Origin of the sequence: Nocardia sp. NPDC056564 (genome assembly GCF_042793755.1) — a bacterium.
In the GTDB taxonomy this organism is placed as follows: Bacteria; Actinomycetota; Actinomycetes; order Mycobacteriales; family Mycobacteriaceae; genus Nocardia.
In genome coordinates, this window is the sequence record NZ_JBHTUR010000018.1 from 51,563 (window position 1) to 166,266 (window position 114,704).

A 114,704-nucleotide genomic window follows, 5' to 3' on the forward strand; every position below is an offset into this window, starting at 1 on the left:
TTTGGCGGGGGCGGGGGGGGCCCCCCGCCGCGCCGCCTTTATGGCGTGCGCCTCGGCGCGGCGGGGTCACCGCCGCGCCGCCTCCGGCGGGGGGTCGCCGCAGCGCACCTGCGTCGACGCCGCCAGCAAGGCCCCCACGCACAGCACGACCGCGACCACCAGGGTCGCGAGCGCGATCGCCGCCTCCACCGTCACCGAACCCCGGTCAGCACCGAGACCCGTTGCCAGGCAACGGTCTATCAACCCCGCTAGACAGCGGTATTGAGGGCCCGATCGATGATTTTCGTCAGCGCGTTCACGATGCTGTCCCCGGTCACCACGCCGTACAGCACCGCCCCGAACGCCGCGGCGGCGATGGTCCCGATCGCATACTCCGCCGTGCTCATCCCATCCTCCGCGACCACGACATGCATGACTCGCAATCGCAGTTCCGTATATACAGCCCTCGATCCGCAGACCGCATGGCTCGTCATTCGCCCGATCCCCACCAGATTCCCCTCTCACCTCATCCCGCACGGCCGATCCGCACAGGTGTGTTCCGCTGGGCCGAGCACGCCGTGCGCGCACGACCCCACCGCCTCGCTGCCTCAGGACTCCCCCGCGCCGAAGGTCGGCACCGTCCGCACCAACGTGTTCGCCCCCTCCTTGCCCGCCACGCGATTCCGTCTCCCCCAACGGGTGCCAAGCCCGCTCGACACCAGCGCACCACCGCTGAGCACCCCGCCGAGCTGTCCATACGCCCACCGGTAGGGCTGGGCCGATTCCCTGGTCCGCGAACCCAGTACGACCTCGCTCGGCCCCGCCAATGCGCAAGGACCGACCGCACACTCGCCGAAGGTCAGTTACAGGCCTCCACCCCCTAGCACCCGACCGGACTGTCCACGCGCCTACTGCTCGGGCTGGGCCGATTCCCTGGTCCGCGAACCCAGTACGACCTCGCTCGGCCCTGTCAATGCGTAAGGACCGACCGCACACTCGCCCAACGCCCGTCACCGGACTCCACCACCGAGCACCCCGCCGACTGTCCACGCGCCCACGGGTCCGGCTGCGCCGATTCCGTGAATCATGAAGCCACTGCGACGTCGTTCAGCCCCCTCCAGGTGCAAGGGCCGACCGCACACCCGCCGAAGGTCAGTTACAGGACTCCACCACCGAGCACCAGACCGGCCCGTCCACGCGCCCACTACTCCGGCTGCGCCGATTCCGTAGTCCACGAACCCAGTGCGACGTCGTTCGGCCCCGTCGGAGTGCAAGGTACGACAACTCATTCGCCGAACGCGCGTCACGGGACTCCAACGCTGAGCACCCCGCCGAGCTGTCCATGCGCCTACGGGTCGGGCTGCACCGATTCCGTAATTCATGAAGCCAGTGCGGCGTCGTTCGGGTCCGTCAATGTGCAGGGGGCGGCGGCTCACTCGCCGAAGGTCGGTTATAGGAGGCCGTCGCCGAGCACCCGGCCTGCTAGGCCGATCACTACAGGGACGATGCCGAGGCAGACGAAGGCGGGGAGGAAGCAGAGGCCGAGGGGGCCGCCGATCAGCACGCCGGCTCGCTCGGCCCGTGCGGCAGCGGCGTCCTCGACCGCGGCTCGGCGCTGTTCGGCCAGTTCCCCGACCGCGACCGCGAGCGAGGCGCCGGATCGGGCCGACCGCCGCGCCATCCGGGCCAGCGACTCGACCTCGTCGGCACCCGGCTGCCCGATCCGGTCTTGTGCCGCCCGCTCCCACGCGGTCGCGGCATCCGCACCGAGCGCGAGCAGATCCGCGGCCCGGCGTAGCGCCGCGCCCAGCACTTCCGGCGCACCGGGGGCCACTGCGCGGGCCGCGCCCGCCATCGGCAGTCCGGCGCGCAGACAGGCAGCGAGCAGGTCGAATACCGAGGCCGCGGCCAGCGGATCGATCTTCCGCTTCGACACCGGCTTTGCCGCCCGTACCGGCTCCGGCTGCCGGAGCGCCCGCCACCGACGGTTCACCGCGACCCGGCCGGGCAGCAGGATCAGCGCGACCGCGATCAGCAGGGTCGGCAGCGCCGGGTAACCCGCGGACAACTCCACGCACAGCCTCCTCACACATGTCATGACATGAATGCGCTTCCGGCACAGAACAAGTCCTGTCTGTTGAACCGATGTCCGTTGCGCGCCGACGATCGACGGAGCTCGCCCTCGCTACCTGGTTCGAAGCGGCTTTGACCACGCGGCGACCCGCCCGACATGGGGCGCTACGCCACGACCCACTGTTGCATCCGCTGCCTTCGTCGCCTGCGGATCTCGCGCCCGACCACGGCGACCGAACGGGGCCGCTGTCCGGGCCGGGCACGCGAGGCGGTGCGGAATCCGGCCGGCCGGATCGACCTTCAGTGGCAGATACGTCGACGAGTCCCCGAACCATTGCGGCAGATACGGCAGCGAAGACCCGAAGAGCACCCGTACCTGTGGTATCCGATTGCCGCACAACTGGTTTGACGCGCACAGGGAAGTGTTCGACCGGCGTATGACCGATCCACCTATGCCAGGCAGAATGGGCGATGCGATCTCGGATGCGGAGCCGGTCTGGCTGATCGGGCGTACCGGCATGCCGGAAGCGAGAAAGTTGTTTCATACGAGAACCTTTCGCGTGATGGCATCGGTCCACAGCAGGCCGGCGCAGGCGAGGGCGGCACCGAGGGGCAACAGGACGGCGCCCGCGGACGAGGCGAACAGCACGTGCAATGGCGCGGCTCCCATGAGTTGGCCGAGACCGATGCCGAGCAGCGGGAGCGCCGCCAAGACTCCGGCGGTCGCCCGGGGGCCGGCGAGCGCTGCGGTTGTGCGACCGTGGAAACGGATCCGGCCCACCAGGTCCGTGCGCGCCGCGGAGAGCAGTTCGGCCAGCGCCAGTCCGTGCTGCTCAGCCACCTGCCAGGCGTCGGCGATCCGCGACAACTCCCCCGCAACAATCGAATCCGGCTGCCGCAACCCCTCCGCCGCGGAACCACCCAACCGGCTGCGCCCGGCACTCACGGCGAAAGCCCTTGCGGATTCACCTCGCCCCTCACGCGCCGCAACCTCCGCGGCCGCACTCGGATGCGCACCGACCCGCAACTCGCCGATCACCGCCTCCAACGCGTCCAGCAGATACCCGCACTCGGCATCCCTGCGCCGATCCAGCCTTACCCGCCGAACCCGAAACCCCACCGTCCCGACCACCATCGCCACCGCAAGAAACGCTCCGGCCCCGAGCACCAGCACAGCCACCACCCCGGCGCCCGTCACAAGGCGAAGCACCATGTCCCGCCGCATTTTTCGCGCCACTGCCGGTTCGGCAAACAATCCCTCGAACCGTCGGCGCGACGCAGCGGCCGGCGCCGCGAGCACGGCGAACGCAAGACATATCAACCCCGCGATCACCGGCCACCCCGCCGAACCATCGTGTTCCGTTGTGCACAAAGGGAATCCATAGACAACTGCGCCCACATCGCGAACACTCCGCTCCACAGCCAAGACCTTGAAGCGGCCGCCGCAGGCTCGAGCCGACGACCGACCGCGCATGCCCCCACCCGACCCCCAAGTGATTGCATAAGTGGAGCTGAGCCCGTCGATCCGACGATCACCAGGTGGCCATTACGTCGCAGAGCGAACTCAGGATCTCCGAGCACTCCACCCCAAAACCCTCGCGCCGACCCAAATTCGAGCCGACAACCGCCTCTGGGTTCAACCAGACCGCAACGTAATTGCGCCCGCTGAGCCACCCCCATCGAGGCACCCACCCCCAGTCGCCCGGTGCCTCGCACAGCCAGCCCACGATCACCGAGCACTCGAACCCATGGGATTCGTGTCGGCACAAGCTCGAGTCGACAACCGGCCCCGGGTTCGACCTGAGTCCCGCGTGATCGCGCACACCGGGCTGCGGTGGTCGCCAGGTGACCTTCGCGTCGCGGAGCCAGGCCGGGTTCAGCGAGCGCTCGCTGATGCGGTGTTCGTGTCGAGGCAGTCGGTACCAGATCGAGCGGAGGACCGGTCTCCCCCGGTTCGGCCGCGCAGCACGGCGATTTCGCAGACCACGCAATCTTCACCGGGCGAGCCTTTCGTCGAGGAGTTGGTTCAGGTCGGCGGCGGCGGGGGTCGGGGCGGCGGCGTGCCAGGCGGGGGTTATCTGGACGTGAGCAGATTCGCCGCGGCGAACGAGGCCGATTTCGCGCAGGCCGCGGGAGCCGTCGGGGCGGCGGTGGACGTGCAGAACTACCTGGACGGCGGCGGCTAGCTGGCTGTGGAGGGCGGCACGGTCCATTCCGCCAAGGGCGGCAAGGGCTTCCAGGCGGGCGGGGACCTCCTGCGGGGAGTTCGCGTGGACCGTGCCTGCACCACCGTCGTGGCCGGTGTTCAGCGCGGTCAGTAGGTCTACGACCTCGGCACCTCTGACCTCGCCGACGACGATGCGGTCCGGCCGCATGCGCAGCGCCTGTCGCACCAGGTCGCGGACGGTCACCGCGCCGACTCCTTCGACATTCGCGGTGCGTGCGACGAGTCGCACCACATGCGGATGCGGTGGGGCGAGCTCGGCGGCGTCCTCCACACAGACGATTCGCTCGCTCGGTCCGACCTTGGCGAGCAGGCCGGACAGCAGAGTCGTCTTGCCCGCGCCGGTTCCGCCGACCACCAGGAACGCCAGGCGTGCGGCAATGATCCGCTCCAGCAGTCGCTTCGCGTCGGCCGGCACCGCGCCCGCCGCCGCCAACGCGTCCAAACCCTGGGTGGCGGGCCGCAGTACGCGCAGGGACAGGCAGGTGCCGCCGTGCGCCACCGGGGCGAGCACGGCATGCAGCCGCACGCCGAACGAATCACCCAGTGCCGCTCCGGTTCCGGACAGCCTGCCGTCCACCCACGGCTGCGCGTCGTCGAGACGCCGACCAGCCGAGAGCGCGAGCCGCTGCGCGAGCCTGCGCACCGCCGCCTCGTCCGGAAAGGTGATCGAGGTCTTCTCCAGACCGTGCCCGCGATCTATCCACACCGCATCCGGACCGGTCACCAGCACATCGGCGACCCGCGGATCGTGCAGCAGCGGCTCGAGTACGCCGGCGCCGGTCATCTCGGTCTGCAACAACCGCAGCGCCCGCAGCAGATCGGTATCCCCGAGCACGCCACCCGCCTCGGCCCGAATGGCGGCCGCGACCTGCGCCGGATCCGGATCCCCGGCGCCACCGGACAGCCGCTCCCGCACCCGATCCAACAACTCGGACGTCACCAACACACTCATCGCGCCCTCCGCTCCATAGCCCGGCGAGCACGGCCTGCGATCCCGTCACTCGGCCACATCCGGCAACCGCACGGCGTCATCCCTGACTGGCCGGTCGCGCGACGCCACAGCGGGGACCCAGCCCGGCATTCGTCGCCACATCGGATCCGCCGTGGCCGGAGCGCGCATGACGAAACCGGAAGACCCGCAGAAGACCACCACCCCCATCGATCAGTGACCGATACGCGCCGAGACATGTCACGAAACCGGCCGACCTGCGGTCGCCCACGCGGCCGGACTCGTCCGCCCGTCGGGCAATGTCCTGTCCCCGAGCGACACTCGACACCCGCACCACAGCTCAGGTCACCGGATAAGCGCGGATACACACCTCCCGCGCTCATCGCCGCTGTCCAGCCGGCGCGCTCAGCACACCGAGGACCGCGTCGGCCGCGTCGCGCAACGGCCCGCGCCGGTGCACGGTCAGCCCGCCTCGCTCCAGGCGGGCGGCCAAGCCCGGTTGGGCGCGGACGGCAGCGAGCAGCGGCAGGTCGAGCACGTCGGCGACCTCGGGACCGCGCAACCCACCCGGCGCCGGACCTCGGACGATCAAGCCCTGGTTGGGATTTCGCCGTCCGATGTGAGCGGAGACGGATTCCGCGGCGGCGATGGCGCGGATTCGGGCGGGCACCACCAGGACGACCAAGTCGGCGGAGTCGAGCATTTGATCGGCGTGCGGGCCCCGTTCGCCGGAAATGTCGCAAACCACCAAATCGCCTGCGGCACGGCCTGCTTCGATCACGGCGCGGACGGCGGCGGGGCCGATCTCGCGTGGCAACCGGCCCGCACCGCAACGGCCGCAGGCCAGCACGGCCAGGCCTGGGGCCGCGCTGGGCAGGGCGGAGTGCAGGGCGGCGGCGGAGACCCTGCCGTCTTCGACGACCAGGTCGGGCCAGCGCAGGCCAGCCGTCGATTCGATGCCGAGCAGCAGGTCGAGACCGCCGCCGAGGGGTGCGCCGTCGACCAGGACGGTGTCGTGCCGGAACCCTTCGGCGGCGGATCGCAGCGCGAGCGCGGCGGCCAGAGTTGACGCTCCGGCACCGCCGGCGGCACCCGCGACGGCGACCACGACACCGTCTCCCGCGCGCTGTTCGCCGTACTCAGCAAACATCTCGATAAGTCCCTCGGCACCGCCGGGTAACGCGATGACCCGCTCGGCGCCGGCGGCCGCGGCGGCCTGCCAGTCGAGCAGTCCCGGTTCGCCCTCGGCGACCAGGACGACCCCGATCCGGCGTAGATATCCGGCCTCGGCCACCGCACGCGCCGTGGATGTGTCCAGGATCACCAGGGGTGCCGCGGTCCACGCGTGCCTGCCGACGGGAAGTGCGCGTTCGTCCAGGCCGCGTTCGGCCGCGGCGGCGACGCGGCGCACTTCGTCGCGCAGCCGGGCGTCGCGCAGGAGCACGAGGGCCGGCGGCGGGCTGCTGTTGTCCGGCGCCACTTCAAGATTCATGCGGCCGAGCGTGGCGGAGATCGGGCGACGGCAGAAGAGGCGATGCGCCGATTGTGGATAACTCGGGGGTGTGCAGAACTTTTTAGTGCTGCGCGAGGGGATCCCGAACCGTCCCCTGAATAGAGGACGGCCCCAGCCGGGGGGGGAGGAGGCTGGGGCCGTCGGGTTCAGCCCCGGGGGGTCGGGCTGAACGCGCCTGGACTATGTCCAGGTGCCAGCAATACTACACCCAAGCCCCGCCCACAACGCAAGTCTGTCGCGGCAGAACTTTACGGCGATTACGGGCCCCGAGGCGGCGGGGCAAACTCCCCGCTCGCGGTCGCGGACGCGGTGCCGGCGGCGGTCATGATCGACGGCGGCGCCCGTCCCCAGTCGTCCCCGGTTCCACCCGTTGGACACCGGCACCCCGCGCACGACCGGACCGCACACGGACCTACGCCTATGCTGGTCGGGTGGACTCACCCACCGCGCACGGACGCGTCGCCGCCTTCTTCGATCTCGACAAGACCGTGATCGCGAAATCGAGCACGTTCGTGTTCAGCAAGCCGTTCTACGCGCAAGGCCTGCTGAACCGCCGCGACGTGCTCGAAAGCAGTTACGCCCACTTCTTGTTCATGCTCTCCGGCGCCGACCACGACCAAATGGAGCGGATGCGCGCGCATCTCACGAACATGTGCGCCGGGTGGGACGTGGAGCAGGTGAAAACCATTGTGGCGGAGACGCTTCACGAGCTGGTGGATCCGCTGATCTACGCAGAGGCCGCCGATCTCATTGCCGACCACAAGATCCGGGGCCACGACGTGGTGATCGTGTCCGCCTCGGGCGAGGAGATCGTCGGCCCGATCGCCGAGGTGCTCGGCGCGTCGCACACCGCGGCCACCCGGATGGTCGTGGCGGACGGCAAGTACACCGGCGAGGTCGAGTTCTACTGCTACGGCGAGGGCAAGGTCGCGGCGATCGAAAAGCTCGCCGCCAGTGAGGGTTACGACCTCGCGCGCTGCTACGCGTACTCCGACTCGGTGACCGATCTGCCGCTGCTGCGCGCGGTCGGGCATCCGACGGCGGTCAATCCGGATCGCAACCTGCGCCGCGAGGCGATCGCCGAACACTGGCCGATCCTGACCTTTTCGAATCCGGTGTCGCTGTGGGCCCGCTTTCAGGCGCCCTCGTCCACCACCCTTGCCGCGACCGCGGTGGTCGGCCTGAGCGCGCTGCTGGCCGGCGCGATCAGTTACCGATTGCTGCGCCGGCGCAACTGAGCCTTAGCCACGGCATCCAGCGCGGCGACCCCGGCTGCTCGAGCGAGAGCGGGATGCTTGCCGAGGGGTTTGCTGACGGAACGCGGAAGAACTCGCGACCAGGCATTGAACCACGAAACGCCGATCGACACGCCGAAAATCGAATGTCTTACCACCCCTTGATGTGAGGGCCGTCACAGGGTAGAAAGGTAACTACGGAAGGTCGGAAGGCCAAGGCAGGACCGGAAGAGAAGGTTCAGTCTCCCAACCACCCTTCCCAGCACGGGCACCAGGCACCCACGCGGAGCGCGCCGCGACAAGGGCAGAAGCGTTGTGGGCCTGCGAAATCCGGGTCTTTGTCGGCGAGGGCCTCGCACAGGTTGCGGGGATGAACCGGCGGAGTTCGGACTGTCGCCGAGGCCGTAAGAACACAACCCACTCAGCACGCTTGGTAACCGGGTAGTCCGTGCTACGCGGGCGGCGAGGTCGGCAACGACAACGCCGCCCGTTTTGATGTCCGGGCCGCCCTATCCCGACGCCGAATCGGCGATCGACGTGGCCTCCCGCGCACCGTCCTCCAGCGCCCCGCAGCACAGCATCACCCAGCTGCCGACCGCGTCCACCGCACCGCTGCCGAAGCCCGCCGCGGCCTCCAGATACGCCTGCCGACGCCGCAGCCAGAAAACCTCCGGCACGCCGAGACTGTGCGGATCCAGCCCGCTCGACACGGCCACCAGCCGCGACGCCGCCCGCGCCACCACGCCGTCGGCGGTCCCGAACGGCCGCAGCGCGAGCAGCTCCCCGTGCACCACCGCCGCGATCACCGGCGCGGGCGCGCTCGATCCGAGCACCGCCTGCACCAGCAGATCCAACCGCTGCGCCACCCCGGCGTCCGCGCGCGGGCGGCCGAGCGACTCCTCGTCGGTCACCAGGTCGGCGGCGGCCAGCAGGTGCAGCCGGGCCAGCGCCTGCAACGGCGCCCGCTGCCAGGTGCCCACCAGATTGCGCAGCGCGTCACCGTCGAGGGCCTGGCCGACCCGCAACGAGCCGGCCAGGATCGGGTCGCCGACCTGACCGTCGGCGGGCAACTCGGTGCTGCCGCCGTCGATCGCGGCCGAGGATCGGGCCGCACGCACCGCGGCCTCCGCGGCGGTGGTCGGCCAGCCGCGCCGATTCGCCTTGTGCCGGTGCACCTCGGCGAGCGCGTCGCGGGCACGGTCGGCGGCGGCGCGGACACCGGGCAGATCGACGAGGGGCTGTAGCGGATCGGTCACGGTTCACGAGGCTACTTGCGCCCGCCCGGACGCCCGACCCAGCCCCGCCGCGCTCTGACGGCCTGGACGAAGCACCGTGCCGCCGCCGTCGCGGCCACAACGCGAAAGAAGCGGCCATCCCGACCCGACTGGGTGGGGATGACCGCTTCGCTCGTCAGCGGGCCGGTATATCGCGGCAGGCCGACTTCCTCAGCTCACCAACAGATCTCGGCCGGGAATGGCATCCAGCAGCCGGCGCGTGTACTCCTCGCGCGGGCTGTCGAAGACCTGCTCGGTCGAGGCGGCCTCGACCACCTTGCCGGTCTGCATGACCAGCACGTCGTCGGCGATCTGCCGGACCACGGCCAGGTCGTGCGTGATGAACACGTACGACAGGCCCAGCTCGGCCTGTAGGTCGTTCAACAGCCGCAGGATCTGCGCCTGCACCAGCACGTCGAGCGCGGACACCGCCTCGTCGCACACCACGACCTCGGGCGAGAGCGCGAGCGCGCGGGCCACGGCGACGCGCTGGCGCTGACCGCCGGACAGCTCGTTCGGATACCGCCGCATCACGGTGGACGGCAGCGACACCTTGTCCAGCAGCTCACGAACCGTGGTCTCGCGCTCCTTCGCCGTGCCGATGTTGTGTGTGCGCAACGGCTCTTCGATGGTGCGGTAGATCGAGTACATCGGGTCCAGCGAGCCGTACGGATCCTGGAAGATCGGCTGCACCCGCCGCCGGAACGCGAAGGCGCTCTTGCGATCCAGCTTGGCCACTTCCTTGCCGTCGAACACGACCTTGCCCGAGGTCGGCTCGAGCAGACCCAGGATCATCTGCGCGACAGTCGATTTGCCCGAGCCCGACTCGCCGACGATCGCGGTCGTGGTGCCGCGCCGCAGCCGGAACGAAACATCCTGCACCGCAACGAAGTCGGTCGATTTCCAGGGCGCACTGCCGCGGATCTTGAACTTCTTGGTGAGATTGTCGACCACCACGACGTCGTCCGGGGCGTTGGACAGCTCGGTGTCGGCGGCCGCGATCTGCTCGGCCACCTGCACCGCCTGCTCGCGAATCTCGATGCGCTGCTTCACCGAGGACAGTCGCTGCGAGGCGAGCGAGGGCGCCGAGTTCACCAGCCGCTTGGTGTACAGATGCTGCGGTTCACGCAGAATCTGCAGTGCCGGACCGGATTCCACTACACGGCCGCGATACATCACCACCAGATGCTCCGCACGCTCGGCGGCGAGACCGAGGTCGTGGGTGATCAGCAGTACCGCGGTGCCGAGCTCGTTGGTCAGCCCCTCGAGGTGGTCGAGGATCTGCCGCTGCACGGTGACGTCCAGCGCCGAGGTCGGCTCGTCCGCGATCAACAGCTTGGGGCGGCAGGCCAAGCCGATGGCGATGAGCGCGCGCTGGCGCATGCCACCGGAGAACTCGTGCGGGTACTGGTTCACCCGCCGCTCGCCGTCGGACATGCCCGCCTCGTGCAGCAGCTCGATGGCGCGTTCCTTGGCCGCCTTGCCCTTGGCGATCCCGTTGGCCTCCAGCGTCTCCCGGATCTGGAAGCCGACCTTCCAGACCGGGTTCAGGTTGGACATCGGGTCCTGCGGCACCAGGCCGATGCCGCTGCCGCGCACCGCGACGACGTCCTTCTTGGACGCCTTCGCCAGATCCTTACCGTCGAACATGATGCTGCCGGAGGTGACCTGGCCGGTGCCGGGCAGCAGATCGATGATCGCGTGCGCCGTGGTGGACTTACCCGAGCCGGATTCGCCCACGATCGCGACGGTCTGGCCCGGATACACCGACAGATTCACATCGCGGACCGCGGGGATCTTCTTGCCCTCGGAGGTGAAACAGACGTTAAGGTCCTTGATTTCGAGCAGTGGCGACTGTGCGCTGCGGAACTCACTCACCGCTTCCTCGCCTTCGGGTCGAGGGCGTCGCGCACCGCGTCACCCAGCATGATGAAGCTCAGCACGGTGAGCGCCAAGGCCGTCGCGGGATAGAACAGGATCGCGGAGGTGCGAATCTCCTTCTGCCCCGAGGCGATATCGGCGCCCCACGAGACGATCGTGCGGGGCAACCCGACGCCGAGGTAGGACAGCGTGGCCTCGGTGACGATGAAGACGCCGAGCCAGATCGTGGTGACCACGATCAGCGGGCCCGCCGCGTTCGGCAGCACGTGGCGGATCAGCGTGCGTATTCGGGATACGCCCAATGCCTTTGCCGCCGTGACGTAATCGCTGTTCTTCGACTGGATCACCGCACTGCGCGCGATCCTGGCGGCCTGCGGCCAGGTGAATCCGGCCAGGATGATGATCACGGTCCAGATGGTCCGCGAGTCGAGCAGCTGCATGATCACGATCGCGGCCAGCATCAGCGGGATCGCGTAGAAGATCTCGGCGACCCTGGACACCAGCGAGTCGAAGAACCCGCCGTAGAAGCCGGCCAGCGCGCCGAGCACGCCGCCGATCAGCACGAAGCAGATCGTGGACCCGATACCGGCCATCACCGACGCCCGTGCGCCGTACACGGTCCGGGCGTAGATGTCGCAGCCCTGTTTGTCGAAGCCGAACGGATGACCGGCCCCGCGCGGATTCATGCTGAAGTCGCCGTTGCAATAGCGCGGGTCCTGGCTGGTGAACAACCCGGGCCAGATGACGACGACGAGCACGAACAGGATCATCAGCGCCGCGATGACGAAGATCGGATTACGCCGCAGCTGCCGCCACGCGTCGTACCAGATGCTGGTCGGCGAGCCCTGGTCGACGACCATGTCGGTGGCGAGCACCTCGACCTCGTCGGGCGGGGCGACGAAGTAGGTCTGCCTACCGCGGGCCGCGCTCTCGGCGAGGTCGATTCCTTGTCCTTTTTCGAGGTCAGGCATAGCGGATCCTCGGGTCGAGGGCGGCGTAGAGGAGGTCGACGATCAGGTTCGAGACCAGGAAGATGATGATCAGCACGGTCACGAACGAGACGACGGTCGGCGGTTCGCCGCGGGTGATCGCCTGGTACAGCGTGCCGCCGACGCCGGGGATGTTGAAGATGCCCTCGGTGACGATGGCGCCACCCATCAGCGCGCCGAGATCGGCGCCGAGGAAGGTGATCACCGGGATCATCGAGTTGCGCAGGATGTGCACGGTCACCACCCGGCGCCGGCTCAGGCCCTTGGCGGTCGCGGTGCGCACGTAGTCGGCGGACATGTTCTCCGCCACGGAGTTCCGGGTCAGCCGCAGCACATAGGCGAACGACAGGGACCCGAGCACGAACGCGGGCACCAGCAACTCGCTGAAACTCGCCTTTCCGGTGACGGTCACCGGCGCGATCCCCCACTTCACCCCGAGCAGGAACTGCGCGAGGAAGCCGACCACGAAGATCGGGACGGCGATCACGACGAGGCTGATGACCAGCATCGTCGAGTCGAACAGCTTGCCCTTGCGCAGCCCGGCGATCAGGCCGAACACGATGCCGAAGACGGCCTCGATGAACACCGCCATGAAGGCGAGCTTGATGGTGATCGGGAAGGCGCGAGCCAATTCCGCGCGCACCGGCCTGCCGGAGAAGGCGGTGCCGAAGTCGAACGTGACGATGCCCTTCAGATACAGCAGGTACTGCATGATGAAGGGCTTGTCGAGGTGGTACCGCGCGCGGAGTTGGGCCTCCACCGCGGGGGTCATCGGTTTGTCACCGGCGAGGGCGTGGATCGGGTCGCCGGGGACGAGGAATACCAAGGCATAGATGAGCAACGTCGCCCCGAGGAAAACGGGGATCATCTGAAGCAGACGCCGCACGATATACCAGGCCATTTACGCCTCCTGGGTTCAGTGATGAGCCGCGCTGCCCGATGGGCGGCGCGGCTCGATCAGCGGCTACTTCTCGATGTTTTCGAAATCGAACAGACCGTTCCAGGCGAGCTCGGCCTTCTTCACCTTGTCCGAACGACCAGCGTCGGCGATGTAGTCGAGCACCGGGATGTCGGCCATTTCCTTGAGCATCAGGGTCTGCGCCTGCGCGACCAGCTTGTAGGACTCCGCCTGCGTCGGCGCGGCGAGCGCGGCGTCGAGCAGCTTGTCGAACTCCTTGTTGTTCCAGTCGACGTTGTTGGTCTCGGAGTAGCTGTAGTACTGCGAGGTCAGGAACTGGAGCATGGTCGGGTAGTCACCCTGCCAGCCGTAGCGGAAGGCCTTGCCGATGCTCTTGGCGTTGACCTCGTCACGGATGTTCTTGAACGTCGGGTACGGGGCGCCGATGGCCTCGATGCCGAGGGTGTTCTTGATGCTGTTGGCCACCGCCTCGATCCAGGCCTGGTGGCCGCCGTCGGAGTTGTAGGCGATCTCGTAGCGACCCGACCACGGGGAGATGGCGTTGGCCTGGGCCCACACCTTCTTGGCCTCTTCGGGGTTGTAGTTCAGCGCCTCGGAGCCGGGCAGGTTCCCGTCGAAGCCGGGCAGCGAGGCCGAGGTGAAGTCGCGGGCGGGCTTGCGCGAACCGTGGAAGATGTTCTCGCAGATCTGCTCACGGTTGATCGCCATGGACAGGGCCTTGCGGCGCAGCACGCCTTCCTCACCGGAGAAGTGCGGAACGTTGGCCTGGATGCCGATGTGCTGGTTCTGCGCGGTCGGCTTGGTGATCGCGCGGTCGCCGAGGTCCTTCTTGTAGGACGCCAGCGCGCTGTCCGGCACGGTGTCGAGCGTGTCGAGGTTGCCGGCCAGCAGATCGGCGTAGGCGGTGTCGAAGGACTGGTACATCACGAACCGCAGGCCCTTGTTCTTCGGCGGGCGGCCACCCTTGTAGTCGGGGTTCGGCACCAGGTCGATCTGCACGTTGTGCTGCCAGGCGCCGTTGCTCGCGAACTTGTACGGGCCGTTGCCGATCGGGTTCTCGCCGAACGCCTTCATGTCCTTGTACGCGGCCTCGGGCAGCGGGTAGAACGGCGCGTAACCGAGCTCGGTCTCGAAGTCGATCGACGGCGACTTGAGCTCGACGGTGAAGGTCTTGTCATCGATCACCTTCAGGCCCGACATCGTCTGCGCCTTCGGCTTTTCCGCCGACACGTCGTCGAACCCGACGATCGGGGTGAACGCGTAGCTCTGCAACTGAGCATTGGTGCCGAGGGCGCCGTAGTTCCAGGCGTCGACGAAGGACTTCGCGGTCACCGCGGAGCCGTCGGAGAACTTCCAGTCCGGCTTGATGGTGATCTTGTAGTTCTTCCGGTCCGTCGTCTCGATCTTCTGCGCCAACTCATCGTGCGCGACACCGTTGCCGTCGTAATACTTCAGGCCGGCGAACAACCGGTCGACAACACGCCCGCCCATGTTCTCGTTGGTGTTGGTGGGCACCAACGGGTTCTGCGGCTCACCACCGTTCGTGGTGACGATGCTCGCGTCGGCACTGTCGTCCGACGAGCATGCGGACAGTCCGAGGCTCGTAGCCAGCAGTGCTGCCGCAGTCAGCGCCATTGCTCTGTTGAATCTCAACGCGTTCTCCCGATTTCGAGAAGGGCGGAATCCTTGGCACGCGCGTGAGGTCACCAGGCGCATGCCGGCACAATCCGCCTTGGGTGCCTCGCAGATTATCCACAAGAGCCGGGCTTGTCATCGGATTGACCAAGGTTCGTTCCACTTGTTACCAATACGGCAACATGCCCGAAACACGAAAAACATCGCGCAAATATGACCTAACGGCCGGAACATTGCCTCTGTAGAGACCGTCCGGTGTCTCCGGGGCGACCCCTCCGTTGCGGATTACGCGACGGCGTGTCGAGACCGAAACCCGGTGAACAGACCGGACGCGGCGTAGGTCACAGTTGATTACTGTCGAACGTGCTGCGTTTGAATCGTGTGCTCAGGCTACGTGGAAAGAAGAAACGAGATGACCGAAACCGCCGACCACAGGGACTCGTACACGCCGAGCGCGGAGTTCGCCGCGGCGGCCAACGCCGGTGCCGCCCTCTACGAGCAGGCGGCGGCCGATCGCGACGCGTTCTGGGCCGAGCAGGCGAGTCGGTTGCACTGGCATCAGCCGTGGACCCAGGTGCTGGACTGGAGCGACGCACCGGTGGCGAAGTGGTTCGTCGGCGGCAAGCTCAATGTCGCCTACAACTGCGTCGACCGGCACGTGCTGGACGGGCACGGCGATCAGGTCGCCATCCACTGGGAGGGCGAGCCGGGCGATTCCCGCGCGATCACCTACCGCGAACTGCTGGCCGAGGTCAGCCGCGCCGCGAACTACCTCACCGAGCTCGGGCTCGAGGCCGGCGACCGGGTCGCCATCTACATGCCGATGGTGCCCGAGGCCATCGTGTCGATGCTCGCCTGCGCCCGGCTCGGGCTCACCCACTCGGTGGTGTTCGCCGGCTTCTCCCCGACCGCGCTGCGGCAGCGGGTCGACGACGCGAGCGCCCGGCTGATCATCACCACCGACGGGCAGTGGCGGCGCGGCAAGTCCGCCCCGCTCAAGGAGGCGGTGGACGAGGCGCTGTTCGCCAACGGTGATGTGCCGCATTCCGTCGAGCACGTGCTCGTGGTGCGCCGCACCGAGATCGAGGTGCCATGGACCGACGGCCGCGACCTGTGGTGGCACGAGACGGTCGCGCAGGCCTCCCCCGAGCACGAGGCGCAGGCGTTCGACGCCGAGCACCCGCTGTTCATCCTCTACACCTCCGGCACCACCGGGAAACCCAAGGGCATCCTGCACACCACCGGCGGCTACCTCACCCAGGCCGCGTACACCCACCACAACGTCTTCGATCACAAAGCGGGACAGGACGTTTACTGGTGCACCGCCGACATCGGCTGGGTCACCGGGCACAGCTACATCGTCTACGGGCCGCTCGCCAACCGGACCACCCAGGTGGTCTACGAGGGCACCCCCAACTCGCCCGACGAGCACCGGCACTTCCAGATCATCGAAAAGTACGGCGTCAGCATCTATTACATCGCGCCGACGCTGGTGCGCACGTTCATGAAGTGGGGCCGCGAGATTCCGGCCGCGCACGACCTGTCCAGCATCCGGCTGCTCGGCAGCGTCGGCGAGCCGATCAACCCCGAGGCCTGGCGCTGGTACCGGGAGGTCATCGGCGGCAACCGCACACCGATCGTGGACACCTGGTGGCAGACCGAGACCGGCGCCATCATGATCTCCCCGCTGCCCGGCGTCACCGCCACCAAGCCCGGCGCGGCGATGACCCCGCTGCCCGGCATCTCGGCGAAGGTGGTCGACGAAGAGGGCAAGCCGCTCGAGCCGGCCGAAACCGAAGCCGCCTCTTCGGACGGCTCCGCGAGTTCCGCGGTCGTCGGCTATCTGGTACTCGACCAGCCCTGGCCGTCGATGCTGCGCGGCATCTGGGGCGACATGGAGCGCTACCGGGCCACCTACTGGGAGCGCTACGCCGAGCAGGGCTGGTACTTCGCCGGCGACGGCGCGAAGCTCGACGCGGACGGGGACCTCTGGGTGCTCGGCCGGGTGGACGACGTGATGAACGTGTCCGGCCACCGGATTTCCACCGCCGAGGTGGAGTCGGCGCTGGTCGGGCACTCCGGTGTCGCGGAAGCCGCGGTCGTCGGCGCCAGTGACGAGACCACCGGCCAGGGCATCGTCGCGTTCGTCATCCTCACCGCCGAGACCAAGGACACCGGCACGGAGCTGGTGGCCGAGCTGAAGGCCGAGGTGTCGCGCGAGATCAGCCCGATCGCGCGGCCGCGGGAGATCCACGTGGTGCCCGAGCTGCCCAAGACCCGCAGCGGCAAGATCATGCGGCGGCTGCTGCGCGACGTGGCCGAGGGCCGGGAACTCGGCGACACCTCGACGCTGGTCGACCCCAACGTCTTCGAGGCGATCCGGGCGACCAAGGCGTAGACCGTACCGATCGGCAGGGCATGGTAGGGCCGGTGGCGTGATTCGTCACCGGCCCTACCCGTTAGGATTGCGTAAGGTGTGCCGGGAAGTCTGGTCGGCATGCGGTCGCGAACCTGACAGCCGAATCGGTGCCGGACGCGGTCGCAGCGTTGACCGACCCTGCCGAAAGGTTCCCCGTGATCACGCAAGTGCGCTCGGAACTGTCCCGCTATCTCCGCACCGAAACCGTCGGCGGCGCAATCCTGCTCATCGCGGCAGCCGCGGCGTTGCTGTGGGTGAACTCGCCCTGGGGCGACAGCTATACGACGATGACCCAGACGACGCTCACCATCGCGCCGCTGCACCTGGATCTCACGCTGGCCGAGTGGACGGCGGACGGCCTGCTCGCCGTCTTCTTCTTCGTCGCCGGGCTGGAACTCAAACGCGAACTCGTGGTCGGCGAGCTGGCCGACCCGAGACGCGCCGCGCTGCCGATCATCGCCGCGGTCGGCGGCGTGGTCACGCCGGCCCTGATCGCCCTGGTCGTCGGCCTCGGCGTGCCCGGGATGGATCGCGGCTGGGCCATTCCGGTGGCCACCGACATCGCGTTCGCGCTGGCCGTGCTGGCCATGACCGGTTCGCGCATCCCGGCGAGCGCGCGGGTGTTCCTGCTCAGCCTCGCCGTGGTGGACGACCTGATGGCCATCGTCCTGATCGCCGTTCTGTTCACCACGACGCTGGCGCTGCTGTGGCTGCTCGCCGCCGCGGCCTGCTTCGCGGCCTGGGCGCTGGCCCAGCACAAACGGATCAGCACGCCGTGGCTCTATCTCCCGCTGGCGCTGGTGGCCTGGTACGCGCTGCACGAGGCGGGCATCCATCCGACGCTGGCCGGGGTGGCGCTCGGCTTGCTCACCAGGGTGCGGCCGGACCCCGGCGAGGACGAGGCGCCCGCCACCCGATTGGAGCACCTGATCCAGCCGATCTCGGCCGGGCTGTGCGTGCCGCTGTTCGCGTTGTTCGCCTCCGGAGTTCCGTTGGACGGCAAGGTGTTCGGCGAGCTGTTCAGCGACAGGCTGGCGCTGGCCGTCATTCTCGGGTTGCTGCTCGGCAAGACCGCCGGAATCTTCGGGATCAGCTGGCTCGCAATCCGGTTCGGCGTGGCCAAGCGCCCGGCCGGACTGGGTTACCGGGACATGTTCGCCCTGTCGGTGCTCGGCGCGATCGGGTTCACCGTTAGCCTTCTGGTGGCAGAACTCGCGCTGGCCGACATCGACGACGGCTCCGCGGTCGAATTGGCGAAGGCGGCTGTGTTGGTCACATCAATGGCGGCGTCGCTCGCCGGTTCGGCGCTACTGTTGCGGCGTGGGCGTGTCCACCAGGCGCGGCGGGACGCTCGTGCGCTACAACGAGAAGAGGACGCGGCGTGAGCGACGGGCCCGGCGGCGGTAGCGCGCGTCACCGCCGAGGGCCCCGGGAATGCCGCAGATCGAACGGAGTGGAAGCAGTGCCTGGACAGGGAGAAGGGTCTACCAAGTGAGTTTCACAAACGGCGGTAACGGGAACGACGCACAGCGCGGTCGTACGGTGACCTCCATTCCCCTGTCCGACGCCAACCCCAGCGGTAGCGCCAGCTTCGGCACGCTGGTGCGCGACGCCACCGAACAGATGTCCACACTGGTCCGCGCGGAGGTCGCGCTGGCCAAGGCGGAGGTCACCGGTGAGATCAAGAAGGGGCTGCAGGGCAGCGTCTATTTCATCCTCGCGCTGACCGTACTGCTGTTCAGCACGTTCTTCTTTTTCTTCTTCCTCGGCGAACTGCTGGACGTGTGGCTGGCCCGCTGGGCCGCGTTCCTGATCGTGTTCCTGCTGATGATCGTCGCGACCGCGTTGCTCGCCTTGCTCGGTTATCTGCGGGTGAAGAAGCTGCGCGCGCCGGAGAAGACGATCGACTCGCTCAAGCAGGCCCGCGCGGTGCTGCCGCACGGACTCGGCGCGGCCGCTCACGACGAGCCCCGCTCGCTGGAAAAACCCGCTTCGTAACCGCACGCTCGCGCGCGGATACCCCGAACTACTAGGCTGCATCGGCGTGTCGTCGCACCATATTCCGGATCCGTCCAGCGTCCGTTTCGACGGCCCATGGGCGCATCGGGACGTTCATGCCAACGGCATCCGATTCCACGTCGTCGATGCCGCGCCCGAGCGCACCGACGCCCCGCTGGTCGTGCTGTTGCACGGCTTCGCCGACTTCTGGTGGTCCTGGCGGCATCAGCTGACCGGGCTCGCCGATCTCGGCTACCGCGCGGTGGCCGTGGACCTGCGCGGCTACGGCGACAGCGACAAACCGCCGCGCGGCTACGACGGCTGGACGCTGGCCGGCGACATCGCCGGGCTCATCCGCGCGCTCGGCTACACCGACGCGACCCTGGTCGGGCACGCCGACGGCGGCCTGGTCTGCTGGGCGACCGCGGTGCTGCATCCGCGGCTGGTCCGGTCCATCGCGGTGGTGAGTTCACCGCATCCGGCGGCGCTCAAGAGCGCGGTGCTGCGTAACCGTGGGCAGCGCGCGACCTGGCTGCCCAACTTCCTGCGCTATCAGCTCCCCCGCTACGGCGAGCGGCTGCTGACCACCGGCGACGGGTTCGAGGTCGAACGAATGCTGCGCCAGCGGGTGAGCGGATCCTGGTCCGGCACCACCGAATTCGTCGACACCGCGCGCCGCATGCGCTCGGCCATCCAGATCCCCGGCGCCGCCCACTGTGCGCTGGAGTATCAACGCTGGGCCTTCCGTAGCCAGTGGCGCCCCGACGGCCGCCGCTTCATGGCGACCATGCGCGACCCGATCCGAATCCCCGTCCTCGCCATGCGCGGCGACCTGGACCCCTACATCCTCACCAGCACGTTCCGTCGCGGACAACACCTTTCACCGGACCGCCGCCTTACCACCATCCCCGCCGCCGGGCATTACGCCCACCAGGAGAACCCGCACATAGTCACCGCCGAGCTGGCCAAACTCCTGACCTAGCCCGAAGGCGCCCTTCGACCCGTCGGCCGGGCGAAGGGCGCCTTCGGTCGGGAGTCAGCTGAGGACGCAGGCTCCGGTGCCGACCGGGACCGTGGACGCTGATGCGGCGTCGAGCTGGGCGCGGACTTCGGCGAGGGTGAGCACGTAGCCGGTGTCGTCGTCGGTGACCGCGGCACCGAAGACCACGCCGAGCACCTCGCCCTCGGTGTCCACCAGTGGCCCACCGGAATTGCCCGCGCGCACCGCACCGCGGACGGTGTAGACCTCGCGCTCCACGGTGCCGTCGCGATAGATGTTCGGACCGGTCAGGTCCAGCGTTTCCCGGACGCGGGCCGCGCTGGCGGTATACCGCCCGCCGCCGGGGTAGCCGAGCACGATCGCGCTGTCACCCGAACGCGCCGCGGTGGGCGCCTGCGGGATCGGTGCGGCGGTCAACCCCGGCACCGCCAGCACCGCGACGTCGATCGAGGGATTGAACAGCACCACGCTCGCGTCCAGCGGACCGCTGGAGGTGTCCACCTGGATGCTGGTGGTGCCGGCCACCACGTGCGCGTTGGTCATGATCCGCTCGGGCGCGATGACGAAACCCGAACCCTCCAGCGCGCGCTGGCAACTCGGCGCGACGCCGCGGATGCGCAGCACGCTGCTCTGCAACGAGGCCGCGACCGGGCTGGACAGCACGCTCGGATCGGGCGGCTCGACGGCCGCGATCGGGGCGCGGCCGAACGGTCCGATGACGTCCGGCAGGCCGGAGGTGTTGAGCAGCTTGGAGAACTCGTTGGGCAGGCGGCGCAACCAGTTCGGCGCGACGTCGTTGACGTCGGTGAGCACCCGGGAACCGTTGATCGCGGTGGCGATCGACGGCTGCGACGAGGTGGCCAGCGGCAGCGCGAGCAGCCACGCGGTGACCAGCACGGCCACCGCCTGCAGCACCGCGCCGACCACGCTGTCCACGCTGCGGGTGAACGGATGCCGCATGCCGCCGCGCGCGGCCCGGCCGAGCACCATGCCCGCGACCTCGCCGATGATCACCAGCAGCACGATCAGCAGCACGCCGGTGAGCACCCGGGCGCGGCCCTCGTCGACATGGATCAGGATGTGCGGCGCGATCAGGATGCCGGCGACGGCGCCGAGCACCACGCCGAGGAACGCCAGGGCGGACGCGACCGCGCCCTGCCGCCACCCCGAGGAGGCGGCCAGCAGCGCGAGCAGCACCACCGCGATATCGAGCCAGGCCGACGTGCTCATAACGTCATACCGACGTCGGCGAGGGCAGCCTCTAGGTCACGCACGTCCCTGTGGTCCCAATCCTGTTCCCAGTCCGCGGCTTTGAAGATTCCGGCGAGAATGCCGCCGGTGAGGCCCCAGACCAGCATGCCGTCCACCTGGAAGGCGGGGCTCTGGTAGCCGAGACCGCTGCGAACCAGGAAGCGGTTCGCCGGATCGAGCAGGTCGGCCAGCGGCACCCGCACCACCCGTTCGGTCTCGCTCTGGTCGACCACGCGGACCGCGCTGGGCGTGCGCCAGTAGGCGACCACCGGGGTCACGTCGAACCGCGACGGCGGCACGAACAATTTCGGCAGTAGCGCAAGGGGTTCCACGCCGGAACGATCCAGCCCGGTCTCCTCGTACGCCTCGCGCAGCGCGGTGTCGATCAGCCCGCTGTCACCGGGGTCCACCTCGCCGCCGGGGAACGCGACCTGGCCGCGATGCTGCCGCAGCGTGGCGGCGCGCTGGGTCAGCAGCACCTCCGCGTCCGCGGGCAGACCGCCCGGCGCGTCCGGATCGGGTTCGGGCGAACCGCCGAACAGCACCAGCACCGCCGCCTGCCGCGGTGTCGACGTTATCGACATGGCGCGACGCAGGGTGCGGGCCAGGGTGAGCGTGTCCGAGGCGTCCGATGCGGGCTCGGTGGCCTTGCTCAGCCATTTCGGAATGTCTCGCGGCGCCGGGATGCTCATGCGGCCACCCCGAGCTCCTGGTTGACCGCGTTCGCGATGTCGTCCACCCCGGTGAACGCGCGCACCTCGACCCGCGCGACCGAACCGTCCGCGCGCAGCAGCACCGAGATCGGCAGCACGGCGGGGGCGCCGACGGCCGAGCGCACGCGCGCGTCGGCGTCGAGCACGCCGGGCAGTTTCACGTTCAGTCCACTCAGCCGTGAAATCGCCTTGGCCGCATCGGGGTCGCTGTGCACGGTCAGCACGGTAATCGCGTTTCCGGCGCGCTGGGCGAACTGCTGCAAATACGGCAATTCTTGCGCACACGGCCCGCACCAGTAGGCCCAGAGGTTCAGCAGCGCCGGCTTGCCCGCGAGCGCGGCGGCCAGGTCGACGGACCGGCCGTCGGCCAGGCATTCGAGCGTCACGCCGGCCAGCGGACCCGACCCGGCGGTGCCCGCGGCGGGCCGGGGGCAGGCCGCGAGGTCCGCGGCGGCGCGTTGCTGCTCGGATACCCCGGCGCTCGCGCGCGCCTCCTGCCGGTTGTCCGCGGCGGTGTCGCGGCCGCGCGGCCACAGGGCGGCCGCCAGCGCGACCACAGCGATCAATCCCGCCAGCGCCCATCGCCAGGCGACCGGGAGTTGTCTCACCGGCCCACCAGCTCGAGCAGATGCGCCCGCTCCGGACCCTTCACCAGCTCGGCGGCGGCGTCCGGGTCGGTGGGACCGGCGCCGAACGACGGGCAGTCCTTGGCCAGCACGCAGACCCCGCAGGCCGGCTTGCGGGCGTGACACACCCGCCGGCCGTGGAAGATCACCCGGTGCGAGAGCATCGTCCAGTCTTTGCGCTCGATCAGCTCGCCGACGATGTGCTCGACCTTCACCGGGTCTTCCTCGGTGGTCCAGTTCCAGCGCCGGACCAGCCTGCCGAAATGCGTGTCCACGGTGATGCCGGGCACGCCGAACGCGTTGCCGAGAATGACGTTGGCGGTCTTGCGGCCGATCCCGGGCAATCGCACGAGTTCGTCCATGGTGTGAGGCAATTCACCGTCATGGTGTTCGAGCAGCGCCTGCCCGAGGCCGATCAGCGCGCTGGCCTTGTTCCGGAAGAAGCCGGTCGAGCGGATGTATTCCTCCAGCTCGGCGCGGTTCGCCTCGGCGTAGGCGCGGGCGTCGGGGTACTTGGCGAACAGGGCGGGCGTGGTGAGATTCACCCGCACATCCGTGGACTGCGCGGAAAGTATTGTCGCGACCGCCAATTCGAGCGGCGTGGTGAAGTCCAGCTCACAATGCGCGTCCGGGAAAGCCTCGGCCAAAACGCGATTCATCCGGCGGGCTCGGCGCACAAGTCCTAGTTGAGTTTCCGCCTGTCGCGCGCGGGATTTCCGTTTCGGAGCGGCGACCGGAGCTGGTTGCGCATCGGTCGCCTCGGGGGCGGACGCACGCCCGTTCCCGGCGGCTGTGGAGGGGGTGACACGCACCCGTCCACCATACGGAACCATCGGCGAACGTTGCCCGTCCAGTTCGGTTGCCGTGTTCCATCTGAGACCTAGACCGTGTTTACTCCTCCGTATGCAAGGACTCGCTGTGGTGCTCTTCCCAGTGCTGTTGATGCTGTTCGCACTGGGTATGGAGCGGGTCGAGAACCGGCTCCGCAAACTTCTCGAACCCGACGAAGAGGTTCAGCAGTACCTGGACAAAGCAAGCAACGCAGAAGTGAAAGAGCTGACGAGGCTCGGCCTGCCAGCGGCCGTTGCCCGGATGCGTAAACGCCGCGCCCGCGGCGAAGAGCTGGATGTGGCACGGGCAAGCTGACGCGTGACCGACAGACCTGGCGGCTAGAGCTGGGGTAACCACACCGGTGCCCGCGAATGCCGAGATCGGAAACTGGTACGGTTCTTCGCTGCGCCACGCAATCCACACGTTACGTGGTGTCTGTCACTACGCTGTCATCATGCCGCGTAGACTGCGCTGTTGGCCGAGTCGCTTTCGGTCCAGTACAGAGCCATTTCCCATAAGGAGCACATAAGTGGACGAGGCCCTCGCCAGAGCAGGCATCTTCCAGGGCGTCGAGCCCACTGCGGTGGCCGCCCTCGCCAAGCAATTGCAGCCGGTGGATTTCCCGCGCGGCCATGTCATCTTCAACGAGGGTGAGCCGGGAGATCGGCTCTACATCATCACCTCGGGCAAGGTGAAGATCGGGCGCAGATCACCGGACGGCCGGGAGAACCTGTTGACCATCATGGGCCCGTCGGACATGTTCGGCGAGCTGTCGATCTTCGATCCCGGACCGCGGACCTCCACCGCGACCACCGTGACCGAGGTTCGCGCCGTCACCATGGACCGGGACGCCCTGAAGTCGTGGATCGACCAGCGGCCCGAGATCGCCGAGCAGTTGCTCCGCGTGCTCGCGCGTCGTCTGCGTCGCACCAACAACAACCTGGCCGACCTCATCTTCACCGACGTCCCCGGCCGGGTCGCCAAGGCGCTGCTGCAGCTCGCACAGCGGTTCGGCACCCAGGAGGCCGGTGCGCTGCGGGTCACCCACGACCTGACCCAGGAGGAGATCGCCCAGCTGGTCGGCGCCTCCCGCGAGACCGTGAACAAGGCGCTGGCCGACTTCGCGCACCGCGGTTGGCTGCGGCTGGAGGGCAAGAGCGTGCTCATCTCCGACTCCGAGCGCCTGGCCCGTCGCGCGCGCTGAGCGTCAACCGAACAGACCGAACAACACGCTGGGTTCCTAGCTCCTAGAGCCCAGCGTGTTGTCGTGTCCGGAGCAGATCCGGATCAGCCTTCGGCGCGCAGGTATTCCAGCTGCGCCTGCACCGAGCTGCGCGCGGCCAGCCACAGCCGCTTGTCCACATCGGCGTAGACCCGCCGGACCACCGCCATCGCGCCCGCGTTCGGGCCGAGCACCCGCAGCGCCTCGCGCACCTGATCGAGACGTTCCTGCCGATGCGTGATGTAGTACCGCGCCACCGGTTCCAGGTCGGGATGATCCGGGCCGTGCGCGGGCAACAGCGCCTTGCCCGCCCCGATCGCGACCAGCCGGTCCAGCGAGGCGAGGTAGTCGGCGAGGGTGCCGTCGCTCGAATCGAGCACGGTGGTGCCGCTGCCGAGGATCGTGTCGCCGGTCAGCACCGCGTCGTCGAGCAGGAAGCTCGTCGAGTCACCGGTGTGGCCCGGCGTGGCGACCACGGTGATGCGCAGGCCGGCCACCTCGATCACCTCGCCGTCGACCAGCGGCTCGGTCGAACCGCGCAGGAACTCGGGGTCCTTGGCGCGCACCGCGGTTCCGGTCAGCTTCACCAGGTGGTCGATGCCGCCGGTGTGATCGTGGTGCCGGTGGGTGATCAGCGTGAGCGCGATCTCGCCCCCGGTGGCCTCGGCGATCTTGGCGCCGTGCGCCTTGTCCTTCGGACCGGGATCGACCACCACACAATCCGAGCGGCCCGGCGCGCGCAGGATCCAGGTGTTGGTTCCCTGCAGCGTCATCTGGCCCGGGTTGTCCGCCAGCAGCACCGCCGCCGTCGGGGTGACCTGCCGTAGTTGTCCGTACGCGGGATGAGTCAGCGTCATCGATGTACCCCAGTCGATCGAATCCCAGTCCGGGACTTAACTTTGTTTAGCGCACCTCGACGATGATCTCTACTTCGACGGGGGTGTTCTTCGGCAATTCCGACACACCCACCGCGGAACGCGCGTGCACGCCCGCGTCGCCGAAGACCTCGCCGAGGAACTCCGACGCGCCGTTGATCACGATCGGCTGGTCGTTGTATCCCGGCGCGGAGGCGACGAATCCGACCACCTTCACCACGCGCACCACCGCGTCGAGCCCGACCAGATCGTGCACCGCGGCCAGCGCGTTGAGCGCGCACAACTGCGCGGCTTCCTTCGCCTGCTCGGTGCTCACCTCGGCGCCCACCTTGCCTGCCACGGTCAGCTGACCGTCGGCCATCGGCAGCTGGCCGGAGGTATAGACCAGCGAACCGGTGCGGATCGCCGGGATGTAGGCGGCGACGGGCGCCACGACCGGAGGCAGGGTCACCCCGAGCTTCGCGAGATTGCTCTCCCACTCAGTCACTGCGGTCATTCCCCTTCTCCTTTACTTCGGGCGCTTGAGGTAGGCGACGTGCTGCTCGCCGGTCGGCCCGGGCAGCACCGAGACCAACTCCCAGCCGTCGGCGCCCCACTGATCGAGAATCTGCTTGGTCGCGTGCGTCAACAGCGGCACGGTCGCGTACTCCCATACGGTCGCTTCACTCATGGGGTGAGCGTAGCTCTGTCTAATTTGCAGCGCCTGCGGCGCTGCGTGTTCGCGGCCCCGGGGTGTCTCGCGTCCGAGCGGCCGGGACTGGCGCCTGCGGCGCATGCGCTTCGGCCACTCGGACGCGAGACGGGCCGCGAACAACAATGCTCGGTCTCGCTTCGCTCGAAACCGACGGTCTGCTGAGGGGTCCGGTCGCGAATTCGGTGGCGGCACAGGTGACTACATTGCGTTGCCCAGGGCGCAACGGGGGTGCTGTCTGGTACAGACACACGCGCTGGACCAGGCACTAGACGGATCCCTCGGGCGCGATCTCAGAACGGGTTATAGGCTCGCGAGCGTGGGAGTACCAACAGCAGTGCCTCTTTCGGCCGAGCCGGGACTGGAAACAGGGTGGCCGAAGCGCGCGGAGCAGGCCCGCCTGCACTATGTCTCGGGCAAGGGCGGCACCGGCAAATCCACGGTGGCCGCGGCGCTCGCGCTGGCGTTGGCCGCGGGTGGGCGCCGGGTGCTGTTGGTGGAGGTGGAGAGCAGGCAGTCGATCGCGCAGCTGTTCGATCTGCCGCCGCTGCCGCCCACCGAGACCAGGATCGCCACCGCCGACGGTGGCGGCGAGGTGGTCGCGCTGGCGCTCGACATCGAGCACGCGTTCCTCGAATACCTGGACATGTTCTACAACCTCGGCTTCGCCGGCCGCGCGATGCGCCGGATGGGCGCCATCGAGTTCGTCACCACGATCGCGCCGGGTCTGCGGGACGTCATCCTGACCGGCAAGATCAAGGAGTGCGCGGTCCGGGTGGACAAGGCCGGTAAGCGGGTCTACGACGAGATCGTGGTGGACGCCCCGCCGACCGGGCGGATCGCCGGCTTCCTCGACGTCACCAAGGCCATGCTGGAGGTGGCCAAGGGCGGGCCGATCGCCTCGCAGGCCGAGGGCGTGTCCAAGCTGCTGCACTCGGATCAGACGATGATCCACCTGGTCACGCTGCTCGAGGCGCTGCCGGTGCAGGAAACCGCCGACGCCGTCGCGGAATTGACGGCGGCGGATCTGCGGATCGGCACGGTGATCGTGAATCGCGCCACCGAGGGTCAGCTGCCGTCGGAGTTGCGGGCCGCGGCGGCGCGGGGCGAGGTCGACACCGACGCCGTCCGCGCGGGCTTGGCCACGGCGGGGATCACTGTGGCGGACAAGGACTTCCAGGGGCTGATCACCGAAACCATCGAGCACGCGGCGACTTTGCAGGCACAGGACGACAGCGCGGCCGAGCTCGGCAAGGTCGACGTGTCGCGCATGTACCTGCCCGCCCTGCCGGACGGCATGGACCTCGGTGGCCTGTACGAATTGGCCGAACATCTCAGTAAACAAGGGGTCCGATAGTGAGCGAGCGCGCCGAGCGAACCAGCAACACCGCTGCGTCGCTTGATGTTTCGGACATCATCAAGGACCGGACCGCGCGGGTGGTGGTGTGCTGCGGTTCCGGCGGGGTGGGGAAGACGACCACCGCGGCCGCGATCGCACTGCGCGCGGCGGAGCAGGGCCGCAAGGTGGTCGTGCTCACCATCGATCCGGCGCGCCGACTGGCTCAGTCACTCGGCGTGGCCGACCTCGGCAACACCCCGCAGCGGGTGCCGCTCGGTCCGGAAGCCAAGGGCGAGTTGCACGCGATGATGCTGAACATGCGGCGCACCTTCGACGACATGGTGCTCGAGCACACCAGCCCGGACAAGGCCGAGCAGATCTTCGCCAATCCCTTCTATCAGACCGTGGCCTCGTCGTTCGGCGGGACGCAGGAGTACATGGCGATGGAGAAGCTCGGCCAGCTGGCCGGGCGCAAGGAGTGGGACCTGATCGTGGTCGACACTCCTCCGTCGCGCAACGCGCTGGACTTCCTCGACGCGCCGAAGCGGCTGGGTAACTTCCTGAACGGCAGGATGATCCGGGTCATCATGGCGCCGGGCCGCGGCGTCACCCGGTTGGTCACCGGCGCGATGAGCCTGGCGGTGCGCGGGGTGTCCACCATCGTCGGCGGGCAGATGCTCAAGGACGCGTCGAACTTCCTGCAGTCGCTGGACTCGCTGTTCGGCGGCTTCCAGGATCGGGCGGATCGCACCTACGCGATGCTGTCCAAGCCGGGCACCCACTTCCTGGTGGTGGCCGCGGCCGAGCCGGACGCGTTGCGCGAGGCGTCGTTCTTCGTCGATCGCCTGTCCACCGAGCGCATGCCGCTGGCCGGCCTGATCCTCAATCGCACGCATCCGGCGCTGAGTTCGCTGTCCCGCGATCACGCGCTCACCGCCGCCGAGCAACTGGCCGAGAGCGACCCGCTCACCTCGGCCGTGTTGCGCATTCACGCCAGACGGGTCGCCACGGACAAGCGCGAACAGCATCTGCTGCACCGGTTTACCGGCGCGCATCCGCGGGTACCGATCGTGGCGGTGACCGCGTTGCCGTTCGAGGTGTCGGATCTGGACGCCCTACGCGCCGTCGGTGACCAGCTCACCGGACAGCGCGACTCGGCTTGATACATAGACGCATCCGCTATTGATCCAAACGGAAGTAATTGCCCCCAAACGGGACTGAGCCCGCTTTCGCAGGCTCAGTTCCGAATGTTCGCGGTGGCTACATTGCCACCTGATGCTGGCGCTGGGCCTGGAAGAAATCGGCCCAGGAGGTCACCTCGGGATGCTGCTTGAGCAGCGCCCGACGCTGCCGCTCGGTCATACCGCCCCACACACCGAACTCCACTCGATTGTCGAGCGCGTCGGCACCACACTGCATGAGCACCGGGCAGTGCCTGCAGATCGTCGCGGCTTTGCGCTGTGCAGCCCCGCGAACGAACAACTGATCGGGATCCACTTCCTTGCATCGGGCCTGGGCTACCCAGGCAATCCTTGCTTCGGCCTGCTCCACGTCCAATCGAGCGATGGGGGTTGTCATGTGCATTTGGTGTGCCCCTTTGCAGTCCGAACACCGGGTCAACGGCGCTCCAGAATCGCGTGTCAGCGTCGCAGCAACCCAAACCCCGCTGCGCTCTGCACCACATTCCACTTTGAGTGTTAGCTCTATCACACTGGGTTCTCAATCTAGGTAAAGGTTGGGCTCCAGCGCAAGACCGCCCCCGGAATTTTTGGTACGTCCGTCCCTGCAAAATGCCGCGAGCGGCGGCAGGTCCGGCATATTCGCGGCGCGCCGTCCCGCGACACGCCAGACTCGCCCTCGCGACACGCCCAATCGCCCATGCGAATCGCCTTCCGGTAAACGCACGGAAGAGGGTTCGAACCCCACCCCGTAGGCTGGGGATCGTGCCGATCACACAAACGCTCGCGAGGCTGGCCGGCAGCTGCGCGCTGGCCGCCGTGCTCGTCGCCGGGTTGATGTTCCCGCTCGCAGGTGGCTTCGGATTCGTCTCGAACCGAGCCGCCGACGCCGTCGACAACGTGTCCTCGGAACTGGTGGAGGGCACCGCGCCCGCCGTCTCGACCATGGTCGACGCGAGTGGGACACCGATCGCCTGGCTCTACGAGCAACGGCGCTTCGAGGTTCCCAGCGACAAGATCTCCAACGACATGAAGCTGGCCATCGTCTCCATCGAGGACCGGCGCTTCGCCGAGCACGAGGGCGTCGACTGGCAGGGCACGCTGCGCGCGTTCCTGACCAATACCAGCAGCGGCGAGGTCCAGCAGGGCGCGTCGACGCTCGACCAGCAGTACGTGAAGAACTTCCAGCTGCTCGTCGTGGCCAAGACCGACGCCGAACGCCGCGCCGCCATCGAGACCACCCCCGCCCGCAAGATCCGTGAGATCCGGATGGCGCTCACCCTGGACCGGGAGCTGACCAAGGACGAGATCCTCACCAGGTACCTGAACCTGGTCCCGTTCGGTAACTCCTCCTACGGCATCCAGGACGCGGCGCAGACCTACTTCGGCGTGGACGCCTCCGAGCTGAACGTGTCGCAGGCCGCGATGCTGGCCGGCATGGTGCAGAGCTCGTCGAAGCTGAACCCGTACAGCAACTCCGAGGGCGTGCTGGCCCGGCGCAACACCGTGCTGGACACGATGATCCAGAACATTCCCAGCCGGGCCGACGAGTTCCGCGAGGCCAAGACCAAGCCGCTGGGCGTGCTGCCGGAGCCGAAGGGCCTGCCGCGCGGCTGCATCGCCGCCAACGACCGCGGCTTCTTCTGCGACTACGCCATCCAGTACCTGGCCAACGCAGGCATCAGCCGCGAGCAGATCGACAAGGGCGGCTACCTGATCAAGACCACGCTCGATCCGGCCGTCCAAGACTCGGTGAAGCGGTCGGTGACCGACGCGGCCAACCCGAACCTGGACAACATCGCGCAGGTCATGTCCGTCGTCGCGCCGGGCCAGGATTCGCATCCGCTGCTCGCCATGGCCAGCAGCCGCACCTACGGCCTGAACCGCGACGCGAACGAAACCGTGCAGCCACAGCCCTATTCGATGGTGGGCGACGGCGCGGGCTCGATCTTCAAGATCTTCACCACCGCCGCGGCCATGGAGAAGGGCCTCGGCATCAACGCCCAGCTCGACGTGCCGACCCGGTTCGAGGCCAAGGGCATGGGTAACGGTGGTGCGCGCGGCTGCCCGGCCGCCACCTACTGCGTGGAGAACGCGGGCAAGTACAAGTCGCCGATGTCGGTGACCGAGGCGCTCGCCACCTCGCCGAACACCGCGTTCGTCAAGCTCATCCAGGCCGTCGGCGTCACGCCGACCGTCGACATGGCGGTCCGGCTCGGCATGCGCTCCTACACCGAGCCCGGCAGCTCGGGCCACGGCAACCAGAGCCTCGCCGACATGATGAAGGAACAGAACCTCGGTTCGTTCACCCTCGGCCCGGTCGCGATCAACCCGCTCGAGCTGTCCAATGTCGCCGCGACCCTCGGCTCCGGCGGCAAGTGGTGCCCGCCGAACCCGATCAAGGAGGTCGTCGACCGATCGGGCAAGCAGGTGCCGCTCACCCAGCAGGCCTGCGAGCAGGTCATCGAGCCCGGCCTGGCCAACACCCTGGCCAACGCGATGAGCAAGGACGACGTCAGCGGTACCGCGGCGGGCGCCGCCCAGTCCGCGGGCTGGAACGCACCGCTGTCCGGCAAGACCGGCACCACCGAGAGCCACCGCTCCTCGGCCTTCGTCGGCTTCACCAACTCGCTGGCCGCCGCCACCTACGTCTACGGCGACAGCCCGACGCCCGGCGAGATCTGCTCGTTCCCGCTGCGCAACTGCGGCGACGGAAACCTGTTCGGCGGTAACGAGCCCGCGCGCACGTGGTTCAACTCGATCAAGCCGGTGCTCAACCGGTTCCCGCCGCCGGCCCTGCCGCCGCTGGACGACAAGTACGTCCGCGGGTCGAACAACGCACAGGTACCGGACGTGACCGGGCAGACCCAGGGGCAGGCGACCGCCGCGCTGGTCGCCGCCGGCTTCCAGGTGACGCCGGTGACCGGCCCCGGCGCGCAGGCCAAGGGCACCGTGATGGGCACCTCGCCGAACGGATCGGCGATCCCCGGCTCGGTGATCACGCTCTACATCAGTGACGGCACCCAGCGCGCCGCGCCGCCGCCGGGCCCGCCGCCGGGACCACCGGGAATTCCGGGGCTGCCACCGCCGCCACCGCTGTTGCCGCCCATCCCGATTCCCATCCCGATCCCACGCTGACGAAAAGGCCCGCGAACCAATCCGGTTCGCGGGCCTTTCGCGTTGGGGGGTGGACGCGGCTACCCCGGCGGGTGCGTCAGAGCCGGGCCTTCACCGCGGCGGACAGGCGCGAGCCGTCGGCCTTGCCCTCGGCCAGCGCGGTCGCGACCTTCATGACCTGACCCATCTGCCGCATGCCCGGCCGCTCGCCGAGTTCCTCGGCGACCTGCGCGATCGCGGTGTCCGCGACATCGGCGACCTCCGCCTCGCTGAGCTGGGTCGGCAGGTATTCGTCGATGATCCGCGCCTCGGCGTGCTCGTTGGCGGCCAGTTCTCCGCGCCCGTTCTGGGTGTAGATCTCGGCCGACTCGCTGCGCTTCTTCGCCTCTTTCTGCAGCACGGCGATCACGTCGGCATCGGTGAGTTCGCGCGCCTCGGAACCTGCGGTCTCGGCCGTCTGAATGGCGGCGAGCAGCATCCGCAGCGTGGCGAGACGCAACGTGTCCTTGGCTTTCATCGCGGCGGTCATGTCCGTCCGCAGTTGCGCTTTGAGTTCCGACATGAGGCTCACGGTAGCCGGTCCCCGGCGACCCGCCCACCACATTTGCGCTGCTGCGGCTGATCCCTGCCCGGTTTTCCGGGGCGGTCCTCGACGAGAATGCAAGCGGTTGTGCGTAAACACACTCGGCGTTCCGCAACGGGGTCACCTATGCTGGGCAAATGCCCGTAATCTCGACCTCTGCTGTCCGCACGACCGCGTTGGGAGCCGCCGGGGCGGCCGTGGCCGGAATCGGCTACGCCTCGCTGGTCGAACGCAACGCCTTCGTTCTGCGGGAGGCCACGATGCCGGTCCTCGCGCCGGGCTCGTCGTCACTGCGGGTGCTACACATCAGCGATCTGCACATGACCCCGGGCCAGCAACGCAAGCAGCAGTGGCTGCGGGAGCTGGACCGGCTGGAGCCGGACCTGGTGATCAACACCGGCGACAACCTCTCGCACCAGAAGTCGGTACCCGCGGTAGTCCAGGCCCTCGGCGGATTGCTTTCCCGCCCGGGGCTTTTCGTTTTCGGGAGCAACGACTACTTCGCGCCGGTGCCGAAGAACCCGATGAAGTACTTCAAGAAGGATCACCGCCGGGTCTACGGCGCGCCGCTGCCGTGGAAGGACCTGCGCGCGGCCTTCACCGAGCGCGGCTGGCTCGACCTGACCCACATCCGCCGGGACCTGGAGGTCTCCGGCATCCGGATCGCCACCGCCGGCGTCGACGACCCGCACCTGCACCGCGATCGCTACGACACCGTGGCCGGCACGCCGAACCCGTTGGCCGACTTACGGATCGGCCTGACCCACTCGCCCGAGCCGCGGGTGCTCGACCGCTTCGCCGAGGACGGCTACGACCTGGTCATGGCCGGGCACACGCACGGCGGTCAGCTGTGCCTGCCCGGATACGGCGCGCTGGTCACCAACTGCGGCATCGACCGGTCCAGGGTCAAGGGCGCGTCCAAGTGGGGCGAGCACACCCAGCTGCACGTCTCCGCGGGTGTCGGCACCTCGCCGTGGGCGCCGTACCGCTTCTGCTGCCGGCCGGAGGCGACCCTGTTGACGCTGGTCGCCGCGCCGCCGAAGCGCCCGGCCGCGAACAGCGGCCAGGGCGTGTCCACCTCGGAGGCCGTCGCCCGCTAAGGTCGCGTGCCGAGACGTGTGTCAGGCAGGGGACAACTGTGAGTGGATTCGACGACCGGCGCAACGACCCGACCGTTCTGGGCCAGCCCGGCGCGGCGCACCCATATCAGCAACCGTCATACGGCGCAGACCAGTTCGACCCGGCCGGGTCGGAGGCCGAGACCGCTGAGCAGCCGGCCCCTGCCCGGCCGTGGAAGCGCGATTCGGGGTTCCACGAGCAGGTGCAATGGCCGCCGCAGCCTGATCCGGCCGCGCAGTGGCAGCCGGGTGGGTCGGCCGCACCCGCGCCGCCGAACTACCAGTGGCAGCCGAGTCCCGGTGCCCCCGCGGCCAACTCGCAGTGGCAGCCGGGCGGTGCCACGCCGCAGCAGCGACCGCCCGGCGGTCAGCAGCGGCAGGCGCCCGGGCAAGCCGACTCCACCCTGATGGCGCAACCGCAAGCCGCGCAGTGGCAGGCACCCGGACAAGCGGACCCAACTCTGCTGGCGCAGCCCCAGGCGCCGCAGTGGCAGGCGCCCGGACAAGCCGATCCGACCCTCCTGGCCCAGCCCGTTTCCGGTGGGCAGTCGCAGCAGTGGCAAGCTCCGGCGGCGGGCCGCGCCGACCCGACCCTGCTGGCGCAGCCGGTATCCGGCGGCCACGCGCAGCAGTGGCAGCCGCCCGCGGGGCAGGCCGACCCGACTCTGCTGGCCCAGCCGCAGGCCCGCAGCGAGCCCGCCGGCCTCTGGCAGCCGAGCCTCGGCACACCGGAGCCGGGTCCGAGCACGCCCGCCGAAGCGGCGCCGACCATGCTCGGCTATCCCAACGCCACCCGACTAGGCCAGCCCGACCCCGCGCCCCAGTGGCAGTCGGCGCCCGCCTATTCCGCGCCGCCGGTGTACGGACAGCCCGTAGGCGGTGCGTACGCGCCCCAGAGCGGGTTCGGCGGGTCGCCGCCGCACCAGATGCCACCCGGGCACAGCGCGGGCGGCCCACCGCCCAGTGGGCGCGGAAAAGCGGCGCTGCTGATCGGGCTCGTGGTGCTGCTGGTCGCGGGCGGCGCCATCACCGCGGTGACGCTGGCCAAGCGCGGCTCCAACAACGCCGACTCGCAACGCAACTCGCCCTCCATGGTGAGCGCGCTCACCACCAGCGCGGGCGCGCCGACTCCATCGAAGACCAGCACGGCCTCCCCGACACCGAGCAGTTCGGGCCGCCACGAGACGCCGGTCGTGCCCGGCTATCAGGTCGTCGTCGCGCCCGACCGCGGCGCGGCCTACGACGTTCCCCCCGGCTGGACCATCGCGCCGGAAACCGCCATCGGCGGGTACGGCGAGCCGCCGAACGCGGTCGCGGGCAAGGGTTATGCCAGCGACGGCAAGGGCTACTGCCCCGGCTCGACCCGCACCGCGTCCTTCCTGACCGGCTCGAAGGACGCCGATTCCGGTACCGCCGCAACCGATCTCGGCACCAGAACGGCCAAGCTCGCCTACACCGCCTCCACCGACGCCCGCCCGGCCCCGCCGGTCCCGCTCGAATCGCTGGACGGCACGCAGCGCGGCATGTTCGTGGAGACCAAAGGCACCGTCACCCAGGCCAAGCCCGGCTGCGCCACCGCGTACTCCGTCTACACCGCCGCCTTCCCCACCGACAACGGCAGCTTCGTCATGGTGATCACCGCCGACACCGGCGTCCCCAACGCCGTCGACGCGGACACCGCCAAGCGCATCTTCACCAGCATCCGTCCTCACGACGGCTGACCACCAGCGCCCGAAATACCCCTCCTGAGCAGTGGGTTTAACGTCTGGACCGTCCTTGTTGTAAGGTAGTCCAGGTTCGATTCACGGGGTGTGGCGCAGCTTGGTAGCGCGCTTCGTTCGGGACGAAGAGGTCGCAGGTTCAAATCCTGTCACCCCGACTCGTGGTTGAGACGAACGGTCTGCCCCCTGCCTTCACCGGCAGGGGGCAGACCCGTTTCCGGAGCCTTTCACTATCCATCAGACCAGGGCGAAGACTCGTCGAGCAGAGTTAGTATCTGTCATATAGTATCTCTCACATACTTATTCTCGTCTCGATAACTGAAAGTCGGGCACCATGACCGATCAGCTGGTTGCGCCGCGCGGGCGGATCTACGACGTAGACGCGTTGCGCGGGTTCGCGCTGCTGGGGATCTTCATCGTCAACATCACCTTCATGTCCTCCGGGTATCCCGGCAATCTGGTCACCGATCCCGCGTTCGACTCGCCGCTCGACGACCTGGTGCGCGCGCTGTCCTCGGTGTTCGTCGACATGAAGTTCTATCTGCTGTTCTCGTTCCTGTTCGGCTACAGCTTCACCTTGCAGATGACCTCGGCGGTGCGCGCGGGCGCGGCGTTCGAACCGCGGATGCTGCGGCGGATCGCGGGGTTGTTCGGGCTCGGGGTGCTGCACATCGTGTTTCTCTACGGCGGCGACGTGCTCACCACCTACGCGGTCGCCTGCCTGGTGCTGTTCTGGATGCGCGGCGTCGCGGATCGCACGGCGCTGAAGGCGGCCGCCTGGCTGTACGGGTTCGTCCTGGCGGGCTTGCTGCTGAGCGGCCTGCTCATGAACACCTCGGCGATCTTGCCGTCGACCGCCGAGGCGCAGGAGAACGGCCGTCAGGCGACGGCCGCGATGCTCGGCGGGTGGAGCGACATCATCGGCGAACACCTCGCCGGACTGCCGCTGCTCGTCCTGCAAGCGGTCACCATGCAAGGGCCGACCGCGCTGGCCATCTTCCTGCTCGGCATGGTCGCGGGGCGCCGGAAGCTGCTCGCGCGGGTGCGCGGCGACGAACCGATCCTGCGGCGCGTCCAATGGATCGGCTTCCCGATCGGCCTGGCCGGCAGCGTGCTCTACACGCTCGGCGGCGGCACCGGCACGGCCCTGCCGGTCGCGGTCAGCGTCGTCACCGCGCCGGCGCTCGCCGCCGCGTACGTTGCAACCCTGTTGCGATTGATGCACAGTCCCCGCACGAACTGGATACGCACCGCCCTCGCACCCGCAGGCCGGATCGCGCTCACCAACTACCTCGGCCAGTCCGCGATCGGGCTGCTCCTGTTCACCGGCATCGGATTCGGCGCGGCGGGCACCCTGTCGCCCCTGGCCACCTTCGCGGTCGCCCTGCTCGTCTTCGCGGCCCAATTGGCGGTCAGCGCGGTGTGGTTGCGCCGGTATCGATACGGACCCGCGGAGTGGCTGCTGCGCTGGATCACCAATGCCCGCCGCCCCGCCTGGCGCGCGCTGGAAAGCCGGACGGTGTAGCGCGGCAGTCGATTTTGGGCGGACCGGGACGGCATACTGGGGCCGCCGCCGGGTATCCAGCGGCGAACACGGAAAGGCATGGCCATGAACACGACCGGCCCGCTTGCCGGCAAGACCGCCCTGATCACCGGCGCGGACACCGGAATCGGCAAGTCCATCGCCAAAACCCTTGCCGGACAGGGCGCGCAGGTGGTGATCCAGCACCCGCACAGCCCCGAATCGGCCGCCGACGTGGTCAAGGAGATCACCAACGCGGGCGGTTCGGCGCTCGCGCTGGCCGCCGACATCGGCGACCGGGACGAATACGCGGAGCTGGTCCAGGCGCTGCTGGAGGAATGCGGGCACTGGGATGTGCTGGTGCACACCGGTCCGGCCGCGATCACCACGCCGCTGCGCGAGATCTCCGCCGAAGAGTTCGATCTCGGCTTCGCGGCGCCGGCCAAGGCGGTGTTCAACGGGATCCAGCTGGCCGCGGTCCACCTCGCCGAGGGCGGTCGCATCATCACCGTCGGCGGTTCCACGGCACCCGGCAACGCCGTCGAAAACGCCGCGACGGAGGCGATCGCGGAGTTCACCCGCTCGCTCGCCCCGGAGTTCACCGAACGGCGCATCGCGATCAACGCGGTCAGCGCCGGGACGGCGGGCGCCGGCAACGGCGGCCCGGCCAAGGACGAGCACGAACCGAGTTACGTCATGGGGACTGGCACATCCGAACGCCTCGGCGCGGCAACCGAGCTCACCGACGCGGTGGCCTACCTGGTGAGCGACGAGGCCGAAGCGGTGACCGCGCAGCACTTTCGCGTCAAGGCCGCGACCACCTGAAACATCCCATGACTGAGGCAAACCGCCGGTGAAATCCGGGCAACGCGGGGCGCTCGGCCGAACCCGATCGGCCGGTCAGCGAATGGTTATGTGCGACCGCGAGACTCCGGGTGAACGATCTCGATCCGGATCGTGCACACCGGGTTCGCCGCGACCGAGCGAGCAAACGCTTACGCTGTGAAATATGACTCGTGTTACCGCGCAAGCGAGCACAGTGGACAGCGCGACGACGTCATCGACGCCCGTGTATCGGAATGCCGAACTCTCCGATCTCGCCGATGTCGCGGCGATCGAGGCCGAACGCTTCGGCGATCAGGCCTACCCGTACTTCGTGCTGCGCCAACTCTTCGACTTGCACGGCGCCAATTGGCTGATCGTCGAGGTCGGCGGCCTCGTCGCCGGCCATGTCCTGGTCGCGCTCACCCCCGACCGCCGCGGCTGGCTGCTCAGCCTCGCCGTCCGCGCGCACAGTTGCGGTCGCGGCTACGGATCCACCCTGCTCGCCGAGGCGATCAACCTATGCCGCCGCCAGGCGATGCGCAGCGTCCTCATCACCGTCCGCCCGACCAACCAGTCGGCATACAACCTCTACCGCCGCATCGGCTTCGCCTGGACCGGCTACGAGGAACGCTACTTCGGCGCAGGCGAACCCCGAGACATCCTGGAATACAAACTAGCCAACATCTGACCAACCAATAACCCTGCACCCCAAGCTATTCCGAGTACTAACACAGTTCGACCCCGAACGCCCACGGGACATATCACCCCTCCGCGTAACCCGCGGTCGATACCGCACCAGCCCGTTCGATGGGCCCCTCGCCCGCCTAGCGAAGACGTCAGCGAGAGAGTGCCGACAGACGCCAGCTCCGGCAAAGCCCACCGCCTGTACCGCGCACTCGCGCACAGCTAATCACCCGCATTCAATGCCATGACCCACGACAGCGGCCATACCCCAAATGGGCACACCCGAAGACAGTGGCAACTTGATGGCAAATTCCAGCTCCAGCCAGCGTGCGTTCCGGTCGGGTGCGGACGAGCGGTGAGGAGACTCTTACGCCTTGCTAACCTGTCGTCACATCGATGAAACGCGAGCTCCATAGCGTATACAGGCATGTCGACACGGTTGGCCACACTGGAGGATGCGGCGGGGAAGCCGTTGCGGGACGTGGTTTATGCGGCGTTGCGTAGCGAGCTGATGAATGGGGACATCAAGTTCGGGGAGCGGCTGACGGAGCCGAAACTGTCGGCGCGGTTCGGGATTTCGCGGACGCCGATTCGGGAAGCGCTGACCGTGCTGTGTTCGGACGGCTTGTTGCAGCGCGAGGAGTACGGGTTCAGCCCGGTACGGCCGAGCATTCCGCTGATCCGGGATCTGTACGAACTGCGAATCACGGTGGAGCTGGGCGGGATTCAGCGGGCGATGACCAATCCCGCGGTGACCCACGATCGAGCGCTGCTCGAGGTCGAGCGCGACGCGTGGCTGGCGCTGCGGGCCGATCCGCCGGTGCAGGAGCCCGGATTCGTGGTGCGGGACGAGGAATTCCACGTCACCTTGCTCACCGCGGCGGGAAACGCCGAGATGGTGCGCGCGCTGAAGGCGGTGAATTCCCGCATCCGGCATGTCCGGATGTACGACTTCATGGTCAACAACCGCATCGAGACCACGATTGCCGAGCACCTCGGCATCCTGGATGCCGTTCTCGCCGAGGATCTTCCGCTCGCTTACCGGCTGCTGCACACACATATCGGTGAATCACTCGACGTGGTGCTCGAACGAGTCACCCGGGCCATCGCGGCGATGGCCGCCGAATAACCCTCAACTGAATAGGGAGAAGCACGTGAGACTGGAATTCGATACGGTGCTGGTCGCCAATCGTGGCGAGATCGCCTGCCGGATCATGCGATCGGCGAAAGCGCTGGGCTTGAAGACGGTCGCCGTCTACTCCGATGCGGACACCGGCGCCGCCCATGTCGAAATCGCCGATGTCGCAGTGCGTCTCGGCCCCGGCCCGGCCGCCGAGTCCTACCTGCGCGCGGACCTGGTGATCGAGGCCGCGCTGGCGACCGGCGCGGGCGCCATCCATCCCGGTTACGGATTCCTCTCGGAGAACGCCGATTTCGCCACGCGAGTAGCGGAGGCCGGACTGCGATTCGTCGGTCCGACCCCGGAGCAGCTGCGCGTGTTCGGCGACAAACACACCGCGCGCGAAGCCGCGCGGGCGGTCGGCGTTCCGCTCATCCCCGGCAGCGGCCTGCTCGACTCGGCCGAGCACGCGGTCGAGGAGGCCGCGCGGATCGGCTACCCGGTGATGCTCAAGGCCGTCGGCGGCGGTGGCGGCATCGGCATGCAGGCCTGTTTCGACGCGGACCAGCTGCGCACCGCCTACCAGCGCGTTCAGCGCCTGGCCGCGACGAACTTCGCCTCGACCGGTGTGTTCCTGGAACGTTTCGTCGCGCGGGCCAGGCACATCGAGGTGCAGCTGTTCGGCGACGGCAACGGCCGCGTGGTGAGCCTCGGCACCAGGGACTGCTCGCTGCAACGACGCAACCAGAAGGTCCTGGAGGAAGCACCGGCCCCCGGCCTCGGCGCCGAGTTGACCGACCAATTGCTCTCGGCATCAAGAGAACTCGCCCGATCGGTCGGCTACCGCTCGGCCGGAACGGTGGAGTTCGTGTACGACACCGACCACGGCACCGCCTCGTTCCTGGAGATGAATACCCGGCTGCAAGTGGAACATCCGGTAACCGAGGCCGTGACCGGCGTCGACCTGGTGGCCTGGATGCTGCGCCTGGCCGGCGGCGACACCTCGATGGTGGACGAACAGCCGGAGAGCGGCCCGCCGATCACCGGCTGGGCCGTGGAGGCCAGGGTGTACGCGGAGGACCCTGGCCACGACTACCGGCCCAGCGCCGGATTGGTCACCGCCGCGGCCTTCCCGGTCGAGACCCACACCGGCGCCGGCATCTCTGGCGGCGAGCCGCAAGGGCTGCGCGTCGACACCTGGGTGGGCACCGGCACCGAGGTCAGCCCGTACTACGACCCGTTGCTGGCGAAGGTGATCGCCACTGGTGCGAGCCGCGACCAGGCCTTCGCCCGCCTCGCCTGCGCCCTCGCGGACTCCCATATCTACGGCGTGCAGACCAACCTCCCGCAATTGCGCCAGGCGAGCGGCGATTCGCGCGTGCTGCGCGCGGAACACATCACCACCACGCTGGCCGAGATCCGCCCGGTCGGCCGCCGCATCGATGTGCTGCGCGGCGGCACCATGACGACGGTGCAGGATCATCCGGGCCGAATCGGTCTCTGGCAGGTGGGAATTCCACCGTCCGGCCCGATGGACGACCTGTCGTTCACCCTCGCCAATACCGCCGTCGGCAATCCGGCCGGCGTGCCCGCGCTGGAGTGCACGCTGCACGGGCCGCAGCTGCGTTTCTCCGACACCGCGGTGGTCTGTGTGACCGGCGCACCCACCCCGATCACGATCGACGGACAACCCGCGCCCATGTGGCAGCCGATCACCGTGCCTGCCGGTTCGGTGCTCGACATCGGCGCACCGGCCGACGCCGGCCTGCGCACCTACCTGGCGGTGCGCGGCGGCATCGACGCCCCGCTCTACCACGGCAGCGCCGCCACCTTCACCCTCGGCGGTTTCGGCGGTGTGACCGGCAAAGCCGTTGTGGCAGGCGATGTACTGGGCATCGCGCCGACCGACGAGCACACCCTGAGCACCCCCGCCGAGGTGCCGGAGCACCAGCGACCCGACTTCACCCACGACTGGCAGCTCGCCGTCGGCGAGGGACCACAGACCTCCCCCGCCTACTTCACCGACGACGACATGACCCAGTTCTATACCCACGCTTGGCAAGTCGGCAGCCACGCCAACCGCACCGGCATCCGGCTCGAAGGACCCAAGCCGACCTGGTCACGCACCGACGGCGGCGACGCCGGCCTGCATCCGTCCAACCTGCACGACAACCCGTACAGCGTCGGCACATTGAACGTTTCCGGCGATACCCCGATTCTGCTCGGTCCCGACGGCCCCAGCCTCGGCGGCTTCGCCTGCCCGTTGACCGTGGTCTCGGGCCACCGCTGGAAACTCGGCCAGCTGCGACCCGGCGACACCCTCCGCTTCGTGCCGGTCACCGATGACGAGGCCGTGCTGCTGCGCGAGTCGAACAGCGCCCGCGCGCACGACATCGTCCCGAATCCGCGTGCCGCACTGCGTGATCACGGCATTCTCGGGTCCATCACCGGCGACAGCGATCGCCCCCGGGTCGCCTATCTGCGCGGCGGCGACGACAACATCCTGGTCGAATACGGCGAGATGGTGCTGGATCTGGGCCTGCGCATGCGCGTGCACGCGCTGGCCGAGGCGCTGACCGGCACCGGCCTGCCCGGCATCCTCGACGTCACCCCCGGCGTCCGCTCGCTGCACATCCATTTCGATCCCGAAGTGCTGCCGCAGTATCGGCTGCTCGGCGCGCTGCACGAGATCGAACTCGCCCTGCCCGCGACCACCGACCTGGTGGTGCCGAGCCGTACCATCCGGCTGCCGCTCTCGTTCGACGATCCGTCCATCGCCGAGGCGATCGACCGGTACCGCAGCGGTGTTCGGGACACCGCCCCGTGGCTGCCGTCGAACACCGAATTCATCCGCCGCATCAACGGACTCGACAGCGTCGAGGACGTGCGCGCCACCGTGTTCGACGCGGAATACCTCGTGCTCGGCCTCGGCGACGTGTATCTCGGTGCGCCGCTGGCGGTTCCGCTCGATCCGCGGCATCGCCTGGTCACCACCAAGTACAACCCGGCCCGCACCTGGACCCCGTCCGACGCGGTCGGCATCGGCGGCAAGTACCTGTGCGTGTACGGGATGGCCTCGCCCGGCGGCTATCAGCTGATCGGCCGGACCGTGCCGATCTGGTCCAGCTATCGGCAGTCCGCGCCGTTCGAGCCGGGCACGCCCTGGCTGTTCCGGTTCTTCGACCGCATCGTCTGGGAACCGGTGAGCGCCGAACAACTGCTGGACCACCGCGAGGCGGCCCGGGCGGGCCGGTTCGACGCCGAGGTCAGCGACGGCACCTTCGCGCTGGCCGATCACCTGGCGCTGCTGCGCGCGGAGGCCGATTCGATCGCCGCGTTCACGGCCAAGCAGACCGCGGCGTTCGAGGCGGAGAAGGCGGCCTGGCGCGCGGCGGGCGAGTTCGACCGGCCCGCCGCGACCGCGCCCGCCGCCGAACTCGCCGACGATCCGCTGGCCGGCCTGCCGCCCGGCGCGACGGTGGTGACGGCGCCCATGATCGGCAATGTCTGGCGAGTCGAAGTCGAAGCGGGACAACGTCTTACCGCCGGATCGCCGATCGCCGTGCTGGAAGCGATGAAACTGGAACTGCCGGTGCACAGCCCGGGCGCCGGCACCGTGCTGAAGGTCCTGGCCACGCCAGGTGCCAAGGTAGAACCGGGAACCCCACTAGCAGTAATCGGAGTCGACTGAATGGCCACCGGCGAGCCCTCCCTATCCACCTCACCAGCTGCCCTCCCCGTGGGCAACACGACACCACCCACCGAACGCGTGGCCGCCGCGTATCGGCGGATCGCCGAGGTGGATCGGCCCGAGGTGTGGATCACGCTGCGCCCGGAGCGCGAGGTCGCCGCCGACGCGGCGGCCGTCGAACAGCGGCTCGCCGACGGCGCCGCGCTGCCGCTGGCCGGTGTGCTGGTGGCGGTCAAGGACAACATCGACGTCGCCGGGCTGCCGACGACCGCGGGCTGCCCCGAATTCGCCTATACCGCCGAGGTGACCGCGTCCGCGATCGAGCGGCTGGTCGCGGCGGGCGCGATCGTGCTCGGCAAGACGAACCTCGACCAGTTCGCCACGGGGCTGGTCGGGACGCGCAGCCCCTACGGTGCGGTGCGCAACGCGTTCGATCCCGAGCTGATCTCCGGCGGTTCCAGTTCGGGCTCGGCGGCGGCGGTGGCGCTCGGCATCGCCGATATCGGAATCGGCACCGACACCGCCGGTTCCGGCCGGGTACCCGCGGCCCTGCATGGCATCGTCGGCATCAAGGCCACGTTGGGCATCATTCCGGCGCACGGTGTCGTGCCCGCCTGCGTGGACTACGACGCGGTCACCGTCTTCGCCGCCGGGCTCGCCGACGCGGTGGCGGCCGCCGCGGTGATGTCCGGGCCGGAGCCGCGCGATCCGCGCAGCCGCAGCTGGCCGGCCGACGTGCGGCTGGCGGCGCCCCTGGCCGCGCGGATCGCGATTCCGCGCGCCGCCGACCTCGTCGCGCTGAGCGAGCCGTACCGGGAGGCCTTCGCCCGGACCGTCGCCGCGGTCGCGGATGCCGGGGCGAAGGTCGAGGAGGTCGACATCTCCGGCCTGCTCGACGCCGCGCTGCTGCTGTACGACGGCGCGATCGTCGCCGAACGCTATGCCTCGGTCGGCGCCTTCCTGGAAACCCAGCCCGCCGGCGCCGATCCCACGGTCGCCGCCATCATCGAATCGGCCGGTGCGACAACCGGTCCCGCGTTCGTCGCGGATCTCGACACCCTGGCCCGCGCCCGGGCGTCGGCCGCCGAGCTGCTCGACGGTTTCGCGGCCCTGCTGCTGCCGACCACCACCGAGCATCCGAGTATCGCCGCGGTGCGGGCGGACCCGATCGGCATCAACCGGCGCCTGGGCACCTACACCAACTTCTGCAACCTGCTCGACATGGCATCGATCGCGATTCCCGGCGCACCCACCACGGCGGGCGCACCGTTCGGCGTCATGCTGGTGACACCCGCGTTCACCGACCAGGTCGCCATCGATCTGGCCGCCCGCATGGTCGGCGCCGATCCCGCACCCTTGCTGGTCGAGCACGGTGTTGACCTGGCCGTCTTCGGCGCTCACCTGCGCGGCCAGCCACTGCACTGGCAGCTGGAACAGATCGGCGCCCGCTTCGCCGGAGACATCCGCACCACCGACGCCTACCGCCTGACCGCCCTGGACACCACACCCCCGAAGCCAGGACTCGTGCGCCACGGCGACGGGCTCGGCGCCCCCATCCTCGGCGAGCTCTACCGCGTCTCCGCAGCCGGACTCGGCAGCTTCCTCGCCGCCCTCCCCGCTCCCATGGCGCTGACCAGCATCGAACTGTCCGACGGCCGTTCGGTAATCGGCTTCGCCTGCACCTACGACGCCGCCGTCGCCGCCACCGACATCACCGCGTTCGGCGGGTGGAAGTCCTACCTGTCCAGATAGCCTCATCCGCCAACCACCGAAGGCGCCCTTCAGCCCGTCCAGCTGAAGGGCGCCTTCGGTCGTTGGCCTGTTTCGAGGAGATGGGGGCTGCGGTTCATTGCGCCCGAAACCGATTTAGACGTTTGTTCTAGACATACGTTCAAACATGATGTAGACATATGTCTAAGACATTCGAGCAAAGCAAGGGACCAGATCATGAGCACCAACCCCACCCAGCCCCGCATCCTCATCGCCGGCGGCGGCATCGGCGGCAACGCGGTCGCGCTGCAACTGCTTCGCGCAGGCATCCGGGCCACCGTGGTGGAGCGGGCCGAGGCGCCGCGGCCGGGCGGCCAGGCCGTGGACCTGCGCGGGCCCAGCGTCGAGGTCGCCGAGCGGATGAACCTGATGCCGGGCATCCGCAAGTACCAGCTGGACGAGCGCGGCATGAAGTTCGTCGACGCCGCGGGCCGCGACATCGTGCGCATGCCGACCGAGCTGTTCGAGGGCAAGGGCGCCGTCGCCGACATCGAGCTGACCCGAGGCGATTTCAACCGGGTGCTGCTCGACGCGCTGACTGAGGCGGGCGGCGTGGACTACCGCTACGGCGAGTGGATCACCGCGCTCGCGCAGGACGAGAGCGGAGTGGACGTCACCTTCGCCTCCGGCGCGCGGCAGCGCTTCGACCTCGTGATCGGCGCGGACGGACTGCATTCCGGCACCCGCAGGCTGGTGTTCGGTCCGGAGGAGCAGTTCTCCACCTACCTCGGCGGCTACATGTCCTTCTTCACCCTGCCGTCCCCGGACGACGTGGAGAACAACTGGTTCACCATGCACTCGATGGTCGGCGCGACCAATATCGGGCTGCGCCCCGACGCCGACCCGGCCACCGCGAAGGCCCTGATCACCATCCGCACCGACGCGGATCCCGCACTGCGCCGGGATGTTCGGGCGCAGCAGGCCCTGATCCGGCAGCGTCTGGGCGGCGGCGGCTGGGCGGCCGCCACCATCACCGACGCGCTGGGCGCGGCGAACGACTTCTACTTCGACGAGCTGGCCCGCATCGACATGCCGACCTGGTCGAAGGGCCGGGTGGTGCTGCTCGGCGACGCCGCCTACTGCGGTTCACCGCTCACCGGCAACGGCACCGCGATGGCGCTGATCGGCGCATACGTGCTCGCCGGCGAGATCGCCACGCACACCGGCGATCTCGCGCAGGCGCCGGTCCGCTACGAGGAGGTGCTCCGCCCGTTCATCGCGAAGGCGCAGGAGCTCCCGCCGGGCGGCCTGAAGGCCATGACGCCCAAGTCCAGCTTCGGCATTCGCGCGGGGCACACCGTCAGCAAGCTGATGACCTCGAAGGCGATGAAGCCGCTGATGATGAAGATGCTCACCAAGACCGAGTCCTATGACCTGCCGGACTACTCCGCGCAGCCGGCCGGCCGGTAGCCCGATCCGCAGCGACCGGAGCCGTCGGTACGGCTCCGGTCGTTGTCGCATAGGCCTATTCGACGACCGTTCGCCGGTCGAGCAGAAACGGGAGCGCGAAATTGCGCAACAGCGCCCGCTCGTCGTCTTCGCCCGCACCCGGCAGGGTCAACAGCGACACCATCACCCGGACCAACCACTGTCCGAGTCTGCGCGCGGCGGGAGCGGGCAGATCCGGCCGGAACCCGCTGACGAATCCGGCCGCGAGCGGATGCACCACCTCCGACGAATCCGACAGCTGCGCAACGATTCCCGCATTGGCCGGCTCGAACCACACGGCCAGGTGCGGAGTTTTGCGCACCTCCGCGATCAGCGCGGTGAAACCGTCGAGCAGTCGCTCGCCAGGATCGGCGGCCGCGGTGACCACGGGATCGCGCCACACCCGCTCGACCACCTGCCGAGCCTCGCGACCGGCGAAGGCGACGTACAGCGCCTGCCGATTGTCGAAATACCGGTAGAGCGTCGCCCTGGAACATCCTGCGGCCTCGGCGACTTCGGCCATCCCGACACCGGCGACCCCCTTGTCGATGAACAAGGCGCGCACCGCGTCGAGGATCCGCTCGCTCGCCAGTTCCGCGCGCCCGTCCGCCAACCAGTCCCCGGTCACGCCACGCACCGGAACGGGACGGTGGTCGGCCGCCGGACATAAGGCCCCGGCGCGTACTCGACCGCGTCGATATCCACGACGTAGTCCGGGAAGCGATCGAGCAGCTCCTCCAGTGCCACCCTGGCCTGCATCCGCGCCGCGGCCGCACCGAGGCAGTGGTGCGCCCCGTGCCCGAAGGTGAGGATGCGCTGCGGATTCCGGTCGATATTCAGCTCCGCGGCGTCGTCGCCGAACGCGCGTTCGTCGCGGTTGGCGGAACCGAACACCAGCAATACCTTGCGCCCCACGGGAATTGTCCTGCCGTGCAGCTCGACCGCGCGCGTCACCGTCCGCGCCAGGCCCTGCACCGGCGCGGTCAACCGGGCGAATTCTTCTACCGCCGTGCGGATTCGGTCCTTGTCCGCCGCCAACGCGGCGCGCTGGTCCGGATGTTGTTGCAGCAGTTGCACCGCACCACCGAGCAATCCGGTCGTGGTGTCGTTGCCGCCCGCGACCATCGTCCAGGTGTAGGCCAGAATCTGCACCAGCCCGCGCACATCCGCGTCGTCGGCGGCCATGCCCGCCTGCACGAGCAGCGATACGGTGTCCTCCCCCGGGTCGGTCCGCCGCCGCTTGATCAGCTCGGCGAAGTAGCCCATCATCTCCATCGACGCGGGCAGCGCCTGGGTTTGCGCGCGATCGATGCTGCCCGCGACCACCGCGTCGGTCCAGCCGTCGAACCGCGCCCGATCCTCCTCGGGCACACCGAGGTAGTAGGCCACCACCATGCTCGGCAGCGGCTTGAACACCTGCTTGACGATATCGCCGCCGCCGTCCGCGGCGATCCGGTCGAGGCGGTCACGGACGAATCGGCGCACCACCGGCTCCACCTCGCTCACCTGCCGGGGCGTGAACCCGCGGGCGACGAGCTTGCGAAAGTCGGTGTGCTCCGGCGGATCCTGCATGACCAGCGGGGGATTGTCGGTCAGCCCGATCTGTTCCAGCTCGCCGTACTCCACGGTCAGGCCGTCCCGGGAGGAGTAGGTCTCGCTGTCGCGGGCCGCCGCGTAGACGTCGGCGTGCCGGGTGAGCACCCAGTAATCATGGTCGGGACGGGTCGGCGGCACCACGTGATGCACCGGATCCTGTTCGCGCAGTGCGGCATACATCTCCCACGGCGACGTCCAGGTGGCGCCGGAGCGGAGCTCGAAGACGGGAGCGGGCCGATACGCATCGATCAACATGTAGTGACGGTAAGACAAATACGCAAAAGTGTCTAGAACAAGTTCTACCCGTGGCGCCGGGCCGATTACCCTCCGAAACCGGTCCGGCCGCCCCTCGCCTCGGGATCATCGCCCGCGCACCCGCGGTTACCTTCAGCAGTGGCAACTTCGGTGTCCGTTGCCGGTCAGCTCCCGGAAGAGCCTGCGGAAACGTGTCCGCTGTCCCGAGTGGCCTGCCAGGCCGGTCACCCCTCGTGGACCGGCCCGGCAAGCACTCTTCCCCGGAGCCCGACCTGCCAACCCCTCGAAGACAGGTCGCGCTCCGTTCCCCACCCCCGGTGGTGGACTGACCCACCGAACGCTCCGGTTCCCCCAAACCGGAGCGTTCGGTGTTGAGACAAACAATGCCCGCGCGGGCTTAGCACGGACTTAAGAACACCTTGCAGGCGTAAAACCGCAGGTAATGGCGTCATCTAGGCAACGGATGCGCCGAGTTTGTATCAACCGATCCCCGATGGCGGATGATGGAGACAGGTGCGTGAAGGAGATTGGGAGCGACGATGGAAACCGTGGTGGTCTGGGTGCTGGCCTGCGTGCTGTATTGGTGGGGCCTGCTGTAACCGTGAACTGGAGCCTGGTCCGAACGGACCAGGTCTACTACACTCGGTCGTAGAGCGGCGCGCACCGTTGCCGCCGCGTCTCATCCGATGGGGTCACGATGACGCACCCGACAGTCGCCAGGCAGAATCTCGCCGCCGGTCCGGCATTCTCCGAATTGCGCTGGGCTACCGCGTTGTTCGCGGTGGCGCTGCTCACCCACGGCGCCGATCACCTGCGCCGCGGGATGGACACCGTTTCCAGCGCCGTAATGGTGCTCGGCGCAGTGCAATTCGTACTCGGGATCGCGACCATCGTGCTGGTATTCACCGGGCATCGGTGGTCGGCGCTCGCGGCCGTCGCGATCGGCTTCGCCAGTGCGGCGGGGTTCATCCTGGTGCACCTGTGCCCGGACTGGTTCGGCCCGCTCAGCGACAGCTTCATCAACCCGCCCGCCGCCGCCAGGGTCAACGGATTCTCTTGGTTCGCGGCGATTTTCGAGATCATCGCCGACCTGCTCATCGGCTTCGCCGGCCTGCGCGCCCGGCGCGCGGCGGCCTGACCCCCACCGGGATCCGGCCGTCAACGCACAGCTTTGACGGCCACCCTGGCGGCCTCCGCGACGACGTCGTTGCTCGATTCGGCGTCCTTGACCGCCTTGCAGGTCTGGATCGCGATGACCAATGGCGCCGCCGAGCCATCCGGCCAGGTGATCGCCGCGTCGTGCGCGCAGCCGTAGTCGCCGGTTCCGGTCTTGTCGCCGGTACTCCAGCCGGCCGGCACACCCGCGCGAATTCGCTTGTCGCCGGTGGTGTTCGCTTTCAACCAGCCAGTCAGCCGCGCTCGTTCCGGCGCGCCGAGCGCGTCGCCGACCACCAGCGCGCGGTAGTCGGCGGCGAGCGCGGCCGGGGTGGTGGTGTCGCGTTCGTCGCCGGGGATGGCGGTGTTGAGCTCCGGCTCCCAGCGGTCGAGGTGGCTCACCGGATCGCCGATGCCCCGCAGGAAGTCCGTGAGCCCTTGCGGGCCACCGAGTTCGCGGAGCAGCAGGTTGCCCGCGGTGTTGTCGCTCTGGGTGACCGCGGCCTCGGCGAGCTGGGCGATGGTCATGCCCTCGGCGACCTTGGTGCTGGTGACCGGCGAATAACTCTGCAGGTCGGCGGCGGTGTAGTGGATGACCCGGTCGAAGTAGCCGGTGTCGAGCGGATGCGCCTTCAGCAAGGCCCCGGCGGCCAGTCCCTTGAAGGTGGACAGGAACGGGAAGCGTTCGTCGCCGCGCGCGGTCAGCGTCTTGCCGCTGCCGGTGTCGACCGCGAAGACGCCGATCCGCGCCTCGTATTTCTGCTCCAGCGCGGCCAGCTCCGCGGCCGAGGAGTCGTCGGCCTTGGCGCTCGAGGCCGGCGAGTCGGTATGTGCCGCAGTGGAATCGGTGCCGCAGGCGGCGAGCAACGGTAGGACGAGAGCGGCGGCGATCGAGGCCACCCTGGAGTCACGCGTCAGCCGAAACATCCCATCACTTTCGCAGGCTGGCCAACGCCCGGCAAACCGGTACCCCGGTCCGCATCACCTGCGGCTATGACCGGGGCGGGTGCGCACCCGAGGTGCACACCCGCCCCGAGCTCACCCTCAGCCCTGCGCGGGCGGCGGCGTCGAACCGGTATCGAGGCCGGCCCGGACGCCCTCCTCGACCCGCTTGCCGAGATCGGGATCCACATTGGTCCAGTACTCGAAGACCCGGCTCAGCACCGGCTCCCGCACACCGCCGAGCACGTGCCCGACGATGTTGTTCACCAGACGGTCGCGCTGGTCATCGTTCAGTACCTCGCGAACCAAGGTCCCCGCCTGGGTGAAGTCGCCGTCCTCGGCATGCTGGACGTACCCCGCCCGCACCATCGTCGGATCGAACTCCCACAGGCCGCCGTCGGGCGCCTGCGCCGGATCGGCGTGCGGGCCGCCGTAGGAGTTCGGCGCGTACACGGGCACGCTCGCGTCGTTGTAGGCGAACCGCATCGCGCCCTCCTTGGAGTAGGAGTTCACCTCCGCGGCGCGCGGCAGGTTCGGCGGCAGCTGCGCGTAGTTGGTGCCGATCCGGTAGCGGTGCGCGTCCGCGTAGGCGAACACCCGGCCGAGCAGCATCTTGTCCGGCGAGAAGCCGATGCCGGGAACGACATTCGACGGCTCGAAGGCGGCCTGCTCGATGTCGACGAAGTAGTTGCCCGGGTTGCGGTTCAGCGTCCACTTGCCGACCTCGATCAGCGGGTAGTCCTTGTGCGACCACACCTTGGTCAGGTCGAACGGGTTGAACCGGTAGCCCTCGGCGTCGGCGACCGGCATCACCTGCACGTGCAGCGTCCAGCTCGGGAACTCGCCGCGCTCGATCGCGTCCCACAGGTCCTTGCGGTGGAAGTCGGCGTTCTCGCCGGCGATCCGGTCCGCGTCGGCCTGGGTCAGGTAGTCCACGCCCTGGTCGGTCTTGAAGTGGTACTTCACCCAGAAGCGCTCACCGGCCGCGTTCACCCACTGATAGGTGTGCGAGCCGTAGCCGTTCATGTGCCGGTAGGTCTTCGGGATGCCGCGGTCGCCCATCAGCCAGGTCACCTGGTGCGCGGTCTCCGGGCGCAGGGTCCAGAAGTCCCACTGCATGTTGTGATCGCGAAGTCCGTTGCCGGGCAGTCGCTTCTGCGACCGGATGAAGTCGGGGAACTTGATCGGGTCCTTGATGAAGAAGACCGGGGTGTTGTTGCCGACGAGGTCGTAGTTGCCGTCCTCGGTATAGAACTTCACCGCGAAACCCCGGGGGTCGCGCCAGGTGTCGGGGCTGCCCTGTTCGCCGGCGACGGTGGAGAACCGGACCAGCGACTCGGTCCGCGCACCCGGCTGGAACAGCTTGGCCTTGGTGTAGCGGCTGACGTCATTGGTCACCACCAGCTCGCCGTAGGCGCCCGCGCCCTTGGCGTGCACGATCCGTTCCGGCACCCGCTCGCGGTTGAACTGGGCCAGCTTCTCGATCAGGTAGTGGTCGTGCAGCAGGATCGGGCCCTGGGTTCCGGCGGTGAGCGATTCGTCGTCGCTCTCCACCGGGGTTCCGGTGTTGGTGGTTGTCGGCTTGGTCATTCTCGAAGCCTCCTCGTCGGCGCGGATGCCCGGGGGCGGGCTGTACCCCCGGGGCTCAATCAGGATTGCTGCCGCTGTTCGTGCGGCAGGCCGGGCACAGACCCCAGAAGACGACCTCCGCCTCGTCGACCGCGAAACCGTGGTCGTCGGCGGGGGCCAGGCAGGGCGCTGCGCCCACGGCACAGTCGATGTCGACGACCGTGCCGCAGCTACGGCACACCAGGTGGTGATGGTTGTCCCCGGCGCGGGTCTCGTACAGCGCGGGCGAGCCGGCCGGCTCGATGCGCCGCAGCAGTCCGGCGTGCACGCAAGCCTTCAGCACGTCGTAGACGGCCTGCGTGGACACCGAGCCCAGGGCTTCCCGGACGGTGGCCGCCACCCGATCCGCATCGGAATGCGGTGCGGCGGCGACCGCGTCCAGCACCGCGACCCGCGGGGCGGTGACCCGCAGGCCGGCCGCGCGCAACTGCGTTCGCGGGTCGGTGTGGTTGGTGTGCATGCCTTCGATACTCCACCTTTTCTGGAATTAGTCAAGAAAAGGACAGTGTCACGCGTCACAGCTACCGACCTGGAATACATCCGGGTGGGTGGTCGTTGATCACCACTGTCGGCGTCCGGACAGCCCCGGGCCTCACCCCTTTGTCGCTACGAGCGACCACCCGCCGAGAGGCGCTTGTGGGACGTCGACTTCGAGTCGTGACGCTGGCGTGGCGTCCGGCGACTCAGCGCCGCCAGGGTTTTTGACCTGGCGGCGTTTGTGTTTTCCGCCCGGCTCGCCGCCCTGGTGTCCCGGTCCTGGCAAATCCGCGCGATAGCCTCGTGCGCATGGGGCGATTCGGTGGGTTCCTGGTTGGGTTCGCTGCGTTCTCGCTGGTCGCGGGCAATGTCTTCGCCGGCGGCGCGCAGGCGGAACCGAGCCGCCCGGCCGCGGAGGTTCGGTGCACGCCGCAGTCCGGGCGGGAGTTCGCGCGGGCGCAGCCGGAGCAGGTCGGCCTGGATTCGGCGCGGCTCGCGGACGCACTCACCTTCGCCGCGACCCGAAATCGGTTGAACGTGCAGGTGTTCCGGCACAACTGCCTGATCGGCGAGGGACCGACGAACGCGCAGACCGGCAATGTCGCGTGGAACATCTGGAGCTCCACCAAGAGCGTGGTCTCCATGCTCGCCGGGATCGCCTGGGATCAGGGCAAACTCGACCTCGCCGCGCCGATCGATCGCTACCTGCCGCCGGAACTCGGGGACGCCGAGCATCGCTCGATCACCGTGGCGAACCTGCTCACCGAGACCTCGGGATTGAAGGTCGGCGCGCTCACCGAGGGCATCAGCGGCGTGGTGCCGATCGACCCGAACAGCGCGGTGCAGGCGTTGGGCATGCCACTGGTGCATCCGCCCGGCACCAAATTCACCTATAGCCAGCGCAATGTCGACCTACTCACCTACGTGCTGGAATTGGCGGTCGGCGAGCCGTTGCAGCAATTCGCGCAGCGGGAACTGTTCGATCCGCTCGGCATCGAACGCGGCGACTACTACTGGGCGCGCGACCGCGCCGGGCACACCTACGGATATGCCCACCTGATGATTCCGCCGAACGATTTCGCCAAGCTCGGCCTGCTGGTAAGCAACGACGGACGTTGGGGCACAAAACAACTCGTCTCGGCCGAATATCTGCGCAAGGCACTGCAGCCGTCCGCGGCCAACGAATGCTACGGCTATCTGTTCTGGCTCGGTCCCGAGTGCGCGGCACCGCTGTACAACGTGCCGCCGGACGTGTTCATGATGGACGGACTCGGGATGCAGAACGTTTTCGGCATTCCGAGCCTCGACCTCACGGTGGTCTGGACCGGGTTCTTCGGTAACCGCAGCGGCAAAGGCGTCACCGGCAGCCTGCAAAATCAGGCGGAGTTACCGTACGAATTCTTCCGCAAACTGTTCGCGGCGTTCCACGATCGGCCGCTGCCCGATCCAGGCCCGTTCGTCGAGCCGCCGGTGGTGCTCGACCCGAGAACCTATGTCGATCCGGATATCCTGCTCGCGGTATTCGGCATCGGGCCGGACGCCTATCCGGGCTGCAATGTCTTCTCCTGCCTGGACTATCCGCTGACCCCGCCGTTCTGGGACACCGCACCGGGTTGCGCGATCCTGGTGTGCCTCGGCCCGGACGCGCCGGGGATTCGGTGAATCTCCGGCACCCTCTCCATTCGCCGGTCGCGGCCTCGTTCGCGCGATAGCCTCGTGCCCATGGGGCGATTCGGTGGGTTCCTCGTTGGGTTCGCTGTGCTATCGCTGGTCGCGGGGAACCTATTCACCGGCAGCGGGCAGGCTTCCGCCGAACCGGTGCGTTGCGCAGTGCAATCCGGCCGGGAACCGGCGCGGGCGACGCCGGAACAGGCCGGCCTCGACAGCGCCGGGCTCGCCCAGGCATTGACCTTTGCCGCCGGTCGAAACCGCGTCAATATCAAGGTATTCCGGCACAATTGCCTGATCGGCGAGGGACCGAACAACGCGCCGACCGACAATGTGGCGTGGAATATCTGGAGCGCGACCAAGAGCGTCGTCTCGCTGCTCGCCGGGATCGCTTGGGATCAGGGCAAACTCGACCTCGCCGCGCCGATCGATCGATATCTGCCCGCCGGAACTCGGGGACGCCGAGCATCGCTCGATCACCGTGGCGAACCTGCTCACCGAGACCTCGGGGATGAAGGTCGGCGTGCTGGCCGAGGGCGCCACCGGCGTCGTGCCGATCGATCCGAACAGCGCGGTGCAGGCGCTCGGCGTGCCGCTGGACAATCCGCCGGGCGCGGTGTTCAGCTACAGCCAGCGCAATGTCGATCTGCTGTCCTATGTGCTGGAATTTGCGGTCGGCGAACCACTTCAGCAATTCGCGCAGCGGGAACTGTTCGATCCGCTCGGCATCGAACGCGGCGACTACTACTGGGCGCGCGACCGCGCCGGGCACACCTACGGATATGCCCACCTGATGATTCCGCCGAACGATTTCGCCAAACTCGGATTGCTCACCAGCAATGACGGGCGTTGGGGCGCACGGCAAATCGTCTCCACCGAATACCTGCGACAGGCGCGCGAACCGTCGAAGGCCAACCGGTGCTACGGCTATCTGTTCTGGCTCGGACCGGGGTGCGCGGAGTCGGACAGCATGCTGCCCGCGGATGTGTACATGATGGCCGGGCTCGGCCTGAACAACATCTTCATCATCCCCAGCCTGGACCTGGTGGTGATGTGGACCGGGTTCTTCGGCAATGTCAGCCAGTACGGCATCACCGGCACCATCCAGAACATCGCGGAACTGCCGCACGAATTCTTCCGCCGGTTGTTCGCGGCGTTCCAGGAACCGCCCATGCCCGACCCCGGGCCGTATGTCGAGCCGCCGGTGCGATTGAACCCGAGCCAATTCGTCGATCTGAACTTCGTGCTCGCGGTGTTCGGCGCCGGACCGTTCGCCTATCCTGGCTGTAATATCCTGTCCTGCTTGAACTTCCCACTGGCCCCGCCGTTCGCGGACAATGCGCCCGGCTGCGCGATCATGGCCTGCCTCGGTCCGGACGCACCTGGCATCCGCTGAATCACACGCCGAGAAAGGGCAACTCGCCCTCCTTCGCGCCGTGCGCGCGGAAGTGCTCCGGGGTGACGACGATGAACAGCGCGTCGGACTCGGCGATCAGTTCGCCGTCGAGTTCGAGCCGGGCGTAGATGTGCAGCTTGCGGTCGCCTTCCCGGCGATCGATGTGCGCGGAGACGGTCATCTGGCGGTGCAGCGGCGCGGGTTTGACGTAGTTCACCGCGAGCTTGGCGGTCACCGCGGGGATCCCGCTGTGCGTCGGCACGGTGCCCGAGGCCTCGTCCAGCACCGCGGCCACCACGCCGCCGTGCGCCAGGCCGGGCGCGCCCTGATGTTTTTCGTCGAACGTGCAGGTGCCGGTGAGCCGTCCGTCCACCAGGGCCGACACCATCGCGACGCCGGCGCGATTGGCCGGTCCGCAGCCGAAGCAGTTGTCGCCATGCGCGGACGACGCGCCGTCCCTGGCCTGGCCACTCGCGGCGCTCCGCGGGCCATGATCGGCGGCTTCGGCGAGTCCGGTCATGCGCACCCCTCAATCAGGAATCAACTGTGTCCTGAATGAAGTTACGCCACGCTTACGCAGCACCGCTTCCCACGGCAGACCCCGCGGCCGACGATCCGATACGGTTCAACCGATTCACCGCATTGCCGTTAGGAGCCGAGCAGTGACCGACCGCGTAGTGCCCTCTGCGGAGAACGAATTCTTCAGCGCCCATCGGATGGGCGCGTTCGCCGACGCGGTGCTGGCGATCGCGATCACGCTGCTGGTCATCGAGATCAAACGGCCGGAGGGCGCGGAGCTGGCGAGCCCGCACGCCCTCGGCGAGTTCCTCTGGCACGAGAAGGCGTCGTTCATCGCGTTCGTGCTGGCGTTCTTCCTGCTGTGGTCGGTGTGGCGCAGGCACCACGTCTTCATCGACGAGGTCGAGCGGCTGGACCGGGCGACCACCGCGGCGCACGCACCGCTGCTGCTGTTCGCCGCCTTCCTGCCGTTCCCGACCGCGATATTCGGGCACGCATCGGACAACAAGCTGGCCGCGTGCCTGTTCGCCGCGACCGCCGCGGCGCTGTTCGGCTCCGAGGCGATCATGAAGGAGTTCGCCTGGCGACGCGCGATACTGCGGCCCGGCGTCGATGCGGCGAAGCTCCGGATCAGCGCCAACGCGTCGGCCGCGGTCACCTCGGTCTTCGCGTTGACGGCCGGGTTGGTGTGGGTCATGCCGTACATCTGGTACGTCTGGTTCTTCGTTCCGCTCGCCGCCACGTTCGGCGGGAAGCTGCTCGATCGCCTCCGGCCGGAGTCCGCGCGGGTCCGCCGGGCCGAGTACCCGCCGGTCTAGCCCAGGGTGGTCAGTTCAGCGGGGTGATCCAGCCGTGCAGGTCGTCGGTGCGCAGCGCGGCGGCGTGCCGCTTGCGCAGGGCCTGGGAGATCGGGCCCGCGTGCCCGTCGGCGACCGTGCGGCCGTCCACCTCGAAGACCGGTGCGGCGCCCGCGGAGGTCCCGGTGACGAAGACCTCGTCGGCGATGTAGAGCTCGGTCAGGTCGACGGCGCGTTCGACGACCGGGATGCCGTCCTCGGCCGCCAGGGTCAAGATGGTCCGGCGGTTGATGCCGTCGAGGATGTCGCAGGACACGTCCGGGGTGATCAGCGTGCCGTTGCGGACCAGGAAGATGTTGGCGGCGCTGAGCTCACACACGTGGCCGCTGCCGTCGAGGAAGATGCAGTCGTCGTAGCCGCTGTCGATCGCGTCCTGCTTGGCCAGCACCGAATTCACATACGCGCCGTTGACTTTCGCGCGTGAGGGGATCGCATTGTCCGGAATGCGCCGCCACGGACTGGATTTCAGCCGCATGCCGTCCTGCGGGACGATCGGCACCGCGTCGTAGACGAAGATGCTGACCTGGATCGCACAACCACGCACCCGGGTGCCCGGGATCGACTCGACGACATGCACTGTGGCCCGGACGAATACGTCCTCGATCGGCGCGTTCCGCCCGACCACCTCGACCACCGCGGCATAGAACCGCTGGTAGTCCCACTCCTGCCCGAACCGATCGATCCCGATGATCTTGCACGACTCCTCGAGCCGCCGGAAGTGATCGTCCAACCGGAACGCAGTCCGTGCCGCCCCCGCCACATGAACCGGAAACACGGTATAGACGCTGAGCCCATACAACACCGCCGACGAAGCGACCCCCACCGTAGCCGCCTCAGCCGCAACGATCCGGTCACCTAGATACACATGGGGATAGGGGTTTGCCATCGGCGGAGGCTAACAGCCCCACGGTCGAGCGGTCGACCGGATTTCATCGACACTGCTCCAGATCACCGGCTGGCTGACAGCAAGCAGCTCCGACACGTGAGGCAGCTCGCTACTTGCCTTACCCGATCTCATTGTACATAATTTGCTCATGTTCATTGCGAATGAACGTAGCAGCAAAGTGAACATGCTGATGCGGGAGGCGCAGGCGGCGCTCGCGAAGCACGGAATCAGCCTGACGGTGATCGGACCCGATACGAGCGCTGACCGCCGACATGATCTGGCCGCACGGCTAGAGGCGGGTGCACGCGGTGACCGAACCTATTCGGTCGAGTTCAAAACCCAGCTCACGAGCGTCAGCGCACGCGCGCTACCACCAACCGAGTTACCGACGCTTCTCCTCACGCCGTACGTCTCCAGAGAAAGTGCCGAGGTGCTGCGGCGGAACGGGGTGGACTTCGTCGACCGTGCGGGGAACATCTCGATCAGCTGGCCCGCGATGCTGATCTACATCGTCGGCAACCGACGCCCCGCGCCCGAGTACACGTCGGCTCGGCGCGCGCCTCGCGCGTTCAGTCCTGCCGGGTCAAAAGTACTCTTCGCCGTTTTGAGCTGGCCGGACACGCTCGATCTCCCCCTGCGTTTGATCGCCGAGCGGGCCGGCGTCTCGCTGGGCACCACCCAGATCGTCATGAACGAGCTGGAAGCCAGCGGCTACCTCTACACCGCCGACGGAACAAGGGCACTCGCCAACGGTAAAGAGCTACTGGATCGTTGGACCGAAGCATTCACCACATCGGTCAGCTACAAGTTGACGATCGGCGAATTCCACGACCGTGCCGAACGCTGGTGGCGTGATTCGCGAGAGCTATTGCTGGAGAACAGGGTTCAACTCGGCGGAGAAGCCGGGGGCACCGTGCTCGACCCCGATCTGACACCGACGACGGCCACTCTCTATTGCGATTCCATTCCAGCGGCCGTCGTTGCCGACCGGCGCTGGAGCCGCTCCGGGCTCGAGCCGAATATCGCTGTTCGGAAACGATTCTGGACGCCACCCGAACCGTTCGACGCACTGGTTCCGAGCACGCTCATCTACGCCGATATGTGGGCATCGGGTGATCCCCGCCAACGAGCACACGCGGAAAGGGTACGGGCGCATGACCATCGACTTGTCGAACTCGACGGATCCTGAAATCACGCTGGCGGCAACCGTACTCAGCCGGATCAATCAGCTACTGGTATCCCACGGGATCGAATTCCTGGTGGTCGGAGCGACCGCACGCAACATCGTGTCCCTCGGGGTATTCGGCTCCGTCCCGGCACGCGCAACCCGTGATGTGGACATCGCCATTGCCGTGGCGAGCTGGGATGAAGTTCATCGATTGCGGTCAGGGATGTCCGCTATCGATCAGTCATGCCATCGGTTCGAGGTATGCGGCGTTCCGGTCGATGTCATCCCGTGCGGGCCGATCGAGAATAACGATCGCACCGTCGACTGGCCGGACGACTTCAGAATGAACACCCTCGGTTTCCGCGAAGCCTTCGCCGCGGCCGAAATCGCCGTTCTACCCGGCCGGTTGAGTGTACGAGTTCCCTCGATAGCGGCACAGGCGCTCTTAAAACTCGTCGCCTGGCACGATCGACACTGGCGGAGCACGAAAGACGCGATCGACCTGGCAACAATGCTCGACTGGTATGACAGCGGCCATCAATTGGATGAGCTGTACACAGGACATATCGAGCTGCTCGCCGCGTATGACTACGACGCGGCGCTGGCGAGCGCGCACCGACTCGGCCAAGATATCGCGCGGCTGCTGGAAACGGCGGACTCGAACCGGGTTCAACCGCTGCTGGACGACCCGATCTCATTGCGGCGGCTGGCGAACGACATGGTCGGTCCTTTCGATCAAGTGTATCTGCGAGTTTCGGCGATGTATGCCGGCATTCGTGCGGAGCGAACAGTCCGGCACGAGTGACAGGGTGATCGCGTTCGCGCCGGTTGTGCATTGATGGCGGTATTGCTGGTTACGCTCGGGCGGTGAGTCAGGGACAGCGGGGTGGGCGGGCGGTGCAGGGGGCTGAGCGGCGGGCGGCTATTTTGGCGGCGGCTCGGGAGGTTATCGCGGAGCGGGGGTATCGGGGGGTTTCGCTGGGGGCGGTGGCGGAGCGGGTGGGGATTACACAACCGGGGGTGCTGCATTACTTTCCGAGCAAGGAGCACCTGCTGGTGGCGGTGCTGGAGGCTCGGGACCGGTGGGATACGGCGGCGTTCTTGGCCGGCGGGTCGGACGGGTGGCGGCTGTCGCATCTGGAGCAGTTGGTCGAGTACAACGCGACGCGGCCGGGGGTGGTGCAGACGTTCGCGGCGTTGGCCGGGGAGAGCGTGACCGGCGGGCATCCGGCGCGGGAGTATTTCGTCGAGCGGTACGCGCAGGCCAGGGGGCGGCTGGCGGAGCTGTTGCGGGCGGAGTTCGGCGAGCGGTTGGCGGGCGGACGGACGCCAGAGCAGGTGGCGCCGCTGTTGATCGCGGTGCTGGACGGGTTGCAGACGCAGTGGTTGCTCGATCCGGAGGCCGTCGATATGACGGCTTCGTTCCGGGATTTCGTGGCATTGCTCGGGCCGACCGACGGTAGTGCCGACTAGCTGCGGTTGGCCACCTTTATAACGTAAAGGTAACGACGCCTACTATTGATTAGGTGAGTTTCAGCGGTAATCGCGGACGCCCGCTGTCTGCGCTCACCGGTTGTCGCCGACACCCGGCCGAACCTGTCCGTATGACCTTGATAGACAAAGGAGTTCATCATGAGTCCAGCCGACGAGGCCCGCGAGGCGGCGGTGACGGCGGCCATCGGGAAGCTCGACCTGCCGGCCAAGGCCCGATTGCTGCTGGGCCAGGACATGTGGTCGCTGCCCGCGCTGCCGGAGATCGGGTTGCGGTCGCTGGTGATGTCCGACGGGCCGATCGGGGTGCGCGGGGTGCGCTGGACCGCGGACGATCCGTCCATCGCATTGCCGTCGCCGACCGCACTGGCGGCCACCTGGGATCCGGACCTGGCCCGGCGGGCCGGACGGTTGCTCGCGCAGGAGGCCCGGCGCAAGGGCGTGCACGTCCTGCTCGCGCCGACGGTCAACCTGCATCGATCGCCCCTGGGCGGCAGGCATTTCGAGAGTTACTCCGAGGACCCGTACCTGACCGGGCGGATCGGAACCGGCTACGTGAGCGGGGTGCAGGACGGCGGCATCGGCACCACCGTCAAGCATTTCGTCGCCAATGACGCCGAGACCGAACGCTTCACGGTGAACAATGTCGTGTCCGAGCGGGCGCTGCGCGAGCTGTACCTGGCACCGTTCGAGGCGATCGTCCGCGCGGCCGGGCCGTGGGGCGTGATGGCGGCCTACAACCAGGTCAACGGCACGACGATGACCGAGCACGGCGAGCTGCTCAACGGAATACTGCGCGGGGAATGGGGTTTCGACGGCATCGTCGTCTCGGACTGGATGGCGGCCAGGTCGACGGTCGCCGCGATCACCGCCGGGCTGGATGTCGCGATGCCCGGCCCGCGCGGCGTCTACGGGGACGCGCTGGTCGCGGCGGTGCGTAACGGTGCGGTCGACGAGTCCGTGGTGGACGCGGCGGTACGCAATGTGCTGCGGCTCGCGGCGCGCGTCGGACTGCTCGACGGCACGGCGGCCGCGGTGACCACGCCGCCCGCGCACATCGACGGCGTCGCCCTGGCCCGGGAAATCGCTTCGCGCGCTTTTGTTCTGGTGCGCAACGAGCACTCCACCCTCCCCCTCGACGCGAGCCGGACGAAGGTCGCGCTGATCGGTCTGGCCGCCCGTGAGGCCCGTATCCTCGGCGGCGGCTCGGCCACCGTCTTCCCCGAGTCCGTGGTGTCACCGCTGGACGGGCTGACCGCGGCGCTGCCGGACGGCGCGCTGACCTACGCGATCGGCGCCGCCCCGAGCGATGTCCTTGGTGCCGCGGATCGCGGATTCGACTTGCACGCCCGGGTTTTCGACGCGGACGGCGCCCTGCTCGGCGACAGCTCGCTGCCCAACGGCATGGTCAACTGGCTGGGCGAACTGCCGGACGGGATCGACTACGACGCACTGCACTCCGTCGAGGTGTACGGCACCTTCACCCCCGAGGAAACCGGCGCGCATGTGTTCGGCACCAAGGGCGTCGGCGATTTCCGCCTCGTCGTCGATGGCACCGTGCTGTTCGAGGGGGACGAAAGCCTTACCGGCGCAGACCCGTTCGAGGCGTTCTTCGGCACGCCGACCGCACGCGGCACGATCGACCTCACGGCCGGGACGACGGTCGAGGTGACCATGACCCACACGCCGATGAAGTTCGCGGACATGCCGATCCAGGCCGTCCTGTTCACCCTCGCGCACAGCGATCCCCGGCGCGACCCGGACGAACTGATCGCCGAGGCGGTCGAGGCGGCCCGCGCCGCCGACGTAGCGGTGGTCGTCGTCGCCACCACCGAACAGGTCGAGTCCGAGGGCTTCGATCGCACCAGCCTGAAACTTCCCGGCCGCCAGGACGAATTGGCCAGCCGGGTCGCCGCGGCCAATCCGCACACGGTGGTGGTGGTCAACGCCGGCTCACCGGTCGAAATGCCGTGGCGCGATGAGGTTCCCGCAATCCTGCTGAGCTGGTTCCCCGGCCAGCAAGGCGGCGCGGCGCTCGCCGAGGTACTCCTCGGCGACACGGAGCCGGGCGGCCGCCTCCCCACCACCTGGCCCGCCACCCTGGCCGACTGCCCGGTTTCGGCGGTCACCCCTACCGACGGCGAACTCGGCTACCGCGAAGGCCTGTTCATCGGCTACCGCGCATGGGACCGCGCGGGCACCACCCCGGCCTATCCGTTCGGTCACGGATCCGGTTACACCACATGGGATTACGAATCTATCGCCATCGATGACGCGACGGTGACCGTCCGGCTGCGCAACACCGGCGCCCGCCGCGGCGGCGAGGTCGTGCAGGTCTACCTTGCGCCCGTGGCCGATTCGGCACAGCGTCCCGCCCGCTGGCTGGCCGGCTTCACCCGCGTCGAAGCCGATCCCGGCGAGGCGGTCGAGGCCGAGATCCACATCCCGGACCGGGCTTTCGAGATCTGGGACGACGGCGCGTGGCGAAAGGTGCCCGGCGCGTACCGGATCCAGGTGGGCCGTTCGATCGCCGACCAGCGGCTGACGGCCGACTACGAACTGGAGTGAACGACCGCGGCCGTGGATCCGACGGGGATCCACGGCCGCGGGCGAGCTCGACAAAGCCCTCAGCGATTGCTGAGCAGCACCTCGGCGATCTGAATGGTGTTGAGAGCGGCACCCTTTCGCAGGTTGTCGCCGGAGATGAACAGCGCGAGACCACGGCCGTCGGGCACGCCCGGATCCTGCCGGATGCGGCCGACGAGGGAGTCGTCGGCGCCCGCCGCCTGCAGCGGGGTGGGCACGTCGACCAGCTTGACGCCGGGCGCCTTGGCCAGGATCTCCCTGGCCTGCTCGACCGAAAGCGGCTGGTCGAATTCGGCATTCACCGACAGCGAGTGCCCGGTGAACACCGGTACGCGCACGCAGGTGCCGCTGACCAGCAGGTCGGGCAGGCCGAGAATCTTGCGGCTCTCGTTGCGCAGCTTCTGGTCCTCGTCGGTCTCGCCGGAGCCGTCGTCGACCAGCGAACCGGCCAGCGGCAGCACGTTGAACGCGATCGGCGCGACGTACTTGTTCGGTGCGGGGAAGTCGACGGCGCTGCCGTCGTGGGTCAACTTCTCGGCATCGTCGATCACCGCGCGGGCCTGCGTCGCCAGCTCTTCCACGCCGGCCAGGCCGCTACCGGACACCGCCTGGTAGCTGGACACGATGAGGCGGCGCAGGCCTGCGATGTCGTGCAGCGGCTTGAGCACCGGCATCGCGGCCATGGTGGTGCAGTTCGGGTTCGCGATGATGCCCTTGACCAGGTTGCGGGTCTGCTCGGGATTGACCTCGCTCACCACCAGCGGAACGTCGGGGTCCTTGCGGAAAGCGGACGAGTTGTCGATCACCGTGACGCCGGCCGCGGCGAAGCGCGGGGCCTGGATCCGGGACATGGTGGCGCCGGCGGAGAACAGCGCGATGTCCAGACCGGACGGATCGGCCAGTTCGGTGTCCTCCACGACGATCTCGCCGCCGCGCCACGGCAGCGTCTTGCCCGCCGAGCGCGAGGACGCGAAGAACCGCACCTCGTCGGCCGGGAAGTCGCGCTCCTCCAGCAGTTTTCGCATGACGGCGCCGACCTGACCGGTCGCGCCGACCACTCCTACTCGAACACCCATGGCAGTGCCCCTTTCGACCTGATCGGTAGCGCCGCGTGGTTACGCTGCGCTACCGCTTCCGCGCTTGACCCGATCACGTCAGCGTCCTGTTCCGGCGTGCACCACGGCGACCTCGTCGCCGCCGAGATTGAAGGCCCGGTGCAGCACCTGGACGGCCTCGTCCAGCTCGCTGTCGCGGACCAGGACCGAGATCCGGATCTCGGAGGTGGAGATCAGGTCGATGTTCACGCCCGCGTCGGCCAGCGCCTCGCAGAACGTGGCGGTGACGCCGGGGTGGCTCTTCATGCCCGCGCCGACCAGCGAGACCTTGCCGATGTGGTCGTCGTAGAGCACCTGCGAGAAGCCGATCTCGTCCTGCTGCTTGGTCAGCATCTCGACCGCGCGCGCGCCGTCGGTCTTGGGCAGGGTGAAGGTGATGTCGGTCTTGCCGGTATCGATCTTGGAGACGTTCTGCAGCACCATGTCGATATTGATCTCGGCGTCGGCGACCGCGCGGAACACCTTGGCGGCGTAGCCGGGGACGTCGGGCAGCCCGACCACGGTGACCTTGGCCTCGCTGCGATCGTGCGCGACGCCCGTGAGGATTGCTTGCTCCAAGGGGATGTCCTCCATCGATCCGTAAACGTAGGTGCCCGGCTTGTCGGTATAGGACGAGCGGACATGCACGGGCACGTTGTACCGGCGCGCGTATTCGACGCAGCGCAGCATCAGCACCTTCGCGCCGCAGGCCGCGAGCTCCAGCATCTCCTCGTAGGAGACCTGCTCGAGCCGCTGCGCGTCCGGCACGATCCGCGGGTCGGCGGTGAAGACGCCGTCCACGTCGGTGTAGATCTCGCAGACGTCGGCTTCCAGCGCCGCGGCCAGCGCGACCGCGGTGGTGTCGGAGCCGCCCCGGCCGAGCGTGGTGACGTCCTTGCTGTCCTGGCTCACGCCCTGGAAGCCGGCGACCAGCACGATCTGCCCGTCGTCCAGCGCCTGGCGCAGGCGGCCGGGGGTGACGTCGATGATCTTCGCGTTGCCGTGCGCGCCGGTGGTGATCACGCCGGCCTGCGAGCCGGTGAACGAGCGGGCCTCCGCGCCGAGCGAGTGAATGGCCATCGCCACCAGCGCGTTGGAGATGCGCTCACCCGAGGTGAGCAGCATGTCCATTTCCCTGGCCGGCGGCGCGGGCGCCACCTGCTGGGCGAGGTCGAGCAGTTCGTCGGTGGTATCGCCCATGGCCGAGCAGACGACCACCACGTCGTGGCCTGCCTTCTTGGTCTCGACGATCCGTTCAGCGACGCGCCGGATGCGCTCGGCGGTAGCCACCGAGGATCCTCCGTACTTCTGAACAACGAGAGCCACGACAGGGTCCTCCAAGATCGACTACCAGCTGCTAACAGGCACCCAGCGTACCGGCCGTGGTCCAGCGAATTCCGGCTGGCTCCTCAGCCGAGCGCCGCGGCGGAGCTGTCGCGCTGGTCGGACTTGGTCGCGAACTTCGCGAGCAGCCAGTGGTATTTGGTGTTGTGGAAGGCCGCGATCCGCCATTCCCCGTTGCTGCGCACCACGATCGTCGACTGCACCTTCGTGTTGCGGAGGGTGCGCCGTCGCCGGCCCTTGAGCACCGCGCCCCGGCCGTGCACCAGCGCGACGTCCGGGGTGAGGAAGCGGAAGCCGGTGATCTCGCCGTCCAGACGGGTGTTCTTCAGGTACTTCTCGAAGACCGGGACGTGTGACGCGCGGATCGCCGCGCGACCCCTGCTGTGCGTGCCGAACCAGGTGACGTAGTCGGCGTCCTCGGCGAATACCGCGGCGAACGCGGTGGCGTCGCCGTCGCTCCAGGCCTTGGTCTGCCGCTCGAGCAGTGCGTGAATGGCGGCCTCGTCGGCGTGCTGATCGCTGGTCATGGTCCAACCCCTCGTAAAACCTGAGCAGTTCAGTAACTGCATCAGTAAATAGTTGATTTAGTAAGATATTGTCCGAGTGAGACTAAGGTGTCAAGACATGCCGGAGAATGAGTCGAGGCGAGCCGATCTCGGGGCCGAGCTGACCCTTGCCGCCCAGGTCAGCGCGACGGACGCGGTGATGATGCACCAGGCCGTCGCCGACCGCGTCGGCCTGCACGTGACCGACCTGCGCTGCCTGAACATGCTGCGGATCGGCGGCCCGGCCACCGCGGGCGAGCTGGCCGCGACGGCGGGACTGACCACGGGAGCGATCACCAGGATGATCGACCGGCTGCTGAAGGCCGGCTACGTGCGGCGCGAACACGACGAGCGGGACCGCCGCCGGGTGATCATCACCGCCGTCCCGGCGCGGATCGACGAGCTGGCCCCGCACTACGAACTGCTGGCGCAGGAGTTCGGGGCGGTGGCCGCCGAATACACCGTCGAGCAGCTGGAGCTGATCCTCGGGCTGTTCCGCCGGCTGCACGAGACCTCGGCGCGGGTGACCAAGGCCTTGCGCGCGGCCGATGCCGGGTGAATGACGCAGGATGGAGTGATGAAGAGCACGGTATTCGCGGTGACCACGGGACGGACCGAGGTCGTGCAGGACATCACCGGCCAGTGCGCGTCGTTCGTGCGCGAAGCCTCCGGCGGCGGCGACGGGCTGCTCAATGTGTTCGTGCCACACGCGACGGCCGGGGTCGCGGTGCTGGAGCTCGGTGCGCGCAGCGACGACGATCTGCTCGCGGCGCTGCGCGATCTGCTGCCCGCCGATGATCGCTGGCGGCATGCGCACGGGTCGCGCGGGCACGGGCGCTCGCATTTGATGCCCGCGCTGATCGCGCCGTACGCGACGATTCCGGTGATCGGCGGGGCGATGGCGCTGGGCACCTGGCAGTCGGTCGCGCTGGTGGATCTCAATATCGACAATCCGGATCGGCAGGTGCGGTTGTCGTTCCTCGGCTGAGTCAGCCGTCCGCGGGCACGTGCAGGCGGGCGAGTTCGGTGCGGTTGGCGACGCCGAGCTTGGCGTAGACGTGGGCCAGGTGGGTTTTCACGGTGCCGCGACTGATGAACAGGCGCGCGGCGATTTCCGGATTGGACAGGCCGTCGACGGCGAGGTCGACGACGGAGCGCTCCATCGGAGTGAGGCTCGCCCAGCCGGAGTCCGGACGGTTGCGCTTGCCGCGCGCCTTGGTGGCGTAGTCGAGGGCCACGGCGATGCCCATGGATCGGCCGCGGTCGAGGTGGTCGGCCAGATCCTGTTCCGCGACAAGGGAAACCAGCAGGGTGCGGGCTAGCCCCAGCGGTCTGCCTGGCGCCGACCCGGTGTCGGAGCGGGCGCGCTCGGCGGCTCCGAGCAGGACGGCCGCCGAGTCGAGCGTGCCGCGCCGGGCCAGCACCAGGGCGAGCGCCTCGAGACCGGCTACGCACCCGAGCACGAGTTCACGCTCCGCGCGGATGCGCAATGCCTCGTGGTGCAAGCGCAGCGCCTGCTCGATGTCGCTGTCGTGCAACAGGAATGCTTGTTGATCGAGCACGTCGGCAGCTACCGCGGGCAGCGCCTGGATCATCGGCTCACCCACGAGTGTGTCGAGAAGCGCTGCCGCCGAGCCGGATTCGCCGAGCTCGCGGAGCGCCGCGGCAAGCACGACCTGCGTCCACGGCGTGCGCGGTCCGTCGGCGGCGGCGCCGGGTGTGCGACCCTCCCTGCGGCACCAGGCGATGGCCTCCGCCGGGTGTCCCGCCGCCAGCGCGAGCATGCCGTGCACGCGCTCCCAGCCGGGGACGAACGGCGAGGCTTCGCCGTCGAGCAGGCGGTCGATCGGGTCGAGCGCCGCCGTCGCGTCGTCGAAACGCCCCTGGAGCACGCGTATTTCGGCGAGAGCCGCGCGGGCCGAGCCCATGTGGTGGAAGTCGTGCAGCGGTTGCGCGGTGGCGACGGCCTGTTCGGCGAGCTCGGCGGCGCGCGGCAGATCGCCGGACCGAGCGGTCGCGGTGGCGAGCCAGGTCAGGGCGAAGGAGGCGAAGCCGCGGTCGTTGCGCTTGCGCATTCCGGCCAGGGCAAGATCGAGTTGTTCGACGGCGCTGCGGTATTCGTCCCGGAACAGGTGGACCAGGCCGAGCAGCGCCTGGGTCGAGTCGGCGACGAAGCCGTCGTCGGCATGCAGCGCTTCGCGGTGCAACGCCTCTGCGTCGGCGTATGCCCGGTCCAGATCGATGCCGAGTTGTTCGACCGCGCACAGCGACCGGGCCAGCCTGCCGACCGCGTCCGCGCCGAGCTCGGCGGCCAATGCCGCTGCCGCCCTGGCGGATTCGTAGCCGGCGAAGCCGTACACCGCCGTGTCGCACACCAGCGCCAGCCCGGCCAGCACGCGCGCCTGAAGTTCGTCGCGGTTTCCCTGCCCCCGCTCCACGGCCCGCCGCAGCACCCGCACGCCCTCGACACCGCGCGGTTCGAGATACCAGAACCAGGCCATCGCGGCGGCGAGCCTGCGCCCGTCGGACGGATCGTCCCGGCCGAGCCCCCACTCGAGCGCGGCGCGAATGTTGGCCAACTCCACCGTGATACGCGCTCGCCAGGCGTCCTGGTCGGTGTTGCGCAACGGTTCGGCCTGTTCGACCACGGCGAGATACGCCGCGAGGTGCCGATCGCGCAGCGAGTCGGTCTCCTCGGCCTCGGCGAGTCGCAGCAGCGCGTAATCCCGCACCACGCCCAGCATTCGATAGCGCGCCACCGTGCCGGTGGTATCGGCCGTCACCAACGACTTGTCGATCAGCCCGCGCAACGTGCGCACGGCGCGACCGGGCGTCGGGTCCAGGCCGGCCAGCACGTCGGCGGAGCAGCCCGGCTCGAACACCCCGAGCCGCCGGAACAGCACCCGTTCGTCGTCATCGAGCAGCTCATGACTCCAGCGCATCGACTCCGCGAGCGTCCGCTGCCGGAACGGGGCGGTCCGCGCACCGCCGTCGAGCACGGCGAAGGGCTCGTGCAGCGAGTCCGCGAGCTGGGTCAGCGACAACGTACCCGCCCAGCCCGCGGCGAGTTCGAGGGCGAGCGGCAGGCGATCGAGCCGGTCGCAGACCCGGCGGGCGGCGGTGCGCGCCTGCGGCGTCGGCTCCCCCGCATGCGCGCGCTCGAGAAACAGCGTCAACGCGTCCGCCAGCCCGAGCGGGGGCACCCGGCGCACCCGCTCCCCGCCGACCCCGAGCGGCGCGCGACTGGTCGCGAGCACGCCGAGGCGCGGACAGCGTCCGAGCAGTCCGGTGACCAGCGCCGCGACACCGTCGCCGAGCTGCTCGCAATTGTCGAGCACCAGCAGGGTTTCGCGGTCGGCGAGCCCGCGCGCCACGGTCGCGACGGGATCGGCGCCGCCGGGTATCAGCACATCGAGGGCCGCGGCGACGCGCTGCACGACCGCCGTGTCGTCGTGCTCGTCCGCCAGCTCGACCCACCGGACACCGTCCGGCCAGTCCGCGGACACGGTGCGCGCGACCCGGAGCGCGAGCCGCGTCTTGCCACAGCCGCCGGGCCCGACCAGCGTGACGATCCGGCCCGGTCCGACGGCAGCACCGATCGCCTCCAGTTCCTCGGTGCGGCCGATGAACGAGGACAGCTCGGCGGGTAGGGCGTCGGTGGAGTCGGACATCGCGTCAGCAGTCTGACACGCCGGGCCGACCCGAGCGCGGCATATCCGGTCCGGCACCTCGGCCACCTCGGGCACCGGATATCGGCCAGGTGGCAGATGTTCCGCGGCCGCCGCGGCGGAAACATCTCTCTCGACGACGCAGACAGCGTCACCGACCAGAAGGAAACACCATGACGAACACAGGAAACCGCCGGGTCATCGCCAACATCGCGCTCTCGCTGGACGGCCGCACCAACGGTTCGGGCGGCGACTACGACATGAGCTGGATCGTGCCGCACGCGGTGAGCGACACCGCCCGCGACCGGATGGTGCGGATGACCGAGACGGCCACCACCGCACTGCTCGGCCGGAAGAACTATCAGGGTTTCGGCGGCTACTGGCCGACCGTCGCGGCCGACGAGAACGCCGATCCGCGCGATCGCGCCTTCGGCCGGTGGCTCGACGACGTGGAGAAGGTGGTCTTCTCCAGCACGCTGACCGACGCGCCGTGGCAGCACTCCCGGATCGCGGACGCCGGCCCGGTGGCGACGGTCGAGCACCTGCGCGAGCAGGACGGCGGCGACATCGTCGTGCTGGCCAGCGGCAGCGTGATCAAGGCGCTGCTCGCGGCCGACCGGGTCGACCGGATTCTCCTCACCCAGTGCCCCGAGATCGCCGGCGGCGGCGCCCGCCTCTTCGAGGACGGCCTCGCGGCGTCGAGCTGGTCGCTGACCGACCTGTCCAGCACCGAGTCCGGCGCGCTGTACCTGATCTACGACCGGGTCCGCGGCGCATGATCACCCCCAGATTGCGGCGGCCACAGTGAGACTGCGGCCGCCGCCCTGGCCGGAGTCAGGCTCGGGTCAACCAGGTGACCTGGTTGCCGTTGCCGAAGTCCTTGCGTGCGGTCGGGGTGAACAGCGTCGGCTTGAACTCGCCGGCGAAGGCCGGGACGCCCGCGCCGGCGACGACCGGGTAGCTCTTGATCACCAGTTCATCGATCTCGTCGAGCAGGGCGGCCGCCAGCTTTCCGCCGCCGGCCAGCCAGATGTCCAGGCCCGCTTCCTGTTTGAGCTGTCGCACCAGCGCGACCGGGTCCTGCTCGACCAGCTCGACCGCCGGGTCATCGATCCGGCCGAGCGTGCTCGACACCACGTACTCGCGCAGGTGGGCGTACGGGCTGGTCATTCCGATGGCCAGCCCCGGCTCGTAGGTTCCCCGGCCCATCACCAGCGTGTCGAACTTCTGGTTCGGGGCATCCGCCGCGACCCCGAAATGCGGCCGGACGTGGGTGGGCAGCGTCTCCGGGTATTCCCGGCCGAGCCACTCGATGAAGTCCGCGGGCAGCGGATAGAAGGAGATATCGCCGTCCGGGGCGGCGATGTAGCCGTCGAGCGACATACCGACGAAGTAGACGAGTTTTCGCATAGCAGAACCTCTTTCGAAATGGATGATGATCAGGCGCGGGTGAACCAGGTGACCTGCGCGCCGTTGCCGAATTCGCGGCGCTCGGCCGGGGTGAACAGGGTCGGGCGGAACTCGCCGGCGAACGCGGAGATGCCGCCGCCGGCGACCACGGGATAGCTCTTGATGATCATCTCGTCGATCTCGCCGAGCAGCTGAGCGGCGAGGTTGCCGCCGCCGCAGAGCCAGATATCCCCGCCCGCTTCCTTTTTGAGCCGCTGCACCAGGCCGACCGGATCGGCGTCGATCAGCTCGACGGCCGGGTCCTCGATCCGGCCGAGCGTGCTCGACACCACGTACTGCTTCAGGTGCGCGTACGGGCTGGGAAACCCGGCGAACAGGCCCGGCTCATAAGCGCCACGCCCCATGATCACCGTGTCGAAGCGCTTGTTCGGCGCGTCCTGCGCCATCCCGATGTGCGGCCGGAACTCCGTCGGCACGAACTCTGGATACTCCGCGTTGAGCGTGGCGCCCATCGCCTCGTCCACCGGGTAGAAGTCGTATTCGCCGCCCGGACCTGCGATGTATCCGTCGAGGGACACGGCCACGTAGTAGACAAGCTTTCGCATTCCGGTACCACCTAAGCTGTTGTACTCTGTTCGTAGTGATCTGAAGGTAGTACTACAGATGGAGTGGTGTCAAGTGCGAACTAATCCCGAACGCCGGCAAGCGCTGCTCGACGCGGCGATCGAGGTCCTGGCCCGCGAGGGAGCCCGCGGGCTCACCTTCCGCGCGGTAGACAAGGAGGCATCGGTGCCGGCCGGCACCGCGTCGAACTACTTCGCCAACCGCGACGACCTGATGACTCAAGTGGGCAGTCGCTTCTACGAACGACTCGCGCCGAGCGCGGCAACGATGTCCCAGCTGACCGACGGCCCGAAGACCCGCGCGCACATCAGGACGCTGATGCGGGAGGTCGTCGAGCGCATCGAGGCGTTCCGCACCGGCTACCTCGCGCTGCTCGAGCTGCGACTGGAGGCGACCCGGCGACCGGAACTGCGCGCCGTGCTGACCGAACGGGTGCGCGCGGACATGGAGTTCAACGTGCGCAACCACCTCGACGCCGGGCTCCCCGGCGACGAAAAGTCCGTGCAGTTGCTCTATTTGGCATTGAACTGGTTGATCGTGGACCGGCTCACGCTGCCCGGCGTGTTCACCGAGGAACAGGGCCAGGAACTGATCGACGCCGCGGTCGATCGCCTCGTCGGCCCCTGAAAACCACGCGGTCTTCATCGCCGAATCCTTGTGACCCACATCACCGATATTCGATAATGAGTCGATGATGGCGAAAGTCGGAGATCGACTGCTCGTACACGGACACGTTGTGGGGCAGGGCGATCGGCAAGGCGAGATCATCGAAGTTCGCGGGCCCGAAGGCACACCGCCCTACCTCGTGCGATATGCCGACGGGCGGGAGTCGCTGGTGTTTCCCGGCCCGGACGCGATAGTCGAACCCGCCACCTGACCCGCGGACTCGGCGCATATCTTTCCGCGTGGAACTTGTTCACCTACTTCCGATGTCCACTTCTGGACACATAAGGCCATGTCGGCAGCGCCCATGGACTATCGACCTCGACGACGAGGTTGACGGAACAGATAACCGATAGAGAGAATCGGGCGCAGTTGTCCATCGGGGGTCGGAAGGTTTTGCATGCGCACGAGAACCGATATTCGATTCGTCGTCGACGCCGATTCCGCGCAAGTGATGGATGCGCTGGCCGCTGTCGAAATGCTCCCGGAATGGTCACCGGGATATACCGATGCCCGAGTCGCATCACGTGACGAAGCGGGAAGGCCGGTCCGGGTTTTCGTCAAGACCGAACTGCTGGGCAGCTCGGATATGCAGGTGCTGGAATACGATTGGACCGACGGACGGTCGTCGTGGCAGGTCACCGACAGTGCCCGGGGTGCGAAGGGCGGCGGCTGGTTCGAGGTCAGCGAGGCCGCGGCGGGCACCGACGTGTGGTTTCACGCGGAGATCTACCTACCCATCCCGGTGCCGGGGCTACTACTCAAGCGCACCGTGCGCAAGCAGCAGGAGATCGCGGTGCAGAATTTCATCGAGTTCGCCGAGTCGTTTCCCGAAGCGGAAACAATGAAGCCGTATAGCTATAACGAATAACCGTCGGTCGAACGCACGCCCTGAGCGAAATCGGGCGACGCGCACTCCGGCAGGCACGCGCCGACCCGATCGGGGTGCGACGATGTGCGTCATGATCGGTTCCAAACGGGTTCGGCTCACGGCGGTGGCCGAGGGCGAGTCGGTGACGCAGCTAGAGCTGTTCTTCGACCTGGTGCTCGTCTTCGCGTTCACCATGGTCACCGACCTGGCGGCGGAAGAGACCAGCGCGAAGAACATGCTGCGCGCGTTTCTGGTGCTCGCGGTGATGTGGTGGCTGTGGATCGCCTACTCCTGGCTCGGCAATGTGATCCGCGCCGACGAGGGCTTCGCCAGGGTCGCGATGTTCGTCGCGATGGGCGGCGCGTTCCTGGCCGCGCTCACCATCCCGGAGGCCTTCCACGACCTGCCCGGCGGCTGGTTCGGCCCGCTGGTCTTCGCCATCGCGTATCTGGTCGTGCGGCTGGTGCACGTCGTGATGTTCTGGCTGGCCAGCGTCGAGGACGCGCAGTTGCGCGGCCAGGTGCTGCGCTGGTCGATCGGCTCGCTGGCCATCGGCACCACGCTGCTGGTGATCGCCGCGACGACCTCCGGCACGGTGCAGATCGTGCTGTGGATCGGCGCGATCGCCGGGGACTACCTGTGGACCCTGCTGGCCGGTACCGACTGGCGCTTGAATTCGGTGACCCATTTCGCCGAACGCTACGGATTGATCATCATTGTGGCGCTCGGCGAATCGATCGTTTCGATCGGTATCGGCGTGGCCGGGCTGCCTATCTCCTGGCCGATCGCGGTGGGCGCGCTGCTCGGACTCGCGGTATCCGGACTGCTGTGGTGGTCCTATTTCGACGTGGCGGCGCTGTCCATCGAACACGAGCTGAACCACGCGGACGGCGCCAGGCAGATCAAGATCGCGCGCGGCGCCTACACCTTTTGGCATTTCCCGATGATCGTCGGAATCATCGCGCTCTCACTGGGATTGAAGAAGGTTCTCTACTATGTCGGCGACGAGTCACATCACACGTTGAAAGACGCGTTGTACGGAATTCCGTTGTTCGCGTTGTACGGCGGAGTTGTGCTGTATCTGATCGCGCTGGTCGGCGCGAAACACTATGCGACAGGGCAGATCAGCGTGCCGCGGGTGATCGTCATCGTCGCGCTGCTCGCGCTGATCCCGCTGGCCGCCGCACTGCCCGCCTTGGCCTCGCTGGCCATCCTGTGCGCGGTACTGGGCATCCTGATCGTCTGGGAAACAATCCGATTCGCGCAGCCGCGCGAGGAGATCAGGCACGGGGTATCCGACTGAGGTGATGCCGGACGCTGTGCTCGGCCGGCGTCGGCCCGTACGCGGACGGCGGCACCCGGACATCGTGGCGCACCGCGTGCCGGATCTGATCGATGTTCTCCCGCAACACATCCGAGACCAGCTCGTCGGTGCGCGGATCCTCCAGCACCTGGAACAGGATGCGGAAGGTGGTGTCGGCGATCAGCCGGATGATGTCGTCGTGGAACGGGATGTAGCGCACCCGGCCCGCCTGCGGGTCCTTCTTGATCAGCTCCAGGATCATCTCGTCCATCTCGGCGCGGTTCTCCTGGAGCGCCGCGGCGATATTGCGGGTGTAGTGGCCGGTGCGCATCACCGAGGCGACCTCGTCCATCACCGCGATGGTCATCGGCCGCTTGATCGTGTCCACGATGGTCAGGACGAACCGGTTGACCAGCGCGGCGGTGATCCGGTCGCCGAACACGCGGTCGGCGACGCGACCGAGGCGAACCACGATCACCACGATCCGCAGCAGCCGGAAGCCGCGGAAGAACGGGCTGGTCACCGGGATCATGCCGAGGACCTCGTACCAGTAGACGAACGGGAACGTCCACGGCCAGCCCGCGCGGCGCCAGCGCCACAGGAACTCGACCGCGAACACTCCGCATATCGTCCAGTCGACGATCACGATCGCGCGATGGGTGTGCGCGGACACGTCGAAGAACGTGATCCAGACGACCAGCACCACCGACACGATGGCCAGGGCCAGCATGACGAAGTCGGTCCACAGTGCGGGCGGCTTACGCGGGTAATCGCCCTCCGGGAGTTCCTCGCTGACCGGAGTGATGCGCGCAGCTGTCACCTGGATGTCCCTTCAACGCCGAACGGTCGTGCCGACACTAGTCGGCACGACCGCGCTTCGGCTGGACCGCTACTTTCCGGAGCGGATGATGGCCTCGATATTGCGCTCGGCGAGCGCGGCGATGGTCAGCGACGGATTCACCGTGCCCGTGCTGCCCGGGATGGCGGCGCCGTCCATCACGTACAGACCCGGATGCCCGTGCACCCGGCCGTAGCCGTCGGTGGCCCTGCCGAGCACCGCGCCACCCAGCGGGTGCGCGGTGAACAGCGCGTTCGCGTCGTAGCCGAGGGCGCCGTATTCGAGGACGGCGTCGGCTCGTTCGGCGATCCGGTGATCGACCGCGCGGGCCGCGGCGACCATGTCGTCGCGATTGCGTGACGGCCAGGACAGCCCGACCCGGTTGGTGGCCGCGTCGTAGCCGAATCGAGTGCGGGCCGGGTCCAGGACCATGCCGAGCGAGGCGAGCGCGCCCGTCTCGAACGGAATGCCCGGGATGTACCAGCTCTCCAGGCTCAACGGCAGGCCGGAGTCGTCGAAGATCCGGCTCGCGCTCGGCACGCCCTGGCCGAAACCGGCCAGCGCGCTCGCGCCCCGGCCGAGCACCACGTCGCCGTTGGTCCCCCAGCCGTCGCCGATGTGCTCGTTGAGGTTGGGCAGCGCGCCGGTCGCCTGCGCGCGCACCAGCAGCTCCGAGGTGCCGACCGAGCCCGCGCCGAGGAACAGCCGGTCGCAGGTGAGCGTGCGGGTGCCGAGCACCTCGCCGGTCGGCGCCAGCTTCGACACCCGCACCGAGTACCGGCCGCCCGGCTCCTGCGCGATGGACTCCACCTGATGGCCGGGGAAGATCGCGGACTTGCCGGTGCCCTCCGCGTACTTCAGGTAGTTCTGGTTGAGGTCGAACTTGGCGCCGTTGGAGTTGCCGAGGTTGCTGCGCGCGGCGGTGGCCGAGGCCCTGGAGCCGCCGGCCAGCTCGGCACGCAGGATGTCCCAGTTGAAGATCGAATCGTTGGGGGTCGGCTGGTAGCCGGCCTTGCGCACCTGGTCGTCCCAGGCCCTGGAGTGCGCGAACGGCTTGGCCGCGTAGATGTCGCCCGGCATCGAATCGAGGCGCAGCATCTCCCGCACCCGCGGGTAGTAGACGCGGTCCAGCTCGCCGTAGTCGACCGTGCCGCCGAAGAGGTGGTCGAAGAACCGGCGTTCCGGCGCGACCATGGCGCCGGTGAAGATCACCGATCCGCCGCCGACCGCAGCCGCGCGCCACACATCGATGCCCGGGTATTCGGTGCAGTCGAGGACGCCGCCGAAGCTGGCGAAGGTCATCGGCACCTTGCTGACGCCGGTGAAGTTCGTCCGATGCCAGAAGCCGCGGCCGTCCGGCAGGTCGTCGCCGGTGAAGATCTCCCGCCACGGATCGTTGGGCCAGCGCGACCCGCGCTCGAGCACCGTGTTCGCGACCCCGGCCTCGGCCAGGCGCAGCGCGGTGACCGCGGCGCCGAAGCCGGAACCGATCACGATCGCGGGCGAATGCTCGGGCGGGTCGGGCAGCGGCGCGAAGATCTCCGGTACCCACGACTGGAACAGCAGGTTCCACACCGGGTCCGCGGACGCCGGTGCGGCGCCCGGCAGCGTGCCCGCGACAGCACCGAGTAGTGCGGCCGTACCCGCCGCTTTGAAGAAGGCGCGTCTACGCACCCAGCCACCTCCCTCATCACGCATGGCCGAGCGCAGATTACCGGTATTCCGGCTGGCTGAACAGTCGTTGCCGGACCGTCATCCGTTGTCCCCCTTCCATTGTCCCGCCGGATGACAGCGGGCCCGCGCTCGGCGGCGGCAACGGCGGCGTGACGAACAGGCCACGCCATCGCCTTCGGCAGATGGCCGGAAGGGGTCGGCGGCTCACTCCGCGAACGGCGCCCGATCGGCCTTGCAGGTCGCGCCGGGCGCGGGAAGCTGCTGGTCGATGAGGTAGCGCTCCTGCAACCGCCGGGTGCAGTCGACGGTGGTGTCGTGGCCGTAGCCGCCGTCGATCACCACCAGGCGCGCGTTGACCAGCGCCTGCTGCGCCTTGCGGGCCGCGGTCAGCGGCGTGACCGGATCGAAGCGATTGTTGAACAGCAGCGCGGGCACGTCCGAACGCAGGATCCACGGACCGGCGTAGCGCTGCGGGTAGCCGCCCTGCGGCGACGGCCACGAGGCGCACGACTGCCGCAGGTACAGCCAGAAGCCACTGAGCACCGAACCCTCGGCGCCCAATTCCTTCGCCATCGCCGGCCATTGCTCCGGATCGCGCGGAAAGGTGTTGTCCGCGCAAGAGATTGCGATGAACGAGTCGAGGAAGCCGGGCGGCACCGCGTTCGCGTCGAGGACCGCGCGCACGACATCGGGGTTGCCCGCGGCGCCGCGCTCGAGCTCGGCGAGCAGCTGCGCCAGCGCGGGCCAGCCGCGCTCGGGGTCGTACAGCATCAGGGTGTGCGGCGAGACGACGTCGTCGAAGGCGACCGTCCGGGCGCGCTCGCCCTCGCCCACCGTGATCGGCCCCTGCCGCAGCCGGTCCAGCAGAGCGAGGTCGCGGGCGCGCAAATCGTCACCGCCGCTTGGCTTCTGGTCGCTGCGAATCTGGCCGATCGGATCGACGGCGGGCTTGCTCGCGCCCGCGAAGGCACAGCGCGGCTGACCCGCCTGGGCGCACAGCCGGTAGAACTCGGCGAGCACCTCGTCGGTGCCCGCCGCGGCGGCCGCGACCTCGGTGCGGGTGTCGGAGGTGTAGGCGTCCGGATCGATCATCGAGCTCAGGCTCAGCGCGCGCACCCGGTCGCCGAAGATCGCGCCGTACACCTCGCCGAGATAGCTTGCGTACGAACCGCCTTCGTAGGTCAGCCGCTTGTCCCCGACCGCCCGGCGCAGCAGATCCAGGTCGCGCGCGGCGTCGACCGTGGTCAGATGCGGCAGCAGGGCCGCGCTGTTGGCCGCGCAGCCCGCCGACAGATCCCGGCTGAACCGCGCCTGCGCGGCCTCCTGCTCGGCATTGACCGGCGGAATCCAGGTCCCGGCCCAGAACCGTTGCTCCGCTTCGGGATCGGCGAAGCACCGGACCGGGGAGCTGCGCCCGACGCCACGCTGATCGAAGGTGACCACGTCGAAGCGGCGGGCGAGCTCGCCGGGAAACATCTCACCGCCGCTCGCCCAGTGGATGCCGGAGGCGCCCGGGCCACCGGCCGCGCTGAACAGGGTGCCGATGCGGTGCGACTGATCGGTCGCGGGCTGCCGGACCAGCGCGAGCCCGAGCGTCGGGCCGTCCGGGTGCGCGTAGTCGACCGGTACCGCGGCCGTCGCGCATTGCAGCTTGCTCAGGGTCTTCTCCTGGCACGGCGCCCAGTCCAGCCGGGGCGTCGGCGCGGCATCGGCCTGGGCGACCAGGTCGGCCACCGCCTGCTCGTGCTTCTTCGGCGTACCGCAACCACTCGCTACCAACGTCGCCGCCAGCGCACCGACGACGACGATCCTCCACCCACGCATATCGAACATCTTGTGCCGCAACGGCACGGCCGTCGTCCACCACAGGGATGAATTGCACCCTGAGATCTCCGCCACCTCCTAGGACATCAACAGCCGGACCACCGCGATGAGGCCGACCACGACGATGACCGCGCGCAACGCGGTCGGCGGCAGCCGCCTGCCCATCTTCGCACCGAACTGGCCGCCGATGATGGAGCCGAGCGCGATCAACAGCACCGCCCGCCAGTCCACGTCGGCGATCACGATGAAGATCACCGCGGCCACCCCGTTCACGATGGTCGCGAGCACGTTCTTGATGCCGTTGAGCACCTGCATGTCGTCGTGCACGAACACGCCGAGCAGCCCCATCAGCAGCACGCCCTGCGCGGCGCCGAAGTAGCCGCCGTAGATGCCGGTCGCGAAGATCGCCACCAGCAGGATCGGGCCGCCGTGCTTCGGCGCCGGGCCGTCGCCGTTGTCCCGCCTGCCCTTGACCCAGCGCGACAGCCGCGGCTGCACGACGACCAGCACCAGCGCCGCGATGATCAGCACCGGCACGATCGCCTTGAACGCGGTCGCGGGCAGCACCAGCAGCAGGATCGCGCCGGTGATGCCGCCGAGCAGCGACGCGGTGCCGAAGCGCAGCAGCCGTTCGCGTTGCCCGGCCAGTTCCCGGCGATAGCCGTGCACGCCGCTGAGCGAGCCGGGTACCAGGCCGATCGTGTTGGACACGTTCGCGGTCACCGGCGGCAGCCCGAAGGCGAGCAGCACCGGGAAGGTGATCAGGGTGCCCGAACCGACGACGGCGTTGATGCCGCCCGCCCCGATGCCCGCGCCGAAGACCGCGAGCTGTTCCAGCCAAGTCATACGTCGAATCCGTTCCACGTCCCGTCGGACCGCGTCGTCCGTACAAGCGTTTGCTCCGCTCGAACGCTAGCGGCACGGTCCGTCGAACGGTCTACGGGACCGGGGTTCCAAGGTGTATTGCCACACGGTAAACTCGCCGACATCATGCAGCGGGCACTTCTTCTCAGCCGCCGCGACGGGGTCTGATCGGACCGGCTCCCGTCGCGGGGTTTCGCCGCGCCGGTCGACCCACCCTTTGGGAAACACCACACCCTCGGAGTAATCGCCATGTCCCCCGCTGACGCTTTCGTATCCGGCTCGCGCACCATCACGCCGCCGTCCAAGCCCGCCCCGGCCGATCAGGCCCGGTGGAACGCGCAGAAGAACTCCTCGATGCCGACCTTCCGGTACCGCCCGTTCGCCGAGGAGGTCGAGCCGGTCAGCGTGCCCGACCGCACCTGGCCGGACAAGATCATCGATGTCGCGCCCGGCTGGTGCGCGGTCGACCTGCGCGACGGCAACCAGGCGCTGATCGACCCGATGAGCCCGGCCCGCAAGCGCCGCATGTTCGACCTGCTGGTGCGGATGGGTTACAAGGAGATCGAGGTCGGCTTCCCGTCGGCCAGCCAGACCGATTTCGACTTCGTCCGCGAGATCATCGAGGACGGCGCGATCCCCGACGACGTGACCATCCAGGTGCTGACCCAGTGTCGCGCCGAGCTGATCGAGCGCACCTTCGAGGCCTGCGCCGGCGCGCAGAACGTGATCGTGCACTTCTACAACTCCACCTCGATCCTGCAGCGCAAGGTGGTCTTCCGCGCCGATCGCGCGGCGGTCAAGAAGATCGCCACCGACGCAGCGGCGCTGTGCCTGGAGATCGAGAAGCGCTACCCCGACACCAACTGGCGCTATCAATACAGCCCGGAGTCCTACACCGGTACGGAGCTGGAGTACGCCAAGGAGGTCTGCGACGCGGTCTCCGCGATCATCGCGCCGACCCAGGACCGGCCGCTGATCATCAACCTGCCCGCCACCGTCGAGATGGCGACGCCGAACGTCTATGCCGACTCGATCGAGTGGATGAGCCGCAACCTGGCCCGCCGCGACTCGATCGTGCTGTCGCTGCACCCGCACAACGACCGCGGCACCGCGGTGGCCGCCGCCGAGCTGGGCTACCAGGCCGGCGCGGACCGGATCGAGGGCTGCCTGTTCGGCAACGGCGAGCGCACCGGCAACGTCTGCCTGGTCACGCTGGGCATGAACCTGTTCTCCCGCGGCGTCGACCCGCAGATCAACTTCTCCGACATCGACGAGATCCGCCGCACGGTCGAGTACTGCAACCAGCTGGCGGTCGCCGAGCGCCACCCGTACGGCGGCGACCTGGTCTACACCGCGTTCTCCGGCAGCCACCAGGACGCGATCAACAAGGGCCTGGACGCGATGAAGGTCGCGGCCGACGACGCGGACTCCGATGTCGACGACATGATCTGGGCGGTGCCGTATCTGCCGATCGACCCGAAGGACGTCGGGCGCACGTACGAGGCGGTCATCCGGGTGAACTCGCAGTCCGGCAAGGGCGGCGTCGCGTACATCATGAAGACCGATCACGGCCTGGCGCTGCCGCGCCGGTTGCAGATCGAGTTCTCCCAGGCGGTCCAGCGGATCACCGACGGCGAGGGCGGTGAGGTCACGCCGAAGGAGATGTGGGACGTCTTCGCCGCCGAGTACCTGAGCCCGATCCGGCCGCTGGAACGGATCCGGCAGAAGGTCACCGCGTCCGAGACCGACGGCGGCACCGACACCATCTCCGTGGTGGTGAAGGTGGACGGGGTCGAACAGGAGATCACCGGCACCGGCAACGGCCCGCTGGCCGCGTTCATCGACGCGATCGCCACGGTCGGCTTCGACGTACGCGTGCTGGACTACTCCGAGCACGCCATGTCCGCCGGTGACGACGCGCAGGCCGCCGCCTACGTGGAGTGCGCGATCGGCGACAAGGTGGTGTGGGGCGTCGGCATCGCCACCTCCATCACCACCGCGTCATTGCGCGCGGTCGTCTCCGCGGTGAACCGAGCACACTGAGCGCAACCCCGGCGGGGCGCGCGCTGGTCTCCTCGGCCAACCGAGCACGCCGATAGCGCAGGTCGAGTACGGTAGAGCCGGGTGTGGTGGTCGTCGATCGACCGCACACCCGGCTCTCGATCTTGCTGTCGGAGACCAGATATCGGCGGCGTGTCATCCGGGCGCGTCCGCTCCTCATACCGCGACGCGAGCCCGCGAACCCCGTGCTAGCGTTGGTTTCGCACTCAAGCGCCGAGCTCTCTGCTCGTAGTCCCGAGCAGATGGGGGAACTGTGACAACTAACGACCACAACCCGACCTCACCGCCCTGGCTGCAGAGCCAGTCGGTGGACACGGCCGATGGCGCCGAGTCGGAGCAAGCCGCCGACCCGTCGGCCGAGCAGCCCGGCGACGTGGAAGTGGCGGAGTCCGAGACCGTCGAAGCGCCGGACAAGCCGGAGCCGGAACCGGCCGAGCCCGACTTCAGCGGCTCGACGGATCAGACGGTGTCCTACCCGCAGTCCTCGATGCCGCCGCAGTCCTACGGCCCGCCCGAGGGTTTCGCGCCGCCCGCCCCCGCCGAGCAGTACGGCGGCTACGCGCCGCCGAGCGCCGGAGCGTTCGCGCCCACTGGCGCATATGAGCCGTATCAGACCGGCCAGTACCCGCCGATCGCCGCGCACAGCGGCAGCCATCAGATCGCGCCCGAGCCGCAGCACCCCGGCTACGGCGGCGAATACCGGCAGGAGATCGGCCCCGACGGCCTGGTCCGCCGGGTGCCGCAGGAACCCGCCGAAGCCGCTGCGCCGCAACCCGATCAGCCCGCCGCGCCGATCTACAGCTGGGCGCCGCCGCCCCCGCCGGTGACCCACCAACCGCCGCCCGCGTATCAGCCGCCGCCCGCGCCGATGGGCCAGCAGCCGCCCGGACCGCCGATGGGCCAGGTGCCGCCGCCGAGCTGGCAGGGTGGGCCGAACCCGCATCAGCCGTCGCAGCCGTTCCAGCCGCAGCATGTGCCCGCGCCGGGCCAGCCGGGCCACTCGGTCAACGACCTGAACCTGCTCAAGCGCGCCCGGCGCGCACCACGCAGCGGTTGGCGGCGGGCGGTGCACAAGGCCACCGGCGGCGTGCTCAACCCCGGCGAGTCCGCGGCCGATGTCGTCTATCGCGACCTGGTCGACCGGGTGAACCAGCCGGTGCGCGGCGACTACCGGATCGCGATCCTGTCACTCAAGGGCGGCGTCGGCAAGACCACCACCACGGTCGGCCTCGGCTCGACGTTCGCGTCGCTGCGCGGCGACCGGGTGATCGCGATCGACGCCAACCCGGACCTCGGCACGCTCGCCCACCGGGTGCCGCGTCAGACCCGCTCCACCGTGCGCAACCTGCTCGAAGACCAGCACATCAGCCGGTACTCCGACGTGCGGGCGCACACCTCACAGGCGCCGAGCCGACTGGAAGTGCTTGCCAGCGAACAGGATCCGGCCGTTTCGGAGGCGTTCAGCGAGGCCGACTACCGCAAGGCGATCGGCATCCTGCAGTCGTTCTACAACATCATCCTGACCGACTGCGGCACCGGCCTGATGCACTCGGCCATGGCCGGCGTGCTGGACATGGCCAGCTCGCTCGTGCTGGTCACCTCGCCCGCGATCGACGGCGCGCGCAGCGCCTCGGCCACGCTGGACTGGCTCGACCACCACGGCTACGGCAAGCTCGTCGAGCGCACCGTCGTCGTGGTCAACGCCTCCCGCCGCGGCGCGTCCACGGTAGACCTCGACCAGCTGCGCAAGCTCTTCCTCGACCGCACCCGCGCGGTTCAGGTGGTGCCGTTCGACGATCACCTCGCCGAGGGCGCGGAGATCGACCTGGAGCTGGTCAGCAAGCCGACCCGGCGGGCCCTGCTGGAACTGGCCGCGATGGTCGCCGACGACTTCGGTTATGTCGGCGCGCAGCAGTACCACCACCCCGGCCCGATGGGACACTAGAACAATCGAAAAGTATTGCGGCCCGGCGTATCTCGCGCCGGGCCGCAGTGTTTTTACGGACTAGTACTTACCGAACAGGACTGCCGCGTTGTGGCCGCCGAAGCCGTACGAATTGTTCATTACGTACTGGACATCGGTGTATCGCGCGGTGCCGCTGACGATGTCGAGGGCGATGTCGGCGTCCTGGTTGTCGAGGTTCAGCGTCGGCGGGATCACGCCGTCGCGCAGGCTCAGCACCGAGATCGCCGCCTCCAGCGCACCGACCGCGCCGACCGAGTGCCCGAGCGCGGATTTGGGCGCGTAGACCGCGGGGTGCTTACCGATCGCGGCCTCGATTCCCTTGGCCTCGGCCAGATCTCCGAAGGGGGTTCCGGTGGCGTGCGCGTTGACGTGGTCGACGTCCGCGCCGTCGACGCCGGCGGTCGCCAACGCGCGCCGCATGGCCCTGGCGTTGCCGCGCCCCTCCGGATCCGGGGCGACCAGGTGGTAGCCGTCGGCCGTCAGCCCCGCGCCGAGCAACCGGGCCAGCGGCCGGGCGCCGCGCGCCAACGCGTGCTCCTCGGCCTCCAGCACGAGCAATGCCGCGGACTCACCGAAGACGAAACCGTCCCGATCGCGATCGAACGGCCGCGACGCGCGTTCGGGCTCCGCGACCCGCGCACTGAGCGCGCGCATATTCGTAAAGCCTGCCAGCGCAAGGGCATTGATCCGCCCCTCGACGCCGCCCGCGACGATGATGTCGGCCTCGCCGAGGATGATCGACCGCCACGCGTGCACCAGCGACTCACAGCCCGAGGAGCACGCCGACACCGGCGTGACCACGCTCGCCCGCGCGCCGAGCTCGAGTCCGAGCACCGCGGCAGGCCCGTTCGGCATGGCCATCGGGATCGCGAACGGCGAGACCTTGCGGTACCCCTGATCGCGCATGATGTCGTTCGAGTCGACGATCACCTCCGCGCCGCCGACCCCGGTCCCGATCGAGATGCCGAGCCGGTCCTGATCCACCTCCGGCGCGCCGAGCGTCTGCCAAATCCGCTTGCCCATCACATAGGCCACCTGCTGGACGTAGGACATGCGCCGCTTCTTGATCCGGTCGAGCTCGGCGGTCGGATCGCTCTTGAACGTCGCCCCGATATTGATCGGCAGCCCAGTGCTCTCGACCTCCGGATCGTCGAGCACCCGCACCCCGCTTTCCCCCGCCAGCAACCCCTTCCAGGTGGACTCCGCGTCCGCGCCGAGGGCAGAGGAAACCTCCACCGCGGTCACCACCACGCTGCGGAATCCTCCGTTGCGCGTTGAGAACTGGGTGATATCACGCATTGCCGTCGCGTGTCCTTTCGTCGAGCCGCACCACGCGGAAAGCCTGTCCAGCAATCTATTTGGCCGAACCGGACGGCGACATGTGCGGAACTCTCACAGGACCCGCCCAGGAATTGTGAGAATGTGCCAACGACGCAACAACAGTCGGCCGCTTAGGCTCCGCCCCCGACTCCCGTACCAGTGCCTTCGCGTCACACCATGTCGACCACCCCGGGGCCCGCTGTGGAAAGCCGACAACTCGACGCGACGCCGAAATCACTGCTCCCGCTGCGCCGTAGACCGCGGCCCGGACTCCGCGACCACGCTCGCCGCGGCATCGTGGAAGGCGGCCAGCACCGCGGCGATCGCCGGGCTGCGTTCGGCCCTGGGGCGGGTGGCCAGCTCGAACATGCGGGCCGCGCGGACTCCGGTGAGACGCAGCAGCGACAGGTCCGGGTGCGACACCGAGTAGCGCGGCATCAACGAGACGCCGTACCCGCTGATGACCAACGCCTCGATGACCCGGAAGTCGTTCAGCCGCTGGGCTATTCGCGGCTGCACGCCGGTCTGGGTGGCGATCGAGCGGAGCACGTCGTCGATCGGGTAGCCGCCGCGCACGCTCAGCCAGGTCTCGTCGGCCAGTTCCCCGGGGATCACCGAGTCGTGGCCGGCCAGCCGATGGAACGGCGCCACCACGACATCGATGGGTTCGCGCATGAGCAGGCGGACCGCGATCCGCGGGTCGGCGATCGGCGCCGCGCGCTCGTCGCGATGGGTGAGCACCACGTCGAAATCGGCCAGCAGCCGGGTGACTTCGGACGGCGGCAGGTCCACGTCGCTCGCGACGAGGTCGACCCCGCTGCCCGCGAGCGCGGACAGCACCAGCGGCAGCAGCAGCGAGCCTGCCGAGGGGAACAGCGCGACCCTGACCCGGCCGCGCGGGGAGCCGCGATAGTTGGCCATCTCCGCGACCGCGCGATCCATCGCCGCGAGCACCTCGTCCGCGCGCACCACCAGCGCCCGGCCCGCATCGGTCAGGCGGACGCGGCGGCCGTCGGGTTCGAGCAGCGCGACCCCCGCCTCCTTGGCCAGCACCTTGAGCTGCTGCGAGACCGCGGAGGGGGTCATCGAGAGCGCGGCGGCGACGGCGGCGATGGTGCCGCGATCGGCGAATTCGCGCAGCACCCGGAGCCGCTCGACCGACATCGGCGGCCCGGTAGGCCGGTCAACCACGGTTTTGCCCTGGTGACAGACCCGCAGGACGGTCCGTGTCGATCATGAAGCAAAACTACATCAATAGTCCAGATTAATTCGATTGTTCTGATGGTTAGGCCCGCGCACGATTGGTCCCATGACCGCTCGTGATCGCCTGCTCGGACTGACTGTCGTGCTGCTCTGGGGACTGAACTTCCTCGCGCTGCGCGCGGGACTCGACCACTTCCCGCCGTTCTTCTTCGCCGCGCTGCGCTTCGCGGTCATCGCGGTCCCGGTGCTGCTGTTCGTCCCCCGCCCGAAGGTCCGGCTGCGCTGGCTCCTGTTGTACGGCACCGGTTTCGGCATCCTGCAGTTCGCGTTCCTGTTCACCGCGATGCGCGCGGGCATGCCGACCGGGCTGGCCTCGCTGGTGTTGCAGTCGTCCGCGCCGTTCACCGTGCTGCTCGGCGCGTTGTTCCTGCGCGAGCGGATCCGTCCGGTGCAGGTGGCCGGCATTGCGGTGGCGATGACCGGCATGGCGGTGATCGGCTGGGATCGGCTCGAACACGCCGCGCTGCTGCCGGTGCTGCTGACCCTGGCCGCCGGGCTGGGCTGGGCGTTCGGCAATATCGGCGCGCGGCAGGCCACCGTCGAAGCACCCGGCCTCAACACCATGCACCTGACGCTGTGGATCGCCGTCGTGCCGCCGCTGCCGATGTTCGCGCTGTCCGCCGCGACCGAGGGCCCGACCACCGGCCTGCACGCGATCGCCGATTCCTTCTCCGCGGCGGGCTGGCCCGCGCTGGCCGCGGTGGCTTACACCGCCCTGCTCGCCACGGTGGTCGGCAGCGGCATGTGGACCTACCTGATGAGCCGCTACCCGGCGGGCGTCGTCGCACCGTTCACGCTGCTGGTTCCGGTGGTCGGCATCGCCGCGGCATGGGCGTTCCTGCACGAGACGCCGACACCGCTGTCACTGCTCGGCGGCGTGATCGTCATCGGGGGCGCGTTCGCCGCGACCGCGGGCAAGCGCTCGAAGGTCGACCGGGCGCAGGCCGCGGAACTCGACGCGGCCGCGGGCACCCCGGAACTCGTCAAGGCCTGATCCCGCAGGCCGCGCGGATAGTTATGTGTACCAACGGGTTCGGGAAACCTTCGGCACAGGTTTGCCGATCCGATTCCGGATATCGCTATGCTCACATCCGCCGACCGAATCAGCCTTCACCTCGGACCAGGCACAGGGCGGGTACGCCGGTGCGGACCTGCCGCTTTACAGTAGTGACAACATGTAACTAAGGTCCCGAGGCTAGGCACAGTGCGGCGCATGGCAGAACATCGGTGGACCGTATCGCGAAGAAGCTTGCTTCGCGGAACGGCTGTGGCGGGGGTAGCGGCAGCGGGGGCACTGACGACCGGGGCGCTGCGCTCCGGGCCTGCCGCGGGTAGTCCGGGCGGCAGGCGGGTCGCGGTGCTCGGCGGTGGCGTCGCGGGCCTGACCGCGGCGCACGAACTGATCGAACGCGGCTTCCAGGTAACGATTTTCGAGCGCCGCGCGTGGGGCGGCAAGGCGCGCAGCATGCCGGTGCCCGGCACCGGATCCGCGGGCCGGGCGGACCTACCCGGCGAGCACGGCTTCCGCTTCTTTCCCGGTTTCTATCAGCACGTGCCGGACACCATGCGCCGAATTCCGTTCGCGGGCAACCCGAACGGCGTGTGGAACAACCTGGTCGCGGTGCCGGAGGCGCGCTTCGCCCGGCGCGACGGCGACGACTTCCGGCTGCCGCTCGGCCCGCGCGCCCGCACCGGGTTCACCCCGGACAGCTTCCGCGAGACCCTCGGCGCCACGATCTCCACCACGCTGCACATGCCGGTCAACGAGGGCCTCTACTTCGCCAACCGCCTGCTCGTGTTCAACAGCAGCTGCGACGCCCGCAGGCTCGGCCAGTGGGAGCACACGTCCTGGCGCGACTACGTCGGCGGTAACGCCCGCTCGCACGAATTCCGCGCGCTGCTGTCGCGCACGCTGACGAGCATCATGGTCGCCGCGAAGGAGGACGTGGCCAGCGTCCGCACCATCGGCAACATGGGCGAGCAGTTCCTCGGCAACCCGGCCGAGATCGGCAACGACGGCGGCCTCGACCGGGTGCTGAACGGGCCGACCAACGCCGTCTGGATCGAGCCGTGGCTGCAGCGGATGCGCGAACTGGGCGTGCGCTTCGAGCTCGGCGCCGAGGTGCGCGGGCTCGACGTGCGCGACGGCCGGATCACCGCGGCGAGGATCGTGGACAGGTCCGGCACGCAACGCAGCATCGATGCCGACTACTTCGTGGTCGCCGTGCCCGCCGAACAGGCGCGCGCCCTGTGGTCGAAGGACGTGCTGGCGGTGCGCCCCGAGCTGGCCGCGATGGACCGGCTCTTCTCCGACTGGATGAACGGCCTCCAGTTCTATCTGCGCAGGCCCGCGGACATCTCGCGCGGCCACACCGCCTACATCGATGCCCCGTGGGCGCTCACCTCGATCAATCAAAACCAGGTGTGGGCGCGCAAATTCACCGACTTCGGCGACGGCTCCGTGCAGGACTGCCTGTCGGTCGACATCTCCGACTGGAACACCCCGGGCATGCTGTACGGCAAGCCGGCCAAGGAGTGCACCCACGACGAGATCGCCCGCGAGGTGTGGGCGCAGATCGCGGCCCACCTCAACGACCGCGGCGACGTGCTGCGCGACGCCGACCTGCACTCCTGGCACCTCGACCCCGGCATCACCTGGCAGGAGGGGCCGCACCGCAACGCCAACGCCGACCCGCTGCTGATCAACACCGCCGGCTCCTGGGAGTTCCGGCCGGAGCCGCACGGCGCACTCGAAAACCTGTTCCTGGCGGGCGATTACGTCCGCACCAATGTCGACCTGGCGACCATGGAGGGCGCGAACGAGTCGGCGCGGGCGGCGGTGAACGCGCTGCTCGACGTGTCCGGCTCGGACGCCGAACGCTGCCGGATGTACACGCTCTACCGCGCGACCGAACTCGAGCCGCTGCGCCAGATGGACGCGGACCGCTACGCCGCCGGTCAGCCCAACCTGTTCGACGTGCAGATCTGATGTGATCGATCTCCCGGCGGCGCACCGCGCTCCGGATGCTTGAATCGGGTATGCGCGAGTCCACCGAACAGCTCACCGACCCCGTCGAACTGCGAAACCTGCTGGGCGAGGTGGGTTCCCGGGCCGCGAACAAGGAGCGGGTCACGCTGCATCCCCGGGATCGCGACTGGATCGCCGCCACCCCGTTCCTGGTCATGAGCACCAGCGACGCGCAGGGCAACTGCGACGCGTCGCCGAAGGGCGATCCGGCGGGCTTCGTCCGGGTCCTCGACGACCGGACCCTCGCGATTCCCGAACGCCCCGGCAACCGGCGCGCGGACGGCTACTTCAACATCCTGGCCAATCCGCACATCGGCCTGCTGTTCGTCATCCCGGGCCGCAGCCAGACCCTGCGGATCAACGGGCGCGCCCGCCTCGTGCGCGACGCCCCCTACTTCGACGAGATGGTGGTGCGCGGGCACCGCCCGATCCTCGCCGTCGAGGTCGACATCGAGCAGATCTATTTCCACTGCGCGAAGGCGTTCCTGCGCAGCCATCTGTGGGAGCCGGAGCAGTGGCCCGACGACGGCCTGCCGTCCTGGCCGCGCCTGGTCAAAGAGGTCCAGACCGACACCACCGAAACGCTCGAGGAACTCGAACGCCACTACGCCCCGGCCAACTACAACAGCACGCTGTACCAGGGCTAGCCGCGCCGGGGTGGGCTACGCCACCGGCCCGGGCCGCGCCGATCACCCGGGTCGAACATAGACTCGCGGCGTGGCAGACATTTCGGTGCGTGGGCGAATCGCCCTGCGGGCCGCGGCGGCAGCGTCGTGGGCCTCGCAGAAGGCGGGACGCGGCAAGGGATCGATGATCGGCGGGCTCATCGCGCTGCAGATCGACAAGACGATCATGGACCAGCTCGGCCGCGGCCGGCGCACGGTGCTGATCACCGGCACCAACGGCAAGTCGACCACGACCAGGATGACCACCGCGGCGCTCAGCACGCTCGGCGCGGTCGCCACCCAGGCCGACGGCGCCAACATGGACGCGGGCATCGTGGCCGCGCTCAGCGCCCACCGCGGCGTCGAACTGGCCGCGATCGAGGTGGACGAGCTGCACCTGCCGCACGTCACCGACGCGCTGAACCCCGCCGCGGTCGTGCTGCTCAATCTGAGCCGCGACCAGCTGGACCGGGTCGGCGAGATCAACATGATCGAACGCAAGCTGCGGGCCGGCCTGGCCCGGCACCCCGACACCGTGGTGATCGCCAACTGCGACGACGTGCTGGTCACCTCGATCGCCTACGACCACCCGAACGTGGTGTGGGTGGCCGCGGGCAGCGGCTGGTCGATGGACGCGACCAGCTGTCCGCGCAGCGGCGAGCCTATCTTGTGGGAGGGTGAACACTGGCGCAGTACCGGTGCGGATTTCGAACGGCCCGAACCCGATTGGTGGCTCGACGGCGACGATCTGGTCGGTCCGGACAAGCAGCGATTCCCGCTGAAACTGGCGCTGCCCGGCCGGGCCAATCGCGGCAACGCCGCGCAGGCGGTCGCCGCGGCGATCGCGCTCGGCGCCGATCCGGCGGCCGCGGTCACCGCGACCGGTACCGTGCGCGAGATCGCCGGCCGCTACCGGACCGTGCAGGTCGGCGAGCACGCCGCCCGGCTGCTGCTGGCGAAGAACCCGGCGGGCTGGCAGGAAGCGCTGTCCATGATCGAGCCGAGTTCGGCCGGGCTGGTGATCGCGGTGAACGGGCAGGTGCCCGACGGCGAGGACCTGTCCTGGCTGTGGGATGTGCGGTTCGAGCACTTCGAAGGCGTCCAGGTGGTCGCCTCCGGCGAGCGGGCCACCGACCTCGCCGTGCGCCTCACCTACGCGGGCGTCGAGCACACCACGGTGCCGAATCCGTTGCGGGCCATCGCCTCCTGCCCGGCGGGGCACGTCGAGGTGCTGGCAAACTACACCGCGTTCCGGGATCTCAACCGCGACCTCGAGGCGAAATCATGAGCGAATCGACCGTGCGTATCGGTCTGGTGCTGCCCGATGTGATGGGCACCTACGGCGACGGCGGCAACGCGCTGGTGCTGCGGCAGCGGCTGCGGCTGCGCGGCTACGCCGCCGAGGTCGTCGAGGTCACCCTGGCCGACCCGGTTCCCGACTCCCTGGACATCTATACCCTTGGCGGCGCGGAGGATTCGGCGCAGCGCCTGGCCACCCGGCACCTGCAGCGCTACCCCGGCCTGCAGCAGGCGGCCGCGAACGGCACTCCGGTGCTGGCCATCTGCGCCGCCATCCAGGTGCTCGGCCAGTGGTACGAGACGTCCTCGGGCGAACGCGTGGACGGCGTCGGCATGATCGACGTGACCACCTCGCCGCAGCCCAAGCGCGCGATCGGCGAGGTGACCACCGCGCCCCTGCTGCCCGGGCTCAGCGCGGCGCTGACCGGCTTCGAAAACCACCGGGGCGGCACGAAACTCGGCGGCGACGCGACCGGGCTGGCCAAGGTCACCCGCGGCGTCGGCAACGGGGTCGGCGACGGCCTCGAGGGCGTGGTGCAGGGCTCGGTGATCGGCACCTACATGCACGGTCCCGCGCTGGCCCGCAATCCGGAATTGGCCGACCTGCTGCTGATGCGGGCGCTCGGGGTCACCGAATTGGCGCCGCTGCCGATGCCGGAGGTCGAGCAACTTCGCCGTGAACGCCTGCGCGCCTAGGAACTCCGGCACCGGATAACACAATGCGAGGTCGGGGCCTCGACAATCCACAAACGCGACTCGGCCGATAAGCTCCGGGGCGCTGAGCTATAGACGCGCTACGCTCCCCGCTATGACGACGATCACGCCGGGGTTGCCTGCCGAATCAATGGCGCAGCCGGTAATGCCACGCCGTCCCCCGATATGGACTCGCTGGCGCGGCATCCTGCGGCCGCGTCCGTTGTATCTGTCGCTGATCGTTTCCTCGGTGGTCGCGCTCAAGGCGTTCGAGATGTCTTTTGCCGCACTGCACCATCTAGCCGTGCGCAATCTGGTGGAGGCCGATCTCGCGTCCAATGTGCCGATCGCCATCGACGGACTGGTCGTCGGTTCCATCGTCGCCACCGCGTCATTCCCGAAACGCAGCGCGGGCTGGTGGTATGCCACCGGGCTTTTCGTTCTTTCCACGCTGGTATCGGTGGCCGGGAATATCGAATACGCGCGCGAGATCGGCGGCGGCCCGGTGTCCTTGATCATCTATGCCGGAATGCCGCTCACACTGCTGTTCGCGGTGCATCTCACGTTGATTCTGCTCGGCCGCAGCACCGCGGCGCGCCAGCTCCCGGAGCCGGTCGCGCCGGAGGTCGATCACTACGAGACCGCGGGGGAACTGCCGGAACAGGTGACATCGCCGCAGCTCAACGGGCAATCGCCGCAGCTCAACGGGCATCCGCAGGTCAATGGCCAGAACCAGGTGAACGGGCACGAGACCGCGAAGCCCGCGGCGGGACCCTTCGCCGCAGGCCCGAATACCCCCGTGCGCTTCAACACCTTCGACGCCGAGGGCCGAAAGCTGGTCAACCACCGATAATCCCGCGGCAACGTCCAGGTAGTTAGTAACTCACCCACGCTCGACTACTTCGATGGAGAAAACGCATGTCGCTCACCGTCTGGCAGGACCAGGACGTCGATCAGTTCCGTGAAGTAGCGAGCAGGCTCGCCTCGGTGATCCAAAGCAGCGTGGACCGATCGGGCGCGCTGAGCCAGCTCACCGAGTCGGTGGAAAGCGGGGACGCGTTCACCGACCTGTTGATCGAATTCGCCGGCCGCTGGTTCCACGAAACCGGCGGCCAATCGGTATTGATCGGGCCGGAATTGTTCTGGCTGCTGTCCGAACCGAACCTGCGTAAAGGCATCAGCAGCGCGCTGCGTGGTCCGGAAACCGCGCCCGATCTCGAGTACTCGGTCAGCAGGCGCAGCCGGAAGCTGTTGCTGATCTGCGTTTTCGAGACATTGGCGCAGAACCAGTGGTTGGCGGGCAACATCGGCGAGCCCGTGGGGATGAACGGCGTCAACGGGATGAACGGCAGCGTCAACGGAATAGCGTGATCGGCCCGCCCGCCGATTAAGTTCACGACGTTTCTAACTCTCCCCTCGACCGCCTCGGCGCGGATAGCGTCGAGGTTTGCCGAGTTTTGAGGAGAGTGCCGTGTCCGACGTGGGCCAGCATCGGCGTGGATTGCCACCGAGCGCCGCATGACCGCCGTCACCACGCCGGACGCGCCGGCGGTGGGTGCGGACGCGCCCGCCGCCGTGCCGCGACGCCGGCGCAACTACCGCCGCCTGCTCGGTCCGGCGGTGACCCGGATCGGCGCGCTGGCGCTCGTGCTCGGGGTGTGGACCGTGGTCACCGCCGCCGGTCTGGTCGATCCGCTGTATCTGCCGTCGCCGCACGCGGTGTGGGATGCGTTCGTGCGCGCCAACTCTCGCCATCAGATCGCGGCGGGGGTGGATCGCACGGTGATCGGTGAGCAGAACTATTACCTGTGGGAGCATCTGCTGGCCAGCCTGCAGCGGATCGCCGCCGGGGTCGGCCTGGCGATCGTGGCCGGCCCGCTGATCGGGTTCGGGATGGGCATGCTCACCCCGGTGCGGCTGGTCACCGAGCCGATCCTGAACTTCCTGCGGTCGCTGCCGCCGCTCGGCTATATCGGCCTGCTGATCGTGTGGTTCGGCATCGGCGACATGTCGAAGATCTGGCTGCTGTTCCTGGCCGCGTTCCCGCCGATCGCCGTCGCGACGCTGAGCGGCGTCACCGGCGTCAAACAGGACTATCTCAATGCCGCCCGCTCGCTGGGCGCCGGTCGCGCCCAGGTGATTTCGCGGGTGGTGCTGCCCGCGACGCTGCCCGAGGTGATCGGCGGCATCCGGATCGCCACCGCGTTCGCCTGGACCACCGTGGTCGCCGCCGAGCTGAACAACGGCATCCCCGGCATCGGCGGCCTCGCGTACATCTCCGGCACGCAGCTGAATACGCCGCTGACCATCGCCTGCATCATCGTGATCGGCGGCGCCGCACTCGTGCTCGACTCGGTCATCAAATTTCTTGGTGGCAAAGCAGTTCCGTGGAAAGGCAAGGTATGAAATCCGCAATCCGCCGGGCGGTCACCGCCGGTCTGGCCGTCGCCGCCGTGGTCGCGACGACCGCAGGATGCGTCGAGTCCGGGCGCGGGGACACCGCGGCCGCGGGGGCGCAGACGGCGTGCCCGTTCGCGGCGGATCCGAGCGTGACCGCGACGGCCCGGATCGGCTTCCAGGCCATCCCGAATGCCGACCTGCTGGTGAAGGATCGCGGACTGCTCGCCGCCTGCCTGCCGAACGCGAAGGTCACCTGGAGCCAGTTCTCCTCGGGCGCCGACGTGGTCCAGGCGTTCGGCGCGGGCAGCCTCGACATCGGCACCATGGGCTCGAGCCCGGCGACCAAGGCGCTGTCCGCGCCGCTGAATCTGCCGGTGCGGGTGCTGTGGATCCACGACGTGATCGGCAAGTCGGAATCGCTGATCGCCAAGGACAATTCGATCACCTCGCTGGCCGGGTTGCGCGGCAAGCGCGTCGCGACACCGTTCGGCAGCACCGCGCATTACAGCCTGCTCGCCGCGCTCGGCAAGGCCGGCCTGGCCGCCGACGTGCAGTTGATCAACATGGCCCCCGACGCGATTCCCGGCGCCTGGAACGGCGGTCAGATCGACGCGGCCTGGGTGTGGGATCCGACCCTGTCGAAGCTCGCCGAATCCGGCGGCCACGTGGTCACCTCCAGCGCCGACACCGCCGCCGCCGGCGCGCCGACCTTCGACCTGGCCGTCGCGAGCAAGAAGTTCCTCGACGAGAACCCGCGATTCGCGGTGGTGTGGGCGAAGGTGCAGGACTACGCGGTGACGCAGCTGCGCACCAAGCCGGAGGAGGCGGCCGTCTCGATCGGCGCGCAACTCGGCATCGAGCCGAAGCTGGTCGGGCCGCAGCTGGCCGGATACACCTACCTCGGCGCGGCCGAGCAGGCCGATCCGAAGTACCTGGGCGGCGGTTTCGGCGCCGATCTGCACAAGACGGCCGAATTCCTGTTGAGCCAGGGCGGAATCGGCGCGGTCGGCGACGAGTCCGCGTACCGCACCGGCATTTACGGCGATGCGGCCAAGGGCGCGAACTCGTGACCGAGCTCGTCCGGCTCACCGGGGTGAGCAAGAGCTACCCCGGTGACGACGGCCCGACGCAGGTGCTCGCGCCGACCGATCTGTCCATCGACGGCGGCGAGTTCGTCTGTGTCGTAGGTCCTTCCGGCTGCGGCAAGTCCACCTTGCTGAACCTGCTCGCCGGTTTCCTGGAACCGACCGAGGGCACGGTCCAGGTCGGCGGCCGCCCGATCACCGGACCCGACCCCGATCGGGGCGTCGTGTTCCAGCAGCCGAACCTCTACCCCTGGCTGTCCGTCCGCCAGAACGTCGAGTTCGGCCCCAAAGTCCGTGGCGTGCCGCGCGATCAGCGCGTCGCCGAGGCCGACCGCATGCTCACCCTGGTCGGGCTCGACCACCTCGGCAGCCGCCGTCCCTACGAACTCTCCGGCGGCCAGCAGCAGCGCGCCCAGATAGCCCGCGTGCTGGTCAACGATCCCCAGATCATCCTGATGGACGAACCGTTCGGCGCCCTGGACGCCCTCACCCGGGAAAACCTCCAGGGCGAACTGCGGACCCTCTGGCGTGACCGGAAGAAGACGGTCCTGTTCGTCACCCACAGCATCGACGAGGCCCTGCTGCTGGGCACCCGGGTCCTGGTCATGGGCACCCGCCCCGGCCGCGTCATCTACGACCGGCCGACCGCGTTCAAGTCCGGGCTCGCGGACCCCTCCTTCACCACCCTGCGTCCCCACCCCGATTTCATCCACATGCGCGACGAGGTTTCCGCCCACATCTACGCCGCGCACGCCTGACCCGGATTCACACGGGCAGAACGGCGACGTCGTACCGCTGGCACCACGGGTCGCGGGTGACCAGTGTGAGGTCCTCGTATTGCGCCTGCGCCACCAGCATTCGATCGAACGGGTCCCGGTGGATCGGCGGCAGCCGGCCGGCCGCGGCCGCGTGGTCGAGGCCGATCGGCAGCGGAATGAAGCCGCCGTTGCCGATGTAGTCCGCCAATCCGACCGGGCCGTGTAGCTTGCCGAGGGCCTGCTTGATGGCGACCTCCCAGATCGTGGCCGCACTGATCAGGACGTCCGGGTCGTGGGTGATTCGTTCCTTCAGCGCATCGGAGAGCGTCGGATCGTCGGTCAGCCACCACAGCACCACGTGGGTGTCGAGCAGCAGCCTCACGGCACCGTCCCGAAGTCGCCGGCGATCTGGGCGTTGGTCTCCTCGGAGTCCCAGTCGGGAGCGAGGACCAGCCGCCCGCTCAGCGAGCCGCGACCGCCCCGGTTCGCGCTGCGGCTCAGCGGAACCACTTTGGCGACCGGCTGACCGGCCCGGCTGATGATGATCTCCTCGCCGCGTTCGACCCGCTCGATGATGCGCGACAGATTCGTCTTCGCCTCGTGGATGTTGAACTGCCCGGCCGCTTCGCCCATCGTGCCCCACCTCCTTAGCTAAGAGGTTAGTCCACACCCGTCGGTCGCGCCACCGTGCTCGGCTGCCTCAGGTCAGCGTGGAGTGGCGCAGAGGTCGTGGACCAGGCGCATCTTGTCGAGGACGCGGTCGGGCAGGACGAACGGATAGAGGTCGGGATGGCCCATCGAACGGTTGACCATGTTGAGCGACCAGGCCAGGGGAAGCCAGAGATCGATGATCTTGTCGAAGCCGGCGCGGCCGATCTGCGGGCGGTCGAGGGAGGCGCCCGCGGGGGCGAAACCGAAAGCGGCGGCGGTGTCCAGGGTGTCGCGGATGTGCAGGTAGTGGGCGAAGGTTTCGGCCCAGTCCTCGGCGGGGTGCATGGTGGCGTAGGAGGAGACGTAGTCCGATTCCCAGCCCGCGGGGGCGCCGTCGGAGTAGTGGCGGTTCAGCGCCGCCTGATAGTCGGCGTCCGGGTCGCCGAAGAGGGCGCGAAAGCGTTGCGCGGCTTCGTCGGAGGCGACCAGGATCATGTAGTAGTAGTGGCCGATCTCGTGGCGGAAGTGGCCGAGCAGGGTGCGGTAGGGCTCGTCCATTTCGATGCGCAGCTGTTCGCGGTGCGGGTCGTTGGCCTCGGCCAGGTCGAGGGTGATCACGCCGTTCCGGTGACCGGTGACGACGTTTCCGCTGGCGCTGGTGAGCAGGTCGAAGGCGAGGCCGCGATCCGGGTCCCGGTCGCGGCCGACGATCGGCAGGCCGAGCTCGGTCAGCTCGACGATCAGCCTGCGCTTGGCCGCCTCGGCTTCGGCGAAGGCGGCCAGGCCCGCGGGGTCGAGATCGTTGGGGCGGGTCCGGGTGAGCCGGCAGGATTCGCACAGCACCGGTTCGGGCGTCGAGTTCCCGTTGCCGTCCGGGCGCGCGTCCGCCGCGGGCTCGGGCACGGCGACGAGCCAATTGCATTGCGCCACATGCAGGTTGTCGCAGAGCCGGAAGCGGCTGGCGTCCACCACACCGGTCATCGGCTCGTCCGCCGAGCCGGGCGGCGCGCCGATCACCACCAGGGCGATGTCGGCGAGGCTGAAACCCAGTGGGCTGGAACAGGACAGGCACACCGAGTTCTCGAAGGCCAACTGCTGACCGCAGTTGGGGCAGGCGAAATCGCGCACGCGGGTTACACCTCCACCGGAGAGACATCGACCGAGACGGTAATTGTGCTCTCCTTGGCGTCGGTATAGATGATGCCGCGCAGCGGCGGCACGTCGGCGTAGTCCCGCCCCCAGGCCACCGTGACGTAGCGCTCGTCGCCGAATTGGTCGTTGGTCGGGTCGAAGTCGATCCAGTGACCGGTGCGGTCGTGCTCGTCGGCGCCCGGCACCCACACCGCCGACCAGGCGTGCGTGGCGTCGGCCCCGACCATGCGTTCCTTGCCCGGCGGCGGGTCGGTGGCCAGGTAGCCGGACACGTAGCGAGCGGCCAGGCCGTGGGATCGCAAGCAGGCCACGCCGATTCGCGCGAAGTCCTGGCAGACCCCGGCCCGGGCGGCGAACACGTCGGCGACCCTGGTGGAGACGGTGGTCGAGCCGGACCGGTAGGTGAAGTCGGTGTGGATGCGCGTGTTCAGTTCGGCCACCGCGTCGATGAGCGGCCGGCCGGGGGTCAGCGACTCGGCCGCGTACGCCCGGACCTCGGGGGTGATCTCGGGTGGTTGCAGATCGAGGGTGAACTCCACGGCCAGCGGGCCGGTCGCGCCGCTCGGACGGGCGTGCTCCCACGCCTGCACCGCCGGTCCGTTCGCGGCGCGGCCGGGACGGTCGACCTCGACCAGGGATTCGCCGGTGACCACCAGGGTCCGATGCTCGGCGGTGACGTGGAAGTAGGAGGTGGTGTTGCCGTACACATCCGGGCCGACCGACTGATCCGAGGGCACCGGATCGATCGAGATGTCGTGCGAAAGCAGGCGCTGCCCGGGGAATTCGCGCGGCGTGAGGTACGCGCGCCCATACGAGCTCGTGACCTCGTCGGAATAGCAGTACGTGGTGCGGTGGGCCACCCGATAGCGCCGGGCGGCCCCGTTGCGGCCGCTCATCCGACCACCCTGGTGCTGCCCCACAGCGGCTGGAAGCCCGCGGGCAGCGACAGCCTCGAGGTCTCGAACGATTCGGACAGCTTGCGCAGCCGCAGGTGCACACCCTCCAGCAGTTCGAGTAGTTCGGTGCGCATGCCGTCGTCGTCGGTGACGTCGAGATCGTCCGGGTCGACCCGGCGCAGCATCCGTTGCGCGTCGGCCAGCAGGCGTTGCGGCCGCGACGATCCCGACGCGCCGGGCAGCGCCTGCAGGTCGGCGTCCAGCCGATCGAGCTGGTAGGCCAGCGATCGCGGATTGGCGGTATCGAAGAGCAGCAGGCCGGCGACGGCGGAGATGCGCACCGAATCTCCGTGCCGCCGACGGTAACTCACCTGGGACTCGGTGGCGCGCAGCACCGACTCGGTGACCACCCGCTCGGCTTCACCCGGATAGGTCTGGGTCAACGCCGCCGACATCAGCGCGGTCAGCGCCAGTCCGCGCTCGATGCGCTTGCCGATATCCATGACGTACCAACCGGAGTCGCGCACCAGCGATTCGGCGCCGATGCCGGACAGCGACAGCAGCGCCGCCAAGGTCAGCGAATGCACCGCCGAGAGCGCCGATTCCCGGTCCCCGTGCGTGCCGCGGTACTCCGCGAGCGCGCGGTCCACCGCGCTGAGGATCATCCAGGTATCGGCGGAGAGCTGATCGCGCACGGCGCGGGCGGCGTTCTCGTAGCGGTCGATCGCGAAGGCCAGGGAGCCGGGCAGGTCGCGGTCGATGGTCAACGCCGCCAAGTATTCGTAGCCCTCCCTGGACGCGCCGGCCACCGGCGTCCACACCGGTCCGGGCGGCGGGACGCCCTGCTCCTGCGCCGCGCTCGCCGCGGCGACCATCGCCCGGTGCAGCACGCCTGGTCGGATGGTCACGTTCATCTCCTCGGCAATACCCGAGTCGGCGTCCTCGACACCCGCGATATCGGTCTCGGCCGCGGCCGGTGGTTCGCCCGTCGACTGCGATTGCTGCTGGCTCTGGCCCGCCTGCGGGGAATCCTGCACTGGCGCAACGCCATCGGCATCGGCATCGCCGTACAGCACGGCGGCCGGAGCGACGGTCGCGGTGGCCCGGCCCAGCGCCGCCATCAAGACCGGAACCGCCTCGGCGCCCTCCAGCCACGGCCGATAGCGGTAGTCCTGATAACGCGCATGGGTGGCGATGAGCAACCGCGCCGCGGATTCCGCCCGCTCGCTGTAGCGCCCCATCCAGAACAGGTCGTTGAGCACACGCGGCGAACTGATCGCCGCGACGACCGGGGCCGCCCGCCGTTCGCGCTCCTCGTGCGGCGCCTCGGTGCCGACCGCGGGCACCGTCGCCGGCGCCGCCCGGACCCAGATGTCCTTGGCCGCGACCTTGATCACCGCTCGATCGGGCACCGTGCGCTGATGCAGCTGCCCGAGCCCGCCCGCCATCGCGGTATACCCGCTGCGCCGCGCCATCGAGAACAGCCGCATGCCGACCGGCGCCGGGGTCAGCCCGCCGTATCCTTCGACCGCGGGCGCCACCGAGAACTGCGCGGGTTCCTGCCCGACCCACTGCCAGCCGCTCTCCTCGATCCGGGCGCGCAGATCGGCGCGCTGCCGGATGGATAGTTCCGGGCCGAAGAGCGTGGCGCCGTCGACCGCGGACCGAATGATCAACCGGTGCAGGTTCTTCGTCAGGTGCGCGCGTTCCTTCTCGTCCCCGCCCCAATAGGTCGGCGCGCTTTCCAGCAGCAGATCCTCCCCGAGCAGCGCGCGGGACAGCCGCGGCAGGAATCCGGTCAACGCCGGGTTCTCCAGCAGCCCGCTGCCCAGCGTGTTCACCACGGTGACCGCGCCCCGGCGCAACACCTCCACCAGCCCGACCACGCCGAGCCGCGAATCCGGCCGCAGGTCGAGCGGATCGGAGAACTCGGCATCCACCCGGCGCAGCACCACGTCGACCCGGCGCAGCGTGCCGAGCGAGCGCATCCACAGCGCGGCGTCGCGCACCACCAGATCCGCGCTCTCCACCAGCGGGAAGCCGAGCATGGACGCGAGATTGGCCTGATCGAACGCGGTCTCGGAGTGCACGCCGGGACTCAGCACCACCACGAACGGATCGTCGGACTCGCCCTCCTGCGCCGACTCGATCAGCATCAGCCGCATCGCCCGGGCGAACGGGGTGAGCGGGCGCGGATTGGAATGCTCGAACGCCTCCGGGATCGCCGTGGACACCACCCGCCGGTCGGCCAGCGCGTATCCCGCGCCGGACGGTGCCTGCGCCCAGTCCGCGGTCACCCGGAACTGGCCGTCGCTCCACCGGCTGATATCGCACCCGTGCAGGAACAGCTGGTGCCGGCCCGGCACCGTAATGCCGTGCGCGGCACGGACATAGCCGCGGTAACCGAAGATCACCTCGGGCGGCAGCAGCCCGCTGGTGAGCGTGCGCCGCGGCCCGTAGACATCGGTGAGCACCTCGTCGAGCACCCGTGAGCGCTGCACCAGGCCTGCCTCCAGCCGGGTCCAGTCGTCCGCAGAGATCAGCAGCGGGATCGGATCGAGCCGCCACGGCGTGGTCACCGCCTGCTCGCCCGCCCCGGTGACCTCGGTGTAGGTGATGCCGTCGTCTTCGATCAGCCTGCGCACCCGGCTGTCGAGCCGGCCGAGTCCGGCCGTGCCGAGTTCGACGAAATCGGCGGACAGCTCCGACCACATCCGGCGCACCTTGCCGTCCGCGTCGACCAGCTCGTCGTAGTAGCCCTCGGTCGGCCCGCCGCATTCGTCGTAGGGCGCCGTGTCCACGCCGCCGGTCCGGTAGCGCGCGAACTGCTCGGCCACCTGCTCGCGCACGCCGGGCACCGCCGTCGTCTCCCGCAGTGCGTCCTCGCGCATCGTCACCGCGCCGACCTCACTTCCGCTGCCAGAGGGTGCCTAACGGTCGCCGATCGATCCCCAGACGGTCCGCGCCCGGCGCAGATCGAGGATGCCCCGCACACCGCTGTCCATGGACTGTGCCGCCATTTTCGCACGTAACTCCCCCGGATCGATCCGTGCCGTGGTGTGGCCGGCCGCCTCGAAGCGCCGGTTGCGCCGCGATTGCGCCGCAGCGGCGTTGACCGGAGGTTCGGCGTAGGCCATGCCACCCGGGTGCGCCACGTGGTAGGTGCAGCCGCCGCGGGACAGACCGGTGTCGGTGTCGACCAGGTCGAACACCAGCGGCACATCGACGGTGATCGACGGATGCAGCGAGTTCGGTGGCTGCCACGCCCGGTACCGCACGCCCGCGACCTGTACGTCGGCCTGGTCGGTGGCCAGCAGCGGGACCGGCATGCCGTTGCAGGTCAGCACGGTGCGGCCGCGATCAGCGCCGGTCACCCGCACCTGGAGGCGCTCCACCGAGGAGTCGACGTAGCGGGCGGTGCCCGCCGTGGTGGTCTGCTCGCCGAGGGTGTGCCACGGTTCGATGGCGCCGCGCAGCTCGAGCTCGATATCGCCGAGCATGACGGTGCCGATGCGCGGAAAGCGGAACTCGGCGAACGGGTCGAGCCAGGCCGCGTCGAAGTCGATGCCGTGCGCGCACAGGTCGGCGGCGACCTCGGCGATATCGGCGATCACGAAGTGCGGCAGCAGATATCGTCCGTGCAGATTCGCACCGTGCCGAATCAGCGGCGCCCGCAGGGGTTTCGACCAGAAGCGCGCGACCAGGCCGCGCACCAGCAGCGACTGCACCATCGCCAGCTGGAAGTGCGGCGGCATCTCGAAGCCGCGCAGCTCCACCAATCCGAGCCTGCCCCTGGCGGTTTCGGGGCTGTAGAGCTTGTCGATGCAGAACTCGGCGCGGTGGGTATTGCCGGTGAGATCGGTGAGCAGATGACGCAGCGCGCGATCGATGTGCCACGGCGCCGAACCCACCGAGCGGGCGGCCGAATCCGCCACCCGCGCAAGCCGGCTCGGCTTGGCCAGGCGCGCGATCTCGGCGAACGCGATCTCCAGTTCGTACAGCGTTTCCTCGCGCCCCTCGTCCACCCGCGGCGCCTGCGAGGTCGGTCCGACGAACCGGCCGGCGAACAGGTAGGACAGCGACGGATGCCGCTGCCAATAGGTCAGCATCGAGACCAGCAGATCGGGCCGGCGCAGCAGCGGCGACCGCGCGGGCGTGGCGCCGCCGAGCGTGATGTGGTTGCCGCCGCCGGTGCCGCTGTGCGTGCCGTCGACATCGAACGATTCGGTGCTCAACCGGGCCAGGCGAGCCTGCTCGTACAGGGTGGACAGCAGCTCGGACTGCTCGGCGAAGGAGATCGTCGGCTGCACGTTGACCTCGATCACGCCCGGATCCGGGGTGACCGAGAAGGTGCGCAGGCGAGCGTCGACCGGCGGGGCGTAGCCCTCCAGCACCACGGGGCAATCGATGGCCACCGCCGCGTCCTCGATTCGGCGCACCAGATCGAGGAAGTCGTCGAGTTCCGTGACGGGCGGCAGGAATACGTGCAGTCGGCCGTTGCGGACCTCGCCGACCAGGGCGGTCGTCGGCTCCCAGTCGGCGGGCTCGACGACCGCGGGCTCCTCGGCGCGCTCGACCGCCAGCGGCGCGGCAAACAGTGGATCGTGGTCGGGGCGTTGCGGTGGCGTGTGCCAGGAGACGGAGTCCAGGGGCAGGCGCAGCCCGGCCGGAGAATCGCCCTCCGTCAACACGATTCGCCCGGCGGGCTGGGCGGCGCAGACGCCGCGGCGCAGACGCCAGTCCGCGCTGGCCCAGCCGGAGCCGTCGGCACGGCGATACAGCGACAGCACGTAGGCCGTCGGCTCGGTGACCTCGGCGTCGAGGCGGGCCAGGAGTTCCTTGCGGGCCTGAGCCGAGTCCACATCGGGGTCGAGGTCGTCGATCGGATCGACCGGATCTCCCTCCGGAGCACGGACTTTCCCGGCCAGCCGGAGCAGCGGGTCCTCGTAGGCCGGACGGACCTGGCGCTGCGGCAGCCCCAGGCCCGCCGCCACGTGCGCGATCAACTCCCGTGCGGCGTCGGAATCCGTCGCCCGCCCCGCCGACGGACCCCACGGGTCGGCGAGCAGGTCCTGCCGCGTCCACGCCGGCTCGCCGTCGTCGCGCCAGGCGACCGCGATCTCCCAGCGCGGCAACGGTTCTCCCGGATACCACTTCCCCTGCCGATACTGCGCCAGCCCGGTCGGCGCGTAGATCCGGCGCAACCGATCGGCCAGATCGACCGCGCGTTCCCGCTTGTGCGCGCCGTCGGCCTCGGTGGTCCATTCCGCCCCGGTCTGATCGTCGATGGAGACGAACGTCGGTTCACCGCCGACGGTCAAACCCACGTCCTCGGCGGCCATCCGCGCGTCCACCGCGGCGCCGGACGCGGTGATCCGCTCCCACTGAGAGTCGGTGTAAGGCAAGGTAACCCGAGGATCCTCGTGGAACCGCCGGACCGTGTTGGAGAACTCCATGGTGGCGCCGGTCGGCCCGGTCGCCCCGGTGATCGGCGCGGCGGACACCGGATGCGGCGTCGCCGCCAGCGGAATGTGCCCCTCCCCGGCGAACAGCCCCGAGGTGGGATCCAGCCCGACCCAGCCTGCGCCGGGCAGATACACCTCGGTCCAGGCGTGCAGGTCGGTGAAGTCGGCCCGCGGCCCCGACGGCCCGTCCAGCGACGGCACATCCTGTGCCAGCTGCACCAGATACCCGGACACGAACCGCGCCGCGAGCCCGAGTTCGCGCAGGATCGACACCAGCAACCAGGCCGAGTCCCGGCACGAACCGAGCGCCCCGCGCAGCGTGTGGTCGGGGGTCTGCACCCCGGCCTCCATCCGGATCGTGTAGCCGACGTCGTGGCGCAGCGCCTGATTGAGATCGACCAGGAAGTCGATGGTGCGCGGCCGATCCGTGACGTCGTGCGCGCGTACCCAGTCCTTGACCAGCTCGCCCGGCCCGGAGCCCGGCTCCGCCTCGTCCACCGGCCGCAGATACGGCTCCAGGTCCCTGCGCAGTTCCGCGCCGTAGCCGAACGGGTAGTGCTCGGCGGCGTCCTCGATGAAGAAGTCGAACGGGTTGACCACCTCGAGATCGGCGATCAGGCCGACGGTGATCGACAGTTCTCGCGCGGGCTCCGGAAACACCAGTCGCGCAAGGAAATTGCCGAACGCGTCCTGCTGCCAGTTGCAGAAGTGCGCGGCCGGGGTCACCCGCATGGAATAGGCATCGATCGTGGTGCGCGAATGCGGCGCCGGGCGCAGGCGCACCACGTGCGGGTGTATCTCGACCGGCCGGTCGAAGGTGTAAATGGTCCGGTGTTCGAGCGACACCTTGATGCCCATGCAGCAAGTTCACCACATGCCGGACGCGGCGTGAGACACAATCGCGCAGCGGTCGCCGGGTGCGCCGAACTGCGCAAACGCGGGCGGCGGTACGACACACGCCGCCTGCCTCCCGCGGCGGGCCGCGCGGAGGTGGTAAACACGAAGATAACGAACCGATCACGTCTGGAGGACGCATGCGCGCGCCGGATTGTTCGTCCTGCGAGTCCGCCGTCGACCACTGCCACGGCACCCTGATCGTGCACTCGACCCGGCTCACCGAATGCACCGAGAACGACTGCGTAGACCTCGACTACGTGCGGCACACCTTCGTCGTCGACTGTGCCGACCTGGCCGGCGGCTGCGCCTGTGCCGAGCCGCACCCGGCCCGTCGCCTGGCCTGACCGGCCGCGTACGTACCCTGTCCGGGTGAGCTATGACCACGTCTTGCTGCCGTCCGGTGTCGCGTCATCGATCGCCGAGGTCGACGCGTACCTCGCCACGCAGCAGGGACTCCCCGAGGCGGGCCTGGTCGCGCAGATCGCGGCCGAGCTGAACAAGGCCGACGCGGAGGTCCCGGAGGACGACAGCTTCCTCAGCGTGCACCCGGTGGGCGGCGCGCCTACCGGCGCGGCGTTGCACGTGCCCTGCCCGTACGACGCGATCGGGTTCGTCCGGCAGCTGCTGTTCGCGATCGCCACGCCGCTGGACTACGCGGTCTACGACCCGCAGCTGGCCTGGCTGATCGACCCGGCCGGGCACGTGCCGGCGACGGTCACCCACGGCGGCGCGGGCGAATTCCCGTACCTGACCAAAACCCTTGCCGATCAATGGGTTTCCGAGCTGGCCCCGCCGAACCCGTACCTGGTGGTGGAACGCGACGAGCAGATCTACATGCAGACCTACCGGGAGAAGACCGGCGCGTTCACCCTCGAGTACCGAGATGGCGCCCCGGACAAGCACTTCGGCACCACGGTGCTGGACGCACCGACGGTGTCCGCGGTGATCTGGGACTGGGCCACCGACGACCGCACCCGGATGCAGACCCTGCCCTGGTCGCGCGTCGAACTCTGACTCACTGGTTCTGCACGGCCAGCCGCCCGGCCAGCGCGATGAAGGAGACGCCGAATACCCGGCGCATCCAGGTCACCACGACCGGCTTGGAGATGACGTGGTTGCGCAGCGCCGCCGCGCACACGCCGTAGATCGCGAAGACCACGAACGTGGTGAGCATGAAGACCAGGCTCAGTTCGAGCATGCGCGCCAACGCGTTCGGTGAGCCGTTCGGCACGAACTGCGGCAGGAACGCGAAGGCGAAGATGGTCAGCTTCGGATTGAGCAGATTCAGCAGCACCGCCGAGGTGACCACCTTGCGCACCGACTGCGCGCCCTGATCCGGCTGCTCCGGCACAGTGAGCGCGCCCTTGTCCCGGAACGTGCTCCACGCCATGTAGATCAGGTACGCGACACCGAGGTACTTCAACGTCTGGAACGCGACCGCACTCGCGTTGAGCAGCGCGGCCAGGCCGGTCATCGCCGCGACCAGATGCGGCACGGTCCCGATGGTGCAGCCGAACGCCGCGATCACGCTGGCCCTCGTGCCCCTGGAGAGCCCCGCCGCCAGGGTGAACAGCGCGCCGGTACCGGGCGTCACGCAGATGACGAGCGTGGTCAGCAGGAATTCGATGCTCATCCCCGACACAGTAACCCGTGCCCGGCGCACCGCAACCCCCGTAGATTCGGGGCAGGGGCTGCGCCTAGAGCGCGCGCCGGCCGGACAGCGCGCGGCCGAGCGTCAGCTCGTCGGCGAACTCCAGATCGCCGCCCATCGGCAACCCCGACGCCAGCCTGGTCACGCTCAGACCAGGGAAGTCGCGCAGCATCCGCACCAGGTAGGTGGCCGTCGCCTCGCCCTCGGTGTTCGGGTCGGTCGCGATGATCACCTCGGTGACATCGATGCCGTCCTCCTGATTTCCGATGCGCGCCAACAGCTCCCGGATCCGCAGCTGGTCCGGCCCGATGCCGCTCAACGGGTCGAGCGCACCGCCGAGCACGTGGTAGCGACCGCGGAACTCACGGGTGCGTTCGATCGCCTGCACGTCCTTGGGCTCCTCGACCACGCAGATCATCGTGCGATCGCGGCGCGCGTCGGCGCAGATACGGCACTTCTCGCCGTCGGAGACGGTGCCGCAGACCACGCAGAACTGCACGCCGTCGCGCACCTTCTGCAGGGCGGCCTGCAACCGATCGATCTCCGGCGGCTCCACCTGCAGCAGGTGAAACGCGATGCGCTGGGCGCTCTTCGGACCGACGCCGGGCAGCTTGCCCAGCTCGTCGATCAGATCCTGAACCGGACCCTCGTACAACGGCTATGTCCCCGTGGCTCTCAGAAGCCCGGCAGCCCGGGCAGCGAACCGCCGCCGAGCCCACCCGAGAGCGGGCCGAGCCGCTCGGCCGCCAGCTGCTGCGCGTTGGCCATCGCGTCGTTGACCGCGCCGATCACCAAGTCCTGCAACGTGTCCACGTCTTCCGGATCGACCGCCTTCGGATCGATGGTGAGCGCGACGACCTCGCCGGATGCCTTGATCGTGACCTTGACCAGCCCGCCACCGGCCTGCCCTTCGACCTCCGCGGCGGAGATCTCGGCCTGTGCTTCCATCACCGCCTGTTGCATCTGCTGCGCTTGGGCGAGTAACTGCTGCATGTCGAACTGACCACCGGGCTGCACGGCATATTCCTCTCTGGGGAAAGTGTCACTGATCAGCGTAGTCCCTGCGGACCGCAGGACACCGCCGCGCCTCCGGCCGCCGACCGCCCGGCCGCGCGAAATTCGCTCGGCGATATTCGTCCCGACCGGTCGTTATGTCTTCGATGCATGGCCGGTAACAGGTTGGGTAAGTCGGGGTTCAGCACAACAAGATCGACCTACCATCGAACGTAGGTCGGGAGTTCTGGAGTACCGATATGAGCACGATGAGGGCGCGTTTCCTGAGCACTGCGGTGCTTTCCCTGGGGGTTCCCGGCATCTTCCTCGGCATTGCCGCACCGGCGGCGACCGCGGATTCCGGAGTCACGGCGGCGGCCGCCGACTATGGCGGCGGATGCGTCCTCTACCCGGACAACCGGGCGGCCACGATCGACTCGCTGCGCTTCCGCTGTTCGCCCGAGCAGCAGGACGCCGTCTTCCGGGACGCGGACCGCGGCGATGTGCCGATGGGCGTGACGAACGGCTGGGTGACCCGGCCGCCGACGATTCAGGGCATCGCCCCGGCGTTCTGGATCGGCAAGGTCTTCTACACCGGCCCCGACGGCGGCATGCTGACCAATCGCATCACCGGCGCGGGCTACGAGGCCTGGCCCGCATACGTTTACACCGCCCCCGCGATGCTCGACGGCAGGCCGGCCTGGGCGCTCAACTACGACCCGTCCCCCACACCACAGGTCTACGACGAGATCCGGGAGGTCACCCCCGGCGTCTGGTTCGGCTATTCGTGGTGGCGCGGCGCCTTCCAGAACACCCTGCTGCTCACCTTCGTCCTGGACTGACCGCGGGCGGTTGACTCTCCCCCCGCTGGAGGGTGTTCGCTGAAGGGCATGACAGCGACCGTCTCCATCGGGGAGTTCGCCAGGCTGACGTACCTGACCGTGAAAACGCTCCGGTACTACCACGACATCGAGCTGCTCGAGCCGATCGAGATCGATACGGGGTCCGGCTACCGGCGCTACTCGACCGACCAGGTGGCCCAGGCCCATCTGATCCGGCGCCTGCGCCGGCTCGACATGCCGTTGCCCGAGATCAAGGCCGTGCTGGCCGCGCCGGACGACGGCATCCGCAATGCCGCGCTGCGCGCGCACCTGGAGCGGATGGAGGCCGAGCTGGCCAGGACCCGCTCGGTGGTGGCGTCGCTGCGATCGCTGCTCTCCCCGGCCGCGCCGCTCGCGGTCGAATACCGCTCGATCCCGGCCTTTCCCGCGCTGGCGCTCACCGAGGTGGTCAGCCGCGACGACATCGGCCCGTGGTGCGCGGCCGCCTACCCGCTGCTGCACCAGACGCTGGGCGCGGCGGGCATCGAGTCCGACGGCATCGACGGCGCCACCTATTCGATGGACTTCTTCGCCGACGACCTCGGCGAGGTGGTCGCCTACGTCCCGATCCCGGCCGCCGCCCGGCTCGCGCCGGAGGGCCGGGTCTCGGTCATCGAATTGCCGGCCCGCCGCTTCGCCATCGCCCTGCACGAGGGGGACTTCGAGGACTTCGACCGCACCTACGGCGCGCTGGGCAGCCATGTGGCCGAACACGACACCGCCCTGGCCGAGCCGGTGCGCGAGCGCTACCTGCTCAGCCCCGACGACACCGACGACCCGAACGCCTACCGCACCGAAGTCTGCTGGCCGATCGGCCCGCTCTGAAAGAGGGAGAACCCCATGACCCTGTCACTCGCGCACGTCACCATCGACAGCAACGACGCGGCCGCACTCGCCGGCTTCTGGGCCGAGTTGCTCGATCAGCCGGTCGATCCGGACGCCTCGGCGCACTTCGCCACCGTCGGCCGGACCGCCGGTGCGGCACCGATATTGATGTTCATCCAGGTGCCCGACAAGACGCCGGGCAAGAACGTGATCCACCTCGACTTCCACGCCGAGGACTGGCATCAGCAGATCGAGCGCGCGGTCAGCCTGGGCGCCAAGCGCATCGGCGACTTCGACGAGTACGGCGCGCGGTGGACCACGCTGGCCGACCCGGAGGGCAACCTGTTCGACATCGGCGCGGCGTAGCCGCCGAACCCGAGCACGCAGCCCGGCACGCGGGGTCGGGCTGCGTGCTTCGTCAGGTCCCGCGGATCAGGCGAGTTCGCGCGCGAGGTTGCCCAGCACCTCGGCCTGGATCTTCTTCAGCCCGAGCGGGGCGAAGATGCCCTCGAAGATGCCGGCCACGCCGCCTGCGCCCTGCCAGGTGGTGCGCAGGCTCACCTGCGCGCCGGCGCCGTCCGGCGTCACGGTCCAGGTGTTGACCATGGTGGAGTTCGAATCGCGCTCGGTGACAATGGAATCCGACACCGACACCACCGCGTGCACGTTGCGCGAGCGCTTCTCGGTGGCCTGCAGCGTCCACTCGGCCACGGTGCCCGCGCCCTTGCCGCCCTCGACGACCTTGTAGTCGCGGTAGTGCGACGACAGAATGCGCGGCCGCACCGTCTCGTAATCCGCGATGGCCTCGAGGGTGCGCTTCGGATCCGCCGTCACGGCGATCGAACTGCTGGCGCTGACCTGTCCCACAATGAGCTCCTTGTCCGGGTACGGTATGTCGACCGGTACCCATCCTGCCCTGTAGCGGCCACCGCACCGCATACCGGTCGAGTCGTGTGGCGAACTTCTCCGAGCCGGTCGATATTCCGGTTCGCAACATATGCGTGACATTTCTCCCGAGTCCCCGCCCTCGCGGTGGTCTCACACTCAGGTGCGTACTAGCGTCGAGGGGTGGCAGTGAGTCTGTTGGGGAAGGCCGGACGCGCTCCGGCCGCACATGAATCCGGGTTTGCCGCGCATCGGGCCGGCGTGGACCGGCTCCTGGCGAGTTATCGCGCGATTCCCCGGGACGCGAATGTGCGGCTGGCGAAGAAGACCTCGAATCTGTTCCGGGCCAGGGCGAAAAACCCCGCGCCCGGCCTCGACGTATCCGGACTGGCCCAGGTGATCACGGTGGATCCGGTGGCGAAAACCGCCGACGTGGCCGGGATGACCACCTACGAGAACCTGGTCGCCGCGACGCTCCCGTACGGCCTCGCGCCGTTCGTGGTGCCGCAGCTCAAGACGATCACCCTGGGCGGCGCGGTGACCGGCCTCGGCATCGAGTCGACCTCGTTCCGCAACGGCCTGCCGCACGAGTCGGTGCTGGAGATGGACATCCTGACCGGCAGCGGCGAGATCATCACCGCCACCCCGGACAACGAGCACGCGGACCTGTTCCGCGGCTTCCCCAACTCCTACGGCACGCTCGGCTATTCGGTCCGGCTGAAGATCGAGCTGGAAACCGTGCTGCCCTACGTCGCGCTGCGCCACCTGCGCTTCCACGACCTGCGCGAGCTGGAGCGGACGCTGGCCACGATCGTCGAGGAGCAGACCTACGCCGGCGAGCGCGTGGACTACCTCGACGGCGTCGTGTTCACCGCCGACGAGAGCTACCTGACCCTGGGCCGGCAGACCGACGAGCCCGGCCCGGTCAGCGACTACACCGGCATGGACATCTTCTACCGGTCCATCCAGCACGACGCCGGTCCGCCGGGTGACTCCGCTCCCCTGGTGCCCAAGCGCGACCGGCTGACCATCCACGACTATCTGTGGCGCTGGGACACCGACTGGTTCTGGTGCTCGCGCGCGTTCGGCACGCAGAACCCGAAGATCCGCCGGTTCTGGCCGAAGCGCTACCGGCGCAGCAGCTTCTACTGGAAGCTGATCGCGCTCGACCACAAATACGACATCGCCGACAAGCTGGAGGCCCGCCAGGGCAACCCGCCGCGCGAACGCGTCGTGCAGGACATCGAGGTGCCGGTCGAACGCACCGCCGACTTCGTCGAATGGTTCCTGCGCGAGATCCCGATCGAGCCGATCTGGCTGTGCCCGCTGCGGCTGCGCGATACCGGCGCACCCGCGACCACCGAGCGCACCTGGCCGCTCTATCCCCTCGAGCCGAACCGGACGTATGTCAACGTCGGGTTCTGGTCCGCCGTGCCCACCGTGCCCGGGCAGCAGGAAGGAGCGGCCAACCGTGCGATCGAGCGCACCGTGACCGACTTCGACGGACATAAGTCGCTGTACTCGGATTCCTATTACGACAAAGATGAGTTCGCGGCGCTGTACGGCGGCAATACCTACACCGAATTGAAGAAACGCTACGACCCAGACCAGCGGCTGCTGGATTTGTATGCGAAGGCGGTGCAACGCAAATGACGACATTCAAGGACCGTTCTGACGTCTTAAGTGACCTCGGGGCCAAACTCAGCATTGCCGAGATCTTCGAGACGCTGATCGACGGCGAGGTACCGATCCGGCTGACCGCCTACGACGGCAGCGCGACCGGTCCCGAGGACTCGAAGTACGCGCTGGACATCAAGACGCCACGCGGCATCAACTATCTGGCCACCGCGCCGGGCGATCTCGGCATGGCCCGCGCCTACATTTCCGGCGACATGACCGCCGACGGGGTGCATCCCGGCGATCCCTACGACATCCTCGCGGCGATGGACGGGCTGAAGTTCCATCGCCCGTCCGCGCTCGCGCTGGTCACCATCGCCCGCTCGCTGGGCTGGGAGCGGCTCAAGCCGATCGCGCCGCCGCCGCAGGAGACGCTGCCGCGCTGGCGCCGGATCGCGCTGGAGGGCCTGCGCCACTCCAAGACTCGCGACGCCGAGGCGATCCACCACCACTACGACGTCTCGAACAAGTTCTACGAGTACGTGCTCGGCCCCTCGATGACCTACACCTGTGCGTGTTACGGCGACGAGAACTGGACGCTGGAACAGGCGCAGGAGAACAAGTATCGCCTGATCTTCGAGAAGCTGCGGCTGAAGGAAGGCGACCGGCTGCTCGACATCGGCTGCGGCTGGGGCGGCATGGTGCGCTACGCGGCCCAGCGCGGGGTCAAGGTGATCGGCGCGACGCTGTCCGCCGAGCAGGCCGAATGGGCGCAGCAGAAGATCGCCGAGCAGGGGCTGTCCGACCTGGCCGAGGTGCGCCACTCCGATTACCGCGACATCGCCGAGGGCGAGTTCGACGCGGTGTCCTCGATCGGGCTGACCGAGCACATCGGCGTGCACAACTACCCGTACTACTTCGAGTTCATGAAGAACAAGCTGCGCGACGGCGGCCTGTTCCTCAATCACAGCATCACCCGCCCGGACAACACCAGGACCACCAAGGCGGGCGACTTCATCGACCGCTACGTGTTCCCGGACGGCGAGCTGATCGGCTCCGGCCGGATCATCTCCGAGATCCAGAACACCGGCCTCGAGGTGCTGCACGAGGAGAACCTGCGCGAGCACTACGCGCTGACCCTGCACGAATGGTGCAAGAACCTGGTGGCGAACTGGGACGCGTGCGTCGCCGAGGTCGGCGAGGGCACCGCCAAGGTGTGGGGCCTGTACATGGCGGGTTGCCGGCTCGGCTTCCAGCGCAACGTGGTTCAGCTGCACCAGGTACTCGGCGTGAAACTATCCGCGGACGGCGACTGGACCGTGCCCCTGCGGCCCTGGTGGCAGCCGTAGCCTGCGCGTTACTGCCCGTCCGCTTCCAGGAGATCGTCCAGGAACCGGGCGGGCAGCTCTATGTCTCCGGTATGTGCTGCGGCGGTGGGTAATTCGGCGCGCAGGATGCGCAGGATCGAGACGACGCCGGGGCCGGCGTCGAGTAACGGCCTGGTCCAACCCAATCCGGCGCAGGTGGCGGCGGCGGGCAGCAGCAGGCCGGTGGCCTCGCCGACCCAGCCCGACGCGGCGAGGCATTCGGCGAGCAGCAGGGAGGCGTCCAATTGCGCACGGGGGCGGCCCTTGTCGAGCATGCGGCCGTGCAGGGCGCGGGCCCGGCGCACCGCCCGATCGTCCGCGCCGAACCGGCCCTGAGCCAGCAGGGTGCGGATCGCGGCGACCTCCTCGGCCTCCGCGGTGAGCACCGCGGCGCCGGCCAGGCGACGACCGGCATGCAGTGGCGCCGAGGGTGATTCGGAGTCGAAGGCCTGCTCGTCCGCGGGGTCGAGCAGGCCGAGCCGCAGCCGCTCGGCGCGGATGTGCGCGGCGAGCCGGAACAGCCGGTTGTCGTGGGCGATGCGCGCGCCCTCGTCGAGCCGGGCCGCGGCGGTGAACAAGTCGCCGCGCACCGCCTTGACCCGGGCGCCGATGACGAACGTCGAGATCAGGAAGTCCACCGGTCCGACCCGGGCGACCAGCTGATGACTCTCGTCGAGCAATTGATCGGCGAGGCCGAGATCGCCACGGCGGTAGTTCAGTTCGCCGAGCATCGCGGCCGCCACCCGCACCGCGTGTGCGCGCGGACCGGACCGCTGCTTGGCGACCTCCCATGCCTCCTGGAAACACTGTGTCGCGGTGGGGATGTCGAGCTGCTCGTAGGCCGCGGCGCCGCGCCCGCACAACCCGAAGACCGCGCCGAGCGGATCCTTGGACCGCGCATGGTATTCCGCCGCCCAGTCCTGCATCTCCCTGGCGCCGTCGAAGTCGAACTCGCACAGCCGCACGAACGAGGTCAGGTTCGCCGCGGTGGACACGGTCCAGGCGGGCAGCCCGTCCGGCGTCTTCAGGCATTCCGCGACCCGGTCCAGCACGCCCTCGGTGTGATCGCGGGCGATCTGGTCGGCGGCGCCGAGCACGGCGGCCTGGCAGCGCTGCCGGTTCACGTCCTCGTCGGTGGCCGAG

At 68.7% G+C, this 114,704-nt stretch carries 104 protein-coding genes, 1 tRNA gene and 1 pseudogene (1 of these 106 cut by a window edge); 55 read left to right on the forward strand and 51 right to left on the reverse strand.

Going from position 1 to position 114,704, the window contains the following annotated elements; all coding sequences use genetic code 11:
* Window positions 1-66: 66 nt before the first annotated feature.
* The 7 genes from ACFQ9K_RS33840 to ssd form a co-directional block, all read right to left on the reverse strand.
* Window positions 67-195, reverse strand: coding sequence for a hypothetical protein (locus ACFQ9K_RS33840; RefSeq protein WP_378984047.1), 129 nt, complete (start codon window positions 193-195; stop codon window positions 67-69).
* Between the two features lie 53 nt (window positions 196-248).
* On the reverse strand, window positions 249-413 hold the full coding sequence (locus ACFQ9K_RS33845) for a DUF4244 domain-containing protein (RefSeq protein WP_378724846.1): 165 nt from the start codon (window positions 411-413) through the stop codon (window positions 249-251).
* A gap of 174 nt (window positions 414-587) precedes the next feature.
* Window positions 588-806 carry a hypothetical protein gene (locus ACFQ9K_RS33850; protein ID WP_378724826.1) on the reverse strand — a complete coding sequence of 73 codons (219 nt, stop codon included), beginning with the start codon at window positions 804-806 and terminating at the stop codon, window positions 588-590.
* A 623-nt stretch (window positions 807-1,429) separates the two neighbouring features.
* Window positions 1,430-2,053 (reverse strand): type II secretion system F family protein, encoded by a 624-nt coding sequence (locus ACFQ9K_RS33855; protein ID WP_378724828.1) that lies wholly within the window; start codon window positions 2,051-2,053, stop codon window positions 1,430-1,432.
* A gap of 540 nt (window positions 2,054-2,593) precedes the next feature.
* Window positions 2,594-3,385 carry a type II secretion system F family protein gene (locus ACFQ9K_RS33860; RefSeq protein WP_378724848.1) on the reverse strand — a complete coding sequence of 264 codons (792 nt, stop codon included), beginning with the start codon at window positions 3,383-3,385 and terminating at the stop codon, window positions 2,594-2,596.
* A 661-nt stretch (window positions 3,386-4,046) separates the two neighbouring features.
* Window positions 4,047-5,231, reverse strand: coding sequence for a TadA family conjugal transfer-associated ATPase (locus tag ACFQ9K_RS33865; protein WP_378724830.1), 1,185 nt, complete (start codon window positions 5,229-5,231; stop codon window positions 4,047-4,049).
* Window positions 5,232-5,607: 376 nt separating this feature from the next.
* Complete coding sequence (ssd, locus tag ACFQ9K_RS33870) at window positions 5,608-6,720, reverse strand: septum site-determining protein Ssd (RefSeq protein WP_378724833.1); 1,113 nt, start codon at window positions 6,718-6,720, stop codon at window positions 5,608-5,610.
* A gap of 452 nt (window positions 6,721-7,172) precedes the next feature.
* Here ssd and ACFQ9K_RS33875 point away from each other — a divergent pair, with 452 nt between their 5' ends.
* Entirely contained in the window at window positions 7,173-7,979 is an 807-nt protein-coding gene (locus ACFQ9K_RS33875) for an HAD-IB family hydrolase (protein ID WP_378724835.1), read from the forward strand.
* A gap of 506 nt (window positions 7,980-8,485) precedes the next feature.
* On the opposite strand, the gene ACFQ9K_RS33880 is transcribed toward ACFQ9K_RS33875, so the two are convergent.
* The 5 genes from ACFQ9K_RS33880 to ACFQ9K_RS33900 all read right to left on the reverse strand — a co-directional run bounded on the left by ACFQ9K_RS33880 (window position 8,486) and on the right by ACFQ9K_RS33900 (window position 14,674).
* Window positions 8,486-9,232, reverse strand: coding sequence for an oxidoreductase (locus tag ACFQ9K_RS33880; RefSeq protein WP_378724837.1), 747 nt, complete (start codon window positions 9,230-9,232; stop codon window positions 8,486-8,488).
* A 189-nt stretch (window positions 9,233-9,421) separates the two neighbouring features.
* Window positions 9,422-11,128 carry a dipeptide ABC transporter ATP-binding protein gene (locus ACFQ9K_RS33885; protein ID WP_378724839.1) on the reverse strand — a complete coding sequence of 569 codons (1,707 nt, stop codon included), beginning with the start codon at window positions 11,126-11,128 and terminating at the stop codon, window positions 9,422-9,424.
* Entirely contained in the window at window positions 11,125-12,102 is a 978-nt protein-coding gene (locus tag ACFQ9K_RS33890) for an ABC transporter permease (protein WP_378724841.1), read from the reverse strand. The genes ACFQ9K_RS33885 and ACFQ9K_RS33890 overlap by 4 nt, the downstream gene beginning before the upstream one ends.
* Window positions 12,095-13,021: an ABC transporter permease gene (locus tag ACFQ9K_RS33895; RefSeq protein ID WP_378724843.1), complete on the reverse strand. Its 927-nt coding sequence runs from the start codon at window positions 13,019-13,021 to the stop codon at window positions 12,095-12,097. The genes ACFQ9K_RS33890 and ACFQ9K_RS33895 overlap by 8 nt, the downstream gene beginning before the upstream one ends.
* A gap of 63 nt (window positions 13,022-13,084) precedes the next feature.
* A complete protein-coding gene (locus ACFQ9K_RS33900) occupies window positions 13,085-14,674 on the reverse strand; it encodes an ABC transporter substrate-binding protein (protein ID WP_378984080.1) in 1,590 nt (529 codons plus the stop codon).
* 412 nt (window positions 14,675-15,086) lie between these two features.
* Here ACFQ9K_RS33900 and acs point away from each other — a divergent pair, with 412 nt between their 5' ends.
* The 4 genes from acs to ACFQ9K_RS33920 all read left to right on the forward strand — a co-directional run bounded on the left by acs (window position 15,087) and on the right by ACFQ9K_RS33920 (window position 20,073).
* Complete coding sequence (gene acs / locus ACFQ9K_RS33905) at window positions 15,087-17,072, forward strand: acetate--CoA ligase (protein ID WP_378726679.1); 1,986 nt, start codon at window positions 15,087-15,089, stop codon at window positions 17,070-17,072.
* 179 nt (window positions 17,073-17,251) lie between these two features.
* On the forward strand, window positions 17,252-18,478 hold the full coding sequence (gene nhaA / locus ACFQ9K_RS33910) for a Na+/H+ antiporter NhaA (protein WP_378726687.1): 1,227 nt from the start codon (window positions 17,252-17,254) through the stop codon (window positions 18,476-18,478).
* 106 nt (window positions 18,479-18,584) lie between these two features.
* Window positions 18,585-19,091 (forward strand): phage holin family protein, encoded by a 507-nt coding sequence (locus ACFQ9K_RS33915; protein ID WP_378726681.1) that lies wholly within the window; start codon window positions 18,585-18,587, stop codon window positions 19,089-19,091.
* Between the two features lie 46 nt (window positions 19,092-19,137).
* Window positions 19,138-20,073 (forward strand): alpha/beta fold hydrolase, encoded by a 936-nt coding sequence (locus ACFQ9K_RS33920; RefSeq protein ID WP_378726683.1) that lies wholly within the window; start codon window positions 19,138-19,140, stop codon window positions 20,071-20,073.
* A gap of 54 nt (window positions 20,074-20,127) precedes the next feature.
* Here the strand turns inward: ACFQ9K_RS33920 and ACFQ9K_RS33925 are convergent, their stop codons facing one another.
* Genes ACFQ9K_RS33925 through nth form a run of 4 tightly spaced genes read right to left on the reverse strand, consistent with a single transcriptional unit; the run spans window position 20,128 to window position 23,493 of the window.
* On the reverse strand, window positions 20,128-21,321 hold the full coding sequence (locus ACFQ9K_RS33925; RefSeq protein ID WP_378726636.1) for a MarP family serine protease: 1,194 nt from the start codon (window positions 21,319-21,321) through the stop codon (window positions 20,128-20,130).
* Window positions 21,318-22,034 carry an NUDIX hydrolase gene (locus ACFQ9K_RS33930; protein WP_378726634.1) on the reverse strand — a complete coding sequence of 239 codons (717 nt, stop codon included), beginning with the start codon at window positions 22,032-22,034 and terminating at the stop codon, window positions 21,318-21,320. The genes ACFQ9K_RS33925 and ACFQ9K_RS33930 overlap by 4 nt, the downstream gene beginning before the upstream one ends.
* Complete coding sequence (locus ACFQ9K_RS33935) at window positions 22,031-22,663, reverse strand: TlpA family protein disulfide reductase (protein ID WP_378726632.1); 633 nt, start codon at window positions 22,661-22,663, stop codon at window positions 22,031-22,033. Before ACFQ9K_RS33935 ends, ACFQ9K_RS33930 begins: the two co-directional genes overlap by 4 nt.
* On the reverse strand, window positions 22,660-23,493 hold the full coding sequence (gene nth, locus ACFQ9K_RS33940; protein WP_378726630.1) for an endonuclease III: 834 nt from the start codon (window positions 23,491-23,493) through the stop codon (window positions 22,660-22,662). Before nth ends, ACFQ9K_RS33935 begins: the two co-directional genes overlap by 4 nt.
* Window positions 23,494-23,599: 106 nt before the next feature.
* Between nth and ACFQ9K_RS33945 the strand changes: the two genes are divergently transcribed.
* Window positions 23,600-23,827 carry a hypothetical protein gene (locus ACFQ9K_RS33945; protein WP_014981184.1) on the forward strand — a complete coding sequence of 76 codons (228 nt, stop codon included), beginning with the start codon at window positions 23,600-23,602 and terminating at the stop codon, window positions 23,825-23,827.
* A 214-nt stretch (window positions 23,828-24,041) separates the two neighbouring features.
* Window positions 24,042-24,716 carry a Crp/Fnr family transcriptional regulator gene (locus ACFQ9K_RS33950; protein WP_011206875.1) on the forward strand — a complete coding sequence of 225 codons (675 nt, stop codon included), beginning with the start codon at window positions 24,042-24,044 and terminating at the stop codon, window positions 24,714-24,716.
* 83 nt (window positions 24,717-24,799) lie between these two features.
* Here ACFQ9K_RS33950 and ACFQ9K_RS33955 read toward each other — a convergent pair whose 3' ends face one another.
* From ACFQ9K_RS33955 to ACFQ9K_RS33965, 3 genes are read right to left on the reverse strand one after another with little or no spacing between them, the layout of a single operon-like run.
* Window positions 24,800-25,591 carry an MBL fold metallo-hydrolase gene (locus ACFQ9K_RS33955; RefSeq protein WP_378726628.1) on the reverse strand — a complete coding sequence of 264 codons (792 nt, stop codon included), beginning with the start codon at window positions 25,589-25,591 and terminating at the stop codon, window positions 24,800-24,802.
* 46 nt (window positions 25,592-25,637) lie between these two features.
* Window positions 25,638-26,105: a RidA family protein gene (locus tag ACFQ9K_RS33960; protein ID WP_378726626.1), complete on the reverse strand. Its 468-nt coding sequence runs from the start codon at window positions 26,103-26,105 to the stop codon at window positions 25,638-25,640.
* 12 nt (window positions 26,106-26,117) lie between these two features.
* On the reverse strand, window positions 26,118-26,279 hold the full coding sequence (locus tag ACFQ9K_RS33965; RefSeq protein ID WP_150400783.1) for a DUF4177 domain-containing protein: 162 nt from the start codon (window positions 26,277-26,279) through the stop codon (window positions 26,118-26,120).
* 358 nt (window positions 26,280-26,637) lie between these two features.
* Between ACFQ9K_RS33965 and ACFQ9K_RS33970 the strand changes: the two genes are divergently transcribed.
* Both ACFQ9K_RS33970 and ACFQ9K_RS33975 read left to right on the forward strand, forming a co-directional pair.
* A complete protein-coding gene (locus ACFQ9K_RS33970; protein WP_378726072.1) occupies window positions 26,638-27,657 on the forward strand; it encodes an ArsA-related P-loop ATPase in 1,020 nt (339 codons plus the stop codon).
* Complete coding sequence (locus tag ACFQ9K_RS33975; protein ID WP_378726063.1) at window positions 27,657-28,802, forward strand: ArsA family ATPase; 1,146 nt, start codon at window positions 27,657-27,659, stop codon at window positions 28,800-28,802. The genes ACFQ9K_RS33970 and ACFQ9K_RS33975 overlap by 1 nt, the downstream gene beginning before the upstream one ends.
* Before the next feature lie 97 nt (window positions 28,803-28,899).
* On the opposite strand, the gene ACFQ9K_RS33980 is transcribed toward ACFQ9K_RS33975, so the two are convergent.
* On the reverse strand, window positions 28,900-29,223 hold the full coding sequence (locus ACFQ9K_RS33980; protein WP_014981178.1) for a WhiB family transcriptional regulator: 324 nt from the start codon (window positions 29,221-29,223) through the stop codon (window positions 28,900-28,902).
* Between the two features lie 431 nt (window positions 29,224-29,654).
* On the opposite strand from ACFQ9K_RS33980, the gene ACFQ9K_RS33985 reads away from it, so the two are divergent.
* Window positions 29,655-31,955: a penicillin-binding protein gene (locus ACFQ9K_RS33985; protein WP_378726074.1), complete on the forward strand. Its 2,301-nt coding sequence runs from the start codon at window positions 29,655-29,657 to the stop codon at window positions 31,953-31,955.
* A 76-nt stretch (window positions 31,956-32,031) separates the two neighbouring features.
* Here ACFQ9K_RS33985 and ACFQ9K_RS33990 read toward each other — a convergent pair whose 3' ends face one another.
* A complete protein-coding gene (locus ACFQ9K_RS33990) occupies window positions 32,032-32,496 on the reverse strand; it encodes a GatB/YqeY domain-containing protein (RefSeq protein WP_378726066.1) in 465 nt (154 codons plus the stop codon).
* A 158-nt stretch (window positions 32,497-32,654) separates the two neighbouring features.
* Between ACFQ9K_RS33990 and ACFQ9K_RS33995 the strand changes: the two genes are divergently transcribed.
* The 10 genes from ACFQ9K_RS33995 (at window position 32,655) to ACFQ9K_RS34040 (ending at window position 46,378) form a co-directional block, all read left to right on the forward strand.
* Window positions 32,655-33,617, forward strand: coding sequence for a metallophosphoesterase (locus ACFQ9K_RS33995; RefSeq protein ID WP_378726068.1), 963 nt, complete (start codon window positions 32,655-32,657; stop codon window positions 33,615-33,617).
* A gap of 38 nt (window positions 33,618-33,655) precedes the next feature.
* A complete protein-coding gene (locus tag ACFQ9K_RS34000) occupies window positions 33,656-35,356 on the forward strand; it encodes a hypothetical protein (RefSeq protein WP_378726070.1) in 1,701 nt (566 codons plus the stop codon).
* Between the two features lie 84 nt (window positions 35,357-35,440).
* Window positions 35,441-35,514, forward strand: a tRNA-Pro gene (locus ACFQ9K_RS34005).
* Window positions 35,515-35,690: 176 nt separating this feature from the next.
* The gene (locus ACFQ9K_RS34010) at window positions 35,691-36,881 is read left to right on the forward strand and encodes a DUF418 domain-containing protein (protein WP_378726469.1); all 1,191 of its coding nucleotides are present in this window, start codon (window positions 35,691-35,693) and stop codon (window positions 36,879-36,881) included.
* Between the two features lie 84 nt (window positions 36,882-36,965).
* Window positions 36,966-37,703: an SDR family NAD(P)-dependent oxidoreductase gene (locus ACFQ9K_RS34015; RefSeq protein ID WP_378984053.1), complete on the forward strand. Its 738-nt coding sequence runs from the start codon at window positions 36,966-36,968 to the stop codon at window positions 37,701-37,703.
* Between the two features lie 184 nt (window positions 37,704-37,887).
* Complete coding sequence (locus tag ACFQ9K_RS34020; RefSeq protein WP_378726465.1) at window positions 37,888-38,391, forward strand: GNAT family N-acetyltransferase; 504 nt, start codon at window positions 37,888-37,890, stop codon at window positions 38,389-38,391.
* Between the two features lie 423 nt (window positions 38,392-38,814).
* Window positions 38,815-39,516 (forward strand): GntR family transcriptional regulator, encoded by a 702-nt coding sequence (locus tag ACFQ9K_RS34025; RefSeq protein ID WP_378726463.1) that lies wholly within the window; start codon window positions 38,815-38,817, stop codon window positions 39,514-39,516.
* Between the two features lie 25 nt (window positions 39,517-39,541).
* Window positions 39,542-43,198, forward strand: coding sequence for an urea carboxylase (uca, locus tag ACFQ9K_RS34030; RefSeq protein ID WP_378984056.1), 3,657 nt, complete (start codon window positions 39,542-39,544; stop codon window positions 43,196-43,198).
* Complete coding sequence (atzF, locus tag ACFQ9K_RS34035; protein ID WP_378726715.1) at window positions 43,199-44,950, forward strand: allophanate hydrolase; 1,752 nt, start codon at window positions 43,199-43,201, stop codon at window positions 44,948-44,950.
* Window positions 44,951-45,145: 195 nt separating this feature from the next.
* Entirely contained in the window at window positions 45,146-46,378 is a 1,233-nt protein-coding gene (locus ACFQ9K_RS34040) for an FAD-dependent monooxygenase (RefSeq protein WP_378726713.1), read from the forward strand.
* Between the two features lie 55 nt (window positions 46,379-46,433).
* On the opposite strand, the gene ACFQ9K_RS34045 is transcribed toward ACFQ9K_RS34040, so the two are convergent.
* On the reverse strand, window positions 46,434-47,024 hold the full coding sequence (locus ACFQ9K_RS34045) for a TetR/AcrR family transcriptional regulator (RefSeq protein WP_378726711.1): 591 nt from the start codon (window positions 47,022-47,024) through the stop codon (window positions 46,434-46,436).
* Window positions 47,021-48,247, reverse strand: coding sequence for a cytochrome P450 (locus tag ACFQ9K_RS34050; protein ID WP_378726710.1), 1,227 nt, complete (start codon window positions 48,245-48,247; stop codon window positions 47,021-47,023). Before ACFQ9K_RS34050 ends, ACFQ9K_RS34045 begins: the two co-directional genes overlap by 4 nt.
* 697 nt (window positions 48,248-48,944) lie before the next feature.
* Between ACFQ9K_RS34050 and ACFQ9K_RS34055 the strand changes: the two genes are divergently transcribed.
* A complete protein-coding gene (locus tag ACFQ9K_RS34055; protein ID WP_378727236.1) occupies window positions 48,945-49,385 on the forward strand; it encodes a hypothetical protein in 441 nt (146 codons plus the stop codon).
* 20 nt (window positions 49,386-49,405) lie between these two features.
* Here ACFQ9K_RS34055 and bla read toward each other — a convergent pair whose 3' ends face one another.
* The 3 genes from bla to ACFQ9K_RS34070 all read right to left on the reverse strand — a co-directional run bounded on the left by bla (window position 49,406) and on the right by ACFQ9K_RS34070 (window position 52,433).
* The gene (bla, locus tag ACFQ9K_RS34060) at window positions 49,406-50,329 is read right to left on the reverse strand and encodes a class A beta-lactamase (protein ID WP_378727233.1); all 924 of its coding nucleotides are present in this window, start codon (window positions 50,327-50,329) and stop codon (window positions 49,406-49,408) included.
* A gap of 117 nt (window positions 50,330-50,446) precedes the next feature.
* A complete protein-coding gene (locus ACFQ9K_RS34065) occupies window positions 50,447-51,934 on the reverse strand; it encodes a catalase (protein ID WP_378725143.1) in 1,488 nt (495 codons plus the stop codon).
* A 55-nt stretch (window positions 51,935-51,989) separates the two neighbouring features.
* Window positions 51,990-52,433, reverse strand: coding sequence for a Fur family transcriptional regulator (locus tag ACFQ9K_RS34070; RefSeq protein ID WP_378725145.1), 444 nt, complete (start codon window positions 52,431-52,433; stop codon window positions 51,990-51,992).
* Between the two features lie 326 nt (window positions 52,434-52,759).
* Here ACFQ9K_RS34070 and ACFQ9K_RS34075 point away from each other — a divergent pair, with 326 nt between their 5' ends.
* The 3 genes and pseudogenes from ACFQ9K_RS34075 (at window position 52,760) to ACFQ9K_RS34085 (ending at window position 55,514) form a co-directional block, all read left to right on the forward strand.
* Complete coding sequence (locus tag ACFQ9K_RS34075; protein ID WP_378725147.1) at window positions 52,760-54,112, forward strand: serine hydrolase domain-containing protein; 1,353 nt, start codon at window positions 52,760-52,762, stop codon at window positions 54,110-54,112.
* A gap of 60 nt (window positions 54,113-54,172) precedes the next feature.
* Window positions 54,173-54,502: pseudogene (locus tag ACFQ9K_RS34080) on the forward strand (hydrolase); the annotation flags it as partial.
* A 97-nt stretch (window positions 54,503-54,599) separates the two neighbouring features.
* Window positions 54,600-55,514: a serine hydrolase domain-containing protein gene (locus ACFQ9K_RS34085; RefSeq protein ID WP_378725149.1), complete on the forward strand. Its 915-nt coding sequence runs from the start codon at window positions 54,600-54,602 to the stop codon at window positions 55,512-55,514.
* 1 nt (window position 55,515) lies between these two features.
* Here the strand turns inward: ACFQ9K_RS34085 and ACFQ9K_RS34090 are convergent, their stop codons facing one another.
* Window positions 55,516-56,034, reverse strand: coding sequence for a PaaI family thioesterase (locus ACFQ9K_RS34090; RefSeq protein ID WP_378725151.1), 519 nt, complete (start codon window positions 56,032-56,034; stop codon window positions 55,516-55,518).
* 142 nt (window positions 56,035-56,176) lie between these two features.
* Here ACFQ9K_RS34090 and ACFQ9K_RS34095 point away from each other — a divergent pair, with 142 nt between their 5' ends.
* Window positions 56,177-56,851 (forward strand): TMEM175 family protein, encoded by a 675-nt coding sequence (locus ACFQ9K_RS34095; RefSeq protein ID WP_378725153.1) that lies wholly within the window; start codon window positions 56,177-56,179, stop codon window positions 56,849-56,851.
* A gap of 10 nt (window positions 56,852-56,861) precedes the next feature.
* On the opposite strand, the gene ACFQ9K_RS34100 is transcribed toward ACFQ9K_RS34095, so the two are convergent.
* The gene (locus tag ACFQ9K_RS34100; RefSeq protein ID WP_378725155.1) at window positions 56,862-57,776 is read right to left on the reverse strand and encodes an aminotransferase class IV; all 915 of its coding nucleotides are present in this window, start codon (window positions 57,774-57,776) and stop codon (window positions 56,862-56,864) included.
* 148 nt (window positions 57,777-57,924) lie between these two features.
* Between ACFQ9K_RS34100 and ACFQ9K_RS34105 the strand changes: the two genes are divergently transcribed.
* The 4 genes from ACFQ9K_RS34105 (at window position 57,925) to ACFQ9K_RS34120 (ending at window position 63,003) form a co-directional block, all read left to right on the forward strand.
* The gene (locus ACFQ9K_RS34105; RefSeq protein WP_378725157.1) at window positions 57,925-58,965 is read left to right on the forward strand and encodes a type IV toxin-antitoxin system AbiEi family antitoxin; all 1,041 of its coding nucleotides are present in this window, start codon (window positions 57,925-57,927) and stop codon (window positions 58,963-58,965) included.
* Window positions 58,931-59,749: a nucleotidyl transferase AbiEii/AbiGii toxin family protein gene (locus ACFQ9K_RS34110; protein ID WP_378725159.1), complete on the forward strand. Its 819-nt coding sequence runs from the start codon at window positions 58,931-58,933 to the stop codon at window positions 59,747-59,749. Before ACFQ9K_RS34105 ends, ACFQ9K_RS34110 begins: the two co-directional genes overlap by 35 nt.
* 92 nt (window positions 59,750-59,841) lie before the next feature.
* Window positions 59,842-60,417, forward strand: a complete 576-nt coding sequence (locus ACFQ9K_RS34115) for a TetR/AcrR family transcriptional regulator (RefSeq protein WP_378725163.1) — start codon at window positions 59,842-59,844, stop codon at window positions 60,415-60,417.
* Between the two features lie 159 nt (window positions 60,418-60,576).
* Window positions 60,577-63,003, forward strand: a complete 2,427-nt coding sequence (locus ACFQ9K_RS34120; protein WP_378725161.1) for a glycoside hydrolase family 3 protein — start codon at window positions 60,577-60,579, stop codon at window positions 63,001-63,003.
* Window positions 63,004-63,062: 59 nt separating this feature from the next.
* Here the strand turns inward: ACFQ9K_RS34120 and ACFQ9K_RS34125 are convergent, their stop codons facing one another.
* From ACFQ9K_RS34125 to ACFQ9K_RS34135, 3 genes are all read right to left on the reverse strand, one after another.
* Window positions 63,063-64,097 carry an aspartate-semialdehyde dehydrogenase gene (locus ACFQ9K_RS34125; RefSeq protein ID WP_378725268.1) on the reverse strand — a complete coding sequence of 345 codons (1,035 nt, stop codon included), beginning with the start codon at window positions 64,095-64,097 and terminating at the stop codon, window positions 63,063-63,065.
* Between the two features lie 78 nt (window positions 64,098-64,175).
* On the reverse strand, window positions 64,176-65,441 hold the full coding sequence (locus tag ACFQ9K_RS34130) for an aspartate kinase (protein WP_378725271.1): 1,266 nt from the start codon (window positions 65,439-65,441) through the stop codon (window positions 64,176-64,178).
* Window positions 65,442-65,524: 83 nt separating this feature from the next.
* Window positions 65,525-65,986 (reverse strand): SgcJ/EcaC family oxidoreductase, encoded by a 462-nt coding sequence (locus ACFQ9K_RS34135; protein WP_378725273.1) that lies wholly within the window; start codon window positions 65,984-65,986, stop codon window positions 65,525-65,527.
* 97 nt (window positions 65,987-66,083) lie between these two features.
* Between ACFQ9K_RS34135 and ACFQ9K_RS34140 the strand changes: the two genes are divergently transcribed.
* Both ACFQ9K_RS34140 and ACFQ9K_RS34145 read left to right on the forward strand, forming a co-directional pair.
* The gene (locus ACFQ9K_RS34140) at window positions 66,084-66,563 is read left to right on the forward strand and encodes a MarR family winged helix-turn-helix transcriptional regulator (RefSeq protein ID WP_378725275.1); all 480 of its coding nucleotides are present in this window, start codon (window positions 66,084-66,086) and stop codon (window positions 66,561-66,563) included.
* A gap of 18 nt (window positions 66,564-66,581) precedes the next feature.
* Window positions 66,582-66,992, forward strand: coding sequence for a secondary thiamine-phosphate synthase enzyme YjbQ (locus tag ACFQ9K_RS34145; RefSeq protein WP_378725277.1), 411 nt, complete (start codon window positions 66,582-66,584; stop codon window positions 66,990-66,992).
* 1 nt (window position 66,993) lies between these two features.
* Here the strand turns inward: ACFQ9K_RS34145 and ACFQ9K_RS34150 are convergent, their stop codons facing one another.
* On the reverse strand, window positions 66,994-69,675 hold the full coding sequence (locus tag ACFQ9K_RS34150; protein ID WP_378725279.1) for a LuxR C-terminal-related transcriptional regulator: 2,682 nt from the start codon (window positions 69,673-69,675) through the stop codon (window positions 66,994-66,996).
* A gap of 170 nt (window positions 69,676-69,845) precedes the next feature.
* On the opposite strand from ACFQ9K_RS34150, the gene ACFQ9K_RS34155 reads away from it, so the two are divergent.
* Window positions 69,846-70,451, forward strand: a complete 606-nt coding sequence (locus ACFQ9K_RS34155; RefSeq protein WP_378725281.1) for a dihydrofolate reductase family protein — start codon at window positions 69,846-69,848, stop codon at window positions 70,449-70,451.
* 55 nt (window positions 70,452-70,506) lie between these two features.
* On the opposite strand, the gene ACFQ9K_RS34160 is transcribed toward ACFQ9K_RS34155, so the two are convergent.
* A complete protein-coding gene (locus ACFQ9K_RS34160; RefSeq protein WP_378725283.1) occupies window positions 70,507-71,082 on the reverse strand; it encodes a dihydrofolate reductase family protein in 576 nt (191 codons plus the stop codon).
* 29 nt (window positions 71,083-71,111) lie between these two features.
* Window positions 71,112-71,687: a dihydrofolate reductase family protein gene (locus tag ACFQ9K_RS34165; protein ID WP_378725285.1), complete on the reverse strand. Its 576-nt coding sequence runs from the start codon at window positions 71,685-71,687 to the stop codon at window positions 71,112-71,114.
* Window positions 71,688-71,745: 58 nt separating this feature from the next.
* Here ACFQ9K_RS34165 and ACFQ9K_RS34170 point away from each other — a divergent pair, with 58 nt between their 5' ends.
* The 4 genes from ACFQ9K_RS34170 to ACFQ9K_RS34185 all read left to right on the forward strand — a co-directional run bounded on the left by ACFQ9K_RS34170 (window position 71,746) and on the right by ACFQ9K_RS34185 (window position 74,543).
* Entirely contained in the window at window positions 71,746-72,333 is a 588-nt protein-coding gene (locus tag ACFQ9K_RS34170; protein ID WP_378725287.1) for a TetR/AcrR family transcriptional regulator, read from the forward strand.
* Window positions 72,334-72,400: 67 nt separating this feature from the next.
* Complete coding sequence (locus ACFQ9K_RS34175; RefSeq protein WP_378984063.1) at window positions 72,401-72,583, forward strand: DUF1918 domain-containing protein; 183 nt, start codon at window positions 72,401-72,403, stop codon at window positions 72,581-72,583.
* A gap of 186 nt (window positions 72,584-72,769) precedes the next feature.
* Window positions 72,770-73,240 (forward strand): SRPBCC family protein, encoded by a 471-nt coding sequence (locus tag ACFQ9K_RS34180; RefSeq protein WP_378725291.1) that lies wholly within the window; start codon window positions 72,770-72,772, stop codon window positions 73,238-73,240.
* Window positions 73,241-73,331: 91 nt separating this feature from the next.
* Entirely contained in the window at window positions 73,332-74,543 is a 1,212-nt protein-coding gene (locus ACFQ9K_RS34185) for a low temperature requirement protein A (RefSeq protein ID WP_378725293.1), read from the forward strand.
* Here the strand turns inward: ACFQ9K_RS34185 and ACFQ9K_RS34190 are convergent.
* The 4 genes from ACFQ9K_RS34190 to ACFQ9K_RS34205 all read right to left on the reverse strand — a co-directional run bounded on the left by ACFQ9K_RS34190 (window position 74,521) and on the right by ACFQ9K_RS34205 (window position 79,725).
* Complete coding sequence (locus ACFQ9K_RS34190; RefSeq protein ID WP_378725295.1) at window positions 74,521-75,363, reverse strand: ion transporter; 843 nt, start codon at window positions 75,361-75,363, stop codon at window positions 74,521-74,523. The genes ACFQ9K_RS34185 and ACFQ9K_RS34190 overlap by 23 nt on opposite strands.
* A gap of 69 nt (window positions 75,364-75,432) precedes the next feature.
* Window positions 75,433-77,055, reverse strand: a complete 1,623-nt coding sequence (locus tag ACFQ9K_RS34195; protein ID WP_378719344.1) for a GMC oxidoreductase — start codon at window positions 77,053-77,055, stop codon at window positions 75,433-75,435.
* Between the two features lie 204 nt (window positions 77,056-77,259).
* Window positions 77,260-78,879 carry an alpha/beta fold hydrolase gene (locus ACFQ9K_RS34200; RefSeq protein ID WP_378719345.1) on the reverse strand — a complete coding sequence of 540 codons (1,620 nt, stop codon included), beginning with the start codon at window positions 78,877-78,879 and terminating at the stop codon, window positions 77,260-77,262.
* Window positions 78,880-78,957: 78 nt separating this feature from the next.
* On the reverse strand, window positions 78,958-79,725 hold the full coding sequence (locus tag ACFQ9K_RS34205; RefSeq protein WP_378719347.1) for a sulfite exporter TauE/SafE family protein: 768 nt from the start codon (window positions 79,723-79,725) through the stop codon (window positions 78,958-78,960).
* Between the two features lie 267 nt (window positions 79,726-79,992).
* On the opposite strand from ACFQ9K_RS34205, the gene leuA reads away from it, so the two are divergent.
* Window positions 79,993-81,786, forward strand: a complete 1,794-nt coding sequence (gene leuA, locus ACFQ9K_RS34210) for a 2-isopropylmalate synthase (protein ID WP_378719349.1) — start codon at window positions 79,993-79,995, stop codon at window positions 81,784-81,786.
* 505 nt (window positions 81,787-82,291) lie between these two features.
* Entirely contained in the window at window positions 82,292-83,749 is a 1,458-nt protein-coding gene (locus tag ACFQ9K_RS34215) for an AAA family ATPase (RefSeq protein ID WP_378719402.1), read from the forward strand.
* A gap of 60 nt (window positions 83,750-83,809) precedes the next feature.
* On the opposite strand, the gene ACFQ9K_RS34220 is transcribed toward ACFQ9K_RS34215, so the two are convergent.
* Window positions 83,810-85,069, reverse strand: a complete 1,260-nt coding sequence (locus ACFQ9K_RS34220) for a KasA/KasB family beta-ketoacyl-ACP synthase (RefSeq protein ID WP_378719351.1) — start codon at window positions 85,067-85,069, stop codon at window positions 83,810-83,812.
* A gap of 255 nt (window positions 85,070-85,324) precedes the next feature.
* Window positions 85,325-86,254, reverse strand: a complete 930-nt coding sequence (locus tag ACFQ9K_RS34225) for a LysR family transcriptional regulator (protein ID WP_378719353.1) — start codon at window positions 86,252-86,254, stop codon at window positions 85,325-85,327.
* A 145-nt stretch (window positions 86,255-86,399) separates the two neighbouring features.
* Between ACFQ9K_RS34225 and ACFQ9K_RS34230 the strand changes: the two genes are divergently transcribed.
* From ACFQ9K_RS34230 to ACFQ9K_RS34275, 10 genes are all read left to right on the forward strand, one after another.
* Window positions 86,400-87,347: an EamA family transporter gene (locus ACFQ9K_RS34230; RefSeq protein ID WP_378719354.1), complete on the forward strand. Its 948-nt coding sequence runs from the start codon at window positions 86,400-86,402 to the stop codon at window positions 87,345-87,347.
* A 219-nt stretch (window positions 87,348-87,566) separates the two neighbouring features.
* Window positions 87,567-89,342, forward strand: a complete 1,776-nt coding sequence (locus ACFQ9K_RS34235; protein WP_378719356.1) for an FAD-dependent oxidoreductase — start codon at window positions 87,567-87,569, stop codon at window positions 89,340-89,342.
* 35 nt (window positions 89,343-89,377) lie between these two features.
* A complete protein-coding gene (locus ACFQ9K_RS34240) occupies window positions 89,378-90,028 on the forward strand; it encodes a pyridoxamine 5'-phosphate oxidase family protein (RefSeq protein WP_378719358.1) in 651 nt (216 codons plus the stop codon).
* A gap of 70 nt (window positions 90,029-90,098) precedes the next feature.
* Window positions 90,099-91,334 (forward strand): MurT ligase domain-containing protein, encoded by a 1,236-nt coding sequence (locus ACFQ9K_RS34245; protein WP_378719360.1) that lies wholly within the window; start codon window positions 90,099-90,101, stop codon window positions 91,332-91,334.
* Window positions 91,331-92,041, forward strand: coding sequence for a type 1 glutamine amidotransferase (locus ACFQ9K_RS34250; RefSeq protein ID WP_378719362.1), 711 nt, complete (start codon window positions 91,331-91,333; stop codon window positions 92,039-92,041). The genes ACFQ9K_RS34245 and ACFQ9K_RS34250 overlap by 4 nt, the downstream gene beginning before the upstream one ends.
* A gap of 112 nt (window positions 92,042-92,153) precedes the next feature.
* On the forward strand, window positions 92,154-92,891 hold the full coding sequence (locus ACFQ9K_RS34255) for a DUF2637 domain-containing protein (RefSeq protein ID WP_378719364.1): 738 nt from the start codon (window positions 92,154-92,156) through the stop codon (window positions 92,889-92,891).
* Window positions 92,892-92,956: 65 nt separating this feature from the next.
* The gene (locus tag ACFQ9K_RS34260) at window positions 92,957-93,409 is read left to right on the forward strand and encodes a hypothetical protein (protein WP_378719366.1); all 453 of its coding nucleotides are present in this window, start codon (window positions 92,957-92,959) and stop codon (window positions 93,407-93,409) included.
* Between the two features lie 147 nt (window positions 93,410-93,556).
* Window positions 93,557-94,444: an ABC transporter permease gene (locus ACFQ9K_RS34265; protein WP_378719368.1), complete on the forward strand. Its 888-nt coding sequence runs from the start codon at window positions 93,557-93,559 to the stop codon at window positions 94,442-94,444.
* Window positions 94,441-95,508, forward strand: coding sequence for an ABC transporter substrate-binding protein (locus ACFQ9K_RS34270; protein WP_378719370.1), 1,068 nt, complete (start codon window positions 94,441-94,443; stop codon window positions 95,506-95,508). The genes ACFQ9K_RS34265 and ACFQ9K_RS34270 overlap by 4 nt, the downstream gene beginning before the upstream one ends.
* A complete protein-coding gene (locus ACFQ9K_RS34275) occupies window positions 95,505-96,281 on the forward strand; it encodes an ABC transporter ATP-binding protein (protein WP_378719371.1) in 777 nt (258 codons plus the stop codon). Before ACFQ9K_RS34270 ends, ACFQ9K_RS34275 begins: the two co-directional genes overlap by 4 nt.
* A 7-nt stretch (window positions 96,282-96,288) precedes the next feature.
* On the opposite strand, the gene ACFQ9K_RS34280 is transcribed toward ACFQ9K_RS34275, so the two are convergent.
* The 6 genes from ACFQ9K_RS34280 to ACFQ9K_RS34305 all read right to left on the reverse strand — a co-directional run bounded on the left by ACFQ9K_RS34280 (window position 96,289) and on the right by ACFQ9K_RS34305 (window position 105,303).
* Window positions 96,289-96,663 (reverse strand): type II toxin-antitoxin system VapC family toxin, encoded by a 375-nt coding sequence (locus ACFQ9K_RS34280; protein WP_378719372.1) that lies wholly within the window; start codon window positions 96,661-96,663, stop codon window positions 96,289-96,291.
* Window positions 96,660-96,914: a type II toxin-antitoxin system Phd/YefM family antitoxin gene (locus ACFQ9K_RS34285; protein WP_378719374.1), complete on the reverse strand. Its 255-nt coding sequence runs from the start codon at window positions 96,912-96,914 to the stop codon at window positions 96,660-96,662. Before ACFQ9K_RS34285 ends, ACFQ9K_RS34280 begins: the two co-directional genes overlap by 4 nt.
* Window positions 96,915-96,986: 72 nt before the next feature.
* A complete protein-coding gene (locus ACFQ9K_RS34290; protein ID WP_378719376.1) occupies window positions 96,987-98,060 on the reverse strand; it encodes a putative zinc-binding metallopeptidase in 1,074 nt (357 codons plus the stop codon).
* A 5-nt stretch (window positions 98,061-98,065) separates the two neighbouring features.
* Complete coding sequence (locus ACFQ9K_RS34295; protein WP_378719378.1) at window positions 98,066-98,980, reverse strand: transglutaminase N-terminal domain-containing protein; 915 nt, start codon at window positions 98,978-98,980, stop codon at window positions 98,066-98,068.
* The gene (locus ACFQ9K_RS34300; protein ID WP_378719404.1) at window positions 98,977-101,871 is read right to left on the reverse strand and encodes a circularly permuted type 2 ATP-grasp protein; all 2,895 of its coding nucleotides are present in this window, start codon (window positions 101,869-101,871) and stop codon (window positions 98,977-98,979) included. Before ACFQ9K_RS34300 ends, ACFQ9K_RS34295 begins: the two co-directional genes overlap by 4 nt.
* A gap of 39 nt (window positions 101,872-101,910) precedes the next feature.
* Window positions 101,911-105,303, reverse strand: a complete 3,393-nt coding sequence (locus ACFQ9K_RS34305) for a DUF2126 domain-containing protein (RefSeq protein WP_378719380.1) — start codon at window positions 105,301-105,303, stop codon at window positions 101,911-101,913.
* 176 nt (window positions 105,304-105,479) lie between these two features.
* Between ACFQ9K_RS34305 and ACFQ9K_RS34310 the strand changes: the two genes are divergently transcribed.
* Together ACFQ9K_RS34310 and ACFQ9K_RS34315 are read left to right on the forward strand one after the other, a co-directional pair.
* Window positions 105,480-105,686, forward strand: coding sequence for a hypothetical protein (locus ACFQ9K_RS34310; RefSeq protein ID WP_378719382.1), 207 nt, complete (start codon window positions 105,480-105,482; stop codon window positions 105,684-105,686).
* 25 nt (window positions 105,687-105,711) lie between these two features.
* Window positions 105,712-106,356, forward strand: coding sequence for a hypothetical protein (locus ACFQ9K_RS34315; protein ID WP_378719383.1), 645 nt, complete (start codon window positions 105,712-105,714; stop codon window positions 106,354-106,356).
* Between the two features lies 1 nt (window position 106,357).
* Here ACFQ9K_RS34315 and ACFQ9K_RS34320 read toward each other — a convergent pair whose 3' ends face one another.
* The 3 genes from ACFQ9K_RS34320 to ACFQ9K_RS34330 all read right to left on the reverse strand — a co-directional run bounded on the left by ACFQ9K_RS34320 (window position 106,358) and on the right by ACFQ9K_RS34330 (window position 108,010).
* Window positions 106,358-106,975 (reverse strand): LysE family translocator, encoded by a 618-nt coding sequence (locus ACFQ9K_RS34320; RefSeq protein WP_378719385.1) that lies wholly within the window; start codon window positions 106,973-106,975, stop codon window positions 106,358-106,360.
* Between the two features lie 64 nt (window positions 106,976-107,039).
* Window positions 107,040-107,648, reverse strand: a complete 609-nt coding sequence (gene recR, locus ACFQ9K_RS34325) for a recombination mediator RecR (protein ID WP_357379883.1) — start codon at window positions 107,646-107,648, stop codon at window positions 107,040-107,042.
* 20 nt (window positions 107,649-107,668) lie between these two features.
* Window positions 107,669-108,010 (reverse strand): YbaB/EbfC family nucleoid-associated protein, encoded by a 342-nt coding sequence (locus tag ACFQ9K_RS34330; RefSeq protein WP_378719387.1) that lies wholly within the window; start codon window positions 108,008-108,010, stop codon window positions 107,669-107,671.
* 236 nt (window positions 108,011-108,246) lie between these two features.
* On the opposite strand from ACFQ9K_RS34330, the gene ACFQ9K_RS34335 reads away from it, so the two are divergent.
* The 3 genes from ACFQ9K_RS34335 to ACFQ9K_RS34345 are packed head-to-tail and all read left to right on the forward strand — an operon-like array spanning window position 108,247 to window position 110,058.
* Complete coding sequence (locus tag ACFQ9K_RS34335) at window positions 108,247-108,828, forward strand: hypothetical protein (RefSeq protein WP_378719389.1); 582 nt, start codon at window positions 108,247-108,249, stop codon at window positions 108,826-108,828.
* Window positions 108,829-108,876: 48 nt separating this feature from the next.
* A complete protein-coding gene (locus tag ACFQ9K_RS34340) occupies window positions 108,877-109,692 on the forward strand; it encodes a MerR family transcriptional regulator (protein ID WP_378719391.1) in 816 nt (271 codons plus the stop codon).
* 15 nt (window positions 109,693-109,707) lie between these two features.
* Complete coding sequence (locus ACFQ9K_RS34345) at window positions 109,708-110,058, forward strand: VOC family protein (RefSeq protein ID WP_378719392.1); 351 nt, start codon at window positions 109,708-109,710, stop codon at window positions 110,056-110,058.
* A gap of 66 nt (window positions 110,059-110,124) precedes the next feature.
* On the opposite strand, the gene ACFQ9K_RS34350 is transcribed toward ACFQ9K_RS34345, so the two are convergent.
* A complete protein-coding gene (locus tag ACFQ9K_RS34350; protein WP_378719395.1) occupies window positions 110,125-110,559 on the reverse strand; it encodes an SRPBCC family protein in 435 nt (144 codons plus the stop codon).
* Window positions 110,560-110,766: 207 nt separating this feature from the next.
* On the opposite strand from ACFQ9K_RS34350, the gene ACFQ9K_RS34355 reads away from it, so the two are divergent.
* A complete protein-coding gene (locus ACFQ9K_RS34355; protein ID WP_378719406.1) occupies window positions 110,767-112,230 on the forward strand; it encodes an FAD-binding oxidoreductase in 1,464 nt (487 codons plus the stop codon).
* Window positions 112,227-113,543: a class I SAM-dependent methyltransferase gene (locus ACFQ9K_RS34360; RefSeq protein ID WP_378719396.1), complete on the forward strand. Its 1,317-nt coding sequence runs from the start codon at window positions 112,227-112,229 to the stop codon at window positions 113,541-113,543. The genes ACFQ9K_RS34355 and ACFQ9K_RS34360 overlap by 4 nt, the downstream gene beginning before the upstream one ends.
* A gap of 8 nt (window positions 113,544-113,551) precedes the next feature.
* Here ACFQ9K_RS34360 and ACFQ9K_RS34365 read toward each other — a convergent pair whose 3' ends face one another.
* Window positions 113,552-114,704, reverse strand: the final stretch of a protein-coding gene (locus tag ACFQ9K_RS34365; protein WP_378719398.1) for a protein kinase. 2,420 nt of this gene lie beyond the right edge of the window; only the last 1,153 of its 3,573 coding nucleotides appear in the window; its start codon lies off the right edge, out of view; it ends in the stop codon at window positions 113,552-113,554.

Bases quoted from the DNA above. Each gene is read 5' to 3' on its own strand.
- ACFQ9K_RS33845 (WP_378724846.1), bottom strand. From the start codon at position 413: ATGCATGTCGTGGTCGCGGAGGATGGGATGAGCACGGCGGAGTATGCG.
- ACFQ9K_RS33865 (WP_378724830.1), bottom strand. From the start codon at position 5,231: ATGAGTGTGTTGGTGACGTCCGAGTTGTTGGATCGGGTGCGGGAGCGG.
- ssd (WP_378724833.1), bottom strand. From the start codon at position 6,720: ATGAATCTTGAAGTGGCGCCGGACAACAGCAGCCCGCCGCCGGCCCTC.
- ACFQ9K_RS33890 (WP_378724841.1), bottom strand. From the start codon at position 12,102: ATGCCTGACCTCGAAAAAGGACAAGGAATCGACCTCGCCGAGAGCGCG.
- ACFQ9K_RS33895 (WP_378724843.1), bottom strand. From the start codon at position 13,021: ATGGCCTGGTATATCGTGCGGCGTCTGCTTCAGATGATCCCCGTTTTC.
- ACFQ9K_RS33900 (WP_378984080.1), bottom strand. From the start codon at position 14,674: ATGGCGCTGACTGCGGCAGCACTGCTGGCTACGAGCCTCGGACTGTCC.
- acs (WP_378726679.1), top strand. From the start codon at position 15,087: ATGACCGAAACCGCCGACCACAGGGACTCGTACACGCCGAGCGCGGAG.
- ACFQ9K_RS33925 (WP_378726636.1), bottom strand. From the start codon at position 21,321: ATGAGCACGTCGGCCTGGCTCGATATCGCGGTGGTGCTGCTCGCGCTG.
- ACFQ9K_RS33930 (WP_378726634.1), bottom strand. From the start codon at position 22,034: ATGAGCATCCCGGCGCCGCGAGACATTCCGAAATGGCTGAGCAAGGCC.
- ACFQ9K_RS33955 (WP_378726628.1), bottom strand. From the start codon at position 25,591: ATGACGCTGACTCATCCCGCGTACGGACAACTACGGCAGGTCACCCCG.
- ACFQ9K_RS33960 (WP_378726626.1), bottom strand. From the start codon at position 26,105: ATGACCGCAGTGACTGAGTGGGAGAGCAATCTCGCGAAGCTCGGGGTG.
- ACFQ9K_RS33965 (WP_150400783.1), bottom strand. From the start codon at position 26,279: ATGAGTGAAGCGACCGTATGGGAGTACGCGACCGTGCCGCTGTTGACG.
- ACFQ9K_RS33980 (WP_014981178.1), bottom strand. From the start codon at position 29,223: ATGCACATGACAACCCCCATCGCTCGATTGGACGTGGAGCAGGCCGAA.
- ACFQ9K_RS33985 (WP_378726074.1), top strand. From the start codon at position 29,655: ATGTTCCCGCTCGCAGGTGGCTTCGGATTCGTCTCGAACCGAGCCGCC.
- ACFQ9K_RS33990 (WP_378726066.1), bottom strand. From the start codon at position 32,496: ATGTCGGAACTCAAAGCGCAACTGCGGACGGACATGACCGCCGCGATG.
- ACFQ9K_RS33995 (WP_378726068.1), top strand. From the start codon at position 32,655: ATGCCCGTAATCTCGACCTCTGCTGTCCGCACGACCGCGTTGGGAGCC.
- ACFQ9K_RS34010 (WP_378726469.1), top strand. From the start codon at position 35,691: ATGACCGATCAGCTGGTTGCGCCGCGCGGGCGGATCTACGACGTAGAC.
- ACFQ9K_RS34015 (WP_378984053.1), top strand. From the start codon at position 36,966: ATGAACACGACCGGCCCGCTTGCCGGCAAGACCGCCCTGATCACCGGC.
- ACFQ9K_RS34020 (WP_378726465.1), top strand. From the start codon at position 37,888: ATGACTCGTGTTACCGCGCAAGCGAGCACAGTGGACAGCGCGACGACG.
- ACFQ9K_RS34025 (WP_378726463.1), top strand. From the start codon at position 38,815: ATGTCGACACGGTTGGCCACACTGGAGGATGCGGCGGGGAAGCCGTTG.
- atzF (WP_378726715.1), top strand. From the start codon at position 43,199: ATGGCCACCGGCGAGCCCTCCCTATCCACCTCACCAGCTGCCCTCCCC.
- ACFQ9K_RS34040 (WP_378726713.1), top strand. From the start codon at position 45,146: ATGAGCACCAACCCCACCCAGCCCCGCATCCTCATCGCCGGCGGCGGC.
- ACFQ9K_RS34050 (WP_378726710.1), bottom strand. From the start codon at position 48,247: ATGTTGATCGATGCGTATCGGCCCGCTCCCGTCTTCGAGCTCCGCTCC.
- ACFQ9K_RS34055 (WP_378727236.1), top strand. From the start codon at position 48,945: ATGACGCACCCGACAGTCGCCAGGCAGAATCTCGCCGCCGGTCCGGCA.
- bla (WP_378727233.1), bottom strand. From the start codon at position 50,329: ATGTTTCGGCTGACGCGTGACTCCAGGGTGGCCTCGATCGCCGCCGCT.
- ACFQ9K_RS34065 (WP_378725143.1), bottom strand. From the start codon at position 51,934: ATGACCAAGCCGACAACCACCAACACCGGAACCCCGGTGGAGAGCGAC.
- ACFQ9K_RS34070 (WP_378725145.1), bottom strand. From the start codon at position 52,433: ATGCACACCAACCACACCGACCCGCGAACGCAGTTGCGCGCGGCCGGC.
- ACFQ9K_RS34075 (WP_378725147.1), top strand. From the start codon at position 52,760: ATGGGGCGATTCGGTGGGTTCCTGGTTGGGTTCGCTGCGTTCTCGCTG.
- ACFQ9K_RS34090 (WP_378725151.1), bottom strand. From the start codon at position 56,034: ATGACCGGACTCGCCGAAGCCGCCGATCATGGCCCGCGGAGCGCCGCG.
- ACFQ9K_RS34100 (WP_378725155.1), bottom strand. From the start codon at position 57,776: ATGGCAAACCCCTATCCCCATGTGTATCTAGGTGACCGGATCGTTGCG.
- ACFQ9K_RS34105 (WP_378725157.1), top strand. From the start codon at position 57,925: ATGTTCATTGCGAATGAACGTAGCAGCAAAGTGAACATGCTGATGCGG.
- ACFQ9K_RS34110 (WP_378725159.1), top strand. From the start codon at position 58,931: ATGACCATCGACTTGTCGAACTCGACGGATCCTGAAATCACGCTGGCG.
- ACFQ9K_RS34120 (WP_378725161.1), top strand. From the start codon at position 60,577: ATGAGTCCAGCCGACGAGGCCCGCGAGGCGGCGGTGACGGCGGCCATC.
- ACFQ9K_RS34125 (WP_378725268.1), bottom strand. From the start codon at position 64,097: ATGGGTGTTCGAGTAGGAGTGGTCGGCGCGACCGGTCAGGTCGGCGCC.
- ACFQ9K_RS34135 (WP_378725273.1), bottom strand. From the start codon at position 65,986: ATGACCAGCGATCAGCACGCCGACGAGGCCGCCATTCACGCACTGCTC.
- ACFQ9K_RS34140 (WP_378725275.1), top strand. From the start codon at position 66,084: ATGCCGGAGAATGAGTCGAGGCGAGCCGATCTCGGGGCCGAGCTGACC.
- ACFQ9K_RS34145 (WP_378725277.1), top strand. From the start codon at position 66,582: ATGAAGAGCACGGTATTCGCGGTGACCACGGGACGGACCGAGGTCGTG.
- ACFQ9K_RS34150 (WP_378725279.1), bottom strand. From the start codon at position 69,675: ATGTCCGACTCCACCGACGCCCTACCCGCCGAGCTGTCCTCGTTCATC.
- ACFQ9K_RS34155 (WP_378725281.1), top strand. From the start codon at position 69,846: ATGACGAACACAGGAAACCGCCGGGTCATCGCCAACATCGCGCTCTCG.
- ACFQ9K_RS34160 (WP_378725283.1), bottom strand. From the start codon at position 71,082: ATGCGAAAACTCGTCTACTTCGTCGGTATGTCGCTCGACGGCTACATC.
- ACFQ9K_RS34165 (WP_378725285.1), bottom strand. From the start codon at position 71,687: ATGCGAAAGCTTGTCTACTACGTGGCCGTGTCCCTCGACGGATACATC.
- ACFQ9K_RS34170 (WP_378725287.1), top strand. From the start codon at position 71,746: ATGGAGTGGTGTCAAGTGCGAACTAATCCCGAACGCCGGCAAGCGCTG.
- ACFQ9K_RS34175 (WP_378984063.1), top strand. From the start codon at position 72,401: ATGGCGAAAGTCGGAGATCGACTGCTCGTACACGGACACGTTGTGGGG.
- ACFQ9K_RS34180 (WP_378725291.1), top strand. From the start codon at position 72,770: ATGCGCACGAGAACCGATATTCGATTCGTCGTCGACGCCGATTCCGCG.
- ACFQ9K_RS34185 (WP_378725293.1), top strand. From the start codon at position 73,332: ATGATCGGTTCCAAACGGGTTCGGCTCACGGCGGTGGCCGAGGGCGAG.
- ACFQ9K_RS34200 (WP_378719345.1), bottom strand. From the start codon at position 78,879: ATGCGTGGGTGGAGGATCGTCGTCGTCGGTGCGCTGGCGGCGACGTTG.
- ACFQ9K_RS34205 (WP_378719347.1), bottom strand. From the start codon at position 79,725: ATGACTTGGCTGGAACAGCTCGCGGTCTTCGGCGCGGGCATCGGGGCG.
- leuA (WP_378719349.1), top strand. From the start codon at position 79,993: ATGTCCCCCGCTGACGCTTTCGTATCCGGCTCGCGCACCATCACGCCG.
- ACFQ9K_RS34215 (WP_378719402.1), top strand. From the start codon at position 82,292: ATGCCGCCGCAGTCCTACGGCCCGCCCGAGGGTTTCGCGCCGCCCGCC.
- ACFQ9K_RS34220 (WP_378719351.1), bottom strand. From the start codon at position 85,069: ATGCGTGATATCACCCAGTTCTCAACGCGCAACGGAGGATTCCGCAGC.
- ACFQ9K_RS34225 (WP_378719353.1), bottom strand. From the start codon at position 86,254: ATGTCGGTCGAGCGGCTCCGGGTGCTGCGCGAATTCGCCGATCGCGGC.
- ACFQ9K_RS34230 (WP_378719354.1), top strand. From the start codon at position 86,400: ATGACCGCTCGTGATCGCCTGCTCGGACTGACTGTCGTGCTGCTCTGG.
- ACFQ9K_RS34235 (WP_378719356.1), top strand. From the start codon at position 87,567: ATGGCAGAACATCGGTGGACCGTATCGCGAAGAAGCTTGCTTCGCGGA.
- ACFQ9K_RS34240 (WP_378719358.1), top strand. From the start codon at position 89,378: ATGCTTGAATCGGGTATGCGCGAGTCCACCGAACAGCTCACCGACCCC.
- ACFQ9K_RS34250 (WP_378719362.1), top strand. From the start codon at position 91,331: ATGAGCGAATCGACCGTGCGTATCGGTCTGGTGCTGCCCGATGTGATG.
- ACFQ9K_RS34255 (WP_378719364.1), top strand. From the start codon at position 92,154: ATGACGACGATCACGCCGGGGTTGCCTGCCGAATCAATGGCGCAGCCG.
- ACFQ9K_RS34260 (WP_378719366.1), top strand. From the start codon at position 92,957: ATGTCGCTCACCGTCTGGCAGGACCAGGACGTCGATCAGTTCCGTGAA.
- ACFQ9K_RS34265 (WP_378719368.1), top strand. From the start codon at position 93,557: ATGACCGCCGTCACCACGCCGGACGCGCCGGCGGTGGGTGCGGACGCG.
- ACFQ9K_RS34270 (WP_378719370.1), top strand. From the start codon at position 94,441: ATGAAATCCGCAATCCGCCGGGCGGTCACCGCCGGTCTGGCCGTCGCC.
- ACFQ9K_RS34285 (WP_378719374.1), bottom strand. From the start codon at position 96,914: ATGGGCGAAGCGGCCGGGCAGTTCAACATCCACGAGGCGAAGACGAAT.
- ACFQ9K_RS34295 (WP_378719378.1), bottom strand. From the start codon at position 98,980: ATGAGCGGCCGCAACGGGGCCGCCCGGCGCTATCGGGTGGCCCACCGC.
- ACFQ9K_RS34300 (WP_378719404.1), bottom strand. From the start codon at position 101,871: ATGCGCGAGGACGCACTGCGGGAGACGACGGCGGTGCCCGGCGTGCGC.
- ACFQ9K_RS34305 (WP_378719380.1), bottom strand. From the start codon at position 105,303: ATGGGCATCAAGGTGTCGCTCGAACACCGGACCATTTACACCTTCGAC.
- ACFQ9K_RS34310 (WP_378719382.1), top strand. From the start codon at position 105,480: ATGCGCGCGCCGGATTGTTCGTCCTGCGAGTCCGCCGTCGACCACTGC.
- ACFQ9K_RS34320 (WP_378719385.1), bottom strand. From the start codon at position 106,975: ATGAGCATCGAATTCCTGCTGACCACGCTCGTCATCTGCGTGACGCCC.
- ACFQ9K_RS34335 (WP_378719389.1), top strand. From the start codon at position 108,247: ATGAGCACGATGAGGGCGCGTTTCCTGAGCACTGCGGTGCTTTCCCTG.
- ACFQ9K_RS34340 (WP_378719391.1), top strand. From the start codon at position 108,877: ATGACAGCGACCGTCTCCATCGGGGAGTTCGCCAGGCTGACGTACCTG.
- ACFQ9K_RS34345 (WP_378719392.1), top strand. From the start codon at position 109,708: ATGACCCTGTCACTCGCGCACGTCACCATCGACAGCAACGACGCGGCC.
- ACFQ9K_RS34360 (WP_378719396.1), top strand. From the start codon at position 112,227: ATGACGACATTCAAGGACCGTTCTGACGTCTTAAGTGACCTCGGGGCC.